Source organism: Phenylobacterium sp. (assembly GCF_035539035.1).
In the GTDB taxonomy this organism is placed as follows: Bacteria; Pseudomonadota; Alphaproteobacteria; order Caulobacterales; family Caulobacteraceae; genus Phenylobacterium.
Window position 1 is genome coordinate 55361 of sequence record NZ_DATLJI010000012.1, and the last position, 111958, is coordinate 167318.

Below are 111958 nucleotides of genomic sequence, written 5' to 3' on the forward strand. Positions count from 1 at the left end.
CCCATCCCCGTGCGGCCGGGGCCTTCGAGGACGGCGATGAGCTGGATGCGGAAGACCAGGGCGGCGTTGGGCGGGATCGGACCCTTGCCCTCGGGGCCGTAGCCCTGCTCCGGCGGGACGTAGAGGATCCACTCGTCCCCCGGCCGCATGAGCTGCAGGGCCTCCTGCCAGGCGGGGATCAGGGCCCGCAGCGGCATGGCGGCCGGCTGGCCGCGCTCGAAGGACGAGTCGAAGACCGTCCCGTCGATCAGCTTGCCCTCGTAGTGGACCTTCACCTCGTCGGAGAGCTGCGGGCGCACGCCGCCTTCGGGGCCGGACGCGACGACCTTGTACATCACGCCCGACGCCAGCTTCTGCACGCCTGGCTCCTTGGCGGTCTTCTCGAGGAAGGCCTTGGAGGGGGCGGCCTGGTCGGGGAGCGCGGCCGGCTTCTGGCCGCAGGCGGCGAGCGACAGGGCGGCGGCGGCGATGATCAGGATACGGAACATGTCTTACACAGCCCTCGGCGGATAGCCGCGCTCGCGCAGCGCATCCATGATCTCCTGGGTGTGCTGGGCGTCGCGCGTCTCGATCATGATGTCGAATTCGGCGCCCTTGGCCGGCACGTCCAGCGCCAGGCGGTTGTGCGCCACCTCGATGATGTTGGCCCCCATCTGGCCGATCACGGCCGAGACGGTGGCGAGCAGGCCCGGCCGGTCGTCGCCGATGATCCGGAGACTGACGAGTCGCTGGTCGCGGACCAGCTCGCGGGTCAGCACCGACGCCAGGAGCCGGGTGTCGATGTTGCCGCCGGTGATCACCAAGCCGCACTTCTTGCCGCGGAACTTCTCCGGATAGGCCAGCAGGGCGGCGAGCGCCGCGGCGCCCGCGCCCTCGGTGACGGTCTTCTCGACGTTGCAGTAGAGGGCCACGGCGCGCTCGAAGAACGGCTCCTCGATCAGCAGGACCTCGTCGATCAGCGGCCGGGCGACGGCGTAGCTGATGTCGCCCACCTGCTTGACCGCGATGCCCTCGGCGATGGTCGCGCCGCCGGTGGCCACGCCCGCGTTCACGCCGCGCATCTTGGCGGTGAAGGACGGGTACATGGCGGGCTCAAGGCCCACGATGCGCAGGTCGGACTTCAGCTGCTTGGCCGCCGTCGCCATGCCGGCGATCAGGCCGCCGCCACCGATCGGGATCGGCAGGACCTCGAGGTCCGGCACGTCCTCCAGCATCTCCAGCGCCACCGTGCCCTGGCCCGCCATGACGTCCAGGTCGTTGAAGGGGTGGACGAAGACCAGGTCGCGCTCGTCGCAGAGCTTGCGGGCGAACGACGAGGCCTCGTCGTAACCGTCGCCGTCGATCACCACCTCGGCGCCGTGGGCGCGGGTCTGCTGCACCTTCACGAAGGGGGTGCCGCGGGGCATGACGATGGTCACCGGGATGCCCAGGCGCGCGGCGTGATAGGCGAGGCCCTGGCTGTGGTTGCCGGCGGACGCGGCGATGACGCCGCGCTTCTTCTCGGCCTCGGTGAGCTGCAGCAGCTTGTTGAGCGCCCCGCGCTCCTTGTAGGCGGCCGTGAACTGCAGGTTCTCGAACTTCACCCACACTTCGGCGCCCGTAATCTCCGACAGGGTCTTCGACGGACGGCAGGGGGTGCGCTCGATGTGACCCTGCAACCGCTCTTTGGCGGCGAGGATGGCGTCGAAGGAAAGGCTCATTGTCGGAAACGCCGGGCGGAGAAAGGCGGGCAACCTAACGGCCGCGCGCCTCTACCGCAACGCAACATGTTCCGGTGACCCTCAGGCAGGATCGAACTCGGCGACGAGGTGGCCGGGGGCGACCTCCTTGAGCTCGGGCGCGAGGATCGGGGCGTTGGGGTCGGCCGGCAGGCGCGAGGGCAGGAAGCGCAGGGCCGCCCGCGGGTCCATGGGGCTCGGCGGCTCGCCCGCCAGCTTCAGGCGCTGGCGGTTGCGTTCGATGGCGGGGTCCGGGATCGGGGCGGCCGAGAGCAGGGCCCGGGTGTAGGGGTGCTCGGCGGCGGCGTAGAGCCGGTCGCGGTCGGCCAGCTCCACCACGCGGCCCAGGTAGAGCACCAGCACCCGGTGGCTGATCTCGCGCACCACGGCCAGGTCGTGGCTGATGAAGATCATCGCCAGGCCCATGTCCTTCTGCAGGTTGATCAGGAGGTCGATGATCTGCGCGCGGATGGAGACGTCGAGGGCGGACACCGCCTCGTCGCAGATCACCAGCCGCGGCTTCAGGATCATGGCGCGCGCGATGCCGACGCGCTGGTTCTGACCGCCGGAGAGCTCGTGCGGGTAGCGGTTGATCAGGGCCGGATCGAGCTCGACGCGACCCATCATGGCCCGCACCTCGGCCTCGCGCGCCTCACGGCCCAAGTGCGACTGGAAGACCTGCAGCGGCTCGGCGATGGAGTCGCCGATGGTCATGCGCGGGTCGAGGCTGGCCAGCGGATCCTGGAAGACGATCTGCAGGTCCTTGCGGGCGGCCCGCCAGGTCTCGCGGTCGGCGTGGGTGATGTCGCGGCCCAGCAGGGTGACCGCGCCCTCGGTGGCCGGCAGCAGGTTCAGCACCGCCCGGGCGAGGGTGGACTTGCCCGAGCCGCTCTCGCCCACCACGCCCAGGGTCTCGCCCTGGCGCACGGCGAAGGAGACGCCGTCGACGGCGCGCAAGGTCTTCTGCCGCCCGAACAGGCCTTCGTGGATCGGGAAGTGGACCTTGATGTCGCGGCCTTCGACAACCACCGGGGAATCCGCCGGCACCGGCGAGAGCGTGGGCCGTCCCCCGCGGTCGGAGCGGTCCAGCCGCGGCACGGCGGCCAGCAGGGCCCGGGTGTAGTCGGTCTGCGGATCGGAGAAGATCTGGCCCACCGGGCCCTCTTCCACATAGGCGCCGTCCTTCATCACGCAGACCCGGTCGGCGAGGCGGGCGATGACGCCCATGTCGTGGGTGATCAGCACCATGGCCGTGCCGGTCTCGCGCTGCAGCTCGGCCATCAGGTCGAGGATCTCGGCCTGGACGGTGACGTCGAGCGCGGTGGTGGGCTCGTCGGCGATCAGCAGCTCCGGCCCGCCGGCCATGGCCGCGGCGATCATCACCCGCTGGCGCATGCCGCCGGAGAGTTCGTGCGGGTACTGGCGCATGCGCCGCGCGGCGTCGGGGATGCGGACGTGCTCCAGCCACTCGCGGGCGCGCTTGCTGGCGTCGGCGGCGGACAGGCCGTCGTGCAGGCGCAGCGGCTCGGCGATCTGCTCGCCGATGCGCACGTGGGGGGTCAGCGCGGTCAGCGGGTCCTGGAAGATCATGGTCATCTTCGAGCCGCGGATGCGGTTCAGCGCCCGGGGCTTCAGACCCAGCAGCTCCTGGCCCAGGAACTTCGCCGAGCCCGTGGCGCGGCCGTTCCGCGCGAGGAGGCCCATGACCGCCATGAAGGTCTGGCTCTTGCCCGAGCCGCTCTCGCCCACCACCCCGAGGGTTTCGCCGCGGGGAATGGACAGGGAGACGCCGCGCACCGCGCGCACCGCCCCGTCGTGGGTCTCGAAGTCGACCTTGAGGTCATCCAGGGTGAGCACGGCGGGCGGGGTTTCGGACAAGCGGGGCCTCTGGGGCGAAGGCGGAAACGGCGACCCTAGACCGCAATCGGGTCTTTTTGAAATCGCGCCGCCGACGGGTTTGTTGTAACCGCGAACCGTGCCCAGCGACGACGCCGACCAGCCGCTCAAGCCCGCCCTGTTCCTCGACCGCGACGGGGTGCTGAACGAGGACCGCGGCTATGTGGCCCGCTGGGAGGATTTCCAGTGGATCCCCGGCGCGCGCGAGACGGTGGCGGCCTTCAACCGCGCCGGCTGGCTGGTGATCGTGGTGACCAACCAGTCTGGCGTCGGGCGCGGCTACTACACCGAGGACGACATGCACGCCCTGCACGCGCGCATGCTGGAGGAGCTGGCGGCGGCCGGCGGCCACATCGACGGCTTCTACTTCGCCCCGCACCATCCGGAGTCCAAGCTGGAGCGCTACCGCCACCCGGACCCTCCGGACCGCAAGCCCAACCCCGGGATGATCCTGAAGGCGCTGCAGGAGTGGCCGATCGACCGGGAGGCCTCCTTCCTGGTGGGCGACAAGACCTCCGACCTGGACGCCGCGCTGCGGGCCGGCGTGCGCGGCGTGCTGTTCACGGGCGGGGACCTGCACGCGTTCCTGGCGCGCGAGGGGCTGCTGCCCTAGCGGCCCTCCATCCGCTCCAGCATGCGCTCGAGGGTGGCGAGCTCGTCGGCTTCGCCGGGGGGCTTGTCCCAGCGGATGCGGTTGATGCGCGGGAAGCGCATGGCGACCCCGGACTTGTGGCGGCCGGACCGCTGCAGGCCCTCGAAGGCCACTTCGAACACCAGGCCGAAGTGCGGCTCGGCGCGGACGGAGCGGACCGGGCCGAAGCGCTCCACGGTGTTGTCGCGGACGAACTTGTCGATCTGCTTCAGCTCCTCGTCGGTGAAGCCGAAGTAGGCCTTGCCGACCGGGGTGAGCATGCGGCCGCCTGCAGGGGCCTCGGTCCAGGTCCCGAAGGTGTAGTCGGAGTAGAAGCTGGAGCGCTTGCCGTGGCCGCGCTGGGCGTACATCAGCACCGCGTCGATGAGGAACGGGTCGCGCTTCCACTTGAACCACGGACCCTTGGGCCGCCCGGCCTCGTAGAGCGAGTCCCAGCGCTTCAGCATCAGCCCCTCGGCCACCTGCGGATCGCCGGGCGGCGGCTGGCTGCGGAGTTCGGCGAGCTCGGCCCAGGTTTCGAACGGCTGCATGGGCGACAGGTCGATCCGCGGGCTGTGCTCCTTGGCGACGAAAGCCTCCAGCCGCCGGCGGCGCTCGGCGAAGGGAAGCGTGCGGGTGTCCTCGCGTCCCTCGACCAGGATGTCATAGGCGCGGATCGCGGCCGGATAGGCGGCCATCAGCTTGGCGTCGACCGCCTTCCGGTTCAGCCGCTGCTGGAGGTCGGCGAAGGGCGCCACCTGGCCGTCGCGGATCACGAGCAGCTCGCCGTCGAGGACGCCCTCGTCCTGCAGGGCGTCGAGGATGTCCGGGAAGGTGCGGGAGATGTCGTCGCCGGTGCGGGTGTAGAGCCGCCGGACCCCGCCCTCGTGGACGGCCTGGACGCGGATGCCGTCCCACTTCCACTCGGCGGCGTAGTCGGCCGGGTCGAGCTTGCCGAAGTCGACCTCCTCGTCGATCGCCTGGGCCAGCATCACCGGCCGGAAGCGGCCGGGGTTCTCGCTCGACGGCTTCTCGGAGCGGCCCTCCAGCCAGGCGAACAGGTCCTCGTAGGGCGGGTGGAGCGCATGCCACAGCTCCTCGATCTCGGCGGGCTCGACGCCGCCCATCTCGGCGGCGGCGCGCTTGGCGAGGCGGGCGGTCAGGCCGACGCGCAGCTCGCGGGTCATCAGCTTGAGCAGCGCCCAGCGCTCGCGGGGCTCGTCCATGGCGTCCAGCCAGCCCTCGATCAGCCGCTGGACCTCGGCCCGGGTGGCGGTGCGCAGGCCCTCGACGACCTCGTTCAGCTCCGGCTCGCGGTTGGCGCCGGGGCGCCTCGGCCAGACCAGGGCGACGGTCTCGGCCAGGTCGCCCACATAGTCGTAGGACCACCAGAAGAGCTGCGGGTCCACGCGCTCCTCCACCGCCTTGCGGATGAAGGTGGGCTTGGCCGCGTCGAAGGTGAGGTCGCCGGTGAGCGCCGCCAGCGCCCAGCCGCGGTCGGGGTCGGGGGTGTCGCGCAGATAGTCGCGCACCAGGGTGAGCTTGGCGTTCCGCGACGGTGTCAGCGACAGCCGGTCCAGGAGCTCGGCGAAGGCGCGCATGGGCTCAAGACGTAGGCGCGTCGCGGCCGAGCTTCAAATCAGCCCTCGCCGATCATGCCGCCGCCGGTGTCGCGGCCGGTGTCGCGGCCGCGGTCGCCGTCCACCTCGCCGGACGGGTCGGGCACGTCATCGCCGCCCGGATGGGTGCTCCCCGTGCCGGTCTTGGGCGGCAGGCCGTCGCCGTCGGGGCGGGAGGCGGGACCGCCCATGCCGTCGCCGCCGGTCATGCCGCCGGCGCTGCCGGGATTGAGGGGTTCGGACATGGTGGGGCTCCTCTTCGGCAGGGCGAACGTGCGGCGTAGAGGTCGGTTCAGTCGTCCCCCTCCTCCTCGTAGCCGACGAGGGCGAGCGCGCGGGCCGGGACGCCGTGGAGCTCGGCCCAGCGGGCCAGCGCCTCCTCGCGGCCGTGGGTGATCCAGAGCTCGCCCGGGCGGATCTCGTCCACCGTCGCGGTGAGTTCGTCCCAGTCGGCGTGGTCGGAGATGACCAGCGGCAGCTCGACGCCGCGCTGGCGGGCGCGGGCGCGGACCTGCATCCAGCCCGAGGCGAATGCCGCCACCGGATCGGGGAAGCGGCGGCTCCAGCGGTCCTGCATGGCCGAGGGCGGGGCGATGACGATGCAGCCGGCGAAGTCCTTCTTCGCCGCCGTGGTGGCCGGCTCCAGGGGCCCCAGGTTCACGCCGTGCTTCTCGTAGAGTGCGTTGAGGCGCTCGAGCGCGCCGTGGACGTAGAGGGTCTGGTCCCAGCCGGCCTCGCGCAGCAGGCGGATGATCCGCTGCGCCTTGCCGAGCGCGTAGGCGCCGACGATGTGGCTGCGGGCCGGAAACTGGGCCACCGAGCGCAGCAGGCGCGCGATCTCGTCCTTGTCGTCGGGGTGGCGGAAGACCGGCAGGCCGAAGGTGGCCTCGGAGATGAAGACGTCGCAGGGGACCGGCTCGAAGGCCGGGCAGGTGGGATCGCGCCGGCGCTTGTAGTCGCCGGAGACCACCATGGTGAGCCCCTTCCAGCGCACCACCGCCTGGGCCGAGCCCAGGACGTGGCCGGCGGGGACCAGGGTCACCTCCACGTCGTCGCGGGCCACGACCTCGCCGTAGGCCGCCGCCTGCTTGGCCTCGGCGAAGGCCAGGCCGTAACGCTCGGCCATGATGTCGAGGGTCTCGGGGGTGGCGAGCACCGCCCCGTGGCCTGAGCGGGCGTGGTCGGAATGGCCGTGGGTGATCACCGCGCGCGCCACCGGGCGCACGGGATCGATGTAGAAGTCGCCGGGGGCGCAGTAGAGCCCCTCGGGCCTCGGGCAGAGCAGGTCCTGGGGCCGGATCATCACGGGAAATATAAGCGCGGCAGCCGCCCGCGCGATCCCCGGAAAGGGTGATCAGAATATTACCGGCGCTTCATGTTGTTAATTCGGCGTCATGACTGAAGCTTAACGTGTATTCAAGGAAGCGCTTTCATATACCCGCCCTCGTCGAACACGGCGCTTCCGCCAATACTCAAATCACACGAGGGTCACCATGTCGAATTCCATGTCTCCGCTTCTCGGCGTCTTCAACATCGCCATGGCCGCCGTGCCGCTTCTGGCCGTCGTCGCCTGGATGGGCACGCTCGCCTTCTGATGATCGCCCCGCGGCCCGCGGATTGACCGCGGGCCGGGTCGGCCCTACCCGCTTGAGGGGATGAGCGCCGACACCCCCGACCTGCGCCAGATGGCCGAGCTGATGGCCATAGGCGCCCCCCAGGCCGCGGCCCTTGGCTTCCGCCTGGTCTCCGTCGAACCCGCGCGGGGCGCCATCGCCGTCCCCTGGCGCGAGGACCTGGTGGGCGATCCCGCGACCGGCGTCATCGCCGGCGGGGTGGTCACCACCCTCCTGGACCACGTCTGCGGCCTGGCGATCATGAGCCGGGCGGGCGAGCGGACCCCCACCGCCACCCTGGACCTGCGCATCGACTACATGCGCGCGGCCCGGCCGCGGGCCGGCATCACCGCCGAGGCGCACTGCTACAAGGTCACCCGCACCATCGCCTTCGTCCGCGCCCAGGCCTGGGACGAGGACCCGGCCGACCCGATCGCGACGGCCCAGGCGGCGTTCGTGCTGGTGGGAGCGACGAAATGAGCGCGGCCGAGAAGCGGCTGGAAGCCTTCCTCCAGACGGTCCCCTACATCCGGTTCCTCGGCATGCGCGCGGAGCTTGCCGGCGACGAGATGACGGCCGTGCTGCCGTTCTCGGAGCACCTGGTGGGCAACGTCATGCTGCCGGCCCTGCACGGCGGGGTGCTGGGCGCCTTCCTGGAGGCCACGGCGCTGGCCCAACTGGCGGTGGTCCAGAAGTCCGAGAAGCCGCCCAAGACCATCGACGTCACCATCGAGTACCTGCGCCCGGGCCGGGCCATGACCACCTACGCCCGGGCCGACCTGCGCAAGGTCGGCCGCCGGATCGCCAACATCCACGTGGAGGCCTGGCAGGAGGCGCGCAGCCATCCGGTGGCGGCCCTGCGCGGCCACTTCCTGCTGGCGCAGGACGACTAGCCCCCGGCCGCGGCCTTCTCACGCTGAATCTTCGCGAGCTCGGCCTTGGCGGCGGCCTCGGCCGCGGCGTCGCCCTTGGACCTTGCCTGCAGCATGGCGCTGGTGGCTTCCATCTCGCGCACCGGGATCAGGTGGCGGTCATCGGCCGGCTTGAACGGCAGGGTCTGGATGCGGACCAGGATGGCCCGCTGGCGGGCCGCCTCCGCCGTGTCGCCGACCCCGTAGGAGAACATGAAGTCGGCGATCTTCTTCTTCAGCGCCGGATCGAGGTCCTTGCGCCAGACCATCGGGTCCTCGGGAATGCGCGGCGAGCGCCAGACGACCTCGACGTTTTCCAGGGTGCGGCGGGCGGCGTCCGAGTCCAGCATCGACATCCGCTCCATGGAGGCGGTGTTGTTGGTCGAGGCGTCGAGCACATTGTTGCCGACCGCGAACAGGTTGGCGTCGTGGGCGGCCGACTTCACCGTCTTGAAGCAGGCGTTCGGGTCGATGCCGCGTGGCGCGAAGAGGTAGGTCATGGGCGCGAGCGTGCCGGAGGTGGACTTGGCGTCGCCCATGCCGAAGTTCAGCGTCCGGTCGCACTTCAGCACGTCCTCGAGCGTCAGGCCCGAGCCCTTACGGACGATGATCACCGCCTCATAGCCGTCGACGCCGGAGGGGTTCACGGACCGGGCGAAGACCTCGCCGCCGGCCCGGCGGACGGCTTCCAGCCCCGACTGGTTGGTGAACCAGCCCACGTCGGTCTGCTTGAAGCGCATGGCCTCGATCAGGCCGGTGTAGTTGGTCCCGAAGAACGGCCGGACCTCCATGCCCGTGGCCTTCTCCATGTCCTCCAGGAAGGGCTTCCACTCGACCTCGGCGGTCTGGCGGGCCTCGGCCGAGAGAATCGAGAAGTTGATGACGGTCTTGTCCGTCTTCGCTCCGTCGGCCTGGCCGCAGGCGGCGAGCGCGAGGCCGAGCGAGAGCGCGAGCGTGAGGCGGCGCGTGATCATGATGGTCTCCCCTGGCCGGGGAGCTTAGCCGCCCGGCGGCCGGCTTGTCGCGCGGCCGCGTGACAGTCCGGTGTCAGTCCGTCGGTGTCAGGCCGCCGCGCGTGCGTTGGCGCGGCGGTCGCGCAGGGCCTGCACGGCGACCACCACGTCGATCACGGTGATGGCCGCCACCGTCGCGCCGGCGAGCATCGCCATGCGGCGGCGGGGATTGTCGCGGCCGAGCGCGCCGCGCAGGGCGACGAGGTCCATGGCGTCGCCGACCACCCGCATCCAGAACCAGGGGCCGGGCTTCACCGGCGACAGCAGGCCCGCGCCGGCGGCGATCTCACGCGCCCCGAAGGCGCTGACCGCCTGCTCGTCGGCCTGCAGCCCCAGCCTGCGGGACATGCCCCGCGGCGCGGCCACGGCGACCACGCCCAGGCCGATGGAGAGGAGGCCCAGCGCGCGCTTGGCGACGAGGAGGTTCATGGCTGCCGTCCCGGTTCTTTCGTGAACCCGTAGGACGCCTACGGCGCCGCTTTGTTCCCGAATTGCCTTGAGGAACCGGCCATAGGGCATTACCTGCGCGGCCCATGCTGCAAGGTCTCTCCCAACCGGCCCGCGAGGCGAAGAGCTGGCCCTTCGAACAGGCGCGCGTCCTGCTGGACCGCATCCTGCGCCTGCGCCTCGACGACGCCGAGCGCGACCTGGCCGCGACGCTGATCGCCCAGGGCAAGTTCGACGAGCTGGTCCGCACCCTGCCGGCGCTGACCGCGCCGGTGGTCTTCCAGTGCGGCTACGGGGCCTCGGGCCTGCCGCACATGGGCACCTTCGGCGAGGCCGCGCGCCCGACCATGGTGCGCAACGCCTTCCGGGCGCTCACCGAGGACGCCATCCCGACCCAGCTGATCGTCTTCTCGGACGACATGGACGGCCTGCGGAAGATCCCGGACAACGTGCCCAACCGGGAGATGCTTGAGGAGGACCGCGACAAGCCGGTCACATCCGTCCGCGACCCGTTCGGCGAGCACGAGAGCTTCGGCGCCCACAACAACGCCCGCCTGCGCGCCTTCCTGGACGGCTTCGGCTTCGACTACACCTTCATGTCGTCGACCGAGACCTACAGGTCCGGCCGGTTCGACGAGGTGCTGCTGCGCATCCTCGAGCGGTTCGACGCGGTGATGGCGATCATGCTGCCGACGCTGGGCGAGGAGCGGCGGGCGACCTACTCCCCGTTCCTGCCGATCAGCCCGAAGAGCGGACGGGTGCTGCAGGCGCCGACGCTCGAGCGCAACGTCGAGAAGGGCACGATCGTCTTCGCCGACGAGGACGGCGAGCGCACGGAGGTCCCGGTGACCGGCGGCCACGTGAAGCTGCAGTGGCGCCCCGACTGGGCGGCCCGCTGGACGGCGCTGAAGGTGGACTTCGAGGCCTCGGGCAAGGACCTCGTGGACTCCGTGCGGGTGTCCAACAAGATCGTGCGCGCCCTGGGCGGCGAGCCGCCGGAGGCGTTCCACTACGAGCTCTTCATGGACGAGAACAACCAGAAGATCTCGAAGTCCAAGGGCAACGGCCTGACCATGGAGGAGTGGCTGCGCTACGGCACGCCCGAGAGCCTGGCCTACTACATGTACCAGTCGCCGAAGTCGGCGAAGCGGCTGTTCTTCGACGTGATCCCGAAGGCGACCGACGAGTACCTGAGCCACCTGGACGCCTTCCACCGGACCGCGGCCGAGAAGAACGCGCCGGCCATCGACAACCCGGCCTGGCACGTCCATCGCGGCGCGCCGCCGGCCAAGGGCTCGCCGGTGTCGTTCTCGCTGCTCCTGAACCTGGTGTCGGCGGCGGACGCCTCGACCAAGGAGATCCTCTGGGGCTTCCTGGAGCGCTATATCCCCGGCGCGACGCCGGAGAGCGAACCGCTGCTCGACAAGCTCGCGGGCTATGCGATCAACTACTACGAGGACTTCGTGAAGCCCTCGAAGACGTTCCGGTCGCCCACCGACCAGGAACGTGCGGCCATGCAGGACCTGGTGGCGCGGCTGAAGGCCCTGCCCGCGGGCGCCGACGCCGAGGCGATCCAGCACGAGGTGTTCGAGGCCGGCAAGCAGGCGGGCTTCGAGCCGCTGCGCGCCTGGTTCGGCGCCCTCTACGAGGTGCTGCTCGGCCAGTCCACCGGCCCGCGCTTCGGCTCCTTCGTGGCGATCTTCGGCGTGGAGCGGACGATCGCGCTGATCGAGCGGGCGCTGGCCGGCGAACTGGTCGCCGCCTAGAACACCGCCATCGCCGCGCGTACGGCCAGGACGACCAGCACGACGCTGGCGGCCATGAACAGGGCCCAGCGCAGCATGATCACGTTGACCGTCGCCTGCACCAGGCTGTGGGCGACGCGGAGGCCCACATAGCCCCAGGCCAGGCTGGCGTTCAGGCCCGCGCCCTCGCCCAGCACCGCGAGCGCCAGGGCGGTCGCGTAGAAGATCGTCGGCTGCTCCATCAGGTGATTGTAGTTGTCCGCCTTCCAGCGGACGTTCGGCGGCAGCTGGGCGGTGAGGTCGGCGGTGGTGCGGTTGGGATCGAGCGCGATCCCCGCCTTCTGCATGGCCGGAATGCGGGTGGCGTAGAGCCAGGCCCACATCACCAGGGACCAGAGCACCAGGACGACCACCGGCTGCAGGATCGGTGCGGACATGACGAATTCCCCCCTCGTCGTTGACTGGCCGCCTCGCCGAACGGCGATTCGCCAGACGATCCGCATCCTAGCGGCGGCGGCGCGCTCAAGCTTGAGTGATCACCAATCACCTTGACGTAAACGGAAACGAAGCTTTACGCTGTCAGCCGTAGATCCCCAGGGAGCACGCCATGCCGACGGACCTGCGACGCCCGAGCCGGACCTTCTCGATCCGGCAGCTCTGCCAGGAGTTCAAGTGCACGCCCCGCGCGCTGCGCTTCTATGAGGACAAGGGTCTCCTCACCCCCGCCCGCGACGGGATGAACCGCGTCTATTCCTACCGCGACCGGGCCCGCCTCCAGCTCATCCTGCGCGGCAAGCGCGTGGGCCTGGCGCTCGCCGAGATCGGCGAGATCCTCGACCTCTACGAGGTCGGCGACGGCGGCGCCCAGCAGGCCGCCAAGTCGCTGCGCAAGTTCAAGGAGCGCATCGTCGCCCTGGAGCACCAGAAGGTGGACATCGACAACGCCATCGCCGAGCTGCGGGCGGGCTGCGATGCGCTGGAGAAGCAGCTGTCCGAGACCCGCCCCGACCTGCTGCCGAGGGCCGAGGCCTATGACCAGATGCTGCGCCATCGCCTCGATGGCCTGGAGCGCAGCGAGGCCTGACCGGCCGCGCCCCCGCTTGCCGGGCATGCGCCACAAGCTCTAGTTCTAACCATCGCGCGTGAGGGGCGGCCCAGCCGGGCGGCCCCCGGCGGCGCGCCACGAGACCGGGACCCCAGATGACCTTCCAGCCCCCTGTGCGGGACTACCAGTTCCTGCTGCGCGACGTCCTGCAGCTGGAGCGCTACGCCAACCTGCCCGCGTTCGCCGACGCGTCCATGGACACGGTCGACCAGATCCTGGAGGAGGCCGGCCGGTTCACCGGCGAGGTGCTCGCCCCGATCAATGGCGCGGGCGACAAGGAGGGCTGCGTCTGGAGCCCCGACTTCACGGTCAAGACGCCCACCGGCTTCAAGGAGGCCTACGCCCAGCTGGTCGAGGCCGGCTGGCCCGCCCTGGGCGCGGACCCGAACTACGGCGGCCAGGGGCTCCCGCACGTGGTCAACCTCGCCTTCTCCGAGATGAGCTCGGCGGCGAACATGGCGTTTTCCATGTACCCGGGCCTGACCCACGGCGCCTATTCGGCGATCCACGTGGGCGGCACGCCGGAGCAGAAGCAGCTCTACCTGCCCAAGCTGGCGTCCGGCCAGTGGGCGGGCACCATGAACCTGACGGAGCCGCACTGCGGCACCGACCTCGGCCTCCTGCGCACCAAGGCGGTCCCGCAGGCGGACGGCACCTACCGGATCTCGGGCCAGAAAATCTGGATCTCGGGCGGCGAGCAGGACCTGACGGAGAACATCGTCCACCTGGTGCTGGCCCGGATCGAGGGCGCGCCGGCCGGGGTGCGCGGCATCAGCCTGTTCATCGTGCCCAAGTACATCCCCGACGCCGACGGCAATCCGGGCGAGCGCAACAGCGTGAAGTGCCTGGGGCTCGAGGAGAAGATGGGCATCCACGGCAACGCCACCTGCGTGATCAGCCACGAGGAGGCCACCGGCTGGCTGATCGGCGAGGAGAACCGCGGCCTGCCGATCATGTTCGTGATGATGAACGAGGCGCGCATCGGCGTCGGCATGCAGGGCATCGCCCAGGCCGAGGCCGCCTACCAGGCCGCCGCCGCCTTCGCCAAGGACCGGCTGCAGGGCCGCTCGCTGACCGGGCCGAAGAACCCGGACGGCCCGGCCGACCCGATCATCGTCCACCCCGACGTGCGGCGGATGCTGATGGACGCCCGGGCGATCATCGAGGGCGGCCGCGCCTTCCTGTTCTGGACCGCCCTGCACGGCGACCTGGCGCACGCCAGCCCCGACGAGGCCGTTCAGCAGAAGGGCCGCGACTACATGGCGCTGATGACCCCGGTCCTGAAGGCCTTCCTCACCGACCGCGGCTTCAAGGTCTGCTCCGACGCCATGCAGGTGCACGGCGGCTCGGGCTTCACCGAGCACTTCCCGGTCAGCCAGTACCTGCGCGACGTGCGCATCGCCCTGATCTACGAGGGCACCAACGGGGTCCAGGCCCTGGACCTGGTGGGCCGCAAGCTCGCCGCCGACGGCGGCCGGGCGGTGATGAGCTTCTTCGCCGAGCTGGACGGCTTCATCGAGGCCAACGAGGGCGACGAGGGGCTGAAGCCGTTCCTGACCGGGCTGGCCAAGGCCAAGGCCGAGCTGCAGGAGGCCACCATGTGGCTGATGCAGAACGGCCTGGCCAATCCCGACAACGCCGGCGCCGCCTCCACCGACTACCTGCACCTCTTCGGCCTGACCGGCCTGGCCTACATGTGGACCCTGATGGCCCAGGCGGCGCAGGCGAAGATCGCCGCGGGCGAGACCGACCCGCTCTACCAGCAGAAGGTGACGGTGGGGCGGTACTACATCGAGCGCATCCTGCCGGAGACCTCGGCGCACCTGGCGAAGCTGAAGACCGGCTCGGAGCTGATGATGGCGCTGCCGGCGGAGGCCTTCTGATGGCCAGGCACCGGGCGGTCATCGAATGGGCGCTGACCGACGCTGCGCCTGAGGACTTCCTGAAGGGCCGCTACAGCCGCGGCCACACGGTCACCTTCGAGGGCGGCCACGAGGTCCCGGCCACGGCGTCGCGCCACGTGGTCGGCAACCGCTGGGCGGTCGAGGGGTCGGTGGATCCGGAGGAGATGCTGGTGGCGGCGCTCTCCAACTGCCACATGCTGACCTTCCTGCACGTGGCCCGCGAGGCCGGCTTCGCGGTCACCCGCTACCGCGACGCGGCCGAGGGGGTGATGGAGAAGTCGCCGGCCGGGCGCATGGCGGTCACCCGCGTATGGCTGCGGCCGGAAATCACCTGGGCGGGCCCCGAACCCTCCGCGGCCGAGCTCGACCGCCTGCACCACGAGGCCCACGAGCAGTGCTTCATCGCCAACTCGGTGACCACCGAGGTGGTGGTGGAAGCAGCGGCGCCGGCGGCTTAGTTCCCCTTTCGTTCTTGACCTGCCGCGGAGCTTCGCCTTAGCTTCCGGCAGGAGGAACGCGCATGGGTCTTTCGCTCGCCTGGATCGCCGTAAAGGGCGTCACGCCCGAGGCCGTCATGGAGGCGCTTGGCCTAGAGCCCGGCGACGGCGGACGTCGCAAACAGGCGCAGGTCGGCGCCCTGCCGGGCGGCTGGACGCTCTACGTCGATCCGGATTTCGAGCGCGGCTTCGGCCAGCCGCTCGACCGGCTCGCCGCCCTGGGCGCCGCCACCGTGGCGGCCCGCCAGGAAGATCACGTGGTGTACGCGGAGGCCCGCGGCTACGAAGCGGGCCGGGAAGTCTGGCGCGTCGTGCGGGACAGCGAACAGGAGCCCTACATGCATGTCGCCGTCACCGGCGAGCCGCCGCCGCAGTTCGAGGCCATCCGGGCGAAGGCCTTCGCCGAGCAGGAGGCCGAAGGCGGCGAGGAGGCCGGGGTCGACCTGATCTACGAGATCCCGCTCGAGCTCGCCCGATCGCTCTGCGGCTTCAAGGCGGACGAGGAATGGCCGGACCTGACGCCCGTCGGCGCCGCCGGCGCGGCCAAGGGCGGCGGGTTCTTCGCCCGGCTGTTCGGCAAGCGCTAGGGCGCGGGCCCAGCCAGCAGGCGCCGGAGCCGGGCTTCCAGGGCGGCGGGGTCCTTGAGCTCGCATTCCCAGAGGGTCTCCACCCGCCAGTCCTGCGCCGCGAGCTCGGCGCGGGTGCGTTCGTCGCGGGCGACGTTGCGGGCGACCTTGGCGATCCAGTAGTCGCGGTTCTGCTTGGGCACGCGGGCGCCGCGGGCGCAGTCGTGGCCGTGCCAGAAGCAGCCGTGAACGAAGAGCGCGAGCCGGCGCCCCGGCAGCACGATGTCCGGATTGCCCGGCAGGTCCTTGCGGTGGAGACGGTAGCGCGTCCCCAGCCGCGTCAGGGCCTTGCGGACCTTCATCTCCGGCGTGGTGTCGCGCCCCTTGACCCGCCGCATGACGGCGGAGCGCTTCTCCGGCGGGTAGACGTCGGTCACGGCGTGTCCTCCCCCGCTGCGCAGGGGAGGAACATCACAGCCCTTCGAACAGGGCCGTGGAGACGTAGCGCTCGGCGAAGCTCGGGATGATGGCGACGATCAGCTTGCCGGCCATGTCGTCGCGCATGGCGACGTCGAAGGCCGCGGTCAGCGCCGCGCCGGAGGAGATGCCGACCGGGATGCCTTCCTCGGCCGCCGCCCGCCGGGCCATGCTGAAGCTGTCGTCGTTGGACACCTGGACGACCTCGTCGATGGTCCCGCGGTCGAGGATCGAGGGCACGAAGCCGGCGCCAATGCCCTGGATCTTGTGCGGGCCGGGCGTGCCGCCGGACAGCACGGGCGAGTTCTCCGGCTCCACCGCGATCATCCTCACCGAGGGCTTGCGGGCCTTCAGCACCTGGCCGACGCCGGTGATGGTGCCGCCGGTGCCGACGCCGGACACCACCGCGTCGACGCGGCCGTCGGTGTCGTTCCAGATCTCGTTGGCGGTGGAGACCCGGTGGATCAGCGGGTTGGCGACGTTGTCGAACTGCTGCGGCATCACCGCGCCGGGGGTGGCCTCGACGATCTCGCGGGCCCGGGCGACGGCGCCGGCCATGCCGCGCTCGGCGGGGGTCAGCTCCAGCTTGGCGCCCAGGAGGAGGAGCATCTTGCGCCGTTCGATGGACATGCTCTCGGGCATGACGAGCGTCAGCTTGTAGCCCTTGGCGGCGGCCACGAAGGCCAGCGCGATGCCGGTGTTGCCGGAGGTGGGCTCGACGATCTGGCCGCCCGGCTTCAGGACGCCCTTGGCCTCCAGGTACTCGATCATCGCCACGCCGATGCGGTCCTTCACCGAGGCGATCGGGTTGAAGAACTCGAGCTTGGCGACGACCTCGGCCTTGGGCTTCAGCGCCGCGGTGAGCCTCGGCAGGCGCACCAGCGGCGTGTCGCCGATCGTGTCGATGATGCTGTCGTAGATCTTGCCGCGGCCGGCGCGCTCGAAGCGGGCGGCGTCGTAGATCTTGTCGGGGGTGGAGTCCATGGAAGCCCCTCGCGTTCCTGCGGTGTGACCGGTTGTCGCGAAACCTAAGGCTTTCGGTGGGGATTGGAAGCGGCCAGGCGCCCAGGATTCGTCGAGGCGCGTTGAGGCGCGCTCTCAGGCCGTCCGCGCCGTCACCCCGGGCGCGCCGGCCAGCAGCGGCTCCAGGAGCTCGCGGCCCAGCCAGCGCACGACCGGGACGGCCACCCCGTCGCCGGCCACGTGCAAGGCGGCGGTGGCGGCCTTCGGCAGGGCGTAGGCGTCGGGCAGGCCCATCAGCCGGGCGGCCTCGCGGGGGCTCAGCAGGCGGGAGCGGACGGCGCCTTCGTCCACCACCACGATCGACTGGCGCGAGGAGCCGCCGCGCGGGGTGCGCAGGCAGCCCGCCAGGCCATCGAAGCGCACCTCGGCGCGCTGCACGCGGCGGCCGTCCTCGTCCCGGGTCCGCCGGAAGACGGCGCCCACGGCCCGCTCGCCTCTGGCCTGCATGGCCTCCAGGCGGGCGCGATGGAGCGGGGCCATGAGCGCCAGCAGGGCCGCCGTGCGCTCCGGCGAATGCCAGGCGACCGCCGCGTCGGGCTCCAGCAGGGCGGCGAGGTCGGTGTTGCGGGCGGGCGGCGCGGCGAGCCGCCACCAGATCCAGCGCTCCGCCAGGTGCGGCGGCAGGGCGGCGTGGGCGGCGGCCACGGCGCGGGTGTGGAAGGGGCTGGCGCCGGTGAGGACCGCGGGCGGCGCCTCGCGCGTGGCCACCACGAAGACCCGCGGACGCGACTGCGGCAGGAAGCCGGCGGCGTCGATCTCCAGGGCGCCGAAGGCGTAGCCGCGGGCGGCGAGCGCCTCGCCGAGCGCGGCGAAGTCGGCGCCGCCGTGGGAGGTGAGCAGGCCCGAGACGTTCTCGATGACGACCGTCCGCGGCGCCCGGCCCTCGGCGGCCAGGGCCTCAACGAGCCGCCAGAAGCCGAAGAAGGCCGAGGAGCGGCCGCCGGAGAGACCGGCCCGCGCGCCGGCCAGGCTGAAGTCCTGGCAGGGCGAGGAGGCCCAGGCGAGGTCGGCCCGGCCGGGCAGGTCGGCGGCGTCCAGCTTCCAGACGTCGCCCTCGTGGAAGTGCTGCGCCGCGTCGGGGAAGTTCCGGCGGTAGGTGGCGGCCTTGACCGGATCGAAGTCGTTGGCGAAGGCGCAGGCCCAGGCCTCCCCCAGGCCGAGCCGGGCCATGCCGCCGCCGGCGAAGAATTCGTAGAAGCTGTAGGGCGCGCTCACGAAGGAGACGCTAAGCTGATTTGCGCCGGCCTTGCAGGCGGACCCCAGGAGAAACATCGATGCGGCTGCTGATCGGGACGCTCGCCCTCCTCCTCGCCGCCTGTCAGCCACAGGATCCCGACGGAACCCCCGCCCCGCCGCCGGCCGACGCGCCGGCCGCGGCGGCGGCGGCTCCGCCGGCCCAGCCCGGGTTGGTGATGGACCTGTCGCAGCCCCTGCTGGCGCGCGGCAACGAGCCCTTCTGGGCGGTGCGGATCGACGGCACGACGCTCACCCTGATGCAGCCGGGCGTCCCCGAGGTCGCCTATACGGCGCCGGGGGCCCAGGTCACGCCGGGCAAGGCGGTCTGGCAGGCCAGGACCGCCGACGGCCAGGAACTGGCGGTCACGATCTATTCAAGCGAATGCTCCGACGGCATGAGCGACATGCGCTATTCGATGTCGGCGGAGGCCACCTTCGCGGGGCGGACGGTGACCGGCTGCGCGGGCAAGGCCTCGGAGCTGACGCGTCCCGCCGGGAGCTAGCCCCGGCCGAGGTCCATCATCTCGACCTGCGACTGGGCCGCAGCCTCGGTCTTGTGGGGGACGGGGAGCAGAAGCCCCACGCCCACCGCGATCGCCGCGGCGGCGGCGAGAAATGCCTTGAGCGGCATCACGGGTCCCTCATCCGTTCTGCGCATTTGGTCCCTACAGCCTAGCTTTCCTGCGGTTAACAGCCGGGCAAAGAACAGGCTGAATATTCAGTGAGTTCCCACGGCCACGTCTGCTGGCCGCTTGCCTGCCGTGGCGTCCGGCCCGCAAAGTCGGCGGCAACCAGAACAACATCGCCTTCAGGGAGGCGCAGCGCCATGGAACGAGCCTATGACCTTGTGGTCCGCGGCGGGACCGTCGTGGACGGGACCGGCGGGGCGGCCTTCGAGGCGGACGTGGCGGTCAAGGACGGCCGGATCGCCGCCGTCGGCCGGGTCTCCGGCGCCGGGGCCGAGGAGATCGACGCCCGCGGCAGGCTGGTGACGCCCGGCTTCGTGGACATCCACACCCATTACGACGGCCAGGCGACCTGGGACGAACGCATGCAGCCCTCGTCCTGGCACGGCGTGACGACCGTGGTGATGGGCAACTGCGGCGTGGGCTTCGCCCCCTGCCGGCCGGAGGATCACGATCGCCTGATCCGCCTGATGGAAGGCGTCGAGGACATCCCCTTCCCCGTGCTCAGCCAGGGCCTGCCGTGGAGCTGGGAGAGCTATCCCGACTATCTCGACCGGCTGGCCGAGCGGCGCTTCGACGTGGACGTGGGCAGCCAGCTGCCGCACGCGGCGCTCAGGGTCTTCGTGATGGGCGAGCGCGGGGCGAACCGCGAGCCGGCCACGGACGCCGACATCCACGCCATGGCGGCGCTGGCCAGGCGCGCGGCGGAGGCCGGGGCCCTGGGCTTCGCCACCTCCCGGACGCTGAACCACCGCACCTCGGACGGCCAGCCGACGCCGACGCTGACCGCCGGCGAGGACGAGCTGACCGGCATCGCGCTCGGGCTCGCCGCGGCGGGACGCGGCGTGCTGCAGGTGGTCTCCGACTTCGCCGACCCCGAGGCGGAATGGGCCATGCTGCGGCGGATCGTCGAGCGCTCGGGCCGGCCGCTGTCGTTCAGCCTGGTGCAGAGCCCGCGCGCGCCGGAGAGCTACAAGGTGCTGCTGCAGCGGCTGGAGGAGGCCAACGCCGCCGGCCTGCCGATGCGGGCGCAGGTGGCCAGCCGGCCGGTGGGCGTGCTGTTCGGCTTCGAGCTGACCATGAACCCGTTCAGCCAGCACCCGGCCTACCAGGAGATCAAGGCCCTGCCGCTGGAGGGCAAGGTCGCCCGCCTCTCCGACCCGGCGTTCCGGGCCCGGCTGCTGCACGAGGAGAGCGAGGCCCAGCGCGGCTTCGCAGGCACCCAGCCCCGGGCCTGGGGCAACATGTTCCTGCTTTCCCAGCAGCCGGACTACGAGCCGACCCGCGACACCACCGTGGCGGCCATCGCCGAGCGGACGGGCAAGGATCCGGCCGAGGTGGCGCTGGACCACATGCTGACCAACGGCGGGCGCGGCATGCTCTACCTGCCGTTCCTGAACTACGCCGACGGCAACCTCGACCCGGCCTACGAGATGCTGAGCCATCCCGACTGCGTGCCGGGGCTCTCCGACGGCGGGGCGCACGTGGGGATGATCTGCGACGGCAGCTTCCCGACCACCAACCTGGTGCACTGGACGCGGGACCGGACGCGGGGGCCGAAGCTCTCCATCGAGCACATGGTGGCCGGCCAGACGCGCCGGACGGCGGAGACGGTGGGGCTGTTCGACCGCGGCCTGGTGGCGGCCGGCTACCGCGCCGACCTCAACGTCATCGACTACGACCGGCTGACCCTGAAGGCGCCCGAGGTGGCCTACGACCTGCCGGCCGGCGGGCGCCGGCTGATCCAGCGGGCGCAGGGCTATGTGGCGACCATCGTGGCCGGCGAGGTCACCTACCGCGACGGCGAGCCCACCGGCGCCCTGCCGGGACGGCTGCTGCGCGGGGCCCAGGCCAGGCCCCAGGCGATGGCGGCGGAATGACCTCCCTCCCTTAAGGGGGAGGGAAAGACGCATCGCGTTTCGGGTGAGTCGGGGTCATAAGGACCCGATGCCCGCCGCCGTCGCCGAAGCCGAACACGCGCCCCTCGACCGCGCCCGGGAGATCCTGCGCCGGACGTTCGGGCACCAGGAGTTCCGGGGGCTGCAGGCCGAGGTGATCGGCGAGATCCTGGCCGGGCGCAGCGCCATGGCGGTGCTGCCGACCGGCGGGGGCAAGAGCCTCTGCTACCAGATCCCCAGCCTGATGCGGCCGGGCCTCGGCCTGGTGGTCTCGCCGCTGATCGCCCTGATGTCGGACCAGGTGGCGGGGCTGATCCAGTCGGGTGTCGCCGCGGCCCGGCTGGATTCCAACATCGAGCCTTCCGAGAAGGCCGAGACCTGGCGGCGGATCGAGGCCGGCGAGCTCGACCTGCTCTACGTCTCGCCCGAGGGGCTGATGCAGCCCTGGATGCTGGAGCGGCTGTCCCGCACGCCGCTGGCCATGGTGGCCATCGACGAGGCCCACTGCGTGAGCCAGTGGGGCCACGACTTCCGGCCCGAGTACCGGATGCTCGGCAAGCTCGCCGAGCTGTTCCCCACCGTCCCCCGGCTGGCGGTCACCGCCACCGCCGACGCGCGGACCCGGGAGGATATCCGCGCCGAGCTGCGCCTGCAGGACAGCCGCGAGTTCGTGGCGAGCTTCGCGCGGCCGGAGCTGATCCTGTCGGCCGAGCGCAAGCGGGGCGGCAAGGACAAGCGGGTGGTGGAGCTGGTCACCGCGCGGCCGGACCGGTCGGGCGTGGTCTACGCCGGCTCGCGCGACGGGACCGAGAAGCTCGCCCAGGCGCTGCGCGACGCGGGCGTGCCGGCGCTGGCCTACCACGCCGGGCTCGAGCGGCGGCTGCGCACGGAGCGGCTGGAGCAGTTCCTGGAGGCGGACGCCGCCGTGATGGTGGCGACCATCGCGTTCGGCATGGGCGTCGACAAGCCGGACGTGCGCTTCGTGATCCACGCCGACCCGCCGGCCTCCATCGAGGCCTACTGGCAGGAGATCGGCCGGGCCGGCCGCGACGGCGACCCGGCGGAGGGGATCACCCTCTACGGCGCCGCCGACATGGCCTGGGCGCTGCGCAGGATCTCCGAGCGCGACGTGGACGACACGGTCAAGCAGGTGCAGGCGCGCAAGGTGCGCCAGCTCTACGCCCTGCTGGACGGGACCGGCTGCCGGGCGGCCGCCGTCCGGCGCTACTTCGGCGAGGAGGGCGTGAAGCCCTGCGGCCAGTGCGACCTCTGCACCGGGGCGGTGGAGACCACCGACGCCACCGAGGCCGCCCAGAAGGCGCTGTCGGCGGCGCACCGGCTGGGCGGCCGGTTCGGGCGCGGGCGGCTCGTGGACCACCTGCTCGGCAAGACCAAGGACGCCTCGGCCCAGGAGCAGAGCCTGTCGACCTGGGGGATCGGGACCGAGCTGTCGGTGGCCCAGTGGCGTGACCTGACCGAGCAGCTGCTGTTCGAGGGCCTCTTACGCGAGGACCCCAACGACGGGCGGCCGCTGGTGGGGATCGGCGACGCCGACGCGGTGCGGGCGGTGTTCCGCGGCGAGCGGCGGGTGGCGATGCGCAAGCCCGCGGAGGGCTATGACGACTCCACCCGCTCCGGCCGGCCGCGCAAGCGCAGCCGCGAGGCGATGGCGGCGCTGTCGCCCGCCGACCAGCCGCTGTTCGAGGCGCTCCGGGCCTGGCGCAGCCGCGAGGCCAAGGCCCAGCACGTGCCGCCCTATGTGATCTTCAACGACCGCACCCTGGTGGAGATCGCCGGGGCGAAGCCCGGCAGCCGCGCGGCGCTCGCCCGGCTGAACGGCGTGGGCGAGGCCAAGCTCGCCCACTACGGCGAGGCGGTGCTGGAGATCGTCGGCGGCTTCGCGGGCTAGGCCGGGGCGGCCTCCCAGCCGCCGCCGAGCGCCTTGTAGACGGCCACCACCCAGGTGTTCAGCTCGGTGCGCGCGGCGCTCGCCTGGTCCTCGGCGGCGAGCAGCGAGCGTTCGGCGTCGAGCAGGGTGAGGAAGTCCACCGCGCCCTCGCGGTAGCGGATCCGGGCGAGCTCGGCGGCGCGGCGGGCGGCGGCCTCGCGGTCGACCAGGCTGCGCAGGCGGGCCTGCTGCTGGGCGTAGCCGACGAAGGCGTTCTCCACGTCCTCCAGCGCCACGAGCACGGTGCGCTCGTACTCGGCGAGGGCGGCGTCGCCGCGGGCCTCCTGGGCGCGCAGCCGGGCCCGCGCGCCGGCGAAGTCCAGCGCCGGCCAGGTGATGGTCGGCGCGACGCTCCAGGCGCGGCTGGCGCCGTCGCCCAGGCTGTCGAAGTCGCCCGCCAGGAAGCCTAGGAAGCCCCCGACCCGCACCCGCGGGAAGAGGTCGGCCGTGGCGACGCCCACCCGGGCGGTCTGGGCCGCGAGGCGCCGCTCCGCGGCCTGCACGTCGGGGCGGCGGCGCAGCAGCTCGCCCGCGTCGCCGATCGGCAGCGCCTGGACGCGGGGCGGGACCTCGCGGACGGGCGCGAGCAGGGCGTCGAGGTTCCCCGGCCGCTCGCCCACGAGGACCGCCAGCCGGTGGGCGGCGGCCTGCGCCTGGATGGTCAGGGACGGGATGGTGGCCTCGGTGCCGCTGAGCTCGCCCTGGGCGCGGGCCACGTCGACGGCGTCGCCGGAGCCCACGTCGAAGCGGGCGCGGGTGAGCCGGAGCGTCTCGCGCTGGGTGTCGAGGTTGCGGCGGGCGACCTGCAGCCGGTCCTGGGCGCCGCGCAGCTCGAGGTAGGTGCGGGCGACCTCTGCGGCGACGGTCACCTGGGCGGCGTGCAGCTCGGCGCGGGCGGCGCCGGCGTCGGCGGAGGCCGCCTCGACGCCCCGGCGGACGCGGCCGAACAGGTCGATCTCCCAGGCCGCGTCGAAGCCGGTCTCGAAGGTCTCGCCGGTCAGCGGCGGGCCGCCGGGCTGCGGGGTCCGTCCGTCGCGGTAGGCGGCCGCGGCGGTGACGCGGGGGAGCTGGTCGAGGCGGGTGTCGCGCAGGATGGCGCGGGCCTCGCGAACCCGGGCCTCGGCGATGCGCAGGTCGAGGTTGCCGGCGAGCGCGCGATCCACGAGGTCGTCCAGCACCGGATCGCCGAACTGCCGCCACCAGGCCGCCTCCGCCTGGCCGGAGGTGAAGGCGGCGGGGTCGGCCTTGCGGAACTCGGCCGGAGGCGTGGCCGGCGCCTCGTAGCGGGGCCCCACGGCGCAGGCGGAGAGGAGCAGGAGGGCGGCGAGCGGGGCCGCCCGGAGAGGCAGGGTGTGTCGCATGGGGATCGTCCTCATTCCGCCGGCGCGGGCACGGCCGAGGTCGCGCGCGACCGGCCGCCGAGCCTGCGGATCACCAGGTAGAAGACCGGGGTCAGCATCAGGCCGAAGAGGGTGACGCCGAGCATGCCGGAGAACACCGCCACGCCCATGGCCCGGCGCATCTCGGCGCCCGCGCCATGCGACCAGACCAGCGGCGCCACGCCCATGATGAAGGCGAGCGAGGTCATCAGGATCGGCCGCAGGCGCAGGCGGCAGGCCTCCAGCACCGCGTCCCAGGTGGACGCCCCGTGGGCCTCCCGGTCGCGGGCGAACTCGACGATCAGGATGGCGTTCTTGCACGCCAGCCCCACCAGCACGATCAGCCCGATCTGGGTGAAGATGTTGTTGTCGCCGCCGGCCAGGTTCACGCCCACGAGCGCCGAGAGCAGGCACATGGGCACGATCAGGATGACCACGAGCGGCAGGGTCCAGCTCTCGTACTGGGCGGCCAGCACCAGGAAGGCCAGCAGCACGCAGAGCGGGAAGATGTAGATCGCCGTGTTGCCCGCCAGGATCTGCTGGTAGGTCAGGTCGGTCCATTCCCAGCTCATGCCGTTGGGCAGGGTCTCGCTGGCGATCCGCTCCATGGCCTTCTCGGCCTGGCCCGACGAGAAGCCGGGCGCGGCGCCGCCGTTGATCTCGGCCGAGAGGTAGCCGTTGTAGTGCGGCACGCGGTCGGGGCCGGTGGTCTGCTCCAGCCGCACGAAGGCGCCCAGCGGGATCATCTGGCCCGCGCCGTTGCGGGTCTGCAGGCGCAGCACGTCCTCGGGATCGGTGCGGTAGGTCTGGTCGGCCTGCACATGGACCTCGTAGGTGCGGCCGAAGCGGTTGAAGTCGTTGACGTAGAGCGAGCCCAGATAGACCTGCATGGTCTCGAAGAGGTCGGTCAGGTTCATGCCCTGGGCGCGGGCCTTCTCGCGGTCGATGTCGGCGCGCACCTGGGGCACGTTGATCTGGAAGCCGGAGAAGACGCCGGCGAGCGCCGGCTCCTTCTGGGCCGCGGCCACCAGGGCCTGGGTCTGGCGGTAGACCTCCTCGGAGCCAAGGCCCGCGCGGTCCTCGATCTGCATCTTGAAGCCGCCGATGGTGCCCAGCCCCATGACCGGCGGCGGCGGGAAGACGGCGATCGAGCCGTCCTGGATGGCCGCGAACTTGCCGTTCAGCTCGCCGGCGATGGCGCCGGCCGAGAGCTCGTGGCTCGTCCGCTCCTCGAAGGGCTTGAGGGTGACGAAGACGATCCCGGCGTTGGGGGCGTTGGTGAAGCCGTTGATGGAGAGGCCCGGGAAGGCCACGGCGCTCTCCACGCCGGGGGTCTTGAGCGCGATGTCGCTCATCTGGCGGATCACCGCCTCGCTGCGGTCGAGGGAGGCGGCTTCAGGGAGCTGGGCCGCGGCGATCAGGTACTGCTTGTCCTGGCCGGGCACGAAGCCGCCGGGCGTCTTCATGAAGGCGAAGGCGGTGATGGCGATCAGGCCGGCGTAGACGAGGAGCGCCGCCGGCGAGCGCCCGAGCAGCCGCCGCACCCCGCCGACGTAGTTGTCGGAGCCGCGGGCGAAGAGGCGGTTGAACGGCCGGAACAGCCAGCCGAACAGCCGGTCGATGACCTGCTGCAGGCGGTCCTTCGGCGCGCCGTGCGGCTTCAGCAGCACGGCCGCGAGCGCGGGCGACAGGGTGAGCGAGTTGAAGGCCGAGATCAGGGTGCTGATGGCGATGGTCAGCGCGAACTGGCGGTAGAACTGGCCGGTCAGGCCGCTGATGAAGGCGGTGGGGATGAAGACCGCGCAGAGCACGAGCGCCGTCGAGACGATCGGTCCGGTGACCTCGCGCATGGCCTGGCGGGCGGCGTCTGGCGGGGACAGACCCAGCTCGATGTTGCGCTCCACGTTCTCGACCACGACGATGGCGTCGTCGACGACCACGCCGATCGCCAGCACCAGGCCGAACAGGGTGAGGGTGTTGAGGCCGAAGCCCATCATCAGCATCACGGCGAAGGTGCCGATCAGCGAGACGGGCACGGCGATCAGCGGGATCACCGAGGCGCGCCAGCTCTGCAGGAACAGCACCACCACGAGCACCACCAGCAGGATGGCCTCGAACAGGGTGTGCACCACCGCGTCGATGGAGCCGCGGACGAAGACGGTGGGGTCGTAGACGATCTTGTAGTCCACGCCCTCGGGGAAGTCCTTCTTCAGCTCGGCCATGGTGGCCCGGACATCCGAGGAGAGCTGCAGGGCGTTGGAGCCGGGCCGCTGGAAGATCGGCAGGGCCACGGCCGGGCGGTTGTCCAGCAGCGAGCGCAGGGCGTAGCTGCTGGAGCCCAACTCCACGCGGGCCACGTCGCGCAGGCGGGTGACCTCGCCGTGCTCGCCGGTGCGGATGATGATCTCGCCGAACTCCTCCTCGGTGGAGAGCCGGCCCTGGGAGTTGATCGCCACCTGGAAGTCGGCGGCGCCGGGCGCGGGCGGGGCGCCGAGCTGGCCGGCGACGACCTGGACGTTCTGCTCGCGCACGGCGCGGATCACGTCGCCGGCGGTCAGCCCGCGGGCGGCCACCTGCTCGGGGTCCAGCCAGATGCGCATGGCGTAGGGGCCCGAGCCGAACATCTGCACGTCGCCGACGCCGTCGACCCGGGCCAGCTGGTCGCGCACCCGCAGCTGGGCGTAGTTCGACAGGTAGAGCATGTCGTAGCGTTGATCGGGGCTGATCAGGTGGACGACCATGGTCAGGTCGGGCGAGGCCTTGTTGGTGGTGACGCCCGAGCGCTGCACCTCCTGGGGCAGCCTGGGCAGCACCTGGGCCACCCGGTTCTGGACCTGCACCTGGGCCTTATCCAGGTCGACGCCGAGGCGGAAGGTGACGGTGATCGTCACCACCCCGTCGCTGGTCGCCTGGGAGGACTGGTAGAGCATCCCCTCGACGCCGTTGATGGCCTGCTCGATGGGCGAGGCGACCGTCTCGGCGATGGTTTCGGGGTTGGCGCCCGGATAGACGGCGCGGACCACCACGGTGGGCGGCACGACCTCGGGATATTCGGCGATCGGCAGCCTCGGCAGGGCGATCAGCCCGACCACGAAGATGATGATCGAGAGCACCGCCGCGAAGCGCGGGCGGTTCACGAAGAACTGCGAGAAATTCATGGGGGACTCGTCCGGGGAGGAGGGGACGAGGCCGTCCGGCGGCTACTGCGCCGAACGGCCCGTGTCGGCCTGGGCGACACGCAGGGGCGCGCCGGTGAGCTGGGCCAGTTCGGCCTCAGGGAGCTTGATGGCGGAGAGGGTGGGACGGACCGCCTGGCCGGGCTTCACCCGCTGGCCGCCGCTGATGATGACGACGTCGCCCGGCTTGAGGCCGGTCCGCACGATCCGCAGATCTCCGACCCGCGGGCCCACCGTCACCGCCCGGTACCGGGCGACGCGGTCGGCGCCGACCACCAGGACGAAGCGCTTGCCGAGGTCGGCGGCGATCGCCCGGTCGGGGACCAGGGCCACGGTGTCGGAGTCGGAGTCCACCAGCTTGACCCGGGCGAACAGGCCCGGCGTGAACCGGCTGTCGGGATTCCTGAAGATCGCGCGGCCCTGGATGGTGCCGCTCTGCGGATCGACGACGTTGTCGACGAAGACCAGGCTGCCTTCGTGCGGATGCCCCTCCTCGTCCATCAGGCCCATGTAGACCGGCCCCGGCCGCGTGCGGGCGGTGTCGACGTACTTGAGATAGGTCTGCTCGTCGGCGTTGAAGGTGGCGTAGACGGGATCGTCCGAGACCACGGTCGTCAGCACGTCGGAGCTCGTGACGAGGTTGCCCTCGGTGATCGCGGCCCGGGAGACGCGGCCGGAGATCGGCGAGGTGATCCGGGTGAACTCCAGGTTCAGCTTGGCCGAGGCCAGCGTCGCGGCGGCGGCGTCGAGGGCGGCGCGGGCCGCCTTCTCCTCGGAGACCAGCCGGTCGTACTCGCTGCGGGCCAGCGCGTTCTGCTCCACGAGGCGCTCGCCGCGGGCGCGGTTGACGCTGGCCAGCTCGAGCTTGGCGCGGCCGGCGGCGACTTCGGCCGTCAGGCGCGCCACCTCGGCCTGGAACGGGCGCGGATCGATCTGGAAGAGCACCTCGCCCTTGCGGACCACCGCGCCCTCCCGGAACCGGATGCTGTCGATGTAGCCGCCGACCCGCGGGCGGACCTGCACCGTGTCCACCGCCTCCAGCCGGCCGGTGAACTCGTCCCAGGCGGGCAGCTCGCGGACCACCACCGGGGCGGCGGTGACCGCCGGCGGCGGGGCCTCGGCCGGACCCTGCTGGGCCCGGGCGCCGCAGCCGGCGACGAAGAGGGAAAGGGCCACCACGGCGCCAAGAGGCGCAATCGAACGCACACGCATGACTGGGACTCCGGGCTTTCAGTTTGGGCCGGCCCCGCCTTGAAGTCGGGGTCCGGAAGGCGCACATTGAAGAAATGTGACGATACCGTTCGGTATCATTCCGATAGATACTGACCGGTCACTCTCACGTCAATGACGGGGCTCGTAAAAAGACGTGGCTCGATAAGATTGGGAGGGAGGGCGATGAAGGCGGAAGCCAAGGCGAAGGTGGGTAGCGCTACCGTGGGTGGCAAGGGGACAACCGCAAAAAAGTCGGCGCGCGACCGGATCTTCGAGACGGCGTGCGAGCTGTTCTACGAGCGCGGGATCCGCGCCGTGGGCGTCGAGACGATCGCCAGCGAGGCGGGCGCGACGAAGATGACGCTCTACCGGAACTTCCCGTCGAAGGACGAGCTGGTCGCCGAATGCCTGCGCGAGCAGGCGCGCGACGCCTGGACCTGGTGGGACGAGGCCATCGCCCCGCACGCCGGCGACCCGCGCCGGCAGCTGGAGGCGCTGTTCGACGCCTTCGGCCAGAAGACCTGCGACGACACCCGCGGCTGCGCCATTTCCAACGCCGCCATCGAGCTGCACGAGCCCGAGCACCCGGCGCGGATCGTGGCGCTCGACTACAAGCGCGAGACCCGCAAGCGGCTGGGCGCCCTGTGCAAGGCCGCCGGGGCGAAGGACGAGGCCCTGGCCGACACCCTCTTCCTGCTGCTGGAGGGCGCTTACGTCGCTCGGGTCACGCTCGGCCAGGGCGGGCCGGTGGCGAGCCTGAGCCAAGCGGCCCGGACCCTGATCTCCTGCCACCTGGACGGCTAGCGCCCGGCCGCGCTCAGCCGTCGATGTCGAGGCCCAGCGCCAGCCGTCCGGCGTAGCGGAGCTGGGGCTTCTCCTGCAGCGGATGGAACCGGGCGCCCTGCACGTCGCGGAAGGCCCGCTCCAGACCGACGCTGCGGTAGAAGGACGCCCCGCCCGCCACCTCCATGGCCCGCTCCACCGTGCGGATCGCCGCCTGGCCGGCGAGCGTGCGGCCCATCATGGCGCGGTGGGTGGTCTCGGGACCGGGCTTCGCCGTCTCGGCGTTGCGGATCATCGCCGCCACCGCCGTCTCGCAGGCGAACAAGGCGGTCTCCATCTCGCCGGCGAGCTGGGCCAGCGCCTCGTCGGCGGGCTTGCGCCGCGCGACCTCCAGCGCCCGGGCCCGCGCCGCCTCGGCGACGCCGAGGTAGGCCGAATAGATGATCGGGAAGGCGATCATGCTGATGCCGTGGAACAGCGGGTGCCACCGGCCCTGCGGCCGGCGGCCGGAGACTGCCGCCTCCGGCACGAAGACCTGCTCGAGCTGCAGGTCGTGCGAGCCGGTGCCGCGCATGCCCATGGCCTTCCAGGTGTCGAGGCGGGTGACGCCCGGGGCGGCGAGCGGCACGGCGAAGTGCAGCACCGTCGGCCCCGCCTCGGGATCGTCGTAGACCGCGCTGGTCATCAGGAGGTCGCCGGCCGGCGAGCCGCTGGAGAACACCTTGCGGGCGGTGATGCTGTAGCCGCCGTCGACCTTCTCCGCCGTGCCGGCGCTCTGCAGCCAGTCGGAGCCGCCGCTGGAGACCAGGACCAGGTCCTCGGCCGCGACCCGCTTCAGGAGGCCCTCGGTGGGCGCCCCCTCATTCCGCCAGCGCCAGGCGGCGAGCGCCACGAGGTGGGTGTGCATGGAGAAGGCCAGCCCCGTGGACCCACAGGCCCGGGCCAGCCGGCGCACCACGGCGCAGATCTCGGCGTAGGCGGCGCCGCCGCCGCCGAGCTCGGCCGGGACGTGGGCCTTGAAGAAGCCCTCGCGCTTCAGGAGATCGTAGGCGTCGGCCACGAAGCTGTCGTCGGCGTCGTGCCGGGCGGCGTCCAGGGCGATCTGGGCGGCGGCCGCGTCGGCGCGCGCGGCCCAGTCGAGGGTGGCGGGGGTCAGGATGGCGTCGTCGGGCATGGGGAGGTCCTCTGGCGCGGCGCATTGAACGCCGTTCTGCGAGACTGATCCCACTGGACGGGAGGCGCGGCCAGTTCAGGAACTGAATCGCGCCGGTACAGGAACTGAACTAGCCGCCGGCGGGGCCGAAGCTTAGCATGCCAACGTTATCCGAAAGGGATCGCGCATGCCGCAAGCCGGATACGGCCAGTTCTGTCCCGTGGCCATGGCCGCCGAGGTCCTCTGCACCCGCTGGACCCTGCTGATCCTGCGCGAGCTGGTGGCGGGGACCCGCCGGTTCAACGACCTGCGCCGCGGCGTGCCCAGGATGTCGCCCGCCCTGCTCTCCCAGCGACTGAAGGAGCTGGAGGCCGCAGGCGTGGTCCGCCGCGTGCCCGCGCCCGGCGAGCGGGCGGCGTTCGAGTACGAGCTCACCGCGGCCGGCCAGGAGGTGGCGCCGATCGTCGAGGCGGTGGGGGCCTGGGGCCAGCGCTGGGTGGACCCGGAGCTGTCGCTGCAGCAGCTCGATGCGCAGCTCCTGATGTGGGACATGCGCCGCAACCTCGACCTGTCGCCCATGCCGCAGCGGCGCAGCGTGATCCAGTTCCAGTATCCGGAGCAGCCCGCCGGCCTGCGGTCCTGGTGGCTGGTGGTGACGCCCGGCGAGGCGGTGGACCTCTGCGGGGTCGACCCGGGCTTCGACGTGGACCTCTACGTCGCCTGCGAGCTGCGCACCATGACGGCGGTCTGGATGGGCGTCGACAACCTGCGCATCGCCATGGCGCAGGATCGCCTGCGCGTGGTCGGCGACCGGCAGCTCGCCTCGCAGATGCAGACCTGGCTGGGCCTCAGCCCCTTCGCCCGCCAGCAGAAGCTGGCGAGCTGAGGCGGCGGCCTTACGGCGGCGACGCCGTGCGTTATGAAGGCGGCATGCGCGCCCTCGCCCTCGCCCTGACCGCCACCCTGCTGGCCACCTCGGCCGCGGCCCAGCCCGACCGCCGCTTCGCCGACATCCTGCCGCCGGCGCCGGCCTGGCGCGGGGCCAGCGAGAAGCTGGTCGCCCCGGCCGGCGACCCGTGGATCACCCCGGCCGAGAAGGCGGGATTCCGCACGACGCCGTCCTATGCCGAGACCCTGGACTACCTGCGCCGGATGGCCGGGGCCTCCGACCTGATCCGGCTCGAGCGGTTCGGCGAGACGCCCGAGGGCCGCGAACTGGTCGTGGCGATCGTCAGCAAGGACAAGGGCCGGCTGGACCCCGCCAAGCCCCTCGTGCTCGCGCAGGCCGGCATCCACTCGGGCGAGATCGACGGCAAGGATGCGGGCCTGATGCTGATCCGGGACATCGCGTTCCGTGGCAAGGCGGGGCTGCTGGACGGGGCGAACCTGCTGTTCGTGCCGGTGTTCAACGCCGACGGCCACGAGAACACCTCGCCCTACAGCCGGCCGAACCAGCGGGGGCCGGAGAGCCAGGGTTTCCGGACCACCGCCCAGAACCTCAACCTGAACCGCGACTACGCCAAGCTCGACGCGCCCGAGATGCGCGCCATGCTGGACCTGATCGGGCGCTACGACCCCGACCTCTACCTCGACCTGCACGTCACCGACGGCGTCGACTATGTGCACGACATCACCTTCTCCTTCCCCGGCTGGGGCGGGCGCCACGCCCGCAGCCCCCGCTCGGGCCAGTGGCTGGACAAGGTGCTGCGGCCCAGGATGGAGCAGGCGCTGAGCCGCAACGGCCACTTCCCCGCGCCCTACCTGGATCCCGTCGACCCGCGGGCGCCGGAGAAGGGCTTCAACGTCGGCGCCGACACCGCGCGGTTCTCCACCGGCTTCGGGGACCTGCGGCGGACGCCGACGGTGCTGGTGGAGACCCATTCCCTGAAGCCCTACCGCCAGCGGGTGCTGGGGACCTACGTCCTCATCGAGGCCGCGCTGCGCGCCGCCGCGGACGGCGCCGACGGTCTGGCGGCGGCGCGGGCCGCCGACCGAGCGCTGCGGCCCGACAGGGTGGTGCTGACCTGGAAGCCGCTGGCGGAGCCGGTGGATTCCATCCTCTTCCGCCCGGTCCAGCGGGAGACCTGGCGCTCCGAAGCTTCCGGCCGCGACGAGGTTCGCTGGCTGGGCCGGCCAGGCAAGCCCGTGCAGGCGCCGGTGTTCGGCTCGACGCCCGACGTGGTGGTCCAGCGGCCCGCCGCCTACTGGGTGCCGGCGCACAAGGCCGAAGTGATCGACCGGCTGCGGCGCCACGGCCTGGCCATGGAGATCCTGAAGGCGCCGCGCACCGTGGAGGTCGAGGTGGCCCGCCTGGTCGAGCCGAAGGCCGGGACCGCGATCGAGGGCCGCTTCCCGGTCAGCGCCGCCGACTATACGTCCGAGCGGCGGCGGGTGACCTATGCGCCGGGCTCGGTGCGGATCTCCACCGACCAGCCGCTGGGCGAGCTGGCCAGCATCCTGCTGGAGGCCCGCAGCCCCGACAGCTTCCTGGCCTGGGGATTCTTCCCGGAGATCCTGCAGCGCACCGAGTACATGGAAGGCTACGTCATCGCGCCGCTGGCGGAGCGGATGATGAAGGAGGATCCCGCGCTGGCGGCCGAGTTCCGGGCGAAGCTCGCCGCCGAACCGGCTTTCGCCGCCGACGGCGACGCGCGGCTGCGCTGGTTCTACGAGAAGACGCCCTACTACGACCGCCGCTACCTGATCTATCCCGTGGGCCGGGAGACGGCGGGCTGAGGCTCAGGCCTTGCGCAAGGCCGCCCCGAGCGCGCGGCGCGTCCATGCCTCGGCCACTTCGGGGTCTTCCCAGATCTCGTCCGGCGCGCGGCGGTAGGAGATCTCGCGCAGGTCGCCGTGCTTCGTCCCGTAGCGGAACGGCTCCAGACCGAGCGCGTCGAAGTCCGCCGCGGTTTCGGCGTCGCTCTTGAGGTAGAGCGTGTCGCTGATCGCGAGCGCGAACATCCGGTCGCCGGAGAACACGCCCACGCCGCCGAACATCCGCCGCGTGCGCAGGTCCGGAGCGGCGGCGAGCGTCTCCCGGATCTGCTCGAGGAAGGACCCGCCGACGGCCACGGTCGCCCCGCGCTAGACGTCCACCTCGGCGTCCAGGGCGTTTTCCTGGATGAACTCCCGGCGCGGCTCGACGAGATCGCCCATCAGGCGGGTGAACATGTCGTCGGCGTCGTCGGCGTGGTTGACCTTCACCTGCAGCAGGGTGCGGGCGTCGGCGTCCAGGGTGGTCTCCCAGAGCTGGTCGGGGTTCATCTCGCCCAGGCCCTTGTAGCGCTGGATCTTCAGGCCCTGGCGGCCGGCGTCCATGATCGCATTGACCAGGTCGATGGGGCCGCGGACGGTGGTGGTCTTGTCCCGGCGGGTGAAGGTGGCGACGCCGGAGAACACCTGCGCCAGCTCCTTCGAGCGCTCCGCCAGGCGACGCGCGTCGGCGGCGTGCAGCAGGAGGTCGTCGAGGACGATGCGCTCGGAGACGCCGCGCTTCACGCGCACGAAGACGAAGCCGCCGAGCTCTCCCTTGTCGCCGCTCCAGGCGCCGTCGCCCTCCTCGGCGTAGAGGTCGAGGCGCCGGGCCGCCGCTGCGGGATCGCCGCCTTCGGCCAGCAGGCCCGCCAGCGCGGACTGCTCGATGGCGAAGGCCGGCGCGCGGGCGGCGAGCCGCTCCACATTGGCCTTGGCGCCGCGCGAGGTGGTGACCAGGGCCAGCAGGTCCTTGCCCGTCAGGCGCTCGCCGGAGGCGAGGTCCAGCGTCGCGCCCTCGACGCCCTCATCGATGAGGTAGGCCTCGAGCTCGCTGTCGTCCTTGAGGTAGCGGGAGGACTTGCCCTTGGCCGCCTTATAGAGCGGCGGCTGGGCGATATAGAGATAGCCGCGGTCGATCACCTCCGGCATCTGCCGGTAGAAGAAGGTGAGCAGGAGCGTCCGGATGTGGGCGCCGTCGACGTCGGCGTCCGTCATGATGACGATCTTGTGGTAGCGCAGCTTCTCGATGTCGAAGTCGTCGCGGCCGATGCCGGCGCCCAGCGCCGTGATCAGGGTGCCGACCTGGTCCGACGACAGCATCTTGTCGAAGCGCGCGCGCTCCACGTTCAGGATCTTGCCGCGCAGGGGCAGGATCGCCTGGTTCTCGCGGTTGCGGGCCTGCTTGGCCGAGCCGCCGGCGGAATCGCCCTCGACGAGGAAGATCTCGGACTTGGCCGGGTCCTTCTCCGAGCAGTCGGCGAGCTTGCCCGGCAGGGAGGTGATGTCGAGGGCCGACTTGCGGCGGGTGAGCTCGCGCGCCTTGCGCGCGGCGTCGCGGGCGGCGGCGGCCTCGGCGATCTTCTGGACGATCATCCGCGCCTCGTTCGGATGCTCCTCGAACCAGCTCCCGAGGCCTTCGGAGACCAGGCCCTCCACGGCGGGGCGCACCTCGGAGGAGACCAGCTTGTCCTTGGTCTGGGACGAGAACTTGGGGTCGGGCACCTTCACCGAGAGCACGCAGGTCAGGCCCTCGCGGGCGTCCTCGCCGGTGACCGAGACCTTCTCGCGCTTCGCCGCGCCCGAGCTCTCGGCATAGCCGGTGATGATCCGGGTGAGCGCCGAGCGGAAGGCGGCCAGGTGGGTGCCGCCGTCGCGCTGCGGGATGTTGTTGGTGAAGCAGAGGACGTTCTCGTGGTAGCCGTCGTTCCACCAGAGCGACAGGTCCACCTCGACGTTCTCGCGCTTGCCGCGGATGACGATGGGCTGCTTGATCAGCGGGGTCTTGGCCTTGTCGAGGTGGCGCACGAAGGCCTCGATGCCGCCGTCGTAGTGCATGACCTCCTCGAACGGCTCGGCGCCGCGGTGGTCCTTCAGCCAGATGGTCACGCCCGAGTTCAGGAAGGCGAGCTCGCGCAGCCGGTGCTCCAGCGTCTTCAGGTCGAACTCGATGAAGCTGAAGGTCTCGAGCGACGGCAGGAAGGTGACCTCGGTGCCGGTCAGCGGCTGGCCGTTCTCGCGCAGCGGCGAGGTCCCGGTGATCACCAGGGGCGAGACCGCGTCGCCGCGCCGGAACTCCATCTCGTGGACCTGGCCGTTGCGGTGGATCTTCAGCTTCAGGAAGTCCGAGAGCGCGTTCACCACCGAGACGCCCACGCCGTGCAGGCCGCCGGAGACCTTGTAGGAGTTCTGGTCGAACTTACCGCCGGCGTGCAGCTGGGTCATGATGACCTCGGCCGCCGAGACGCCCTCGCCCTCGTGGATGTCGGTGGGGATGCCGCGCCCGTCGTCGGTGACGGTGCAGGAGCCGTCGGCGTTGAGGATCACCTCGACGCGCGTCGCCCAGCCGGCCAGGGTTTCGTCGATGGCGTTGTCGACCACCTCGTAGACCATGTGGTGCAGGCCCGAGCCGTCGTCGGTGTCGCCGATGTACATCCCCGGCCGCTTGCGCACCGCGTCCAGGCCCTTGAGGACCTTGATCGACTCCGCGCCGTACTCGTCGGCGCCGTTGCCGTTGGTCACGGGGATCTCGTTGTCTTCGCTCATCACACGTCCAGTTGAATCGGGCCCCTGACCTCGAAGGAGGCCCAGGCCCGCATTCCATTGCAGAGGGTCCGGCGCAGGCGCGCGCCCGGCGGCCGCAGCCGGCCGAATCTGTCAACTGCAATATAGGGGTTAAGCGCGCCCAGCGCACCTGCCCGCGTGCGCGCACGTATGTACGTGCGCGTGAGAGGGGGACCACGGTGGTACGGAGGGTGTTCCGACGGCCGAGACTGTGCTGCTAAGGTCCGGCGGACATGCGTGTGCCCCATCTCGCCGCCGCCCTCCTGATGATCGCGTCCCCTGTGTCGGCCCAACCCTCGCAGAGCGTGATCACCCAGCCCGACTGGCTGCGCCGACCGACGGGCGAGGACCTGGCGCTGGTCTTCCCGCCGCTGGCTGAGAAGTTCGAGATGGAGGGGCAGGCCACCCTCTCCTGCGTGGTGAACGACGTCGGCCAGATGGAAGGCTGCAAAGTCGCCTACGAGGAGCCACCGGGCATCGGCTTCGCTCAAGCGGCGCTCGAACTCTCGAAGCTGTTCCAGATGCGGCCCCAAACGATAGATGGTCGTCCGGTGAACGGCGGCACTGTCCGCGTCCCCATCCGCTTCCGCCTTCCCAGTGACGAGCTGACGTCCCTTCCCCCGCCACGGTCCGCTGGCGCCTTGGCCGAAGCGCGCAAGCTGGTCGACATCACGGGCGAGCCTCTGCGGGCGCTCGAAGAATACGAACGGCTGGCGCGCGAGATCGACTTTCTCGACCAGGACGGTGCGACTGAGGCGGCACGCACCGCCGCCGCCCAGGCGCTGCGCGAGGCCGCCAAAGGAAGGTTGGGCGAGTTTCGTGAGCGCTTCGCACAGGTCTATGCAGCCAACTTCAGCGAGACTGAACTCCGCCAGCTGATTGAGGCCGCCCCCACCACGAAGGACGTCCTGCTCGCCCAGCCAACCGACGTGGGAGTGATGGAGCGGGCGCTGCTCGGCGAATGGTTACGGCGCGTCCAGGAGCGGGCGCGGACCGAGTTCTGCCGCGCTCGCGACTGCTCAGGGAGGCTCCCCTCATCCACCCCGGACAACGCTACCCTCAAGACACCGCGTTGGGTTGAGCAGCCCGAGTCATCGGCGTTCGGCGTGCGCCGTCCTCAGATTGCCAACGCGCTGGGGTTGAGGAGTGCGGTGAGGCTCACCTGCAGGGTCACCGCGGAGGGCCTCTTGGAAGCGTGCCAGCCTGTCGCGGAGACGCCTGCAGGGCTCGGCTTTCGCGAGGCAGCGATCGACCTGACGCGCCGCTACCGATTGAGCCCACTGCAGGTGTCCCAAGGCGCGCAGGGTGAAACCGTCACCGTCGATCAGTTCACCTGGTCGAGCCCTCCGCCGACGGAATTTGCTGCGCTGCCGCCAAGGTCCGAATCGGCCCAGGCCCTGGCGCGTACCCTGATGCAGACCCCCGCAGAGGCCGGCGTGCTGACGCGCATGACTGAGAGATGGCTCGCCCTCGCCACGGCCGAGCCGGCCACTGGGGCTGATCCCACCGTCTTCGCAGCGGCCGTGAGCGCGTTCCGCGCTGCCGAGGCGCAGACCACGCCGGAGATCAACGCCCTGCGCGCGGACATCTACGCCGCCTTGTTCGATGAGGCGAAGCTGGAGGCGGCGGTCGCGTTGATCCGCAGTCCCGTAGGACGCAAGCTCCTGGCACAGCGAGAGAAGCTCTCCAGTGAGTTTCTCGTAGCGCAGCTCATGGTCACCCGCGGGGTCACCGCTGACGCCCATCGGATCTACTGCGGCCTGCAGTCCTGCAAACCCGTAAGCACTAAATTGGACTGAGCTCAGCCCCGTCCACGCGGACGCCCTGAGCGCGGCCCTTCAGCTCGTCGAACAGGTGCTCGTCGGCGCCGGTGAGGAAGGCCTGGAGACCCAGGGCGGTGATCTCGTCGAACAGGGCGGCTCTCCGCCGCCGGTCGAGGTGGGCGGCGACCTCGTCGAGGAGCAGGAGGGGGCTGGGCGCGTCCGCCGCGCGGGCCAGGCGGGCGGCCTGGGCGAGCACCAGGTTGAGGATCAGGGCCTTCTGCTCGCCGGTGGAGCACTCGGCGGCGGGGCGGTCCTTCTCGGCGTGGATCACCGAGAGGTCGCCGCGGTGCGGGCCGGTGAGGGCCCGGCCGGCGGCGGCGTCGCGCTCGCGGGCGCGGCGCAGGGCCTCGGCGAGCTTCCCCTCGACGTCGGCGATTGCCGCACCCTCGCCCGCCATCTGCTCCCATTCGCCGGTCAGGCTGAGCAGGGCCTGCGGGAACGGCCGCTCGCCGCGGGTGTCGATCTCGGCCTGCAGGGCGGCCAGGGTGCGGGCGCGGGCGTCGGCCATCAGGGCGCCGGCCTCGGCGAGGCGGGCCTCCAGGGCGTCGAGCCAGGCGGTGTCGGGCGGACCGTCGGTGAGCAGGCGCATGCGCTCGCGCTGAGCCTTCTCGTAGGCGTTGGCGTGGGCGGCGTGGCGCGGCTCGCCGGCGAACACGAGGCGGTCGAAGAAGCGGCGCCGGTCGCCGGCCCCCTCCAGGAACAGGCGGTCCTGGGCGGGCGTCAGCCAGACCTGCCGGACGTGCTCGGCGAGACGGCCGGGCGGCACGGTCTCGCCCTCGATCCGCACCGTGCGGCGCGCGGCCCCGGCCTGCTCGACGCCCGTGCCGAGCCGCGTCTCCCCGTCGGCGGCCGTCACGACGGCGGCGACCGCCCAGGCGCGTCCGAAGGTCTCGCCCGGCAGCCGGCGGCCGACCTCGGCGAGGCTTGCGCCGCGCAGGCCGCGGCCGGGCGTGAAGAAGCTGACCGCCTCGAGCAGGTTGGTCTTGCCCGCCCCGTTCGGACCCACCAGGAAGACCGAGCGGCCGTCCAGCGCCAGCTCCGCCCGGGCATAGGAGCGGAAGTCGGTCAGGGTCAGGCGGGAGAGGGCCGTGGCGGTCACCGCCGGGTCATAGCCGGTTTCGCCGGGCTGGGCGAAGGGCGCCGATCAGGTCCGGAATCCGCGAGCGGCTTGTCACACGGCTCCCCATGTGGCCGTCAAAGCTCAAGCTGAACCGGAGGGGACCAGATGACCCAGACCCAAGCCGCCGAGACCTTGCACGCCCTGCACCGGGGGGCTGAGATCCTGGTCCTGCCCAACGCCTGGGACGCGGCCAGCGCCGCCCTGATGGCGGACGCAGGCGCGAAGGCGGTGGCCACCTCCTCGGCGGCGGTCGCCTGGGCGCACGGCTATCCCGACGGGGACGCCCTGCCGATGGAGAAGGTGGTGGCGACCGTCGCGGAGATCGCCCGGGTGGTCGACGTCCCCGTCACCTGCGACTTCGAGGGCGGCTACACCGACGACCTCGCCGCGCTCGCCGGCAACATCGCCCGGGTGATCGAGGCCGGGGCCGTCGGAATCAACTTCGAGGACGGCGGCCGCGACCCGGACCTGCACGCCCGCAAGGTCGAGGCGGCGCGCAAGGCGGCCGAAAAGGCCGGCGTCGACCTGTTCATCAACGCCCGCACCGACGTCTACCTGAAGGGGCTGGCGGAGGGCGAGGCGGCGGAGGCGGAGACCGTGCGGCGCGCCGGGCTCTATGCGGCGGCCGGGGCGAGCGGGATCTTCGTGCCCGGCCCCTCCGACGAGGCGCTGATCGGGCGGCTGGCGCAGGCCATCGCCCTGCCGCTGAACATCATGCTGCTGCCGGCCCTGCCGCCGGCGGCGCGACTGCAGGCGCTGGGCGTGCGCCGGCTGAGCTCGGCCACCGCGCCGTTCCGGCTGGCCTACGCCACCCTGGCGAAGGGCGTCGCGGCCTATCTGGAGACCGGCGAGGCGGGGGCGTTCGCCGCCGAGGGGCTGCCGAACCTCAACGCGCGCTTCACGCGGTAAGCGCCACGTCGCCCATGTGGGTGAGGCCGGCGCGGGTGTCGGCCCAGACGTCGCCGCCCAGGTCGCGCCAGCGGCGGGCGAAGGCCTGCCAGTCGTTGAGATAGCGGCGGGTCTCCGGCTCCACGAAGCTGTCGAAAACCATCAGCGCCTGGCCCGGGCCCGCGCCGTGGACGTCGCCGAGCTTGGCGCGGAGCTGGCCGTAGGCCTCGGCCATCCGCTCGGCGGCCGGCCGGGCGATCAGCAGGAAGCCCGCGCCCACCGCGGCCATCCGGCGGAAGCCGTCGGCGCCGGTCTCCTCGCCCGGCAACTCGTCGGCCTCCCAGGCGAGCGGGGCGCCGGCGCGGACCGCCGTCCAGTCCTGGGCGCGCCGGGGATAGAGGCCGCCGACCACGTCATGGCCGCTGTCGAGCAGGCGGAACACGGCCTGTGGCGGAAAGCCCACGTCGGCGTCGACGAACAGCAGGTGGGTCGCCTCCGAGCGCAGGAACTTGGCGAGGTAGCCGCCGCGGCCGCGGCCGATCAGAGCCTCGCCGCCGCCGGCGTCGGGCCAGAGCGCGATCCCGCGCGCGGCGCAGGCCGGGCGCAGCGCCAGCAGCGAGCGCATGTAGACGACATGGGCCTGGCCGCCGTAGCAGGGGGTCGCCAGGTGGAGGAACGTCGTGGCCATGCCGAACCCTATAGCCGACCTCCTGGCGCGCGCCACGGCGCTGCGCGACCAGGGCCGGCTGGACGAGGCCGCCGCGCTCTACCGGCAGGCGGCGGCGCGCGACCCGAAGGCGGCCGAGCCGCACCACCACCTGGGTTGGATCCTGGCCCGGCAGGGGGACCTCGCCGGGGCCGAGGCCGCCTACCGCAAGGCGCTCGCGCTCTCGCCCGGCGCGCCGGCCAGCGCGGCGGCGCTGGGCGCGCTGCTGCTCGGCCAGGGGCGGCACGCGGAGGGGTTTGCGCTCTACGACGCCCGCCACGCCATCGGCCGCATGGCCAAGCCGCCCCTGCCCTTCCCCGAGTGGCAGGGCGAGGATCTCGCCGGCAAGCGCCTGCTGATCTGGCCCGAGCAGGGCTTCGGCGACCAGATCCAGTTCGCCCGCTTCGCGCCGATCCTGCAGACGCGCGGCGCCGACGTGACCCTGATCTGCCTGCCGCCGCTGGCCAGGCTGTTCGAGGCCTCGCTGCCGGTGCGGGTGCTGGCGGCGGCCGGGGCGGTGGACTTCCCCGACCCCGACTACTGGGTGATGACCTGTTCGATCGCCGGCCGCATGGGACTGGCGCTCGACGCGATCCCGGGCGCGCCCTACCTGCGGGCGCCGGGGCCGCCGCCGGCCCTGCCGCCGGGCTTCCGGGTCGGGCTGATGGCGGCGGGCAATCCCTCGCACCCCAACGACGCCAACCGCTCGCTGCCGGCCGCCGAGGCCGCGCGGCTCGCGGCGCAGCTGCCCGGCGCGGTGATCGACCTCCGCCCCGAGCAAACGGGAGCGAAGGACTTCGCCGACACGGCCGACCTGATTGCGGGGCTCGACCTGGTGGTCACCGTCGACACCTCGGTCGCGCACCTGGCCGGGGCCATGGGCAAGCCGTGCTTCGTGATGCTGTCGGCGGTGGACACCGACTGGCGCTGGCTGCGGGATCGCCCCGATTCCCCCTGGTATCCCTCGGCGAGGCTCTACCGGCAGGAGGCGCCCGGCGCCTGGGCGGGCGTGGTCGACCGGGTGGCGGCCGACGCCGCGGTTTTCGCGAACGGTCGCAGATGACCTTGCGGGCTCCCGCGCCTATGTTCCGCCCATGACCGATACCCTCGACGCCATCCCCGAAACCCTGGCCGAGATTCCACGCGAGACGACGCAGGACGGCCCCAAGGTCCGGCTCTACCTGGTGGACGGCTCGGGCTTCATCTTCCGCGCCTTCCATGCCCTGCCGCCGCTGACCCGCAAGTCCGACGGCCTGCCGGTGGGCGCGGTCTCCGGCTTCTGCAGCATGCTCTGGAAGCTGCTCGTGGAGATGCGCAGCCAGGCCGACGCGCCGACCCACCTGGCGGTGGTCTTCGACCATTCCGAGGACACCTTCCGCAACAAGCTCTACGACAAGTACAAGGCCCACCGGCCGCCGCCGCCGGAGGATCTCGTCCCGCAGTTCCCGCTGGTGCGGGAGGCCACGCGGGCCTTCGGCGTGCCCTGCCTGGAGCTGCCCGGCTACGAGGCCGACGACCTGATCGCCGCCTACGCCTGCAAGGTCCGCGACCTGGGCGGCGAGGTGATGATCGTCTCTTCCGACAAGGACCTGATGCAGCTGGTGGGTCCGCAGGTCTTCATGCTCGACACCATGAAGAACCTGAAGATCGGCATCGAGCAGGTGATCGAGAAGTTCGGCGTTCCGCCGGAGAAGGTCGTCGATGTGCAGGCGCTCTGCGGCGATTCGGTGGACAACGTCCCCGGCGCGCCGGGCATCGGCATCAAGACCGCCTCGCAGCTGATCAACGAGTTCGGCGACCTCGACACGCTGCTGTCGCGGGCCTCCGAGATCAAGCAGCCGAAGCGGCGCGAGACCCTGATCGAGTACGCCGACCAGATCCGGCTCTCCCGCGAACTGGTGAAGCTGGACTGCGACACCCCGCTGCCCTCGCCCATCGACGAGCTGGCGGTGGACGATCCCGACCCCGCGGTGCTGGCCGAGTTCCTGGAGCGGATGGAGTTCCGCACGCTGGCCCGCCGGATCGGCGACGGCAAGGCGGGCGGCCAGCCGGCGGTGGCGACGCCGGCCCCCGAGGTGCGCGCCAAGGCGCCGCCGCAGCACGGCGCCGTCGACGTGAACGCCTACCAGTGCGTGCGCGACGTGGAGACCCTCGACGCCTGGATCGCGCGGGCCCGGGCCGCCGGGATCGTCGCCTTCGACACCGAAACCGACGCGCTCTCGGCGACCAGCGCCAACCTCTGCGGCGTCTCGCTGGCGGTGGCGCCCGGCGAGGCCTGCTACATCCCGGTGGGTCACGAACACGAGCACGAGGGCGACGGCGGCCTGAACTTCGACGGGAAGGAGGAGCTGGTGCAGATCCCCTGCGAGCAGGTGATCGCACGGCTCAAGCCGCTGCTGGAGGACCCGTCGGTCCTGAAGGTCGCCCAGAACGGCAAGTACGACCTGGCCGTCCTGTCCCGCTACGGCATCGACGTGGGGCCCATCGAGGACACCATGCTGATCTCGTTCACCCTCGAGGGCGGGCTGCACAAGAGCCACGGCATGGACGAGCTCTCCAAGCTGTGGCTGGGCCACGAGCCGATCAGCTTCAAGACCGTGGCCGGGACCGGCAAGAGCCAGAAGAGCTTCAAGCACGTCGAGCTGGGGGCGGCGACCTGCTACGCCGCCGAGGACGCCGACGTGACGCTCAGGCTCTACGAGCACCTGCGGCCGAGGCTCGCGCACGAGGGCCTGCTCACCGTCTACGAGACCGTCGAGCGGCCGATGCCGAAGGTCCTGGTCGAGATGGAGCTCGCCGGGGTGAAGGTCGATCCCGAGCGCCTGCGCCAGCTCTCCAACGACTTCTCGGTCAGGATGGGCGAGCTGGAGACTGAGGCCCACCGGCTGGCCGGACGGCCGTTCAACCTGGGCAGCCCCAAGCAGATCGGCGAGGTGCTGTTCAAGGAGATGGGGCTGGGCTCGGGCAAGTTCACCGCAACGGGCCAGCTCTCCACCGACGCCTCCATGCTGGAGGACCTGGCCGCCCAGGGCCATGAGCTGCCGCGGGTGCTGCTCGACTGGCGCCAGCTCTCCAAGCTGAAGGGCACCTACACCGACAACCTGGTGGCCGCGATCGACCCGAAGACGGGCCGGGTGCACACCTCCTATTCGCTGGCGGCGGCGACCACCGGGCGGCTCGCCTCCAGCGACCCCAACCTGCAGAACATCCCCATCCGCACGGAGGAGGGGCGCAAGATCCGCCGCTGCTTCATCGCCGAGCCGGGCAATGTCCTGATCAGCGCCGACTACAGCCAGATCGAGCTGCGCCTGCTCGCCCACATCGGCGACATCCCGCAGCTCAAGCGGGCCTTCAAGGAGGGCCTCGACATCCACGCCATGACGGCGTCCGAGATGTTCGGCGTGCCGGTGGAGGGGATGCCGGCCGAGACGCGGCGGCGCGCCAAGGCGATCAACTTCGGCATCGTCTACGGCATCTCGGCCTTCGGCCTCTCCAACCAGCTGGGCATCAGCCGCGAGGAGGCCGGGGCCTACATCAAGACCTACTTCGAGCGCTTCCCCGGCATCCGGACCTACATGGACCGCATGCAGCAGCAGGTGCGCAGCCAGGCCTTCGTGACCACCATCTTCGGCCGCAAGGTCCACATCCCCGCCGCGCGCGGGAAGAGCCAGGCCGAGCGCGGCTTCGCCGACCGTGCGGCGATCAACGCCCCGATCCAGGGGGCGGCGGCCGATGTGATCCGGCGCGCCATGATCCGCATGCCGGACGCGCTGCGCGAGGCCGGCCTGACGGCGAAGATGCTGCTGCAGGTGCACGACGAACTCGTCTTCGAGGCGCCCGAGGCCGAGGCCGATCGGGTGATCGCGGTGGCGCGCGAAATCATGGAGAGCGCCCACGAGCCGGCGGTGTCGCTGTCCGTGCCGCTGGTGGTCGAGGCCCGCGCCGCGGCCAACTGGGACGACGCCCACTAGGAGGAAAGGGAACCTCCCCCACGGCCGAGCCTTGTGGCAGGCGATGTCGGTCGCCTTCCTCTCCAGATCCCCGGTGTTCCGCCGCCTGAGCGGGCGCTTCGCCCGCTGGCCATGGGCGACCCTGGCCGAGGTGGCGGCGCGCGCGGGCTATGCGGCGCGCGGCGCGGTCTATCTCAGCATCGGGGCGATCGGGCTGATGGCCGCAGCGGACCTGACCCCGCGCGCGGAGGGCGCGCTCGGCGCGCTGGAGGCCTGGGGGAAGTGGCCGCCGGGCGTGGTCCTGCTCTGGCTGACCGGCCTCGGCCTCTACGGCTTCGCCGGCTGGCGCGCGCTGCAGGCGCTGTTCGATCCCGACCGGCTGGGCCGGTCGCCCAAGGCGCTGGCCTGCCGCGCGGGCCAGGCGGTCAGCGGCGCGGTGCACGCCGGCCTGGCGATCTCGGTCTTCGGCCTCCTGGACGCCATCGAGGACCTGCACGAGGCGGACGACAGGGCCGCCACCCGCGAGGCGGTGGCCAAGGCGCTCGAACTGCCGGCCGGCGAGTTCCTGGTGATGGCCGTGGGCCTGTTCGTCGCCGGCGTCGCCGTGGGCAACATCCTGCGGGCCGGCTTCGACCATTTCGGCCGCGATCTGAAGGGCGACAGCGAGACCAAGCGCCTCGCCGGCTGGCTGGGGCGGCTGGGCTACCTGGCCCGCGGGTTCGCCTTCCTGCCCGGCGGCGTCTTCCTCATCCTGGCGGGCTGGCGGGCGCGGACCGCGGAGGCCCGCGGCCTCGGCAGCACCCTGGACGCGCTGGAGGACCTGCCGCTGGGGGACGCCGCCCTGGCGCTGCTGGCGCTGGGCCTGATGGCGTTCGGCGCCTTCGCGCTGATGGAAGCCTGGCGCCGCCCGATCCGGACCGAGCGGGCCATCCACGCCTAGCCGAAGCGGCGCTCGGCCTTCACCTGAATCAGCCGCTGGTCGGCGTCCTGCAGGCGCACGGCGGTGAGCACGCCGGTGGCGTAGCAGCCGGTGTCGATGCCCAGCCGGTGACGGGTGAGCTGCGCCTCCTCCATCGGCGTATGCCCGTGGACGATGACCTTCCCGAAGGGGCCCTTCTCCTGCAGGAACTCCTGGCGGATCCACAGGAGGTCGCGCTCGGCCTGCTGGTCCCAGGCGATGCCCGGCCGGACGCCGGCGTGGACGAAGGCGTAGTCGCCGACGTCCAGCATCAGCTCGAGGTTCTCGTAGAAAGCGCGGTGCTCGGCGGGCAGCACGCGCTCCAGCTCGTCGCGAGCCCGGGCCCAGGCGTCGTTGTCGGTGCGGGTGGGCGGCGGCTGCACGCCGTAGGAGACCAGGGTCGGCCCGCCGCCGTGCTCCATCCAGGTGGCGCCGAAGGAGGGCTCGGCCAGGAACTGCAGCAGGGCCTCCTCGTGGTTGCCCTTCAGCGCCCGGGTCTCGAGGCCGGCCGTGGCCCGCATCTTCAGCACCAGGTCGACCACGCCCTTGGACTCGGGCCCGCGATCCACATAGTCGCCCAGGAAGACCAGCAGCGCCGGCTCCGGCGGCGGCGCGGCCTCCAGGTCGTCGGCGATGGCGCGGATCAGGGGCTGCAGCGCGTCCAGCCGTCCGTGCACGTCGCCCACCGCATAGACGCGGCGGCCGCCCGTGGTGGGCAGGATGTCCTGTTTGCGGTGGCGGCCGAGGAGGCGGTCGAGGAACAGGGGGATCGTCCGGGTTTGTGGAACCGCAAGATAGGCTGCGCGGGCGACCGCTTCAACGAACACGAACGAATGGCGCGAATTCACCGCCGCCGATGGACAATACCGGCCGAAGGAGGGCCGCCGACGATGCCCCCGGCGCGCGTTAATCTGGAATATGGATGAACAATCACGATATGAACATGTATTCACCTTGGAGATATACTAGTTTTATTTAGCGCAAGACGGAACCTTGGCCTTGACGATGCGTTTACACATCGAGGAAGGGAGCGAATCCTTTCCAGGAGCCAACTTCCAATGCGTAAACACCTGATCGTCGCCGGCTTTGCCGCAGCGACCCTGATCCCCTCGTTCGCCGCCGCCCAGACCTGCGAGCAGCAGCGCAACCAACGCACCATGGGCACCGTGGCCGGAGCCGGCATCGGCGCCCTGCTGGGCGGCGCGGTGGCCGGCAAGGACGACCGCACCAAGGGCGCCGTGATCGGCGGTCTGGGCGGAGCCCTGCTGGGCAACCAGCTCTCCAAGTCCAAGGCCGACTGCGCCCACGCCTATGGCTACTACGACGCCAACGGCGCCTGGCACGCCAACGATGTCCGCCGCGCCGACGCGCGGGGCTACTTCGACCGCAGCGGCGACTGGGTCGAGGGCGCGCCCAACGGCCACTACGACAGCCAGGGCCGCTGGGTCACCGCCTCCACCAACGCCCAGGCCGCCGGCTATTACGACCGCAACGGCCGGTGGGTGCCGGCGTCCGCCAGCGGCTACTACGACACCAGCGGCCAGTGGGTGGCCGGCGCCGCGCCGGGCTACTACGACAGCCGCGGCCGCTGGGTGGCCGGTCCCGCCACCGGCCGCTACGACGCGAACGGCCGCTGGATTCCCGGCCAGGCCGCCGGCCGCCGCGACGCCAACGGCGTCTGGGTCGCCGACGCCCAGCCCGGCTACTACGACGCCAACGGCCGCTGGCGGGCCGGTCCGGCCCAGGGCTACTACGACGCCCGCGGCCGCTGGATCGCCACCGCCCCGGCCGCCGCCGGCTACGGCTCGAACGCCAGCTACGGCGACACCCGCGACGAGTGGCGCAATGCGCCCACCGACTTCCGCGGACGCATGGCCTGGATCGAGCAGCGCATCCAGCGCGACGCCAGCCGCGACGTCCTGAGCCCCCGCGAGGCGAACCGCGCCACCCGCACCCTGCAGGCGATCCGCTACGACGAGAGCCGCATGCCGCACCGCCGCGGCCAGGTGAGCCCGCAGAACCAGGCCTCGCTGGACGCGCGGCTCGACGCGCTGAGCGACAGCCTGCGCCGGCAGCGGCAGGACAACCGCAGCCAGTACTGAGTTTCCCCTGTCCGCGTAGCGTCTGGACCCCCGCCGGAGCGATCCGGCGGGGATTTCCTTGCGCGCACAGCGGCGCCGGCCCCGCCGAGCCGCTGCGCATTTCTGATGTGCGGAAGGTTCCTGGTGGAGCCGAGGGGAGTCGAACCCCTGACCTCCTCATTGCGAACGAGGCGCTCTACCAACTGAGCTACGGCCCCAGGAAGGCGCGGAATAGCCCTATCGCCCGGCCCCCTGTCAAGCGCCCGCCGCGCGGTGCGGCGCCTTGCCAGCGGGCGAAAGCGGGTTAGAAGCCGAGTCCAGGTAACGGGACAGGGCCATGGTCGCGATCATCCAGTTCATCTTCTTCATCCTGAGCAGCCTGCTCGGCCTGCTCGTCTGGGCGATCATCATCAGCGCGATCCTGTCCTGGCTGGTGGTCTTCGACGTGATCAACCTGCGCAACCGCTTCGTCTACAATGTCAGCCGGTTCCTCGACGCGGTGACAGACCCGGTGCTGCGGCCGTTCCGCCGGATCATCCCGCCGCTGGGCACCGTCGACATCAGCCCGATCATCGTGATCCTCGTGATCTTCGGGCTGCAGCGGTACATCCTGCCGGCGCTCGAGGGCTTCCTGATCCGCATGGTCAGCTTCTGAGCCCGTGCGGCTGACCGTCCGGGTGACGCCCCGGGGCGGCCGCGACGCCGTCGAGGGCTGGACGCAGGACGAGGCGGGCCGCCCGGTCCTGAAGGTCAGGGTCGCCGCCGCCGCCGCCGACGGCCAGGCCAACGCCGCGGTCGTTGCGGTGCTGGCCAAGGCGCTCGGCCGGCCGAAGTCCGCCCTGCGGATCCTGCGGGGGGACACCGCCCGAACCAAGCAGATCGAGGTGGAGGGCCTGGAGCCCGCCGCCCTCGCCGCCGCCGTGGGCGCTCCGCCCGGCTGAGCGGGGAACATCGGGCCGAGTCCGGGCCTTCCTCTCCCGAACCCAAGAGGAGACGGCCATGCCCGAGAACCAGAGCCAGCCCAACATCTCCGGCAATCCCGCCAACCCGGGCGGCGAGCCGCGGGTGATCCCGCAGCCGGACGCGCCCGCGCCCGACCGCCCGTCCGACACCGAGGCCGCGCACAACCCGGAGGAAGGCGGCGCCGTGCGCGATCCGCGCGCCGACACGGCCGACTCCGCCGACCAGAACTACGGCAGCCTGGACGGACACCCGGCGAAGGACCCGCGCGGCGACGCTCAGGCCGGCGAACGGCTCGGAGATCGGGGGAACCGGCTGGGGAGCTGATTAAATTCGCCGCCGCCCGGAACTTGCTTTTTGACAGTGGGTTGAGAGGGCGTCGCTCAACGGCTTGCCTGCCGGAAACGAGCGGCGAGCGACCGGCCCGGCCCACACCCCTGGCATCCCCCGACCATGGCCGGGCCGGTCGCCCCCTTCCCCTCCGCATCCACCCACACCGCGTCGCCGCCGCCCGGAACGCGGGGGCGGCTGACCTGTTACGCCCACGAACCCAGACGAAGGAGCGAACCATGGCGGATCGGGACACGACCCCGCGCGACGGCGGACAGGCGGGATTCGGGCAGGCCGGATTCCAGGGCGGTGAGCTCGGCGGCGGCGTCCGCAAGCCCGGCTACGGGCGCGGTTACGGCCGCGACTTCGGCGCCGGCGGGCTGAACCAGGGCTTCGACGGCAGCTGGGGCCAGGGCTACGGCGGCAGCGTCAGCCCCTCGGACTACCGCGAGGGGTTCGGCGGCGAGGCCTACGGCGGCGGCATGTCGGGCGCCGACTACGAGCGCAGCTTCGGCCCGCGCGGGGAGGACTTCGGGGCCGACGACCGCAACTGGATGGACCAGCGCGCCGACGAGCGCTCCGGTCCGCACGCCGGCCGCGGGCCGCGCGGCTGGAGCCGCACGGACGCGCGCATCCGGGAGGCGGTCTCCGAGGCTCTGATGGAGGACCCGCTGATCGACGCCCGCGAGATCGAGGTGCAGGTGGACGGCGGCGTCGTCACCCTCTCCGGCGAGGTCCCCGGCGCATCGGACGTGCATCGCGCCGAACAGCTGGCCCGCCGCTGCGGCGGCGTGGGCGAGGTGCGCAACGACCTGCAGGTCCACGGCCGGGCCCGCCGCGACCTCACCCTGCACGGCGAGGCCGGCGAGGCGCCGAACGCCTTCCATCCGCCGGGGCAGGACCACGCGGTGACCGCCGACCAGCGCAACGCCGCGCTCGGCAAGGGCGGCGACGCGACGCGCTAGGGACTGGCGCGCCAGCGGCGGGGGCCCCAAATTCGGCGCATGCCCAGCCGCGCCGACCTCGCCCGCCTGATCGCCCGTTCCGAACGCGCCGTGGTGTTCACCGGCGCGGGCATCTCCACGGAGTCCGGCATCCCCGACTTCCGCTCGCCCGGCGGCGTCTGGAGCAAGATGAAGCCGATCTACTTCCAGGACTTCGTCTCCGACCCCGCCAAGCGGCGCGAAGCCTGGGAGCGGGCCTTCACCGGCCGCGCCGGCTGGACGGGCCGCCAGCCCAACACAGGCCACCACGCGGTGGCCCGCCTGGTGGCCCAGGGCCGGGTGAGCGCGGTGATCACCCAGAACGTCGACAACCTGCACCAGGAGTCGGGCGTGCCGGCCGAGCGGGTGATCGAGCTGCACGGCAACGCCACCTACGCCACCTGCCTGGAGTGCGCCGAGCGGCACGAGCTGGCGGAGCTGAAAGACAGCTTCCTGAAGGCCGGGGAGATTCCCTACTGCCGCCGCTGCGGCGGCCTGGTGAAGACCGCCACCATCTCCTTCGGCCAGTCGATGCCGGAGGCGCCGATGCTGCGGGCCGAGGAGGAGACCCTGGCCTGCGACCTGTTCATCGTCCTGGGCTCGTCGCTGGTGGTCTATCCGGCCGCGGGCTTTCCGCTGCTGGCCAAGCGCAACGGCGCGACGCTGGCGATCGTCAACCGGGAGCCCACCGATCTCGACCCCTACGCCGACCTCGTGCTGCACGACGAGCTGGGCGAGGTGCTCTCCGAGGTGGTCCCCGCCCCCTAGAAGTAGCTGAGGACGCCGCCCGGGTTGCGCCGCTTCACGCCGGCGAACCAGCGGCATGGCAGGTAGAGGGCCGCGGCCACCGCGAGCCAGACGCCGTAGACCGCCGGCAGCGGATAGCCGAAGCCCTGCAGGACCTGGCCGTTGCGGAAGATGTCGTCGAGGCCCCAGACAGGATAGTCGGTGGCGAGGCTGGCCAGGGCCGAGAGGGCGTGCACGACATAGATGTGGGCGATGTAGAAGAAGAACGGCACGGCCCCGAAGGTGGCCCACGGCTCCGCCCAGCGGCCCTGCAGCTTTTCGAGCAGCGGCAGGAGCAGCAGCGCCGGGCCCAGCGTCATGCAGGCGTAGAGCAGCGAAGGCGGGTACTTGGTGGTCGACAGGAAGTCCATGACGGTGCGCGCCGGCGAGGCCTGGCTCGTCCAGCCGTCGGCGTCGCCGTAGGCGCCGGCGGCGCGCAGTATCAGGAACAGCACGAGCATGCCGCCGCCCACGGCGCAGAGCAGGAACCGGCGGCGCGCCTCGGGCTGGCTGAAGATCGGCCCGAGCCCGAAGCCGAGCGCCATAACCCCGATCCAGGGCAGCACCGGATAGGCGACGAAGCCCAGGAGCCGACCGTCGGCCAGGATCGGACCGGGGACGTGCAGCACGGACCACAGCGGCGCCAGGGCCCCGAGGTCCGCGGGGCGCACGGGGTCGAGCAGGTTGTGGCCGGCGACGATCACCACCCCGATCGCCAGGACGGCGCGCCAGGGCAGCCAGACCAGGGCCGCGAGCGCCACCATCGACCATCCGATCGCCCAGATGACCTGCAGGAACAGGAAGTCGAGGCCGAAGCTCCAGCCGAAGCTGATCACCGTCAGCTCCATCAGCACGAGCCACAGGCCGCGGGTCGCCAGGAAGCGCGACAGCTCCGGTCGGCTCTTCCCGCGGGCGAACTGCAGCCAGGCCGAAACGCCGGCCAGCATGACGAACACGGGGGCGCAGAAGTGGGTGATCCAGCGGGTGGCGAAGAGCAGCGGGTAGGTGCGCTCCAGGTCCAGCGGATCGAACAGGAAGGCCTGGCTGTGCAGATAGTCGCGCACATGGTCCAGCACCATCAGCACCATCACCCCGCCGCGCAGGATGTCGACGGACGCGAGACGCCGTGAGGCCGGCGCAGGCTCGGCGGCGGTCTCGGGGGTGAAGTCCAGGAGGGATGTAGGCCGGTTCATGGGCCCCGGACCCTAGCCGGGGACCAGCCTTGATCAACCGTTGTTCGGCGACCTGGCGCCTGGAATTGCGGCGCCGTGACCGCGGTCACACCGCAGCCCGAGGCGGGATTGCGCGTTCTGCCCCTGAAAGTGCGAGCGTCACGCCAGCGCCACGATTGATCGGATAAGCCGCTCCGATCACGATTTCCGGAGCATCCTTGGTGAAGACCCTTTCCGCCGCCGCCATCCTGTCCCTGGCCCTCCTGGGCGCCTGCAGCAGCGGCGGCGACGCCGCGGGCGGCGGCTCGGGCGAGGACCCGCGGTTCGCCGGCCTGGACCAGCAGATCCTGGCCTGGCGGACGGAGATCGAGGCCTCCAACCCCGCCTGCGCGACCAAGACGGACGGCGCGGGCTGCGAGTCCTTCCAGGTCATGTGCAAGGCCGAGCGGACGATCACGCCGGAGGAACAGGCCAAGGGCGTCACCGCCAAGCTGGTGGCGGCCATGACCTTCACGGGCAAGGGCGTCGACGGGAAGCCCGGCTCGGCCTTCGCCGAGTTCGCCAAGGCGGGCGACACCTGGACCCGCACGGAGACCAGCTCGGTCAACCTGTCCACCTGCGCGGGCTAGTTGCCAGCGCGCCCCGCCGGCCCGAAAAGACGGGCGGGAGGGGAAGGCTTGCCCAACATCACCGTCACCGAAAGCCTGCTGGAGCTGCTGCGGGCGCGGACCATCGCCCACCGCTTCGGCGGCGGCGCCCGCTGGCGCGTGGGCGAGGTCCTGCAGGCGGAGCCGGGCTGCCGGATCGAGCGGTTCAGTCACATCCTGGCGGGCCACGCCCTGCCGGCGGCCCTGGGCGCGTTCAGCTACAGCTTCAGCCCGCTGCAGCCCACCATGCGCGTCGGCCGCTACTGCTCCGTCGCCCACGACGTGGGGGTGATGGCCTCGCAGCATCCCACCGACTGGGCCACCAGCTCGCCCTTCTCCTACTCCCCCTGGGGGCTGGAGGGCTTCTCCCGCTACCTCACCGAGGAGAAGCGGCTGACCTCGTTCATGCTGTTCCCGTCAGAGGAGTTCCGCTCGGCGCCCGTCACCGTCGGCCACGACGTGTGGATCGGCGAGGGCGCTCTGCTGAAGGGCGGGGTGACCATCGGCGACGGGGCCATCGTCGCCGCCCGCGCGGTGGTGACCCGGGACGTGCCGCCCTACGCCATCGTCGGCGGCGTCCCGGCCAAGGTGATCCGCATGCGCTTCCCCGACGCCGTCGTGGCGCGCCTGCACGCCCTGCGATGGTGGCGGTTCGGGCCGGATGTCCTGCACCCGCTCGACGTGCGCGACACCGAGCGGTTCATGGACAGGTTCGAGGAACGCCTGGCGAAGGACCCGCCCGCGCCGGTGGACGACCCGCCGCTGACCTACGACGAGATCTTGGCCGCCGCGGCGGCCTGAGCCGCCGGGCCTGGACCGTGCGCCGCGCGCGTCAGAACTCCTCCCAGCTGTCGGCGTCCGGCGCGGGCTCCGCCTTGCGCAGGGCCCCCCCGCCGCCGGCGTGGGCGGAGACCGTCTTCATGGCCGGCGCGGGCCGTGCGACGCGCGCAGAGCCGCCGTCCTGCCCCACCTGGAAGCGGCTGATCAGCCGGGCCAGCTCCTCGGCCTCCTGGGCCAGGCTGTGACTGGCGGCGGTGGACTGCTCCACCATGGCCGCGTTCTGCTGGGTGACCTGGTCCATCTGGTTCACGGCGGTGTTCACCTCGTGCAGGCCGGTGGCCTGTTCCTGGGCTGACGCGGCGATTTCCGAGACGACGGTGGTGATGTCCGCCACCTGCTCGACGATGCGGCTCAGCGCCTGGCCGGTCTCCCCGACCAGGGACACCCCCTGTTCCACCTGTTCCGTCGAGGCGGAGATCAGGGTCTTGATCTCCTTGGCGGCGTCGGCGGAGCGCTGGGCGAGCGCCCGGACTTCCGAAGCCACGACCGCGAAGCCGCGGCCGGCGTCGCCGGCGCGGGCCGCCTCGACGCCGGCGTTCAGGGCCAGGAGGTTGGTCTGGAAGGCGATCTCGTCGATCACGCCGATGATCTGGCTGATCTGCGAGGAGGACCTCTCGATCCCGCCCATCGCTTCGACCGCCTGACGCACCACCTCGCCCGACCGCTCGGCGTCGGACTTGGCGGTGGAGACCACGTCGCGGGCATGGTTGGCGCCCTCGGCGGTCTTGCGCACGGTGGCGGTGATCTCGTCGAGCGCCGCGGCCGTCTGCTCGAGGCTGGCGGCCTGCTGCTCGGTGCGGCGGGACAGGTCGTCGGCCGCCTGGCTGATCTCGCCGGCGCCGGAGCGCATGCTGCGCACATTGCCCGCGACCACCTTCATGGTCTCCTGCAGCTGGTCCATAGCGCCGTTGAAGTCGGCCCGCAGCTTCTCGTACTCGCCCGCGAAGGGAGCGTTCAGGCGGAACAGGAGGTCGCCGGCCGCGAGCTTCTCCAGACCGGCGGCGATGCCGTCGACCACCTCCTGCTGCTGGCGGGCCGCCTCGGCCTTCGCAGCTTCCTGGCGGCGGCGTTCGTCCTCGGCGGCCTTGGCCTGCTCCGCCGTCATCCCTTCGAGACGCAGCTTCTCCACGGCCGCATCCTTGAACGTCTGCACCGCCTCGGCCATCTCGCCGATCTCGTCGCCGCGGCCGACCCCGGGCACCTCCACGGTGTTGTCCCCGTCGGCGAGCTTGCGCATCGTCGCCGTCATCCGCGCCACCGGGGCGGCGATCAGCCGGGACATCAGCCAGGCGAGCGCCAACGCCGCCACGAGGGTCAGTCCGCCGCAGATGGCCAGCGCCAGCTTGGCGAGCTTGGTCTGGTGCTGCACCGCGGCCGCGGCCTGGTCCTGCGCCGCCGCGCCGTCCTCGCCGATCTCCTCGATCAGCTCCCGGATGGGCCCCAGGTCGGCCTGGGCGAGCAGGACCCCCGCCTCGCCGCGGGTGGCCGGGTCGCCCGCGAGCGCGATGATCGGGTCGGCGTACTGGCTCCGCCACGCCGCCATCATCTTCTGGACCTGGCGGGCGTCGTCCTTGAATTCCTCGTTCGGGGCCCCGGCGACGTAGGCGCGGGCGGCCTCCTCGGTGATTCCCGTCTGCTTGCGGTAGGTCTCCAGCAGCGCGGGATCCTGGCTCAGCACATAGCCTCGCAGGGCGCTCTGCTGCTCGATCACCCCCTGCGCGATGTGGTCGGCGTTCTTCACCAGATCGGCGCTGGCGTCGCTCACATCTGCGTTGAGGTCGATCTGCTGCAGGTTCCAGAGCGCGAGCCCGTTGCCCGTGAGGCCGAGTAGTAAGAGGCAGACGTTTGCAACCAGGAGTTTGCGCGATATCTTTATATTTTGAAGAAACATAGTTCGCCCCGAAATCATCAGGGCCACAGGACATGATAAGATCGTTAATTGGCTGTGAAGCTCGGCCCTTACCCGAAGTAAGACTTAGATAGTCGCCAGCTCGTTAGCTAGCTAACTAGGTCGCGATCATTTGCCTAGACTCCAGACGCGCCGCGCACAACCTCTCAGGATCAGGAATACCCGCTCTCGAGCGGGCGGATGCGGCGGCGGCCGCAGCCGCCACCGTCCGATCGGTGGATCGCCGGACGCGCCGGCGCGCAAGGAGGGCTTCTGGGGTCCCGCCCCGGCCGGCCGGCGACCGGCCGCTCAGTAGAAGGTCAGGTCGTTGGACGTGAAGCCGGTGAAGCCCACCAGCACCAGGCCGTCGCCCTGGCCGAAGTCGATCAGGGTGTCGCCGTCCCGCACCTCGACCGTGTAGTCGGTGGTGCCGGAGCTCTTCACCATGATCCGGTCCCCCTGGTCGCTGTGGTAGTCGTAGATGATCTCCCAGCCGCTGTTCGCGCCGACGATGAAGTAGTCGCCGCCGAGGCCGCCGGTCAGGTAGTCGGTGCCGGTGCCGCCCTGCAGCGTGTCGTCGCCATCCCCGCCGTCGAGGATGTCGGTGCCGTGCACGCCGTCCGCGCGGTCGTCGCCCCCATTGGCGTAGATGGTGTCATCGGACGAATAGCCCGTCAGCCATTCCCCCTGGTCGGTCCCATAGAGCGTGTGCTTCCAGTCCCCTTGCTTGGGTTCCCACTTGGCCATTTCCTCATCCCGTCATCAAAGAAGTCCCTCCGTGGGCTGAGACTTTTTGAACACACGGTTTGTTCCGGCGGGCCAGCGGGCGACCATCACGACTGGGTGAGCGCCGGCACGGCGCGAGCCACGCCGCCCCGCCGGCCGGCCCCCCAAGACTCCGAGGCGACGCTTTACTCAAATTAGGGCGACCCGCACGTCACTTGTCGGCCGAAACGCAAGTCTAATTTCAGGATAGCCGCAGACGAACACCTGGACCGTGGGAACCTAGATCTTTCGCGAGGGTTCGAAGATCAACGCGCCGGCGGCGCCCGGCCCCTCCAGAAAGCTTTCCTCATGTTCATGCACAATAAAAGACTGCAATACACCGTGCGCGTCTCGGAACCCAATCCGGTGCTCGCAAGCCTGCTGCTGGAGCAGTTCGGCGGGCCCGACGGCGAGCTCGCGGCCGCGATGCGCTACTTCACCCAGGGCCTTGCGGAGGACGATCCCGGCCGCAAGGACCTGCTGCTCGACATTGCCACGGAGGAGTTGAGCCACCTCGAGGTGATCGGCTCCATCGTCGCCATGCTCAACAAGGGCGCCAAGGGCCAGCTCGCCGAAGCGGCCATGAGCGAGGCCGAGCTCTATCTGTCGCTGACCAAGGGCGGCGACAGCCACACCCAGGCGATCCTCTACGGCGGCGGCCCTGCGCTGACCAACTCCTCGGGCGTGCCGTGGACGGCCGCCTATGTGGACAGCCGCGGCGACCCGACCTGCGACCTGCGCTCGAACATCGCCGCCGAGAGCCGCGCGAAGATCATCTACGAGCGGCTGATCAACATCACCGACGATCCCGGAATCAAGGACGCGCTCGGCTTCCTGATGACCCGCGAGGTCGCCCACCAGAAGTCCTTCGAGAAGGCGCTCTACGCCATCGAGCCCAACTTCCCGCCCGGCAAGCTGCCCGGGAAGCCGGAGTTCACCGACGTCTATTACGACATGTCGCAGGGCGACGGTGACATGAACGGTCCGTGGAACGCGGGCGAGAACTGGGAGGTCGTCAGCGAGCGCGAAGACCAGGCCGCGGTCGACGGCGGCGACGGCACGGCGTCGGTCAAGCTTCCCACGGCGGACGCCAAGGTGCTCGCCAAGCTGGCGGCGCGGACGGAGTCGGCGCCCGACGTGGATCCGATCACCGGCGCGGACCTGGGCGCGGGCCCCGGCGCCGGCGCCACCACGCCGGTCGGCTAGCGGGGGCGAAGGCGATGAACAGGACGCTGGCCAAGACGTGCACCTACTCGCTCATGCACCTCACCGTGGCGATCATCGTCGCCTTCGCGCTCACCCGCGACTGGCGGATCGCGCTGGCCGTGGGCCTGGTCGAGCCGATCGTCCAGACCTTCGCCTTCGCCATCCACGAGCGGCTGTGGTCCCGCCAGGGGCCGCACCGTTCCTGGCTCGCGGGGTGCGGCCATGCTCGCGCCCCGGCGCCCGGACCGGGCCAAGCGGCGCTGCCCTAGGGCGGGCGCGGCGGCCGCGCTAGCCGGCGGGGATGGCCGCCTCCGGAAGCTCGATGTCGATCTCCAGCGTCGAGACCTGCCGACCGCGGTCGAGGCGCACCGTGACCTTGTCGCGGTCGATGGGCACGTGACGGCCGATGACCTCGAGGATCTCCCGCTCCAGGACGGCGGCCAGGTCCCTACGGCTGGCGAAGGTGCGCTCGTGCGCGAGCAGGACCTGAAGCCGGTCGCGCGCCACCGGCGCCGAGCGGCTGCGGTTGAAGAAGTTGAGGATGCTCATGCGGTAGCCGCCTTGCGCCCGAACAGGCGCCCGATGAGGCTCCGCCGCTCGGTCGGCGTGCGGATCGCGACCGCCTCGCCCATCAGCCGGCGCGCGGCGTCGGCGTACGCCCGCGCCACGGGCGAGGCGGGATTGTGCAGGGTGACGGGGGAGCCGACGTTGGAGGCGGTCAGCACGTCCGCGCTCTCCTGAACGATGCCGAGCAGCGGGATGGCGAGGATCTCCAGGACATCCTCCACCTTCAGCATCTCGCCACGCGCCGCGCGGGCCGCGTCGTAGCGGGTCAGGAGGAGGTGCTTCTCCACCCGCTCGCCGTGCTCGGCGCGCCGGGTCTTCGAATCCAGCAGGCCGATGATCCGGTCGGAGTCGCGCACCGAGGACACCTCGGGATTGGCCACCACCACGGCGACGTCGGCGAACCGCATCGCCAGGGTGGCGCCCTTCTCGATCCCCGCGGGGCTGTCGCAGAGAACCCAGTCGAACCGCTCCCGCAGCTCGGCGATCACGGTTTCGATCCCCGCCTCGGTGAGCGCGTCCTTGTCCCGCGTCTGGGACGCCGGCAGCAGCCACAGGTTCTCGAGCCGCTTGTCGCGGATGAGCGCCTGGTTGAGCTTCGCGTCGCCCTGCACGACGTTGACCAGGTCGAAGATCACCCGGCGCTCGGCGCCCATGACAAGGTCGAGATTCCGCAGGCCGACGTCGAAGTCGACCACGACGACGCTCTGGCCGGCCTGGGCCAGGGCGGCGCCGAGCGCGGCCGAGGACGTCGTCTTGCCGACGCCGCCCTTTCCCGACGTGACCACGATAACTTTGGACATCAGACGCACTCCTTCTCGCCGCCGGGCGAGATCCGATCTTCAAGCCAGCGGGCTCAGCCTCAGGGTCCCGCGGTCGCACAGGACCTGGGCGGGCCGGCCCTGCAACCCGGCGCCCCAGTGCTCGGCGGTCCGGTAGAGCCGGTCGATCCCGACCAGCTCGGCCTCCAGCCGGCTGCAGAAGATGCGGCATCCGGGGCCGGAGCGCAGGCCGGCGATGGCCCGGCCGCGGAGCGGGCCGTAGACATGGATCGAGCCGCCGGCGAGCACCTCGGCGCCGGACGCGACGGCCCCGAGGACAGTGACGTCGCCGGCGTCGAAGACGATCGACTGCCCGGAGCGCACCGGGCGGTCGACGAGCAGCGAAGGGGCGGCCGGCGTGGCGGCCGGCTCGGGCTCCGGCGCGAGGTCGCGCCCAGCGAGCCCCACCGCGAGCCCCACCGCGAGCCTGGCCCACGGCGTGCCGAACAGCACGCCTGCCTCGACGCCCTCCACCCCGACCAGCCGCAGGCGACGCGCCTCCAGCCCCTCCAGGATGATCGGAACGTTGGCCGGGCCGTCGTCGGCGACGGCCTCCGCGAGATCGGCCACCACCGGACGGCTCCCGAAGAAGCCGGGCGCGCGGGCGAGCTCCCGGTCGAGGGCCGCGAACCAGTCGCCCATCGGAAAGCGCGGCGTGACCACCAGCGCCATGAAGCTGCGGTTGAGGAAGCGGATCTTGGGGAGGGGGCGGACCTGGGCGGCGGCCTTCATCGGTCCGACGCCAGCCATTCGGTGATGAAGGCGTGGGTCTTCCTCACCAGGCGCGCCGGCCCGGAGAAGTGGAACTCGCTGCCGAACCACCGGCGCTTCTCGACCCAGCGGAGCGGGCCCGTATCCTCGGTCGTGAGGACCGACCGCAGCCTGGCCCGCTTGGACCTCGGCACGAAGGAGACGTAGGTCAGATTGCTCATGGCGGCCCCCGTGCGGCGTCCGAGAAGCCGATCAGCCGGTGAGTCTGAGGCGCTGAAGCGGACAAATCAGGGCTGTTCCATGGCAGCCCACAGGCGCGATGCGGCCGTGAGGGCGCGCGGCCCGGCCCGCCTGGGGACGGCCTGGCCGCGAAACACGTGAAGAGGGGAAGAAGTGGTGCCGCCTAGGTGACTCGAACACCTGACCTACGCATTACGAACGGCCCCAGGGTACCTTTTCTTCGATATCCGAAAGCGCGCCAAAACACGCCTTAGCCATTGATGTGCTTGTGCTTTTGTCGCTCACGAGCACGCTAGGCCGCGACGCCGATTTCGCGTCATTTGCTTCCCATATGCTTCCCAGCGCCCCGCCAGGGTGGCTGGGAAGCAGCTGCGTCTACTCCTGGGAAGCAGGAGTGCGGAATGCCGAAGATCACTAAGCGGGTTGTCGATGCGCTGAAGCCGCAGGAGGGGCGCGACCTCTTCCTCTGGGACGAAGAGCTGCGCGGGTTTGGGGTGCGGGTGCGCAGCGGCTCAAAGACCTATCTGGTCCAGTATCGCAACGCCGATGGCCTCACCCGCCGCATGGCGCTCGGCAAGCACGGGGTCATCGCACCCGACCAGGCGCGGAAGCTTGCGCTCAAGGAGCTCGGGGCGGTGGCGGGCGGCGCCGATCCGGCAGGCGATCGGAAGCGCATCCGCGCGGGCAAGACGGTCGCCGAGATCTGCGACTGGTACCTTGAGGAAGCGAGCTCGGGTCGCCTGCTGGGGCGCAGCCGGCGACCGATAAAGCCCTCCACACTCAAGAACGACCGCACCCGCATCGAGCGTCACATCCGCCCGCTCTTGGGCGGACGCGCGGTGCGCACGCTCACGCTTGGGGACGTCGAGCGGATGCAGGCGCAGATCGCTACAGGCTCCACCAGGGCGACCAAGAAGCGGAAGGGGCGTGGAGCCAACACCAAGGGCGGCGAAGGGGTCGCAGGCCGTACCGTCGCGACACTCCGCACGGTCCTGGGTCACGCCAGGCGGTGGGAGTTGATCGACCGGAACCCGGCCCTAGGCGTCCGCCAGATCGCGAGCCAGAAGCGCACGCGGCGGCTCTCGGAAGAGGAGATCGCCGCGCTCGGCGCGGCGATGCGGGAGGCGGAGAGGCTGGGTGAGAGCCCCGTCGCCCTGGCAGCGGTGACGCTGATGCTGATGACGGGCTTTCGGCGGGGTGAAGCGCTCGGCCTGCAATTTGCCTGGGTGTCCGCTGACTCGGTGCGCTTCCCCGACACGAAGACGGGACCTCAGACAAGGCCCATCGGGCGGGCGGCGCGGGCGCTGATCGAGTCGCAGCGGCGGCGGGAGGGGCAGGTGTTCGTTTTCCCCAGCGACCGCGCGGAGACGCATTTCGTGGCTGCGGATAAGACGATCGCGCGCCTGTGCGCCTTAGCCAGGATCGAGGGCGTCACCCTTCACACCCTCAGGCACACCTTCGCCAGCGTGGCCGCCGACATGGGCTATTCGGAGCTCACAATCGCTGGGCTTCTGGGCCATGCATCGATGGGCGTGACCCAACGCTATGTGCACCTCGACAAGGCGCTCATCGGTGCGGCTGGCGAGGTCAGCGCTCAGATTATGGGCCTGCTGCACGATGGCTTGAGCGCCGGCAACGGAGCTACTCCAAAGATTAGAAGTGATGGATGCCCACAGCGGACCTGCTGATGTGGGAAGGCGCTCCGCCAAGGATCTAAATAGAACGTCGGCAGTGGGCGTGACGCGGGGTTGACTACGCGCGCTCCGTGCACTGCCATTAGCAAGCAACCTGGGGAGGGGGCGAATGGCTGACGCAACAAGTATTTTGAACGAGATTGCAGGGGGGCTGGACGGCTTAGCGAATACCGTTATCCAACAGTCCGGCGACGACCGGGCGTACATGGAATGGACCGGTGTCTGGCACAATCCAGCGGGCAGCCGGCATGACCTCCATGACATCATCACTCGAGCGAAAGAGCTTGCACAGAAAGTAGCATCGGACGGTGGCGAAATCGGCGACGCCGACTTGCAACGAATCTCGCAGATTCCGTCGCGGATCGGCTTCATTGCGAGCCAGGTCCTGGCCCATCTTAACGGAGGCAACTCTTTCCATGCCTATTTTGTAGTGGAGACGCTCGCTGAATCTATTCATCTGATCCTAGACAAGTACGTCGCACCCCCCTTCGATGTCCAGGCGCTCAAGGACAAGAAGATCTTGCCCGCGCCGCAGCTCCAGCAGCTGCGGAACATCGAAGCGGGCATCCAGCAGCTCGGCGTCGAGAGCGCGGAGCTGGCGAAGAAAGTCACCTCAATCAACGAAGCGCACGCGATAGCCGAGGCACTGCCGGCCGACATTCGCACACTGGAAGATGCTCGCGAGCGCTATCAGCACGCCAAGGCTGAGCTAGAGAAGATCACAGAGAATGCACAAAATGCGGAGGCCGAGATTGAGGCGGCCAAGAGACGTCTAATCGAGGCAGACGGCGAGGCGCAAAAAATCATCAAGCGTGCGAACGACGCGTTTAGCGCCGCCACAACCATCGGACTCGGCAAGGCATTCGCCGAGAGAGCAAATGGCCTTAACTCCAGTACGATCATCTTGGCAGTTTTGTTGGTGCTTGCACTTGGCGCGGGGGGTTGGATTACTTTCCTGCGCGTCGAATACGTCCACCGCCTCATGGAGAAGCCGGACATCGATTTTCGGGTGCTGTGGCTGAACGTGACGCTCACTGCCTTGAGCATATCGGCGCCGGTGTGGGCGGCATGGCTAATAACGCGACAAATCGGACAGCGGTTTAGGCTCGCGGAAGATTACGGATTCAAGGCGAGCGTTGCGAAGGCCTATGAAGGCTACCGGGCTCAGGCGGCCTACATTGACCCCGAAGCCCAGAAGAAGCTGTTCTCAATCGCGTTGGACCGGCTGGCAGAGGCACCGCTTCGGCTCGTTGAAAAGGATAGCCCCGGATCACCAGTGCATGAGGGAGGCCGGGGAGCAATGGGCTGGCTGTTCGGCGGCGGGGGCGGCCCTAAGCAGCCTCCGGCGGAGAAGGTCGACGCCTAAGCGGTCGCGTTGACCCCCGCAGCCTCCCAGATGTTAAGCTGAGCCGTGGCAAACCAACGACCTTCTTGGAGCGGATTGGTCCAGGGTTTGGGCCCGGTGGCTCGGATGAAGTTCGGGCCGGGGACCAACGGACGCATCGGCACCGTCGTCATCGCTCTCGCCATCATCTGTGGGATTGTGGCGCTCCCGCTGGCTTTCCGGGAGCCGCCTCTCGCGCTTGTCGCCCTCGGAATGGCAATCGTGCTGGCGCTCAGTTATTTGGGCGCCGCTTACTGGTACGCCGACCGCCACCCAGAATTGTCGGCAATGGATAGTGTCCATGTCGCCAAAGTGCTGATCGACGGGGCCATGCGGGCTCCGCCCGGAAGTCAGATTGACGCTGTACAAGCGACTTACATCGACGTCCGACCTGTGCCCAACCCGGCCGCCCCCCCTGAGCCTGAAGGGGGACACGATGCATAGGTACGCCCACATTACGGTGATCTACTCCAGCGACATGACCCATCCGACGGCCCTGGAACCTGCGATCACCGCCGTCGCCACCGACTGGATCCGCTACACGCCAAACACATGGGTCCTCTGGTCAGACAAGCCGCTAGGAGTCATCACGGGGCAATTGCGGTCCCACCTCCTTGCGGCCGATCACGTGCTCGCAGTGGGGCTAAACCCCTACGATATACCGGCCGGATTCATGCCGCAGTGGGTGTGGGATTGGTTCAATCGGGCACGCGATCCCCAGACGGGCCAAGTGAATTGGCCACCTCCACCCTTGCCCCCGCCCGGGCCGGCCACACGCAATATTTTCGCCAACGCGCTGGTGCCACACGCTCCGATCACCATGACGAGCAACCCCCTGACGGACTTGAGCAAGAAGTAGCGTGGCCTGCTGCCTCGGCGACGGAACCGTCGCCAGCGGGTTAGAGACGATCATAACTCCGCTGTCTCGCTAGTCAGTACGCCGGCCAGCGGGTCGCCCTTGCCAGGTGTCTTGTCTCACACCCGAGAGCAGCCACTCTCAAGCTCAACTCAGAAGCCGTCCTGCGTCGCCAGCGCTTTTGCGCAGAGCTTCAGGGCTTTGGACATGCGCCATTCGATTGTTTTCAACGCCACACCTTCCCGTGCGGCGATTTCCTCGTATGTGAGCCCCGCGCCCCTGCTCAGAAGGAACGTTTCTCTGAGCTGCACGGGAAGGCCGAGAATGACCTGCTTGAGCAGCAGAAGCTCGGCCTGAGCGGCTTCGTCCACAACGTCCGGCGTGCCGCATGAGGTCATCGACACATTGCTGCGTACCGCGCGCCGCCTCTCCTGGTCGATCGCGACCCTTGTAGCGACCTGCATGAGGAAGGCCTTGGGATTGCGGACAGCAACGCCCTGTGAGGCGGCGACGCGGGCGTAGGTCTCCTGCACGAGGTCCTCTGCCTGGTCGCGCCCAAACCGGTGCCGAACAGCTCGCATCAGCCAGTTGAAGTGGCGACGGTAGAGCAGCTCGAGGGAAAGGGATCCGCTCTCGCTGACAGAGGGGGCTTGTTCGGGCTTGAGGCCTGTCATTTGGCCGTCTCAGCTCACGTCGAAAGGCGGCCCCACAGGCGACGATCGCGACGGAGCGGCTGGATATATACTATAGTGGATAAACCTCGCAGTGTGTAGCTTGCCAGCTTGGCCGCATGGACATGCGGAAGCTGGTGGGCAGGAACGTCAGGCGCATTCGCCTCGCCCGCGGCCTCACGCAGGAGCGCTTCTCCGAACTTTCGGGCTTCACGCAGCACTACATCAGCGGCCTAGAGCGAGGGCGTCGGAACCCGACCGTCGTGTCACTGTACGAACTCGCCCAGGCGCTGGGAGTCACCCCCGTCGAGCTGATCACTCCCGACGATCTGGAGGATCGCTAGGAGGTTTTCGCTCGCCGCGCGAGCGTGCCGGCCGGCTCTGCGAGCGCGTCAAGGCCGGCTTCGCCGCCGCTTTCGCGGTGCGGCCTGGCGGCCGCAGCCCTGACCCGCTCCCGCCGGCCGGCCTGCGCTCGGCGTGTCGCGAAAGCCTTTTCCCCTTCGTGAACGAAGCGGCGTGTCAGGGGATGGTCCCGCGATCGCCGTTGATGCGGCTGGCGTTTTCGTCCGGCGCGGGACCATGGCTGCCCGCTAGGTCCCGCGAAATCCCCAGCACCTACAAGCGCCAAGGACCACCAGGTCCCGCGCCTTTTATCTTGCACTCGATCCTTTCGTTCAGGCGCAATCTACCACCGTCAGCTTTTCCCATGGATGCGCAACTGGACACGACAACGTCGAGGCAGCCGGTCTACGTGGACGAAAGTATCCACGATCGAGCCGGTTTCATTCTGACCGCCTTGGTGATCCCCGCTGCGCCCGTGCATGAGTCGGTGGATGCCGCACTGACGCGAGCCGGGCTCGCGCCAGGATCGGATGAATTCAAGAGCTCGGCCTCTATGGCCGGGCAACCACATCTGCAGCAGCTGCGCTCCGACCTCCTCCACGTGCTGCTCAACGCCGGCAGTAAGGTTGCACTAGTGATTTCCGACCGATCGGAACGTCACCTGATCGTTGATCATGTCGGTCTCCTTCTGGACGCAATGATTGTCCGCGGTCGCTTTGATAATCGTCCCTTGGACGTTTTTCTCGACCGCGGCATCGCCGCGCCTGGAACAGTCGGACGCTGGCGACAGCATCAGTCGCTACGGCGCGCCAAGCTTAGCCCCGGACAGGATTCAAGGGCGGTCCGGGGAATTCAGTTGGCAGACATGTGCGCGCATAACGCCGCTACAATCCTGCTCTCGGACCTGGGGATAGTTAGGCGCACGGTATTGGCTGGCGAGGGCTCGCCGTTCGACCCTGACGAGGAACTCGAACTGGAGTGGACGCTGTGGGCCTCGCTCCGGCACTGCTTTACGTCGGACGAGCGGGCCTATCCGGGCGATAGTCGTGAGCCAACTGAGTTCACTGAGTTTGACGCCTTCGGGCTATTTGTGAGCGATCTATGCGCGCCTAAGGTAAAGCGCGCCGCTCTGGATCGGTTCGCCCACGTCTATATGGGCTGCATCTTCTGATGCGCGCACCGGAATATCTTCGTAGGAGAGCCGGAATGATTCTCGGGGAGCACGAACTACTCTTCGGATCCGTACCTTATGAGAATCGTCTTTGCGTTTACTTCGATATCCTCGGGTGGCGTTCGCACATCGAAGAGGCGGGGAGCGATCCAAGGCGAATTGCCCGACTGAGAGCAGCGCTTGCGAACTTCTCAGCCTTCGCACAGCCAAGCGGTTCACAGGGTCACGCCGGCCGCATTTCCACTTTCTCGGACAACGTCATTCTCTCCATTGGCTGGGAGCCCAGCATCTATGCCTCATGGACAGAGGGCCTAGCCCAGCTGGTGTTCGGCTCAGCGCTTCAAGGGTTTTTTCTCAGGGGCGCGGTTACAACAGGCTTGCTCCATCACTCGGAAGCGGGAGTGTTCGGGCCCGCACTGAATAGAGCCTACGAGCTTGAACAAAAGCTCGCCTTCGGCCCCCGAGTCATTCTTGATCCTGAACGGCCGGAACTCATTCGGGAGGACCTGCCGTGGGTGCGCCGCGCCGGCGACGCCGCGATGATTGATCCCTACGTAACCGGCTTCATCGATCGCATCCGACGACGCCCGGTCGATGCAGGTCCCTACCTCGAGACCTACCAAGAGCTCACGGGCGTGGCGGTCGGGACTACACTAGTCGACATCCCAGCCGCCGCTTTGATGGGGTCAATCCTGGAACGACTTTCTGCAGAGCTGCGCCGGCCACTGCCGGCCCGAGCTCAGCAGCAACTTTCGTGGCTCTTCGACCATGTCGCGCAGGCCACTGGCGTCGAAGCGCGGGCGGCGGACCTTGGACTGCCGGAGCCTCTAGCGAACTAAGGCTATGAACACCGCGGCCGCGAGGGGCCGCGCATCGAGCACGCACCCTCTGTCAGCTGTTGAGCTTGGAGCCGTGCCCCTGCTTAGATCGCGCCCAGCCAGAGGCAGTACTGTGATCGATCGCACCTTTCGAGACATCGCCCAGGGTCTCAGCATCTCGGAAGAGGTCCTGAGCTATCCAGAGCGATTTCTGCGGGGCGGCGACCTGGGCTGGAGTGAGTTACTCAGGTCAGAGCGGATACTGATCTATTCGGAAGCCGGCCTGGGCAAGACGTACGAATGTCAGTCGCAGCAGAGGGCTCTCTACCAGTTGGGAGAGCCGGCCTTCTTCGTCGAGCTAGCACAGCTCGCTCGAAGCCCGCTGCAGTTGATGTTGTCACCTGATGAGGAAGTGCGCTTCGAGGCCTGGCTTCAGTCGCCAACCCAACACGCCACATTCTTCTTGGACTCATATGACGAGCTGCGACTGACGCAGGGCTCGTTCAAACAAGCGTTGCTAAATTTGGCTAAGGCAGTGCCCGGCCGCCTCGGACGCGTTCGCCTTGTGCTCACGTCGCGGCCCATTCCGCTGGATGAGCAGCAAATGCGCGAAATCCTGCCTGTACCTCCCCGTGCGGAAGACCGCGGCACAGCCGCGGAGTTCGCTGAGATCGCCATGGGGGAAGCGAAGAGGGCGCAGGAACATGAGGACCAGGCTTGGCGACGCGTTCTGCTCGTGCCTCTCTCCGATGGCCAGATTGCCGAATTCGCTGCGGCTCAGGGGGTCGTCGACGCCGAGCAGATGATCGCGGATTTGCGGCGCCGGAACGCTCTCGACTTCGCTCGTCGGCCTCAGGATTTGATCGAACTCTGTGCCGATTGGCGCGAGCAACGGCGGATCAGAACACACTCCGCTCAGGTCCTCGCGAACATTGAGATCAAGCTGGCTGCGAGGGAAGACCGCGCTGAAAAGGTGCCGCTGTCGCTGGATCAAGCGAAGGAGGGCGCCGCCCGATTGGCGCTGGCCGCCGTACTTTCCCGCAAGCTTACCATTCGGCACAGCGCAGAGGCCGACCGGAATGAGGGCGCCACGCCAGCACTCGACCCTGCGACCATCCTTTCCGATTGGACGGCCCAACAGAGACAGACGCTTCTAGAGCGGCCCCTATTTGGCTTCTCGTCTTACGGGAGGGTCAGGTTCCATCATAGATCAGTAATCGAGTTCCTGGCCGCCCAGCAGCTCAAGCGCCTTAGCGATCGGGGCATGTCGTGGAGCGCAATGAGGCGGCTCCTTTTCGCGACCACTGCCGCCGGCGAACGGGTAGTGAAACCCTCGTTGCGTCCTATTGCGGCATGGCTTGCAGGCCAGGATGAACGTGTATTTGCGGAAGTCCTCGGCCGCGAGCCGGACCTCCTGTTGACCGAAGGCGACCCTGAAGCGCTCTTGCCTGCGCAGCGGAGGCAGGCCCTTTCGGAGTACTTTCGCCGTTTTGGGGCAGGCGGATGGCAGGGCCTGCAAGTTCCCGCGATCCAAATTCACCGCTTCGCGTCAGCAGATCTTGGCGGTGTCATAGCGGTGGCCTGGCGCGCTGGGATCGAGAACCCAGAGGTCAAAGAGGTGGCGCTTGCCTTGATCGGCGCCGGCCAGATCAGCGAGTGCGCTGACCTGGCCTACGACGTCGCGTTGGACAGCGGCTCCTCTGTTTCCGTTCGTATGCACGCGATCGATGCCTTGAGTGACCTCAAGGACGGCCGCCTGGCGGCCCTATCTGAGCGAATGGGCGCCGACCCAATACTTTGGCCGGATCGCTTAGCGCGATGGTCGGCCGTCCGCCTCTTCCCCGAGCACCTCAGCGTAGGAGGTCTCAAGGCCATTTTGGGGAGGGTTGCCGAAAGGCGCTCGGCGCTTGGCGAAATCAGCTGGCAGTTCCCAAGAGCAATAGCCGGCATGCAGAGCGGATCCGCCGATTTTGACCGCCTGCGGTCAGCGCTTTTCGACCTTGTGACCGAGGGACTGCAATGGCGAAAGGAGTGGCCGCCACTTGTAACCATGCGCGGGTTTTTGGTTCCGGCGCTGGCCGCGACCTGCACGCGACAGCTCAAGGAAGGGGTCAGCTCGCCGGACGTGCTTCGGTCCGCGGCTGTGGCCCTACGACTCACCAAACCAGAGCACGGCAACGACGAGCCATCGCGTGAGCTTCGCGAATTGTTGGCGGCATCGTCATCGGAAACGCGGGAGCGCACTTTTTTGGCAGAGGCTGCCCTCCTTGAGGAACTCTCGCCAGCGGCCGATGCTCGAAACCGCCTATTCGAACTTACTCATCGAGGTGCGCTCGCTCTGAACGACCTACAGGATGGCGAGTGGGTTCGCAGGATGCTTTGTCTCAAGGACAAGGACCCCAAGCTCCGGGCACTGCTCCTTGAAGCCGCCCTCGTGGTCCCACCGGCCGGGAGCGAGTGGGCCTCGTACCTGACCTCTCTGAGACCGTTAGTAGCTGATAATGTGGCCTTGAGCGCGGTCATCGATGACCGCAGCAAGCCACCCGCCAGGAACAGAGACGTCGAAAGGTGGGAAGTTCAAGCAGCCAAACAGAAGAGGCAGCGGGAGCGTCGGCAAGCAAAGGCCCGGGCAAGTTGGCTAGCCTTTTGGCGGCAGATCTCTGAGCGGCCTGCTGAGGTATTTGGGGTCGAGCGCGCCGACAACACGGCCTGGAACCTCTGGCGCGCCATGCAGCGAACGGGGAATGAAAGCCGCTCCTCGGGCTGGAACCGAGCTTTTGTAGAAAGCCATTTCGGTTCGCAGGCGGCAGACCGTCTCCGACATACATTGATGGGATATTGGCGCGCAGAACGGCCGACGGTTCGAAGCGAGCGCGCGCCAGAAGAACGCAACACTTACCTCACCAAGTGGCAGCTCGGCCTAGCCGGGATATCGGCAGAAGCGGAAGACCGAAACTGGGCTGCAAAGCTGAGCCCCGATGAGGCGGAGCTCGCCGTCCGTTACGCTCCGGTACAGCTCAACGGTTATCCCGGCTGGCTCGTAGATGTCGCTCGCGCTCACCCAGGAGCGATCACCCGTGTGCTCGGCGCGGAAGTCGCGTGGGAGCTCGCCGAGCCAGCGTCGTCGGCATTTCATGCGTCGACCCTTCAGAACGTCGAGTACGCGGCGACCGAAATAGCCGCTCTATTTGTGCCGGGGCTCCTGAGCTGGCTGCAGCAGGGCGGTTTTGCTGCAAGTCACAACGAGGATGCGTATGCGGCCGCCCTCCGATTAGAGCGGGTCGTCGCCGTTATTCTTCGGCACGGTGACGAGAAGGACAAACAGCAGCTGCTACGGGCGGCGCTAGGTTCACTCGGCGGCGACCACGGCGACCCGTTCCTACGTGTATGGCTTCCAACCGTGATGCGGCTCTCGCCACCTGACGGAGTGGTCGCGCTTGAGCGGCTGCTCGCCTCCGCCCCAATCGAGGTCGAGGGGCCGGGCGTCCAATGGTTCGGCACCCTATTCGGTGATCGCCTGGGTGGGCGGCTCGTCGACCTGAAGCAGGAAACCTTCACGCCGGATCTTCTCTTGCGCCTTGTGAAGTTGGCCTACGAGCATGTCCGCCTCAGGGATGACGTCGACCATGAAGGCTCCTATACGCCCGGGGCCCGCGACCACGCCGAGTGGGGCCGCAATGCCGCGCTTTCAGCCCTGCTGGAAAGACAGGGTTCCCACGCTTGGGCAGCAAAGATCGAGTTGGCCAACGACCCCCTGCTGTCACACATCGGCGACCGCATCATTCGGTTGGCGCGCGAGCGGGCGGCGGAAGAGGTGGACACTGAGGCGGCGAGCGAAGCCGCGATTGTTCAGCTGAATCGGAAGGGCGAGCTTCCGCCGAGTTCTCGTGACGAGATGTTTGAGCTGATGCGCGACCGGCTCGGAGATCTGGAGGACATTCTGCTTCGCGATGACTCTCCAAGGGCGGCGTGGGCCCTTATTCAGGACGAGACTGTGATGCGCCAGATGATCGCGCACGAACTGCGGGGCTTGGCCCGCGGCGCGTATAAAATAGATCAGGAGGCTGTGACCGCCGACAATAAGGAGACTGATATCCGCCTCCTTTCTGTCCGGTCGGACCATCAAGCCGTCATCGAACTTAAGGTCGGCGAGAAGGATAGGTCGGCCAACGAGCTCAGGGTCGCACTGCATGATCAGCTCGTCAGGAAGTACATGGGCCCCGAATCCAGCAGAGCTGGATGCCTGCTGATCACGGTGGCCTCCGAGCGGCGTTGGCGACATCCCGAAACCAACGATGAGATGGATTTCGTCGGCCTCATTCAGATGCTCAATGAAGAGGCGCGGAGCATTGTTGAGCGTATGGGTGGTGAGCTACGGCTCATGGTGAAGGGCCTCGACCTGCGTCCGAGGCTGCCTACCGAAAAAGAAGCGAAGAAGCGCTCTTAGCGGGTCTCTTGAAACCGACGGCGGTCCGTCTTCCGGCCTGCCCGCGTCGGAGGTAGCGAGCGAATTCGCCGGCGGTCAGAAGGTGCTGAAGAGGAACAGCACGTCCCCAGGATTCATGCGGGCCTGCTTTGCGGTGCCTTCCGGAAATACGGTATGAACGAGCACGATCTCGTCTTTGAGCTTCCCTGCCATATGAGTTTCGAGCGTTTGGACCGCCAGGTCATTGCTGTCGACGTTGACGGCGTAGAAGTTGCGGATCGGCCTGCCGCCTTCCGTCATTGGCCGCGTGATGACCTCCAAAACACGACCATCAGCCATCTTCGGTTCCCCCTTAAAGTCAGGCTCCAACGTCATCTACTGCCGTCGGGCAAGCCGAAGCGAACGTTGCCTTCGACCATTTGGGTTTGAAATATTTCGAATGGAAATGTGAGTCCATTCGGGCACTCGACGAACACCGGCCCGTTCTTCTGCCATGCCGCCCCAAAGGTGAGCACTTCCTCCGGCGAGCCGACTTGGAGGCGGTCCTCGCTGCCGGAGAGGCCCAGTTGTTTGATCGTGTACATTTTCCCTTCGTGTGCAGTTTCCGGCGAGAGGTAAGGCCGCGGTCCGCTGAGCGGACCAGGGGCCAGGTTCATCGCGCGGCGCCAGGATGGCGACGCCATGTGGAATATCTACTTCCCGGCCGCTTCCCAAGTGCTTCCCAGCACCGTTTTCGACCGCGGGAAGCAGCAGAAAGCGCGCCAAGTCATTGAAAAGATGGTGCCGCCTAGGTGACTCGAACACCTGACCTACGCATTACGAATGCGCCGCTCTACCGGCTGAGCTAAGGCGGCCCACGGAGCGGCGCGGAGAGGCCCGGCCGCCGAGGAGGCGCCTATTTAGCGGCTCTCGGCGCGCTCGCCAAGCGCCGCCTCGCAGGGGCGCGGCGTTGCGGCGCCGCAGGGGGCTCGGGCGCGGGCGGCGGCTCCTCGGCGAAGGGGTGTTCCTCGATCGGATAGAGCAGCGGCTCCTGGGCGTCGGCCCCGAGCAGCGCCGCGCCGTCGGCGTAGGACAGCGGCAGTTCGGGGAGCTCGCTGAGCGAGCGCTCCTGGCGCTCCAGCCGCGGGTGGATCAGCTCGCCGGTCTCGGCGAAGGTCGCCACCAGCCGCGCCCAGTCCGAGGCGTGGTAGGCGAAGGCCCGCCCCTCGGGATCGAGGTCCGACCAGTCGGGCTCGTGCGGGGCGCTCATGCCCCGGGCCATCCAGAGGCGGGCGTCGTCCGGCCGGGCGCCGGCGTAGGCCACCCGGGCCATCAGGCCGGCGATGCGGGCGGTGACCGGCTCGCCGTCCAGGGCGCGCGCGGCCTCGGCGGCGGCCGCGGCGTCGCCGGCGATCAGCGCCTGCTCCACGTAGAGGATCAGGCTCTCGCGATGGGTGGGGTTCTGGGCGGAGAGCTCCATCAGCCGCGCGGCGCGGGCCCTGGGCGTCTCGTCGGTCTTCAGGTCGCGGTACGCCAGGTAGAGGGCCGGGTGCGGCGCGACCTTCCAGGCGTGCTCCAGGCTGGCGGCGGCGCGCTGGACCTTGCCGTCCTTGGCGAGCAGGCGGGCGGCCATGACCACGCCCGGCGCAAAGCCGGGCTGCAGCCGGGCGGCCTCCACGGCGCAGTCGAGCGCCTGGGCGCGGGCCTTGGGCTCGGGGGCGTGCTCCAGCTGGGCGGCGGTGGCGGCCAGAAGCGCGGCGCGAGCGCGCTCGGCGACCAGCGGGCTCACCACCTTGCGGTCCAGCGCGCTCTTCACGAGGTCCAGGGCGACCTCCCACTGGCCGGCCTCCAGCTTGGCCTCGAGCAGCGCGCGCCAGGCCCAGCGGGCGGTGCGCGCCTGGCCGAAGGCCTCCTCGGCGTGGCGGAGCGCGGCGTCGCGGTCGCCCTGGGCCAGGGCGAGCTGCATCAGGCCCTTGTGGCCGGCCAGCCGCATCTCCGGAAAGCCCAGCATGGCGGTGTAGGCGGCGTGCACCGCGGCCGGGTCGCCGGCCGCCTCCGCCGCCTGGGCGGCGAGCACGCGGGCGAGACCGGGCGTCTCCACGGCCAGGTCCACGGCCTTGCCGGCCAGCCGGCGGGCCTCCGAGCCGTCGCCGGCGGCCACGGCCAGGAAGCCGCGGGTCAGCACCTCGTTGGCCTGCCGGCGGCGCGACTCCGCACGGGCCCGCTCGGCGCGCTGCGGGGCCTCCAGGATCCAGATGAGGGTGCGCCAGACGAGGGTGGCGAGGAGGGCCCCGAGCCCGGTGATCAGCACGGCCGCCGCGGCGGTCATGTCCGCCCGCCAGCCCAGCCAGACGATGCTGGCGCGGCCGGGGTCGCCGGTCAGCGCCAGGATGGCGACCGCCGCGGCGAGGACGAGGAAGACGACGAGGCCGACACGGATCATGCGCCGCTCCGCGCCGACAGGCCGAGGTCGCGAAGGGCGCGGGCGCGCAGGGCGGCGGCCTGGCGGTCGATCTCGGCGCGGCGCTCGGCCCGGATGCGCCAGGGCGCCAGCGCCTCGCGGGCGGCGGGCGACAGGCCGTCGAGGACGCGCAGCGCCCCGTCGAGGTCGCCGTCCTCCACCAGCCGCTCGGCGCGCGCCAGGCGGGCGTCGACGCCCTCCCCGGTCACCTCGCCCACCCGGCGGATGCTGACCACGCGCGCGAGGGCGTAGCCCACCCGGTCGGAGAGGCCTGCGCCTTCGCCAGGCGCCCGGCTGGCGGTGGCCGCGCGGGCCGCATAGTCGGGGAAGCTGGCGGCCAGGGCCGCGCGGGTCGGGGCGCCGACCTCGGCCAGACGGCTGAGGGCGGCCAGTTCCGGAAGCGCGGGAGCGGCGGCGCGCAGGCTCGCCAGTTCGTCGGAGAAGGGACGCGCGCCCTGGGTCGCCTCGACGAGGGCTGCGGCGGCGAGCGCCGCGGCCGCGGCCCGGCTGGTGCTCTTCTCCTGGCTTTCCAGGGCGGCGATGCGCGCCGTCAGCCGCTCGATCTCGGCCGAGGAGGCGGCCGGTGTCGCCAGCGAAGTCTCCGGCGTGGCGGGGGGCGCGGCGGCGGAGAGAGCGGGCTCGGCCGCCAGCGGCGCCTCGGCCGCGGCTGGGGGCGCTGGCCGTGCGGCGAGCATCCGCGGCGCCAGGACGCCGACGGCGGCCCCGGCGAGCACGCAGACGACGCCGAGCGCGATCACCGCCCATCGGGCAGATCCGGAGGCGGGCTGACGCCGATACTCGGCGGGATCCTTGGGCGCCGAGAGGTCGGCGGGCTCGGGCGGCGCGGTCATGGATTGCGGTCGATCAGGTTGAGCAGGGCCGCCTCCAGCGGGAACGGCGGGTAGACCTTCGCGGCCATGGCGGTGCGCGAGAGCGGCTGGATCACCGCCTTGGAGAGGCCGAGCGCGCGCAACTTGGGCGCGGGGTGGGCCTTCAGCACCTTGGCCAGCACCTGGGCGGCGCGGGGCGAATGCAGGAGGGCGGCGTCGGCCTTGGTCAGCATCTCGGCCTGGGCTTCGGAGAGGGTCACCGGGCCGGTCTCGTAGAGGATCAGCCGACGGGCCTCGACGCCGTGCTTCTCGAGCGCCCCGGCGAGGTCGCCGGCCGGCTCGGCGGCGCCGGGATGCAGGACCACGCCCTTAAGTTCGGTGCGGCGCATGCCGATGCCGTCCGCCAGGGCGTCCACGTCGCCATCGGCGGAGAGCACCGAGCGGAAGCCCGCGGCGCGCGCCGCCTGCGCGGTGGCGGCGCCGACGGCGAACACCTTCAGGGACCGGTCGCCGGACTTGTCCGCGAAGGCGCGCACGCCGTTGGCGCTGGTGAAGGCGAGCGCGGCCACGCCGGTGAGGTCGATGTCCACGTCGTCCAGGGTCTTCACGGCGAGCAGGGGCGCGACCAGCGCCTCGTGGCCCAGCGCCCGGACGCGCTCGGCGGTCGCGTCGGCCCCCGGCTGGGCGCGGGTGATCCAGATTCGCTGACGACGGACGGGCATCCGCGGACCTTATAATGGCGGAGCTTAACCTTTGACGACTGCCGGAAAGGTGAGCGCGCTAAGGGCCCGGATCAATCTCCGGCCCGCCAGGTGCGGCAAGAGCCCACAGCCCCTCAGACGAAGAGGGCGTCGCCGGCCTCGTCCTTCACCGCCAGGCCCAGCGACCAGCCGAGGTCGCGCGCGGAGGCGGCCGGGTCGGCCAGCTGGGAGATCTCGGTCTCGCCGGCGTGCCGGAAGCGGCGCGCGCCGTCGGAGGTCAGGGCCTCGACGATCAGCTTCAGCGCGCCGCCCTCGAAACGCGCGTGGGCGCCGATGGCGGTCTTGCAGGAGCCTTCCAGCGCGGCCAGCGCGCCGCGCTCGGCGGCCACGGCGATCATGGTGGGTTCGTGGCGCAGGGCCCGCACCCAGGGGGCGTCGCGGTCCTCGACGCGGGTCTCGATGGCCAGCGCCCCCTGGCCGGGGGCCGGCGGGCATTCCACCGGGTCGATCAGGCTCTTGGGCAGGTGGCCGAGCCCCAGGCGACGGAGACCCGAGTAGGCGAGCAGGATGGCGTCGGCCTCGCCGGCCTGCAGCTTGGCCAGGCGGGTGTCGACATTGCCGCGCAGCATGGAGACCTTCAGGTCCGGCCGGCGGTGCAGCATCTGGGCCTGGCGGCGCAGGCTGGCGGTGCCGAGGTGGGCGCCCTCCGACAGGTCCTCCAGGCGCTCCGGCCCGCGGGTCAGGAAGGCGTCGCGGGGGTCCTCGCGCTCGGGGATGGCGGCGATGCACAGGCCGGGCGGCAGCTCGGCGGGCATGTCCTTCAGCGAGTGGACGGCGCAGTCGATCCGCCCCTCCAGCATCGCCTCCTCGATCTCCTTGGTGAACAGGCCCTTGCCGCCGATCTCCAGCAGGCGGCGGTCCTGCACCCGGTCGCCTGTGGTGGTGATGACGATCAGCGGGGCGACGCGCTCCACCTCGGCGGCGTTCTCGGGGTCGGCGCCGAGGGCGGCGGCGATCCGGCGCTGCATCATGCCGGCCTGGGCGAGCGACAGCTTGGAGCCTCGGGCGCCGATCCGCACGGGTCCGGAGGGGGCGGGCGGTTGCGTGGGCACGGTGGGCGGTCTACCTGCAAGCCTGAAGACGAGAAGGGCCTGCTACAGGAGCAGGCGCCCCCCGGCAACCGATGAGCCCCGCCCAAACCGTCCCCCACACCGTCCTCGGCCTGGAGACGAGCTGCGACGAGACCGCCGCGGCCGTCGTGCGCCTGGACGGGGAGACGGTGGAGGTGCTGTCGTCGGTGGTGGGCTCGCAGATCGCCGAGCACGCCCCCTACGGCGGCGTGGTGCCGGAGATCGCCGCCCGCGCCCATGTGGAGAGCATTGACGCCATCGCCGCGGCCGCGCTGAAGGAGGCGGGCCTGGGCTATGGCGACCTCACGGGCGTGGCCGCCACCGCCGGACCCGGCCTGGTGGGCGGGGTGATGGTCGGGTTGTCGTTCGGCAAGGCGGTGGCGTTGGCCCGCGGCCTGCCGCTGGTGGCGGTGAACCACCTGGAGGGCCATGCCGTCTCGGCCCGGCTGGGCGCGCACCTGCCCTACCCGTTCCTGCTGCTGCTGGTGTCCGGCGGCCACTGCCAGCTGCTGGCGGTGGACGGGGTGGGCGCCTGCCGCAGGCTGGGTTCCACCATCGACGACGCGGCCGGCGAGGCCTTCGACAAGATCGCCAAGACGCTGGGCTTGCCCTACCCCGGCGGGCCGGCGCTGGAGAAGCTGGCGGAAGGCGGCGATCCCGAGCGCTTCCCGCTGCCGCGCATGCTGCTGGGCCGCAAGGACTGCGACTTCTCCTTCTCCGGCCTGAAGACCGCCGCCGCGCGGATCGCCGAGGGGCTGGAGAGCGAGGCGGACAGACGCGACCTGGCCGCCGCCGTGCAGGAGGCCATCGCCCGGCAGCTCGCCGAGAAGAGCGACCGGGCCATGCAGGCCTACGCCGCCGGCCACCCGGGCGAGGGGCTGCGGTTCGTGGTGGCCGGCGGGGTGGCCGCCAACCGCGCGGTCCGCGCGCGGTTACAGGCGGCGGCCGCCACGCGCGGCTTTTCCTTCGCGGCGCCGCCGCTCGCCTACTGCACCGACAACGCGGCGATGATCGCCCTGGCCGGCGCCGAGCGCCTGGCGCTGGGCATGACCGATCCGCTGGACGCCGCCGCCCGTCCGCGCTGGCCGCTGGACGCGACCGCGGCGGCCGCCAACCCCACCCACGTTCCCGGCCGAAAGGGCGCCAAGGCATGAAGACGGCCGGAGTCATCGGCGGCGGGGCCTGGGGGACGGCCCTGGCCCAGGTCTGCGCCCGGGCGGGCCTAGACGTGATCCTGTGGGCCCGCGAGCCGGAGGTGGTCGAGGCGGTGAACGCTCGCCACGAGAACAGCCTGTTCCTGCCCGGCGTGCCGCTGGAGACGGGGGTCCGCGCCACAGGCGACTTCGCCGACCTCGCCGACCGCGACCTGATCCTGGCCGTCGCGCCGGCCCAGCACCTGCGCGCCAGCCTGACCGCCTTCGCGCCGCACGTGCGCGCCGGCCTGCCGATCGTGCTCTGCTCCAAGGGCGTCGAGCAGGGCTCGCTGAAGCTGATGACCGAGGTGCTGGCGGAGGCCGCGCCGCAGGCCGCCCCCGCCGTCCTGTCGGGCCCGAGCTTCGCCGGCGAGGTGGCGCGCGGCCTGCCCACCGCCGTCACCCTCGCCTGTCCGGACGAGGACCTCGGCTGGGCCCTCGCCGAAGCCATCGCCACCCCGACCTTCCGGCCCTACTTCGCCACCGACATGATCGGCGCCGAGGCGGGCGGGGCGGTGAAGAACGTGCTGGCCATCGCCACGGGCATCGTGGAGGGCCGTGGCCTCGGCCGCTCCGCGCACGCGGCCCTGATCACCCGCGGCTTTTCCGAGCTCACCCGCATCGCCGTGGCGCTGGGGGGCGAGGCCGAGACGGTGGCCGGGCTCTGCGGCCTGGGCGACCTGGTGCTCACCTGCTCCAGCCCGCAGTCGCGCAACATGAGCGTCGGCCTGGCGCTGGGCGGCGGCCAGACGCTGGAGCAGGCGCTGGCCGGCAAGCTCTCGGTCGCCGAGGGTGTGGCCTCCGCCCCGGCCGTCCGCCAGCTCGCCCGCAAGCTGGGCGTCGACGTGCCGATCTGCGAAGCCGTGGCCGCCATCCTGGCCGGCGAGGTCGGCGTCGACGACGCCATCCGCGGCCTGCTCTCCCGTCCCCTTCGCGAGGAACGCTGAATGCCGCTCTACGTCCTGGCCTGCTTCGACAAGGAAAACGCGCTCGACCTGCGCATGGCGACCCGCGAGGCCCACCTCGCCTGGGCCCGCGACCAGCACGGGAAGATCCGCATGGCCGGGCCGATGCTGAGCGAGAGCGACGCCATGGCGGGCTCGCTGTTCTTCCTCGAGGCGGAGAACGAGGCCGAGGTGCGCGCCTTCAACGCCGAGGACCCCTACACCAAGGCCGGCCTCTGGGACCGCGTCGAGATCAAGCGGTTCCGGTCCACCCTTGGCCAGCCGCTCTGAAGCCAATCCGGCGCGGCCGCCGCCGGGCGCCCGCCTCTGCGCGCTCGACGAGATCCCCGATCCCGGCGGCAAGGGCTTCCGCTTCCGCGCCGACACGCGGCTGTTCGCCGGCTTCGTGGTCCGGCGCGGCGAGACCGTCGCCGGCTATGTGGATTCCTGTCCGCACGCCGGCTGGCCGCTGGCGGCGCTGGACGACCGCTATCTGACGAGATCCGGCGAACACATCCTGTGCTCCGGCCACGGGGCGCTCTTCACCCTGGACGGCCGTTGCGTGGCCGGGCCTTGCCTGGGCGATGTGCTGACGCCCTGGGCGGTGACGGTCCGCGACGGCGGGGTCTTCACCGCCTGAGCCGTTCACGCAACCGCGTTCGGCCCGTTAACGATCTGATTTTGCACCGGTTCGCCCCGGGAAGGTTAACCACGGATTAAAGAAATGACTCGCCTTGCGCGCGTCTTTCCCCTATCGGGTCGCCGCTCAAGCCGAAGCTGCTAGAGGCCTGGGGCGCAGTGATCTCCCGTATCCGTGACCAGTTGCGACGCCTGCCGACCGACGGCGCCCAGCTGGGCCTCGCCGCCGGCGTGGCCGTGGTGGTCGCCCTGTCGGCCCTGGCCCTGTCCGGTTTCACCTTCGCCCGCGTGACGCCGGCCGCCGCCGTCGGCCAGCCGCCGCCCGCCGGCCTGCAGCGCACCGCCGTGGCGCTCACCGCCGCGCCGATCGGCGCGGAGGCCGAGACCGGCCTCATCCGCTTGCAGGACCTGAGCCCCGAGGCCGCGCGCATCTGGAACGCCTCCAATCCGGTCTCCGACCTGCCGAACCCGGCGGCCCGGCCGTTCCACCTGAAGACCGAGGGCATGCTGGACGAGGCCCGCGCCATCGACTGCATGACCGCCGCCATCTACTACGAGGCGGCCTACGAGAGCACCGACGGCCAGCGCGCCGTGGCCCAGGTGGTGCTGAACCGCATGCGCCACCCGGCCTTCCCGAAGACCGTCTGCGGCGTCGTCTTCCAGGGCTCCGAGCGCACGACCGGCTGCCAGTTCACCTTCACCTGCGACGGCGCCCTGGCGCGCAAGCCCAACGAGGAAGGCTGGGCCCGCGCCCGCAAGGTCGCCGAGGCCGCCCTCAACGGCTACGTGATGAAGAAGGTCGGCAACGCCACCCACTACCACGCCGAGTACGTGGCCCCGTACTGGAGCCCGAGCCTGGTGAAGGTGGGGACCATCGGCGCGCACATCTTCTACCGCTGGACCGGCGCCTCGGGCATGCCGCCCGCGTTCGGCGGCCGCTATGCCGGCGGCGAGGCCAGGGGCGTGCAGATGGCCGCGATCGACAACCTGTCGGCCCCCGAGGCCAAGCTTTCGCTGGTCTCGAACGTCTCGGAAGTCACCCACGCCGTGGCCCCGGACGCGGTGGAGGAAGCCGCCCCCGAGGCGGTGGCCCCCGAGGCGGAGCCGGAGCTGCTGGTCGCCGCAGAGTCGGTCGGCGTGAACGCCCAGGCGATCACCAGGCCGGAAGATCTCGACTGGCAGGGCCGCCCCCGGCAGAAGACCGCGCCGCGCATCGCCGCGCCGTCGGCCATGGGCCCGCCGAAGTTCTAGACACCGGGATCGGGTCCCGCCGTCAGAAGTCGACGGCGATACCCTTGCGTTCCCAATCGCCGAAGCGGGTGGGCTCCGGGCCCCTCGGGCCGCCCTCCTCGGGCGCGCGGGCGGCGGCTTCGGCCGCCTGGCGTCGGGATTCCGCTTCCTCGAGGGCGCGGCGGGCTTCCGGGCTGAGCGCCTTTCCGGGCGCGGCGTTGGGCGGGGTCTCGTCCATGCCGCCTTCTACGCCGTGACCGGGGTCACGTCCAAGCCTCGCAAATTCCGGAGAACGCGGGTACACCGCAACCCACGTTTTCGGGGGAAAACAACAATGTCTCGTCTCGCTACCGCTTTCTTCGGCGCAGCCGTCCTCTATGCGCTGGCCGGCATGGTGCTCGGCATGGTCATGGGCGCCAGCGGCGACCACACCTTCCGGCCGCTGCACGCCCACATCAACCTGCTCGGCTGGGCCACGCTCGGCCTGATGGGCGCCTTCTTCGGCATCGCCGGAGCGCGGGCCCCGCAAAAGCTGGGCTGGACCATCTTCGGCATGATGAACCTCGGCAACCTCATGCTGCTCTCGATGCTGGCCATCCTGCTGCAGGGAAAGCCGCCGATCCTGCCGATCCTGATCGGCGGGGAGGCCCTGGTCGTGCTGTCCATGGGGCTGTTCGGCGCCTCGGTGCTGATGTCCGCCCGGCGTCCCGCCGCGGCGGCCGCCGACATCGAGCCCTTGCGCCGGGCCGCGTAAGGGGGCAACCCCGCGCGGGTGAACGACATCCGATCCCAGGACGCCCCCGGGCGTCCCGCCCGCGCCGCCGCCCTCGACCTGCTCGCCGCCGCGCTCTCGCGCCGCGCCGGCCTCGACGAGGGGCTGGCGCATCCGGCGCTCAAGGCGCTGTCGCCCCGCGACCGCGCCTTCGCCCGCGCGCTCGTGATGGCCACGCTGCGCCGGCTGGGGCCCATCGACTCCGCCCTGCAGGCGAAGCTCCAGAAGCCGCCCCCGGAGCGGGTGGTGAATCTGCTGCGCCTGGGCGCCGCCCAGCTCTTCGTGCTGCAGACGCCGGCGCACGCGGCCGTGGACGCGACGGTGGACCTGGCGGCGTCGGACAACGCCACGCGGCCGTTCAAGAACCTGGTCAACGCCGTGCTCCGCGGCCTGACCCGCGAGCCGCCCGAGCTCGGGGACCCCGACCTGCTGGCGCCGAGCTGGCTCCACGCCCGCTGGCGCGCGGCCTACGGCGAGGCCGAGGCGCGCGCCATCGCCGCCCAGATCGCCGAGGAGCCGGCCACCGACCTGACCCTCAAGGACCCCGCCGCGGCGGCCGAGCTCGCCGCCGGCCTCGAGGCCGAGGTCCTGCCGGGCGGCAGCCTGCGCACGGCGCTGAAGGGCGAGGTCTCGGCCTGGCCCGGTTTCGCGGAGGGGCTCTGGTGGGTGCAGGACGCCTCGGCCGCCATCCCGGCGCGGCTGTTCGGGATCGAGGCCGGCCAGTCCGCGCTCGACCTGTGCGCCGCGCCCGGCGGCAAGACCCTGCAGCTGGCGGCCATGGGGGCGCGGACCACCGCGGTCGACAAGTCGCCGGGTCGGGTCAAGCGGGTCTCCGAGAACCTGGCCCGCACCGGGCTCTCCGCCGAGGTGGTGGTGGCCGACGCCGCCCAGTGGGCCGACCGCCGCCGCTTCGACGCGGTGCTGCTGGACGCCCCCTGCTCGGCCACCGGCACCTTCCGCCGCCATCCCGACGTGCTGTGGGCGGCGAAGCCCGGCGACATCGCCAGCCTCGCGGCCCTGCAGAGCCGGCTGCTCGACGCCGCCGGCCGGCGGGTGAAGGCCGGCGGGCGCCTCGTCTACTGCGTCTGCTCCCTGGAGCCCGAGGAGGGCCAGCCGCAGGTGGACGCCTTCCTGGCCCGCACGCCGGAGTTCGAGCTGGAGCCGATCGCGCCCGGCGAGGCCGGCGCGCCGGAGGCCAGCCTGACGGAGCAGGGAACCCTGCGCATCCTGCCCCACCATCGGGCTGGCGGGACCGACGGCTTCTTCATCGCGCGGCTGCGTCGGAAGGCCGACATGCCGCAGGGGGCCCCCTAGCCCGTCGAGCCGCATCAGATTAAGTCCGGGTTCCATGGCGGGCACCAAGACCATCATCGCGCCTTCGATCCTGGCGTCGGACTTCTCCCGGCTCGGCGAGGAGGTCCGCGCGATCGAGGCGGCCGGCGCCGACTGGGTGCACGTCGACGTCATGGACGGCCACTTCGTGCCGAACATCACCATCGGCCCCGACGTGGTGAAGGCGCTCCGCCCGCATTCGAAGCTGCCCTTCGACGTCCACCTGATGATCTCGCCGGCCGACCCCTATCTGGAGGCCTTCCGCGCCGCCGGCGCCGACCTGATCAGCGTGCACCCGGAGGCCGGGCCGCACCTGAACCGGACGCTGCGACGGATCCGGGAGCTGGGCGCGAAGGCCGGCGTGGTCTTCAACCCCTCCACCGACCCCTCCGTCATCCAGTGGATGATGGACGACATCGACCTGGTCCTGGTGATGAGCGTGAACCCCGGCTTCGGCGGTCAGAGCTTCCTCACCTCCCAACTGAAGAAGGTGCAGCGCCTGCGGCAGATGATCGAGGCCTCCGGGCGCGACATCATCCTCGAGGTGGACGGCGGCGTGACCCCGGAAACCGCGCCGCTGTGCATCGCGGCCGGCGCCACGGCGCTGGTGGCCGGCAGCGCCGTGTTCCGCGGCGGACCGGGCTCCTACGCGACCAACATCTCGGCCCTTCGCGGCGGCTGAGGGGAAGGACGGGGGCATGGCCGGGCCGATCGCCAGCCTCCCCGGCCGCAATGCCGCCGTGGCGATCGGCGTCGCCGCGCGGCGCCAGCTGGTCACCGAATGGCGCGGCACCGCCCTGCATCGCTGGACGCTGGCGCGGCCGAAGCCGGAGGGCCTGGGCGCCGCGCCGCGCGACCTGCGCCCCGTGGACGCGGAGAACGGCGCGCGCATCCTGGCCGGCGCCTTCGTGCTGGCCGGCGCAACCCTGACCACCGGCCCGCGCGGCGATCCCTGGGACCGGCCGAGCCCCGACCGCGCCTTCGCCGTGGCCCTGCACCGGATGGGCTGGCTGCGCGACGTGGTCGCGGCCGGCGCGCCGGGCCCCTCGGAAGGCCTGCGGCTCGTCCTCGAATGGCGCCGGGCCTTCGGCCGCTGGAACGGCTTCTCCTGGAGCCCGGACGTCCTGGAGCGGCGGGTGTTCAACCTGGCCTGCGCCGTCCGCACCATCTGCACCCGCGCCTCGGAGGCGGAGACCGCCAACGTCGCCCTCGACCTCGCCCGCCAGGCGCGGTTCCTGCTGCAGGCCGAGGAGGGGCCGGTGCGCGCCGCCGAGCGGGCCTGCGCCGCGGCCGTAGCGGCGACCGCCCTCGGCGGCCGGCCGGGCGAGCGCCTGCTCGCCGAGGCGCTGGCCAAGCTGGAGCGGGCCCTTCCCGCCACCGTCGACCCGGACGGCGGCCACGCCACGCGCAGCCCGCAGGCGGCGCTGGAGCTGCTGTTCGACCTGCGCACCCTGGACGACGCGCTGGTGCAGCGCGGTGTCGCCCCGCCCGACGAGGTGATGCGGGCGATCGACCGTCTGGCCGGGGCGGTGCGGTTCTTCACCCTTGCCGACGGCCGGCTCGCCGCCTTCCAAGGGGGCGAGGAGTTGCACCCGGCCTATGTCGCCGCCGCCCGCGCGCGCGACGAGGCCGAGGAGCGCGCCGTGCCCGCGGCCCGCAACGGCTACCAGCGGCTGGAGGCCCGCTCGTTGCAGGTGGTGGCCGACGCCGCGCCGCCGGCCAGCGGCGCGTGGAGCACGGCCGCCTGCGCCCAGCCCCTGGCCATCGAGGTGCTGGCCGGCGCCAAGCGGCTGATCGTCGGCGCGGGCTGGTCGCCGGACGCCCAGGGGCCCCAGGCCATGCGGCTGGTGGACGCCGCCTCCACCGCCTCGATCGGCGACGCCTCCTGCGGCGAACCCCTGCGGGGGTTTCCCGCCCAGGTGCTGGGCCCGCGGCTGACGGGGGCGGTGGACGCCGTCGAGGCGCGCCGCCATGAAGCGCCCGGGGCGCTCTGGCTGGAGCTGGCCCACGAGGGCTGGGCCAGGCGCTTCGGCCTGCGGCACGAGCGGCGCCTCTACATCGACGTGGCGGCCGACGAGCTGCGCGGCGAGGACCGCTTCACCCCGGCCGGCGGCAAGGGCGCCGGCGGCGGGCGCAAGTTCGTGCCCTTCATGGTCCGCTTCCACCTGCACCCGCAGGTCAACGCGCTGATCGCCCGCGACAAGAAGAGCGTGCTGCTCAAGCCCGAGGGCCAGGAGCAGGGCTGGTGGCTGCGCAACGACGCCATCGAGGTCGCCATCGAACCCTCGGTCCACTACCAGGACGGCCACCCGCGCCGCTCGCAGCAGATCGTGCTGCGCGGCCAGGCCCGGCTGGAGACCGGCGCGCGCATCCGCTGGAAGCTGAGCGCCGCGGAGTCGCGTTGACGTCGCGCGGCGGCGCGCGTAGCACCACCGCCATCTCCGCGTGACTGGCGAATGAGGTGGGAAACCACCGGGGAGCGCGGAGCCCATATCCTGCCGCTCGCCTGGGCATCCCTCCGACTCTCACCCGAGGAGAATGCCGTGCCTGCCGCCCCCGACTTCCCGCCCGCTCCCGACCAGGTCCGGATTCGCCGCGCCCTGGTCTCGGTCTCCGACAAGACCGGTCTCGTGGACGCCGCCCGCGTGCTCGCGGAGATGGGCGTGGAGCTGGTCTCCACCGGCGGCACCCGCAAGGCGATCGCCGACGCCGGCCTGGCCGTGAAGGACATCTCCGAGCTGACCGGCTTCCCGGAGATGATGGACGGGCGGGTGAAGACCCTGCACCCGGTGGTGCACGGGGGGCTGCTGGGGGTGCGCGACGCGCCCGAGCACAAGCGGGCCATGGACGAGCACGGCATCGGCGCCATCGATCTCGTCTACGTGAACCTCTACCCGTTCGAGAGCACGGTGGCCGCGGGCGCGGACTACGAGACCGCGGTGGAGAACATCGACATCGGCGGGCCGGCGATGATCCGCTCGGCGGCCAAGAACCACGGCTACGTCGCGGTCTGCACCGAGCCTTCGGACGTCGCCGAGGTGCTGGAGGCGCTGAAGGCCGACGGCGCGACCTCGCTCGACCTGCGCAAGCGGCTGGCGGCCCGCGCCTACGCCCGCACCGCGGCCTATGACGCGGCGATCTCCGGCTGGTTCGCCGCCCAGCTCGGGGAGGACGCCCCCCGGCGGATGAGCATCGCCGGCGAGCTCGCCCAGACCATGCGCTACGGCGAGAATCCGCACCAGAAGGCGGCCTTCTACCGCTTCCCCAATCCCCGCACCGGCGTGGCCACCGCCCGCCAGCTGCAGGGCAAGGAGCTCAGCTACAACAACATCAACGACACCGACGCAGCGTTCGAGCTGATCGCGGAGTTCGCGCCGGAGGCGGGCCCCGCCTGCGCGATCATCAAGCACGCCAACCCCTGCGGCGTGGCCACCGGCGCGACGCTCGCCGAGGCCTACGCCCGGGCCCTGGCCTGCGATCCCACCAGCGCCTTCGGCGGCATCGTCGCCCTGAACTCGAAGCTGGACGCGGCCACCGCCCAGCAGGTGCTGGAGGTGTTCACCGAGGTGGTGATCGCCCCCGACGCCGACGAGGACGCGGTCGCCCTGTTCCGCAAGAAGAAGAACGTCCGGCTGCTGGTCACCGGCGGCCTGCCCGACCCGCGCGAGCCCGGCGTGACCTTCAAGTCGGTGTCCGGCGGATTCCTGGTGCAGTCCCGCGACGACGCCCGCCTGACGCCCGCCGACCTGAAGGTGGTGACGAAGCGCGCGCCCACAGATGCGGAGGTGCGCGACATGCTGTTCGCCTTCACCATCGCCAAGCACGTGAAGTCGAACGCCATCGTCTACGCCAAGGCGGGCCAGACCCTGGGGGTCGGCGCGGGCCAGATGAACCGCAAGGACTCGGCCCGGATCGCCGCCCTGCGCGCCGCCGACTTCGGCCTGGACCTGACGGGCTCGGCCTGCGCGTCGGAGGCCTTCTTCCCCTTCGCCGACGGCCTGATCCAGGCCGCCGACGCCGGCTGCACCGCGGTGATCCAGCCCGGCGGCTCGGTGCGCGACGAGGAGGTCATCGCCGCTGCCGACGAGCGGGGCCTGGCCATGGTGTTCACCGGCGTGCGGGTGTTCCGGCACTAGGGACGGGCGCCTTCCCTCCCTTGATGGGGAGGGACAGCCCGCGCAGCGGGCAGGGTGGGGCAGTCGCGGTCAGGCGCCGAGTCTGCGCCCGACCTCCCCACCCCGCTCGCCTTCCGCGAGTCGGCCCTCCCCATAAAGGGGAGGGAAACGCATCACGCCCGCTTCCGCCGCCCCGCCGCCTCCGTCGCCAGCTCCCGCAGGGCGGCGTTGGCGATGGTGAGCTTGGCGAAGGTCCAGGCGCCGCCGGCGGCCTCGATCTCCTCGATCACCTTCAGGGCCGCGCCGGCCTGGTCGCGGCGGAGCGCCGCCCAGGAGGCGACCGCCTCGCGGGCGTGCTCGGCGTCGTCGCCGGCCTGCTTGCCGCCCGTGAAGTCCATGATCGCGCGGGTGAGCTGGGCCTGCTCGGCCAGCATGTCCTCGATCAGCCGGCGCAGCGCCGTCCGCTCGAAGGCGTCGCCCACGGCATAGCCGCCCGCGGCTGCCCGCAGGCGGTCGAAGGCGAAGGCCGCGCCGGCCGCGTTGTAGAGCCGCGAGACGTTCGGCAGCGGCCAGCTGGAGGCCTCGGCCAGGTCCACGAGGTCGGCGGCCGTGGTCAGGGACTGCAGGATGGCCACCGCGCGGGCCAGCTCGGCCGGCGCGCCGGCCTCGGTGAGCTGGCCTATGCGGTGCTCGATGCCGGCCTTCTCCACCGCCGAGACGGCGGCCGGCGTCAGGCCCTTCAGCGCCCGGAATCCCGGGGCGTACTGGCGGATCAGGCCGTCGACGTCCAGCCGCTCGCGGGCCGCGCGGCGGGCCAGCCAGAAGGTCGCGCCGCGCAGGGCGGCGACCATGCGGCGGTAGAGCGCCATCTGGCCGGCGGCCGGGATCTTGCCGTCCAGCTCGCCCACCGCGTCCCAGAGGGGCTCGATCTCCAGCACGGCCTTGGCGGCCTCGTAGCCGGCCACGAAGGCGGCGACGTCGCAGCCCGCCGCCGCCATCAGCCGCGACGGGAAGCTCGGCCCGCAGCGGTTGATCACGTCGTTGGCGACGACGGTGGCGATGATCTCGCGCCGCAGCCGGTGGCGGCGCATGGGCTCCGCCCATTTGCGCAGCGGCTTGGGGAAATAGCCCTCCAGCCGGGCCTCGAAGAAGGCGTCGTCCGGCGCGTGGCTGGCCACCAGCTCGCGCTTCAGCTCCAGCTTGCCGTAGGCCAGCAGCACCGCCAGCTCCGGCCGGGTCAGGCCGCGGCCCGCCGCCAGCCGCTCGGCGACGGCGGCGGCGTCGGGCAGGCCCTCCACCGTGCGGTCGAGGCGGCCCGCCTGCTCCAGCTCGGTCATGAACCGGGCGTGCGGCTCCAGCTCGCCGACGGCGTCCATCTCCAGCAGGGAGAGGGCGAGCGTCTGGTCATAGTTGTGGGCCAGCACGTGGGCCGCCACGTCGTCGACCATCGACCTCAGCAGGGTGTCGCGCTTCTTGCGCGTCAGCTCGCCGGTGCGCTCCAGCATGCCGGTGAGGATCTTGATGTTCACCTCGTGGTCGGAGGAGTCGACGCCGGCCGAGTTGTCGATCGCGTCGGTGTTGATCCGCCCGCCCAGGCCCGCGAACTCGATGCGCCCGGCCTGGGTCAGGCCGAGATTGGCGCCCTCGCCCACCACCTGCACCCGCAGGTCCGAACCGTTCACCCGGATGGCGTCGTTGCCCTTGTCGCCCACCTCGGCGTTGGCCTCGTGACGGGCCTTCACGTAGGTGCCGATGCCGCCCAGGTAGAGGAGCTCCGCGGGGGCCTTGAGGATGGCGTTGATCAGTTCGGCAGGAGCCAGGGCCTCGGCGGCGACGCCCAGCATGGCGCGCACCTGCGGCGTCAGCGGGATCTCCTTCTGGCTGCGCGGGAAGACCCCGCCGCCCTTCGAGATCAGCTTTCGGTCGTAGTCGTCCCACGAGGAGCGCGGCAGCTCGAACATCCGCTTGCGCTCGGCCCAGGACTTCGCCGGGTCCGGATCGGGATCGAGGAAGATGTGGCGGTGGTCGAACGCGGCCAGCAGTCGGGTCTGCTGCGACAGCAGCATGCCGTTGCCGAACACGTCGCCCGACATGTCCCCGCAGCCCACCACGGTGAAGGGCTCGGACTGGATATCCTTGCCGAGCTCGCGGAAGTGGCGCTTCACCGCCTCCCAGGCGCCGCGGGCGGTGATGCCCATGACCTTGTGGTCGTAGCCGGCCGAGCCGCCGCTGGCGAAGGCGTCGCCCAGCCAGAAGCCGTAGGACTCCGCGATGCCGTTGGCGATGTCGGAGAAGGTGGCCGTGCCCTTGTCCGCGGCCACGACGAGGTAGGGATCGTCGCCGTCGTGGGCGATCACGGCCTCCGGACGGATCACCTTGCCCGTCGGGCTGAGGTTGTCGGTGATGTCCAGCAGGCCGGAGAGGAAGGTGGTGTAGGCGCGGATCCCCTCGGCGCGCACGGCCTCCACCGAGCCGCCCTTCGGCAGCTGCTTGGGATAGAAGCCACCCTTGGAGCCCACGGGCACGATGACGGCGTTCTTCACCTGCTGGGCCTTCACCAGGCCCAGGACCTCGGTGCGGAAGTCGTCGCGCCGGTCCGACCAGCGCAGGCCCCCGCGCGCCACCGGGCCGAAGCGCAGGTGCACGCCCTCGACGTTGACGCCCCAGACGAAGATCTCGCGGTAGGGCTTCGGCAGCGGCAGGTCCGCCAGCTCGCCGCTGGCCACCTTGAAGGAGATGTAGGGCTTCACCGCTCCGCCCTCGGCCGGCTGGTAGAAGTTGGTCCGCTGGATGGCGCCGACCAGCAGCGCCAGGCGGCGCAGCACGCGGTCGTCGTCCAGGCTCTCCACCAGCTGGAGGGCGTCGGTGATCTTCTTCATCACCGCCTCGGCCTGCGTCGTGCGGGCGGCCAGGTCGGCGTTGATGGCCGGGTCGAACTTGGTGCGGAAGAGGTCGAGGATCAGGCGCGCCACGCCCGGATGGTTGGACAGCGCCTCCTCCTGAACCCGCTGGGTGGGGTCGAGGCCGGACTGCTGGCGGTAGCGGGCGAGCGCGCGGACCAGCGCAGCCTGGCGCCAGGGAATGGAGAGCTCGAGCACCAGGCGGTTGAAGCCGTCGTTCTCGGTGAGGCCGGTCCAGACCGCGGCGACGGCGTCCTCGAAGGCGTCCTTCACCTCCGCGAACACCAGGTGCGCGCCGCGCGGGTCGGTGAGCTCGAAGTCGTGCACCCAGACCGGCGGCCGGCCCTCGCGGACGATCTCGAAGCCCGCCTCGGCCATGGCCTTGAGGCCCATGTTCTCGAGGATCGGCAGGACGTCGGCCAGCGGCGCCGGCTCCCCCTGCCGGTACAGCTTGAAACGGAACTCCAGCGGGCCGTCCTCGGCCGTGCGGTAGGCGCGCACACGGACGGCCTCGTCGCCGAACGCTTCGATCTCGGCCACGTCGGCCAAGGCCTCCGAGGCGTCGAAGCGGTCGCGGTAGCCGGCCGGGAAGGCCTCGCGGTAGCGCGCCACGGTCTCGGCGACCTCCTCGGGCGTCCGGCCGCTGGCGCGGACGGCTGCGTCGAACAGGTCCTCCCAGGTGCGCGCCGCCTCGGTGATCTCCTTCTCGAGGTCACGCAGGTCGGGCCAGGCGTGCTGCCCGGGCGTGAAGCCGATGATGTAGTGGACGCGGGCGAGGGGCGCGTCGGGGAAGTTCGGATAGTAGGCGGAGAGCCGCCCGCCGTAGGCCTGGGCCAAGATCGCGCCGGCCTTGCGGCGGAGCTCGGAATCGTAGCGCTCGCGCGGCACGAACAGCAGCACCGAGGCGAAGCGGTCGAACGGGTCGCGCCGCTCGAACAGCCGCACGCGCGGCCGGTCGTATAGGTGGAGCACGCCCAGCGCCTGATCGAGGAGGTCGTCCTCGGTCATCTGGAAGAGCTCGTCGCGAGGATGGTTCTCGACGATGTTCTTCAGCCGCTTGGCGTTGTGGCTGCCGGGCGCCGCCCCGGCGCGCTCCAGCACATTGGCGAGCTTCTGGCGGATCAGCGGGACGTTGCTGGCCGGCTGGTCGTAGGCGTCGGCGGTGAACAGGCCCACGAAGCGGACCTCGCCATGGGGGCGGCCGTCCCTGTCGTAGCGCTTGACCCCCACGTAATCCATGTAGCCGCGGCGGTGGACGCGGCTGCGCACGTTGGACTTGGCCACGGTCAGCGCCGGGTCGACCACCAGCCGGTCCTTCACCTGGCCCATCAGCAGCGCCGGCTCGTGGGCGCGGCGCAGCACGGTGCGGGCGGGGTCGCGCAGGACGCCCAGGCCGTCCGTCGGCTGGTAGAGCGGCTCCTCGGGCGCGTAGTCGCCGTTCGGCAGCCTCGGGTACTCGTAGGCCCGGGCGCCAAGGAAGACGAAGTGCTCCTTGTGCAGCCAGGAGAGGAAGGCGAGGTCCTCGTCGGTGGCCTTTTCGCCGTGCTCGCGCAGCTCCGCGAGTGTCCGGCCCATCAGCTCGAGCATGGCCGGGAAGTCGTCCACGGCGGCGCGGACGTCGGTCAGGGTCTCCTTCACGCCGCGGATCAGGGCGGCCTCACGGTCGGCCCCGATGGGGTCGAGGATCACCTGGATCATGGATTCCCGGCGCGGGGTCCCGGTCTCGCCGCGCAGACCCGCGCGGTCGCGCTGCACCGTCACCAGGGGGTGGAACATCGCCCGGACCGAGAGGCCCTGGTCGGCGATCTCGCCCATGATGGAATCCACCAGGAAGGGCGCATCGTCCTGCACGATCTCCAGCCGGTCGAGACCGGCGTGGCGGGTCCCGACGACGGGGGCGATGCGGATGGAGGCGGCGCGGCCGCGACGTCGTTCGCCGAAGCGCCAGAAGTCGGCGAGGTTCTCGGCCAGTTCGGCGGCGGAGAGCTCGGGGACCTCGTCGGTCATGGCGTCGGCGGCGGCCTGCTCGGCGAAGGCGCGGGCCGCGTCGGCCTGCGGCGCCTCGCCGATGGCGGACATCACCGCGCGCACGAGGCGCGGATTGGGTCGAAGGGAACCGGCGCGAGGCGTCTTGCTCATCACGCAACCCCCGCGCCGGACGCGAGGACGCCGCCGGAGGAGAGTGTCCGGCGGCGTGTGGCCCCGCCGTGGGGGGGCGGCGGGACGCTGGGTGCTCGCTGCGTCCGCGGGCTTGGGGGACGGACGCACCAGCCGAGGAGTTGGGGGCCTCGGCCAACCTTAGATAGGAACGAGAAGCTCAAGTTTAAGTCCTCTGGGAACGTTTCCGTCGTTGGACCGCCGGCTCCGAGGCGATCGCCTGGTCCAGGGCCTCGGTAGGCTTCTTGTCGCTGCGCAGGCGCAGCGGATCCCCGTCCTCGGAGAGCAGGACCGCGATCCAGCGCGACGTGGGGAACTGGGCCAGGATCACCATGGCCATGACCGTCAGCGGGGTGGACAGGAAGGCGCCCGCCAGGCCCCAGATCGCCGTCCAGAAGGCCAGCGACAGCAGCACCATCACCGGGTCGATGTTCAGGCTGCGGCCCTGCATCCGCGGATAGATGACGTTGCCGACCACCAGGGTGACGGTCTGCAGCACGGCGAACAGCGCGGCGGCCTGCCACAGGGTGTCGAACTGGACGAGGGCCATCACCGGCGGCGCGGCGACGCCCACGACGCCGCCCACCACCGGGATGTAGGAGGCGATGAAGATCACGAAGGTCCAGAAGATCGCGTTATCGAGGCCGACCGCCACCATGGTCGCCCAGGAGGCGGCGGCGATCATCAGCCCGGTCACCGTCTGGACCCACAGGTACTGCTCCACCCCGTCGCGGATGCGCAGGAAGGCGGCCACCGCCTCCTGCCGCTCCTCGCGCTGGGGGAACAGGTTGACCACCTTGCGCTCCCAGCCGCGGCGCGAGGCGATGATGAAGCCGAGGTAGACCAGGACGAAGGCGGCGGTGGAGGCGAAGTCCTGCAGCCCCTTGGCCACGAGGCCCAGGTAGCGGGTCGGATTGAGCTGCTGGACCAGGGTGTCGATGGTCGGCGGCACGTCCATGCCCACGAGGCCGGCCATGCGGGCCAGGAGGCCGTTCAGGCGCGGGGCGTAGCCGGCGAGCTGGCTGGCGAAGGAGGTGGCGTTGTCGGCGATGACATAGGCCGAGCCGCCGAAGATCAGGATCGACAGGACCACGGCCAGCGGCAGGGCGGCGCGGCGGCCGACGCCCGGCAGGCGGTGGTGCAGCACGCGGGCGAAGCCGTCGATCATGACGGCCAGGAACATGGCGAGGGCCAGCGGCGTCAGGATCGACGAGAGCCAGTAGAGGGCGGCGCCGGTGGCGATGGCCGCCAGGATGGCGAGCGATACGCGGATAAGCGGCGACTCGAAGGCGCGGGCGGGCATGGAGAGCTTTCGCGAGGGAGCGGAGGCTTCGACTGTCCCCGGCGGGGGAGCCGCCGTCAACGTAGGTAACCCCTACCGGGCTTTGCTTAAGATTGGGAGTAGATTTGCCCTTTCCGCCGGAATTTTCGGCACGAACATGACTTCTCCCGCGGGGCGAGTCCCGACTGGCGCGGCCCGGCGTGGCTGGGTAGCCTTCGCCTCCCTAGGGCAGAGGAGCTCCGCATGGCCGACGACGGCGTCCTGATCGGCATCGCCGACCACCACCCGCAGAGTCTGCGCCTCGACCGCGCGAACCGGCACGGCCTGGTGGCCGGCGCGACCGGCACCGGCAAGACGGTGACCCTGCAGGTGCTGGCCCAGGGCCTCTCCGACGCCGGGGTGCCAGTGTTCGCCGCGGACGTGAAGGGTGACCTGTCCGGCATCTGCCAGCCGGGCCAGCCCGGCGAGAAGATGCTGGCCCGGGCCGAGGCCATGGGGCTGACCCTGCAACCGGCCGGCGCGCCGGTGGTCTTCTGGGACCTGTTCGGGGAGCAGGGCCATCCGGTCCGCACCACCGTCTCCGAGATGGGCCCGCTGCTGATCGCCCGCATGCTCGAGCTGAACGAGGTGCAGGAAGGCGTGCTGACGGTGGTGTTCCGCGCCGCCGACGAGGAGGGCCTGCTGCTCCTGGACCTGAAGGACCTGCAGGCCGCCCTCACCTATGCCGCCGAGAACGCCAAGGCGCTGGGGGCCCGGTACGGCAACGTCTCCCCGGCCACCGTGGCGACCATCCAGCGCAAGCTCCTGATGCTGGAGGACCAGGGCGGGGCCAACCTGTTCGGCGAGCCGGCCCTGCAGCTCTCCGACCTGATGCGCACCGACGGCTCGGGCCGCGGCTATGTGAACCTGCTGGCCGCCGACCGGCTGATCGCCGCGCCCCGGCTCTACGCGACCTTCCTGCTCTGGCTGCTGTCGGAACTGTTCGAGGAGCTGCCGGAGGTGGGCGATCCGGAGAAGCCCCGGCTGGCCTTCTTCTTCGACGAGGCGCACCTGCTGTTCCGCGACGCGCCCAAGGCCCTGCTGGAGAAGGTGGAGCAGGTGGTGCGGCTGATCCGCTCCAAGGGCGTGGGCGTCTATTTCGTCACCCAGAACCCGGCCGATATTCCGGAGACCGTACTGGGCCAGCTCGGCAACCGGGTGCAGCACGCGCTGCGCGCCTACACGCCCGTGGAGCAGCGCGGCCTGCGCGCCGCCGCCGGCAGCTTCCGCGCCAACCCCGCCTTCGACACCGCCGAGGCCATCCAGGCGTTGGGCGTCGGCGAGGCCCTGGTCTCGGTGCTGGACGAGAAGGGCGCCCCGACCATGGTGGCCCGCACGCTCGTGCGTCCGCCGGTGTCGCGCCTGGGGCCGGTGACGCCCGCCGAGCGGGCGGCGGTCATGGCGGCCAGTCCCGTGCGCGGCCTCTACGACCAGCTCCGCGACCGCCAGTCGGCCTACGAGATGCTGCAGGCCAAGACGGTGGAGACGGCGGCCGCGCCGGAGCCTGCGGCCAAGCCTACGAGGGCCGCGCGCGAGAAGCCCTCGGAGCTGCAGTCCATGGGCGAGGCCTTCGCCAAGTCGATGCTGCGCAGCGTCGGCAGCCAGATCGGCCGCGAGATCATGCGCGGCCTGCTGGGCGGTGTCCGCCGGCGGCGCTGACGAACAACAAGGAACAACCGCACCCCCCCGCGAGTCTCCAGCCGGCAAGCAGGACCTTGCTGGGGAGTGCCGCTCTTGGCCTTTGTCGTCTTCGCCGGTCAGTCGAACACCGGCGGCGCCTATATGAACGCGTCCACGCTTCCGGCCGCCTGGAAGCCCGACCCGCTCACCCTGATCTGGGACCCTGACGACAAGGCCTGGGTCCAGATGCAGCCGGGCGTGAACACCGGCTTCGGCCAGATGCCCGACGCCTGGGGGCCCGAGGTGCAGTTCGCGCTCGCCTTCCGCGCCGCCCACCCGGATGAGGTACTGCGGATCGTGAAGTCCGCCTGGGGCGGCACGCGGCTGGATGTCGACCCCGGTGAGTGGCGCTACGACTGGTCGCCGCGCAGCGACAATGAGGTGTTCGACCTCACCACCCAGATGATCCGCGACGCCGGCGCGGCGGCCGGCGGGATCCGGCCGGAGGCGGTGTTCTGGGGACAGGGCGAGGAAGACGCGAACCACGCCGACACCGCGGCGGCCTATGACGAGAACCTGCCCGCGTTCTTCACGGCGGTCCGCACGGAATGGCTGCAGGACCCGGAAGGCAAGATCGGCTTCTTCCGCATCGGCGGCACGCCCACCTACGGGGCCGAGGTGCGCCACGCCCAGCTCGTCACCGACGAGGCCGACGCCCATGCGGTGAGCTTCGATTCCCGGCCATTCCCGCTGATGGGCGACAACGTCCACTTCACCGCCGAGGCCCACCGGATGTCCGGCGACGAGTTCTTCGCCCTCTATCGCGCCTTCCGCGCGGGCGGTGCGCCGGACGGCGGCGACGGCGGCCAGGTGCTGACCTCGGCGGGGCCCGGCGACGCCCTGGTGGGGGGAGCCGGCGCCGACACCCTGAACGCCAGCCGCGGCTCCGACGTGCTCACCGGCGGCGGCGGGGCCGACGTGTTCGCCTGGGCGGGGGAGCCGTGGTCGCCGGCCCGGGTCACCGACTTCGCGCCGGGCCAGGACCGGCTGGACCTCTCCGACCTGCTCGACGCGGCGGGCTATACGGGCTCCGACCCGATCGCCGACCGCTACGTCCTGCTGTTCGATGACGGCGAGGGCGGGACCAAGGTGCTGTTCGACGACGATGGGGCCGCCCAGGGTGGCGCCTGGCCCAACTGGATCATCCACCTGCAGGGAACGCCAGGCGCGGGGCTGACCTGGGCGCAGCTCTCCGGCGCGGGCGCGTCCCCGCCGCCGCCTCCGCCACCCCCGCCGCCGGGCGACGGCGGACAGCCGGGCGTGGTGCTGACCTCGAGCGGACCGGGCGCCGTGCTGACGGGCGGCGCCGGGAACGACACCCTGAACGCCAGCCGCGGTCCCGACCGGCTGACCGGCGGCGGCGGCGCGGACCGCTTCGTGTTCGGGGCCGAGCCGTGGGACCCGCCGCACATCACGGACTTCACGCCGGGCGCGGACCGGATCGACCTGCGCGCGCTGTTCGACGCCGCGGGTTACGCGGGAGCCGACCCTTTCGCGGACGGTTATCTAAGGCTGATCGACGACGGGGCGGGCGGGACCAAGGTGCTCTTCGACCGCGATGCGGCCGGGCCGGCCCCGCAGTGGGCCAACTACGTCATCCACCTGGAAGGAACGCCGCCGGGGCGCCTCGGCCCCGGCGACTGGATCTTCCAGTAGGTCTTAGCGCGGCGCCATGCGGATGGCGCCGTCCAGGCGGACGTCCTCGCCGTTGAAGTAGCCGCACTCGATCATGGTCAGCGCGAGCTGGGCGTACTCTTCCGGCTTGCCGAGCCGCTTGGGGAAGGGCACCGACGCGGCCAGGCCCTGCTTCACCGCTTCCGGCGCGAACTGCATCAGGGGCGTGTTGAAGATGCCCGGCAGGATGGTGTTCACGCGGATGCCGTCGCCCGACAGGTCACGGGCGATGGGCAGCGTCATGCCGACCACGCCGCCCTTGGAGGCGGAGTAGGCCGCCTGGCCCATCTGGCCGTCCTCGGCCGCGACGGAGGCCGTGTTGATGATCACGCCGCGCTCGCCGTCTTCCATCGGCTCCAGGTCCAGCATGCCCTTCGCCGACTTGGCGATGCAGCGGAAGGTGCCGACGAGGTTGATCTGGATGATGAAGTTGAAGGCATCCAGCGGGAAATGCTTGGTCTCGCCGGTGTTCTTGTCCCGGCTGGCGGTCTTGATGGCGTTGCCGGTGCCGGCGCAGTTCACCAGGATGCGCTCCTGGCCGTGCGCTTCGCGGGCCTTGGCGAAGGCCGCATCGACCTCTTCCTCGGAGGTGACGTTGCACTTGCAGAAGACGCCGCCGACTTCACCGGCCACCTTCTGGCCCTTCTCTTCGTTCATGTCGAAGATGGCGACCTTGACGCCCTTGGCGGCCAGGATCCGGACGGTGGCCTCGCCGAGGCCGGAGGCGCCGCCGGTGACGACCGCTGCGACGGATGAGTTGAGTTCCATGGACGCTTTGCTCCCGCTCCCGTTAGATGGGGTGACTTCAGCGAAGGCATTAGCCCGATGAGCGGAAGCGAAAAAGTGTCACCCGACGTCAACGGCTTCGATCCCCACGCGCCGCTGGATCCGAGCCGCGCGCTCGTGCCCTCCGTGGTGAAGCTGAACGAGCAGCGGGTGGCCCGCGGTTTCTGGCCGAAGATTCGCAAGGTGGCGGCCAAGGTGCCGTTCGCCGCCGAGGCGCTCAGCGTCTGGTACTGCGCGAAGGACGAGGAGACGCCGACCGCGGCCAAGGGGATGATGCTGGCGGCGCTGGCCTACTTCGTCCTGCCCACCGACGTGGTCCCCGACTTCATCGCGGGCCTCGGCTACACCGACGACGCGGCGGTCTTCGCGACCCTGATGACGCTCGTGGGGCGCAACCTGAAGCCCCGGCACCGGGAAGCGGCGAAACGCTCGATCCTGCGCCTGCGGCGGGACGACTAGGCCCGCTTGGCGAGCTGCTGCTCGCGCCAGGTGATGAACAGGGTCGAGCCCACCACGACGGCCGCGCCGGACAGCGTCCAGACGCTCGGGACCTCGTGGAACAGGAAGAAGCCGGCGGCCACCGTGAACACCAGCCGCGAATAGTCGATCGGGGCCATGGCCGCGGCGTCGCCGATCTGCATGCCCTTGATGTAGCAGCCCTGGGTGATGGTGCCGAAGACGCCCATCACCGCCAGCAGGGCGAGGTCGACGAGCGTCGGCCACTTCCAGTCGATGATCGCCCCCGGGATCGACAGCACCAGGCCCAGGGTCACCGCCCAGACCAGCAGGACCGTGGGGGAGTGGTCCCGCGTCATCACCTTCATGCCGGTGATGGTGAGCGCGAACAGGAAGGACGAGGCCAGCATGGCGAGCGCCGGCAGGCCGATGGCGAACTCGCCGCCGGCCCCGGGGCGGACCATCAGCAGCACGCCGAGGAAGCCCACGAGCGCCGCGCCGATCCGCAAGGGGCCGACCTTCTCGCGGACCACGAAGGCGGCGAGCGGCACGAGCCAAAGCGTGCGCGTGAACGACAGGGCGTTGGCGTCGGCCAGCGGCATCTTCTGGAACGCGTAGAAGGAGAGGATCAGGCCCACCGTTCCCGCCGCCGAGCGGAAGAACAGTATGCCCGGCCGGGTCGTGCGGTAGGCCGCCCGCCCCTGCCTCAGGATCAGGGGCAGGAGGACCAGGAAGCCGGCGAGCTGGCGGTAGAAGGTCTGCAGCGCCGCCGAATAGTCCCCGCCCAGGTACTTGATGAGCGTCATCATCACCGTGAAGCCCACGGCGGAGGCGAGCATCCACAGCGCGCCGTGGACGTTGGGGGCCAGCCCCCGGCGCGGCTTGGCTGGGGCCAGGCCCGGCTCGTCGGTCATTCGCCGGCGGGCTGCGGCGCGAACTCTCCAAAGAGCTCGAGGAACGGCGACTGGGCGGCCACGTCCCAGGCGTGGCGGCCGCCCACGGTGATGCCGCCGTCGACCACCAGGTGCGTGCCGGAGACGAAGGCCGAGGCTTCGGAGGCCAGGTAGAGCGCAGCCTGGGCGATGTCGTCGGGCATGCCGGCCTTGGGCACGGGCTGGACCCGGGGCGCGAACTCCACGACGCGGGCGGCCATCTGGTCGGCCACCTCGCGCGGCAGGCCCAGCGAGGCGCCGAAGATCGAGGTGGCGATCAGGCCCGGGCAGATGGCGTTCACCCGGATCTTCTGCGGCGAGAGCTGGGCGGCGGCGACCTTGCTCATGTGGATCACCGCGGCCTTGGCCGAGGAGTAGGCGATCGGGCCCCAGCCCGCCTGCAGGCCGGCGATGGAGGCGGTGTTGATGATCGAGCCGCCGCCGCGCTCCAGCATCAGGGGCACGGCGTGCTTCATGCCGAGCGCCGGCCCGCGCACCAGGACGTCGTAGATCCAGGTCCAGCGCTCCGCCTCGATCTCGGGGATGGTGCGCATGGCGTCGGAGATGCCGGCGTTGTTGAACAGGATGTCGAGGCCGCCGAACTCCGCCTTGGCCAGCTGCATGGCCGCGGCGATCTCGTCCTCGACCGTCACGTCGCAGCGCGCGTAGCGCAGGCGGCCGGGGAACCGCTTCTCCAGCATGACGCCCTTCTCGTCCTGGATGTCGGCGGCGACCACGCGGGCGCCCTCCGCCAGGAACAGCTCCACCGTGCCCAGGCCGATCCCCGAGACGCCGCCGGTGATGACGGCGACCTTGCCTTCCAGACGTCCAGCCATACGGCCCTCTCCCCGTGTTCTTTGGTTATCGGCGTTCAGTAGCGCAAACCCTCTCCCCTTGGGAGAGGGAAGGGTGAGGGCGGCGGAGGACGTCGGCGTGGCGCTCTGGAGGGGTCGGCGCGACCCGGCCCCTCGGCGGCTCTGGACCCAGAGTCCGAGCCGCCCTCACCCCAACCCTCTCCCCATGGGAGAGGGAGAAACTAGTCGATGGTGACCACGACCTTGCCCATGGCCTTGCGGCTGGCGAGGTGGCGGATGGCGTCGGCGGCGCGCTCGAGCGGGAAGCGTTCGGAGACGTACGGCTTGATCTTGCCGTCCTCGTAGAGCTTCAGCAGCTCCTGCACGCTCTGCTGGTGGCGCTGCGGGTTCTTGCCCACCCAGGACCCCCAGAAGACGCCGACGATGTCGCAGCCCTTCAGGAGCGCGAGGTTCAGCGGGATCTTCGGGATGTCGCCGGCGGCGAAGCCCACCACCAGGTACTTGCCCTCCCAGGCGATGGAACGCAGCGCGGGCTCGGCGTAGTCGCCGCCGATGGCGTCGTAGATCACGTCGGCGCCGTTCGGCTGGGTGGCGTCCTTGAAGAGGGCCGCCAGCTCCTTCTGGCCGTCGCGGTCGAAGGGCCCGCGGCCGTAGACCACGCCGCCGTCCGCGCCGTGGCGGCGGCAGAGCTCGACCTTCTCCTCCGAGGAGGCCGCCGCGATCACCCGCGCGCCCATCACCTTGCCGAGCTCGACGGCCGCGAGGCCGACGCCGCCGGCCGCGCCCAGCACCAGCAGGGTCTGCCCCGGCTGCAGGTCGGCCCGGTCCTTCAGGGCGTGGTAGCTCGTGCCGTAGGTCATGATGAAGGCCGCCGCGTCGTCGAACGGCATGGAGTCGGGGATCTTCACCAGCCGGGCCGCCTCGAGCGCCAGCTCCTCGGCCATGCCGCCCCAGCCGGTGTTGCCCAGCACCCGGTCGCCCGGCTTCACATGGGTCACGCCCTCGCCGACCGACTTGACGATCCCGGCGATCTCGCCGCCCGGCGCGAACGGCCGCTGCGGCTTGAACTGGTACTTGTCCTCGATGATCAGCACGTCGGGGAAGTTCACCCCCACCGCCTTCACCTCCACCACCGCGAAGCCCGGCTTCGCCTCGGGCGAGGGCACGTCCTCCAGCACGAGGCTGTCGGGTCCGCCGACTTCCTTGCTGAGCAGCGCTTTCATGGGACGTCCCTCCGGTGCGGTCTGATTGAGCGGGCGACGCTATCCCAGTCGAACGGATGTTTGAAGTGTCGCCCGGGAGCGATTTGGTAAGCGGACGCCCGTCACCTATATTCCGCGGCCTCCAGAAGGACTTTCCCTTGGGCGTGACCCTCGACCTCTCGCGCGCGCCGGCCCAGCCGCTCGCGCCGTCGCTGACGAACCTCACCGGCCTGTCGCGGGCCGAGCTCGCCCTGGCCCTGGTCGAGGCCGACGTCGTGCGCCCGGAGAAGGCGAAGATGCGCGCCAGCCAGCTCTGGCGCTGGATGCACCACTACGGCGTCACCGATTTCGCGCAGATGACCGATGTGGCCAAGGAGACCCGCGCGGCGCTCGCCGAGAAGTTCTCCCTCACGCGGCCCGAAGTGGTGGAACGGCAGGTGTCGAAGGACGGCACCCGCAAGTGGCTGATCCGCATGGCGCCGGGGATCGAGGTCGAAACCGTCTACATCCCCGACGTGGGCCGGGCGGGCGCCCTGTGCGTGTCGAGCCAGGTGGGCTGCACGCTGAACTGCACCTTCTGCCACACGGGCACCCAGGCCCTGGTGCGCAATCTGACGGCCGCGGAGATCGTGGCCCAGGTGCAGGTGGCCCGCGACGACCTCGGCGAATGGCCGTCGCCCAAGGAGGACCGCCGGCTCTCCAACATCGTCTTCATGGGCATGGGCGAGCCGCTCTACAACCTCGACCACGTGGCGAGCGCCATCGACATCATCGCCGACAACGAGGGCATCGCCATCTCGCGGCGGCGGATCACCGTCTCCACGTCGGGCGTGGTCCCGCAGCTCGAGGCGCTGGGGACCAAGACCCAGGCCATGCTGGCAATCTCCCTGCACGCCACCAACGATGAGCTGCGCGAGAAGCTGGTGCCGCTCAACAGGAAGTACCCGCTGCAGGAGCTGATGGCCGCGATCCGGGCTTATCCCGGCCTGTCCAACGCCCGGCGGGTGACCTTCGAGTACGTGATGCTGAAGGGCGTCAACGACAGCCCGGCCGAGGCCAAGGCGCTGGTCCAGCTGCTGCGCGGCATCCCGGCCAAGATCAACCTGATCCCGTTCAACCCGTGGCCCGGGACCGAGTACGAGTGCTCGGACTGGAAGACCATCGAGGCCTTCGCCGCGATCCTGAACCGCGCCGGCTACGCCTCGCCGATCCGCACGCCGCGGGGCCGGGACATCCTGGCCGCCTGCGGCCAGCTGAAGAGCGAGAGCGAGAAGCTGCGCGCCAGCGCCCGCCGCAAGATCGCCGAGACCGATCCCGGCGAGGCTGCGTAACTGCGTCCACTGCCCTAAGCCCGGGCAGCCGTGCTATGGGGGCGGCAGTAGTCGAGGGGCCGGCGTCACACATGCCTACACCGATCCAGTCGCCTGAGATCCAGGCGTTCGCGCAGGGCTTTCCGATCACCCTGCTGCACGCCGGCGTCACCGTGCTCATCCTGCTGGCGGCCGCGACGCTCTATGTGCTGCTGACCCCGCACCGGGAGATCACCCTGATCCGCGAGGGCAACACCGCCGCGGCGGTGTCCCTGGGCGGCGTTCTGGTCGGCCTGGCCGTGCCGCTGGGCGTGTCGCTGAACGCGTCGACCAACCTCATCGAGATCGGCCTCTGGGGCGTGGCCACGGTGATCGTCCAGCTGCTGGTCTTCCGCCTGGTGGACATCGTGCTGCGCGGCCTGCCGCGGCGGATCCAGGACGGCGAGATGTCGGCCGCCGCCATGCTGGTGGGGGCCAAGCTCGCCACCGCCATCATCATCGGAGCCGCGGTCTCGGGCTGACATGCATTTCCCCCGGCTTCCCGACTGGCTGATCTACGCCTGCGTGGTGGTGGCGCTGCTGATCGCCGCCGTGGGCCGGCAGGAGCGCGCCGACGCGCCCGAGCCGCCGCCGCCGGCGCCGGAGGTCGAGGGCGAGGTTCTCGGCCCCGCCTCGCCGTTCGACCCCTCGGTGGTCGTCGACGTGCCGGACGAGGCCGGTCCGGCCACCGGCACCGCCTTCTCCATCGCCGAATCGGGCGTCTGGCTGACCGCCCGCCACGTGGTGGACGGCTGCGGGACCACGGCCATCGTCGTCGGCGACGGGCGCGGCGTGGCCGCCCGCGTCAGCATCGACCCGCGCGGCGAGGCCGCGATCCTGACCACCGACGGCGGCGCGCCGTCCCTGCCCCTGGCGCTGGCCACCGAGCTGCACCGCGGCGCGCGCGCCTATCACCCCGGCTATCCGCAGGGCGAGCCCGGCGAGGCGACCTCCAAGCTGATCGGCCGCGAGACCCTGGTGGTGCGCGGCCGCGGCGCCCGTTCCGAGCCGGTGCTGGTCTGGGCCGAGACCGGGCGGACGGAGGGCCTGCGCGGCACGCTGGGCGGCCTCTCCGGCGCGCCCGCCCTGGACGGTCAGGGCCGGGTGATCGGCGTCACCATCGCGGAGAGCCCCCGCCGGGGCCGGATCTACACCACGGCGCCTGAGACGGTGGAGGCGACGCTGGCCAGCACGCGCCGTCGCTATGCGGGCTCCCCGGCCGCGCCGGCCATCACGCCCGACAACTACTTCCGGGTCGCCGACAGCCTGCGCCGCGACCTGCGCGTGGCCCAGGTGGTCTGCCTCAGCGCCTAGGGCTCCGCGGCGGGCTTCGGCTGCCGGGCCGCGACGATGAAGGCCAGGACGATGGCCACGACGCCGATCACCGCCGAGTAGAGGAAGAAGACGACGTAGCCTGAGCCCAGGGCCGCGGGCGTCACCGCCGACTTCGCCGCGCCTTGCGCATAGGCCTCCGGCGGCAGGGCGGTGAACAGGCCCTTGAGCGGGGCGAACACCCCACCGGCGTCGGCGCCGGCCGCCGAGCTTTCCACGATCCGCCCGGACTGCGAGGCGATCAGCTTGCCCGGCAGGGCGTAGAGCGAGGAGAACAGGGCGTACTGGGTCGCGGTGAACCCGGCCGAGGTCAGGCTCGACATGTAGGCGATCAGGCAGGTGCCGGAGAAGCCGGAGGCCACGTTGTCGACGCCGATGGCGATGAACAGGGCCGGCAGGTCCGCGCCCTGCAGGGCGAGCCAGGCGAACACCAGGTTGGACAGGGGCCCTGCGAAGGCCCCGACCACCAGCGCGCGCATCAGCCCGAGCTGGGCCACCGCCCAGCCGCCGAGCCCGACGCCGAAGACGGTCATGATCACGCCGAACACCTTCCGCACCTCGGCGATCTCGGTCTTCGAATAGCCGAGGTCGGCATAGAACGGGTTCATGATGTTCAGCACGAAGTCCGACAGCCGGTAGACGCAGATCAGAGCCAGGATCAGGGCCGCCACCCCGCGGTAGCGCACGAAGAAGTCCCGCAGCGGATCGCCCAGCGCCGCGGCGAGATAGACACCCGGCCGGGTGCGGACGCCCGGCAGGGGGCAGGCGGCGAGGACGATGATCCCCAGGCCGAGCGCGACCGCGACGAGCTGGGCGTAGACCCCCTGCGGCTTCATCTCCCACAGCGCCGTCAGGGCTTCGCCCGCGCCGGTCATCCCGAGGCCGCCGAGCACGCTCGCCAGCACAGAGGCGTTGGCGGCCAGGCCGGAGCCGAGGACGAGGGCGCCGACGGCGAACAGCGCCAGCCGGGCCAGCCATTCGGGAATCTCCAGCGCGGGCCGGGACGGCGTGCCTTCGGCGTGGATCGGGCGGACGATGTGCTCCTTCTCCTTCGGCGCGGCGAGTGCGCCGCCGACGCCCACCGCCATGAGGGCTGCCATCACGGCGTAGGAGATGTTCCAGTTGAACTGTTCGGCCAGGATCAGCGGCGCGGCGCCCGCGGTGATCATGGCGATCCGGTAGCCCCACTGGTAGGCGGCCGCCATGGCGCCCTGCTTCTCCACGGAAGCCGCCTCGATGCGCCAGGCGTCGATCACGATGTCCTGGGTCGCGGCCGTGAAGCCGACGAAGACCGCGAAGGCGGCCATCAGGCCAAGACTGGCCGCCGGGTTGGTCCCGGAGATCAGCCACAGGCCGAACATCACCAAAAGCTGGGTGGCGATCATCCAGGAGCGGCGGTGGCCGAGCCAGCGGGTGAGTAGGGGGACGCGGGTGCGGTCCACCAGCGGCGCCCAGAGGAACTTCATGGAATAGGCCAGCGTCGCCAGGGCGAAGACCGAGATCACGCTGAGCGACAGGCCCGCCTCGCGCAGCCACAGCGACAGGGTGTCGAAGATCAGCAGATTGGGCAGGCCGGAGGCGAAGCCCAGCGCCAGCATCACCAGCGCGCGTCGTTCGAAGAAGACCCGGACGCCGGCCAGCGCTCCTTTGCGGGGCTCAGTGGCTTCGGCGCTCATTCAAGTCTCCGCTGCGAACGCCCCCGCGCCCGTCGTCAGCCCCGGACCTTGGCGCGCGCCGCGAATTCCGTCCAGCCGCCGCGGGTCCATCGCGTCAACGCGGCGCGCAGGGCGTCCGGCGACAGCGGCTTCACCAGGAAGTCGTCCATGCCGGCGGCCAGGCAGGCCTGGCGGTCGTCGTCGAAGGCGTTGGCGGTGAGCGCCACGATCGGCGTGCGCAGGCCGTCGGCCCGCAGCCGCCGCGAGGTCTCCTCGCCGGAGAGGCCGGGCATGCGCATGTCCATCAGGATCAGGTCGTAGGCGGTCACCTTGACCGCCGAGAGCGCCTCGGATCCGTCGATGGCGTGGTCCACCTCGCAGCCCTCGCGGGTGAGCAGGGCCTTGGCCAGCAGGGCGTTGATCGGATTGTCCTCCACCAGGAGGATGCGGGCGCCGGGGGCGGCGGCCTCGGCGATCCGCTCGTCCTCGGGCGCGGCCGCGGCCTCGGTTTCGACGCCGGCGGCGATCAGCACCCGTTCGGCCAGCGAGGCGCGGCGCAGCGGCTTGATCAGGTAGCCCGCGAAGCCCGCCTTCCGGTAGCGGTCCATGCGGTCGCGCTCCTCCGGCGCGAGCAGGACGATCGACGGCCGGCGCTCGACCTTCTTGAGGATCGCGCCCTCGTCGGCGAGCGCGTGGTCCAGCAGCAGGACGTCGCCCGGCTTGGTGCGCTGCGCGAGGCCCGCCACGTCGGGCGCGCTCACGGCGCGGCCGCCGCAGGCCTGCACCTGCCGCCGTGCGGCGTCGCGCGCGACCGGGTTGGGCGAGGCGATTCCGACGGTTCGGCCGGCCAGGGGCGCGGCGTCGCCGGCCGCCGAGACGCTCGGGAAGGCGGCCTCGAACCAGAAGAGCGCGCCGCCGCCGCGGGATTTGTCCACGCCCACGTCGCCGTCCATCGCCTGCGCCAGCCGGCGGGCGATGGCGAGGCCGAGGCCCGCGCCGCCGACGTCGGCGTGGCCGACCTCGGTCTGGGTGAACGCCTCGAAGATGCGGTCCCGGTCGTGCGCGGCGACGCCCGGGCCGGTGTCCTCGACCGTGAACCGGACGCGTCCGCCCTCGACCGGCGTGGCGCTCAGCAGGACGCCGCCCTCGGGCGTGAACTTCACGGCGTTGCCGGCGAAGTTGAGCAGGACCTGGCGCACGCGGCTCTCGTCGGCGCGGATGCGGCCGGCGTCGGCCGGCGCGGCCCAGGCGATCTCCAGGCCCTTCTCGCGGGCCCTGGGCGACAGCAGTTCGCAAACGCCCTGCAACAGGGCCTCCACGTCGACCGGAGAGGGATGGAGATCGACTGCGCCCTCGCCCAGTTTGGCGAAGTCGAGCACGTCGTTGACCAGGTTGAGCAGGTGCTCGCCGCTCTCGCGCAAGGCGGCGGCGTAGGCGCGCTGCTCGGCGGTCAGCTGGGTGCCCTCCAGCAGCCGCGCCATGCCCAGCACGCCGTTGAGGGGCGTGCGGAACTCGTGACTCAGGGAGGCGAGCTGCTCGGCGCTGATGTGCGTCCGCTTGGGACGCCGGGTCGACAGGGGGCGGGGCGGTCGGCGCATCGGGCGCCTGTTATCGCGCCAACCCTTTAACGTGAGGTCAAACGCCGCAGGGCCGATCAGCGACCCGAGGCCATCTCGCGTGCGAGCGCCACCAGGGCGGCGCGGGCGCGGCCGTCGGGAATGCCGTCGAACGCCTGCAGCAGCTCCAGCGCGCCCGGCCTGGCGAGCGCACGGAACACCTCGTCGTCGTCCTCGCGCGTCCCGCCGTCCTCGCCCACCAGCCAGGCGACCGTGGTGCTGAGCGCCTGGGCCGTGGCGATCAGGGTCGAGGCGGCGACGCGGTTCGCGCCGCGCTCGTATTTCTGGACCTGCTGGAACGAGACGCCCAGCGCATGGGCGAGGTCGGATTGGGAAAGGCCGAGCTGCCGGCGCCGCGCACGGATCCGGCCTCCGATCGCCAGCTCCAGGGCGGCCGTGCGGCCGGCGTCCTTGGGTTGCATTGCAACGCCTCCCGTGACGGGAGAATAACCTTAACGGCAAAAGGCTTTCGCCTTAAAGTAGACGCCGTCCGAAAGCCGTCGTTTACTCATTTTCCCATGCCGCCACGCGCCGACATCGCCCAGGATCCCGTCGAGCTGCTTACGCAGCGCGAGCGCGAATGCCTGCGCCTCGTCGACCAGCATCTGAGCTCCAAGCAGATCGCCCGCGAGCTCGGCATGTCGAAGACCTCCGTCGACACCTACTGCGACCGGGCCCGCCGCAAGCTCGGCGTCCCCGACCGCTACGAGGCGGCCCGGCTGCTGCGCGGCCACGACGTTAACCCTGTCCTGATCGCGTCAGGACACGACACGATCAGGACAGACGGCAGCCCCGAAGCTTGGCTCGATGAGCCGGCAACGAGGGAGGCGGCCTATGGGCGACTGGCAGAACTTCGACAACCGCGCGGTGATCGGCCGGGCGCTGAGACTGCGCCGGGAGATCGACGACTTCGAAGCCCGCTGGCCGACGCCGGCGACGCGGGACGAGGGGATTCCGGGCTTCACCTGGGATCAGCTGGAACGGCAGCTCGTCGACCTGGCGGCGACGCCGCAACAGGCTTCGATGGCCCGGCACCTGGTGTCCGCGACCCGCAAGCTGGCGCCTTTCAAGCCTTCCGAGATGGTCCTGCGGGAAATCCTCTGCATGACCTGGGTTCTCCTCGACGAGAACTTCAAGCCCGAGCCCGAGGGGTCGGCCGAAATGATCTGAGCCCCGTCGCCCGTATCGGGGCGATCGTCGGCGTCGCGATCATCACCGCCCTGGCCTTCGGGGCGATGCTGGCCGGTCTCCACGCGCTCCAGGATCTGGCGACGAATTTCGTCCGGGCCTGAACGGTCCCGAAACCATAACCCTGCTATCCAATTCGCCCGCGCCCGGCAGAAGGCGCGTGCAGGAGACATCTCATGCTCAAACAACGTCGTATGGTGGCGGAAAAAATCGCCGGTGCGCTCTTCGAGGCCGAGGCGGCCATCGACGCGGCCATCGCCAAGACCGCTACGCTCACCGGCGTCATGCCGTCGCTCCGCCGGGAAGCCGGCGCCTCGGCCCTGATCGGCCAGGACGCCGTCGAACGCGCCAGCCAGGCCATCATGGCGCTCGCCGAGGCCCGCCGGGCGATCGTCGAGACCCACAAGGAGCTCAGCATCGCCCAGGGCCAGATCGGACTCGGCGCGGTGGCGATCGGCGACGACATGGGCGACAAGCCTGCGCCGACCGCTGGTTCGGCCCGTCGCGCCCTCCGCGCCGTCTCGGCCGCCTGAGGCGCGGCGTCCGGGTTTTCCCGGCCCGACAAACCTGCCACCCTGGCTCAGCACTCTTCGGAGCCTCGGACAGGTTGGTGTCGATACCCCATTGGGTCTGGCTCGCCGTGATGTCGGCGATTCTCGGGGCCGCTCTGTGGAAGGGCGGCCCCGATGAACGTTTTGCGGCAGTCGCCTTCCTGGCCGCCTGGGCCGCGACCGTGGTGTTCCGCGACGACCAGCGGAACAACCCGCAGTGGGGGATACTGTTCGCCGATATCGGACTCTTCGTGGCCCTTGTCGTGCTGGTCCTGAGAACAGACCGGTTCTGGCCCATCTGGATGGCCGGTTTCGAGCTGCTCAGCGTCATCACGCACGCAGGCCGTATCGTGGATCGGAACGTCGGCGCCTGGGCTTACATCACGGCCGGTCAGATCTGGGGGTATCTCACCCTGTTCGCCCTCGCCTGGGGAACATGGGCCGCCTGGCGCGAGCGTCAACTCATCGACAAGGCCGACCCCGCCAGGGCCGCCGGCGCCACCCGCCGGTAGATCAGGGCCTCGGCCACGTGGACGCGGCGGACCGCGTCGGAGCCTTCCAGGTCGGCGATGGTGCGCGCCAGCCTGAGGGTGCGCGTCCAGCCCCGGGCGGTCAGGCCGCCGGTCTCCGCCGCCCGGGCGAGCAGGGCGCGGGCCGGGGCGTCGAGGGCGGCGATCTTCTCCAGCCAGTCCCCGTCGGCGAGCGCGTTCAGCACCGGCGTCTCGGCGCCTTCCGCCCGGCCCGCCTGCAGCCCGCGGGCCCGCATCACCCGGGCCGAGGCCTCGGGGGTGCCCTCGGCCGGCGGCGGCAGGGCGAGGTCGGCCGGCGTCACCGGCGGGACCTCCACCTGCAGGTCGATGCGGTCCATCAGCGGGCCGGAGATCTTCGCCTGGTAGCTGGTCTGGCAGAGCGGCGCGCGCCCGCAGGCGCCGCGGCCCGCGCCGCCGTGGCCGCAGCGGCAGGGGTTCATCGCCGCCACCAGCTGCACGCGGGCGGGATAGCGCACGTGGGCGTTGGCCCGGGCGACGATCACCTCCCCCGTTTCCAGGGGCTGGCGCAGCGAATCCAGCGCCTGGGCGCCGAACTCCGGCAGCTCGTCGAGGAACAGCACGCCGTTGTGCGCGAGGGAGACCTCGCCGGGCTTGGCCTTCAGCCCGCCGCCGGTGAGCGCCGCCATGCTCGCGGAGTGGTGGGGCGCGCGGAACGGCCGGGCGCGGGTGAGCTGGCCCTTCGCGATCAGCCCCGCCACGGAGTGGATCATGGACGTCTCGAGCAGCTCCTCCGAGGTGAGCGGCGGCAGGAGGCCCGGCAGCCGCTGGGCCATCATCGACTTGCCGGAGCCCGGCGGCCCCACGAACAGGAGGTTGTGGCCGCCGGCCGCGGCGATCTCCAGCGCCCGCTTGGCGTTCTCCTGGCCCTTCACGTCGCGCAGGTCGGGGACGCGTTCGCCGTCCAGCATGGGCCCGGGCTTCGGCGGCGACAGCACCTGGGTCCCGCGGAAGTGGTTGACGAGGGCGATGAGGGAGGGCGCCGCCAGGATGCGGGTCTCGCCCGCCCAGGCCGCCTCCGCCCCGCAGGCCTCCGGGCAGATCAGGCCCAGCCCCATGCCGCCGGCCGCCACCGCCGCGGGCAGGGCGCCGGCCACGGCGGTGATCCGTCCGTCCAGCGACAGCTCGCCCACCGCGGCCCAGTCGGCGAGCGCCTCGGGCGGTATGACCCCCATCCCGGCCATGATCGCGAGCGCGATTGGCAGGTCGTAGTGCGAGCCTTCCTTGGGCAGGTCCGCCGGGGCGAGGTTGGCGATGATCCGACGCGCAGGCAGGGCGAGGCCCAGCCCTGCGAAGGCGGCGCGCACGCGCTCCCGGCTCTCCGAGATCGCTTTGTCGCCCATGCCGACCAGGATGAAGTTCTTTTCCCCGCCGGTGAACTGGACCTGCACGTCGACGCGCATCGCCTCGACGCCCCGGAACGCCACCGTCACCACCCGCGCGGCCATGACCCCAGCCCTTGTGCCTGGACAGAGTTTATCCACAAGGCCTCGCACATGGCGAAGGCTGGATCAAGAACAAATGTAGAACATAGGGGGAAAGCGTAACCGCGCCGTGACAAACGCCAGCGGAGTTATCCCCGCAAGCTAAGCCGTAGCGCGGAGGGTTTCAATCCGTTCCCAGAGCACTTCGGCCGCATCGACGCCGGTGAAGCGCTTCAGCGCCACCGCGCCCGTGGGCGAGGTGACATTGATCTCGGTGAGCCACTCGCCGATCACGTCGATGCCGACGAACAGCAGGCCGCGGGCCTTCAGCTCAGGGCCGATCGTGGCGCAGATCTCCCGGTCGCGGGCGGTCAGTTCGACGGCCTCGGCCTTGCCGCCGACGGCGAGGTTGGACCGGATCTGGCCCTTCGCCGGCACTCGGTTGATGGCCCCCACCGGCTCGCCGTCGACCAGCAGGATGCGCTTGTCGCCCTTCACCACGCCGGGCAGGAACTTCTGGACGATCACCGGCTCTCGGTCGATCTGGGCGTGCAGCTCCAGCATGGCGTCGATGTTGGGATCGTCCGCCAGGTGACGGGTGACGCCGGAGCCGCCGCGGCCGTTCAGCGGCTTCATGACGATGTCGCCGTGCCGGGCCCGGAAGTCGTAGATCGCCTCGCGGTCCGCGGTGATCAGGGTCGGCGGCTGCAGGCCAGGGAATTTGGTGACGAACAGCTTCTCCGGGGCGTTCCTCACCTCCACCGGATTGTTCACCACCAGGGTCTTCGGGTGCACGGCCTCCAGGAAGAAGGTCGTGTCGATGTAGTGCATGTCGAAGGGCGGATCCTGGCGCAGCAGGACGACGTCGAACTCGGTGAGCTCCGCCTTCCGGAAGTCCGACAGGGTGGCGTGGCCGCCCGTCACCCGCTGCACCGTCACGTCCCGGCCGCGGGCGAAGACGCGGCCGTCCTCCATGGCCAGGGTGTCGGTGGTGTAGACGAAGAGGCTGTGCCCGCGGGCCTGGGCGTTCTCCATCATCAGGAAGGTGGTGTCGCCCTCGATGTTGATCCCCTCGATGGGATCCATCTGCACCGCAACCTTCAGCGACATCGCGCCCCTCCCGACAGCTCAGGTGAGGGAAATAGGCGGTGCGGGGGACGGGCGCTAGTTCAGCCTGAGGCGGACCCGCTCGCGCTGGGCGCGGGCGGCGAGCGCCGCGCCGCCGTCCAGGGTGGTGGCGCGGGCCAGCGCCTCCAGGGCGCCGGCGAGAGCGCCCTGGCCCTCGCGGGCGGCGGCCACGTCCAGCCAGGGGCGGTGGTCGGCGGGATCCAACAGGGCCCGGCGCAGGGCGGCGCGCTCGGCCCGGGGGAAGTCGCGCACGGCCGAGGCCCGGGCGTAGATGGTGTTCTGCAGGCGGACGAGCACCGCCCGGTCGCTGACCGGCGCCATCAGACGGTCCAGCCGGTCGGCGACGTTGGGGGTGAGGCCCGCGTGCAGGGCCCGCCGGGTCAGTTCCGAGGGCAGGACCACCCGGCCCTCCGAGAACGGATCGAGCGCCAGCGGCCCCTCCTCCGTCTCGATCCGCAGCAGGAAGTGGCCCGGGAAGTCGACCCCCTGCACGGTCAGGCCGGAGCGGCGGGCGGCGTGCAGGTAGAAGACCCCCAACGCCACGGCCAGGCCCTTGCGCCGCTCGGCCACCGCGATGATGTCGGCGTTGCCGGGATCCTCGTAGGTGAAGAGGTCGCCGCCCAGCCGCAGGTCCCCGGCCATGGCCTCGGCCAGCGCCTCCTCGGCGCTCTCGCGCTTCAGCCGCTGGGACAGCCGCTCCACGGCGGCGGCGCCCATGTCGCGGGCTACCTGTGGATCACGGGTCGGGTCCTCGTGGATGGCGCAGGCGATCGCCGCCTCGAGGAGCGGGAAATCGCCGTCCGTCGCGGCCCCGGCGTCCAGCAGGAAATCCTCGGCGTCCTCTCGCGTCATCGGCAACCCGTCCGCGGCGCCCCCGTCAGGCGCCCTTCCATGCGTCCGGAATATGCACAGGAAGCCGCTTCGGTGCGAGCGCCACCAGGTCGAG

The 111958-nt window shown here is 70.9% G+C and carries 104 protein-coding genes, 2 tRNA genes, 2 pseudogenes and 1 riboswitch (2 of these 109 cut by a window edge); of the genes and pseudogenes, 55 read left to right on the forward strand and 53 right to left on the reverse strand.

Going from position 1 to position 111958, the window contains the following annotated elements:
- From VM685_RS05565 to VM685_RS05575, 3 genes are all read right to left on the reverse strand, one after another.
- Window positions 1-488: the 5' portion of an FKBP-type peptidyl-prolyl cis-trans isomerase gene (locus VM685_RS05565; RefSeq protein WP_325459129.1), read on the reverse strand. The gene continues 4 nt to the left of window position 1, outside the view; the window shows 488 of its 492 coding nt (coding positions 1-488); the start codon lies at window positions 486-488; its stop codon lies off the left edge, out of view.
- Between the two features lie 3 nt (window positions 489-491).
- Entirely contained in the window at window positions 492-1700 is a 1209-nt protein-coding gene (locus tag VM685_RS05570; protein ID WP_325459130.1) for a threonine ammonia-lyase, read from the reverse strand.
- 81 nt (window positions 1701-1781) lie between these two features.
- On the reverse strand, window positions 1782-3596 hold the full coding sequence (locus VM685_RS05575; protein ID WP_325459131.1) for a dipeptide ABC transporter ATP-binding protein: 1815 nt from the start codon (window positions 3594-3596) through the stop codon (window positions 1782-1784).
- A gap of 97 nt (window positions 3597-3693) precedes the next feature.
- On the opposite strand from VM685_RS05575, the gene VM685_RS05580 reads away from it, so the two are divergent.
- Window positions 3694-4227 (forward strand): HAD family hydrolase, encoded by a 534-nt coding sequence (locus tag VM685_RS05580; RefSeq protein WP_325459132.1) that lies wholly within the window; start codon window positions 3694-3696, stop codon window positions 4225-4227.
- On the opposite strand, the gene VM685_RS05585 is transcribed toward VM685_RS05580, so the two are convergent.
- Genes VM685_RS05585 through VM685_RS05595 form a run of 3 tightly spaced genes read right to left on the reverse strand, consistent with a single transcriptional unit; the run spans window position 4224 to window position 7167 of the window.
- A complete protein-coding gene (locus tag VM685_RS05585) occupies window positions 4224-5846 on the reverse strand; it encodes a cisplatin damage response ATP-dependent DNA ligase (protein ID WP_325459133.1) in 1623 nt (540 codons plus the stop codon). The genes VM685_RS05580 and VM685_RS05585 overlap by 4 nt on opposite strands.
- A gap of 38 nt (window positions 5847-5884) precedes the next feature.
- Window positions 5885-6109: a hypothetical protein gene (locus tag VM685_RS05590; RefSeq protein ID WP_325459134.1), complete on the reverse strand. Its 225-nt coding sequence runs from the start codon at window positions 6107-6109 to the stop codon at window positions 5885-5887.
- A 47-nt stretch (window positions 6110-6156) separates the two neighbouring features.
- Window positions 6157-7167, reverse strand: a complete 1011-nt coding sequence (locus VM685_RS05595) for a ligase-associated DNA damage response exonuclease (protein WP_325459135.1) — start codon at window positions 7165-7167, stop codon at window positions 6157-6159.
- 352 nt (window positions 7168-7519) lie between these two features.
- Between VM685_RS05595 and VM685_RS05600 the strand changes: the two genes are divergently transcribed.
- The gene (locus VM685_RS05600; protein ID WP_325459136.1) at window positions 7520-7957 is read left to right on the forward strand and encodes a PaaI family thioesterase; all 438 of its coding nucleotides are present in this window, start codon (window positions 7520-7522) and stop codon (window positions 7955-7957) included.
- Window positions 7954-8370 carry a PaaI family thioesterase gene (locus tag VM685_RS05605; RefSeq protein ID WP_325459137.1) on the forward strand — a complete coding sequence of 139 codons (417 nt, stop codon included), beginning with the start codon at window positions 7954-7956 and terminating at the stop codon, window positions 8368-8370. The genes VM685_RS05600 and VM685_RS05605 overlap by 4 nt, the downstream gene beginning before the upstream one ends.
- On the opposite strand, the gene phnD is transcribed toward VM685_RS05605, so the two are convergent.
- Window positions 8367-9362: a phosphate/phosphite/phosphonate ABC transporter substrate-binding protein gene (gene phnD, locus VM685_RS05610; protein ID WP_325459138.1), complete on the reverse strand. Its 996-nt coding sequence runs from the start codon at window positions 9360-9362 to the stop codon at window positions 8367-8369. The two genes, VM685_RS05605 and phnD, sit on opposite strands and share 4 nt — an antisense overlap.
- A gap of 87 nt (window positions 9363-9449) precedes the next feature.
- On the reverse strand, window positions 9450-9830 hold the full coding sequence (locus VM685_RS05615; protein WP_325459139.1) for a hypothetical protein: 381 nt from the start codon (window positions 9828-9830) through the stop codon (window positions 9450-9452).
- Between the two features lie 104 nt (window positions 9831-9934).
- On the opposite strand from VM685_RS05615, the gene VM685_RS05620 reads away from it, so the two are divergent.
- Window positions 9935-11614, forward strand: a complete 1680-nt coding sequence (locus VM685_RS05620; RefSeq protein ID WP_325459140.1) for a lysine--tRNA ligase — start codon at window positions 9935-9937, stop codon at window positions 11612-11614.
- Here VM685_RS05620 and VM685_RS05625 read toward each other — a convergent pair.
- The gene (locus tag VM685_RS05625) at window positions 11611-12030 is read right to left on the reverse strand and encodes an MAPEG family protein (RefSeq protein WP_325459141.1); all 420 of its coding nucleotides are present in this window, start codon (window positions 12028-12030) and stop codon (window positions 11611-11613) included. The genes VM685_RS05620 and VM685_RS05625 overlap by 4 nt on opposite strands.
- 170 nt (window positions 12031-12200) lie before the next feature.
- On the opposite strand from VM685_RS05625, the gene VM685_RS05630 reads away from it, so the two are divergent.
- From VM685_RS05630 to VM685_RS05645, 4 genes are all read left to right on the forward strand, one after another.
- Window positions 12201-12677: a MerR family DNA-binding transcriptional regulator gene (locus tag VM685_RS05630; RefSeq protein WP_325459142.1), complete on the forward strand. Its 477-nt coding sequence runs from the start codon at window positions 12201-12203 to the stop codon at window positions 12675-12677.
- A gap of 116 nt (window positions 12678-12793) precedes the next feature.
- The gene (locus tag VM685_RS05635; RefSeq protein WP_325459143.1) at window positions 12794-14581 is read left to right on the forward strand and encodes an acyl-CoA dehydrogenase C-terminal domain-containing protein; all 1788 of its coding nucleotides are present in this window, start codon (window positions 12794-12796) and stop codon (window positions 14579-14581) included.
- Window positions 14581-15060: an OsmC family protein gene (locus VM685_RS05640; protein ID WP_325459144.1), complete on the forward strand. Its 480-nt coding sequence runs from the start codon at window positions 14581-14583 to the stop codon at window positions 15058-15060. The genes VM685_RS05635 and VM685_RS05640 overlap by 1 nt, the downstream gene beginning before the upstream one ends.
- 62 nt (window positions 15061-15122) lie before the next feature.
- Window positions 15123-15686 carry a hypothetical protein gene (locus VM685_RS05645; RefSeq protein WP_325459145.1) on the forward strand — a complete coding sequence of 188 codons (564 nt, stop codon included), beginning with the start codon at window positions 15123-15125 and terminating at the stop codon, window positions 15684-15686.
- Here VM685_RS05645 and VM685_RS05650 read toward each other — a convergent pair.
- The 3 genes from VM685_RS05650 to VM685_RS05660 form a co-directional block, all read right to left on the reverse strand.
- Window positions 15683-16102: a DNA mismatch endonuclease Vsr gene (locus VM685_RS05650; RefSeq protein ID WP_325459146.1), complete on the reverse strand. Its 420-nt coding sequence runs from the start codon at window positions 16100-16102 to the stop codon at window positions 15683-15685. The genes VM685_RS05645 and VM685_RS05650 overlap by 4 nt on opposite strands.
- 34 nt (window positions 16103-16136) lie before the next feature.
- On the reverse strand, window positions 16137-17126 hold the full coding sequence (gene cysK / locus VM685_RS05655) for a cysteine synthase A (protein ID WP_325459147.1): 990 nt from the start codon (window positions 17124-17126) through the stop codon (window positions 16137-16139).
- 114 nt (window positions 17127-17240) lie between these two features.
- A complete protein-coding gene (locus VM685_RS05660; protein ID WP_414693345.1) occupies window positions 17241-18380 on the reverse strand; it encodes a DNA cytosine methyltransferase in 1140 nt (379 codons plus the stop codon).
- Window positions 18381-18439: 59 nt separating this feature from the next.
- Between VM685_RS05660 and VM685_RS05665 the strand changes: the two genes are divergently transcribed.
- Window positions 18440-18904, forward strand: coding sequence for a hypothetical protein (locus tag VM685_RS05665; RefSeq protein WP_325459149.1), 465 nt, complete (start codon window positions 18440-18442; stop codon window positions 18902-18904).
- Here the strand turns inward: VM685_RS05665 and VM685_RS05670 are convergent.
- Entirely contained in the window at window positions 18901-19032 is a 132-nt protein-coding gene (locus VM685_RS05670; protein WP_325459150.1) for a hypothetical protein, read from the reverse strand. The two genes, VM685_RS05665 and VM685_RS05670, sit on opposite strands and share 4 nt — an antisense overlap.
- Window positions 19033-19227: 195 nt before the next feature.
- Here VM685_RS05670 and VM685_RS05675 point away from each other — a divergent pair, with 195 nt between their 5' ends.
- Both VM685_RS05675 and recQ read left to right on the forward strand, forming a co-directional pair.
- Window positions 19228-20967, forward strand: a complete 1740-nt coding sequence (locus tag VM685_RS05675; RefSeq protein WP_325459151.1) for an N-acyl-D-amino-acid deacylase family protein — start codon at window positions 19228-19230, stop codon at window positions 20965-20967.
- Window positions 20968-21034: 67 nt separating this feature from the next.
- On the forward strand, window positions 21035-22894 hold the full coding sequence (gene recQ, locus VM685_RS05680; protein ID WP_325459152.1) for a DNA helicase RecQ: 1860 nt from the start codon (window positions 21035-21037) through the stop codon (window positions 22892-22894).
- Here recQ and VM685_RS05685 read toward each other — a convergent pair.
- From VM685_RS05685 to VM685_RS05695, 3 genes are read right to left on the reverse strand one after another with little or no spacing between them, the layout of a single operon-like run.
- A complete protein-coding gene (locus tag VM685_RS05685) occupies window positions 22891-24294 on the reverse strand; it encodes an efflux transporter outer membrane subunit (RefSeq protein WP_325459153.1) in 1404 nt (467 codons plus the stop codon). The two genes, recQ and VM685_RS05685, sit on opposite strands and share 4 nt — an antisense overlap.
- A gap of 11 nt (window positions 24295-24305) precedes the next feature.
- Window positions 24306-27470, reverse strand: coding sequence for an efflux RND transporter permease subunit (locus VM685_RS05690; protein WP_325459154.1), 3165 nt, complete (start codon window positions 27468-27470; stop codon window positions 24306-24308).
- Window positions 27471-27512: 42 nt separating this feature from the next.
- Window positions 27513-28664, reverse strand: a complete 1152-nt coding sequence (locus tag VM685_RS05695; RefSeq protein WP_325459155.1) for an efflux RND transporter periplasmic adaptor subunit — start codon at window positions 28662-28664, stop codon at window positions 27513-27515.
- Window positions 28665-28883: 219 nt separating this feature from the next.
- Here VM685_RS05695 and VM685_RS05700 point away from each other — a divergent pair, with 219 nt between their 5' ends.
- Window positions 28884-29504: a TetR/AcrR family transcriptional regulator gene (locus VM685_RS05700; RefSeq protein WP_325459156.1), complete on the forward strand. Its 621-nt coding sequence runs from the start codon at window positions 28884-28886 to the stop codon at window positions 29502-29504.
- A gap of 13 nt (window positions 29505-29517) precedes the next feature.
- Here the strand turns inward: VM685_RS05700 and VM685_RS05705 are convergent, their stop codons facing one another.
- Window positions 29518-30657 carry an acyl-CoA dehydrogenase family protein gene (locus tag VM685_RS05705; protein WP_325459157.1) on the reverse strand — a complete coding sequence of 380 codons (1140 nt, stop codon included), beginning with the start codon at window positions 30655-30657 and terminating at the stop codon, window positions 29518-29520.
- A gap of 166 nt (window positions 30658-30823) precedes the next feature.
- On the opposite strand from VM685_RS05705, the gene VM685_RS05710 reads away from it, so the two are divergent.
- Both VM685_RS05710 and VM685_RS05715 read left to right on the forward strand, forming a co-directional pair.
- Window positions 30824-31522, forward strand: a complete 699-nt coding sequence (locus VM685_RS05710) for a helix-turn-helix domain-containing protein (RefSeq protein WP_325459158.1) — start codon at window positions 30824-30826, stop codon at window positions 31520-31522.
- A gap of 44 nt (window positions 31523-31566) precedes the next feature.
- Complete coding sequence (locus tag VM685_RS05715) at window positions 31567-33372, forward strand: M14 family metallopeptidase (RefSeq protein ID WP_325459159.1); 1806 nt, start codon at window positions 31567-31569, stop codon at window positions 33370-33372.
- Between the two features lie 3 nt (window positions 33373-33375).
- Here the strand turns inward: VM685_RS05715 and VM685_RS05720 are convergent, their stop codons facing one another.
- Together VM685_RS05720 and gyrB are read right to left on the reverse strand one after the other, a co-directional pair.
- Window positions 33376-33708, reverse strand: coding sequence for a TfoX/Sxy family protein (locus tag VM685_RS05720; RefSeq protein WP_325459160.1), 333 nt, complete (start codon window positions 33706-33708; stop codon window positions 33376-33378).
- A gap of 12 nt (window positions 33709-33720) precedes the next feature.
- Window positions 33721-36153 (reverse strand): DNA topoisomerase (ATP-hydrolyzing) subunit B, encoded by a 2433-nt coding sequence (gene gyrB / locus VM685_RS05725; protein WP_325459161.1) that lies wholly within the window; start codon window positions 36151-36153, stop codon window positions 33721-33723.
- Window positions 36154-36404: 251 nt separating this feature from the next.
- Here gyrB and VM685_RS05730 point away from each other — a divergent pair, with 251 nt between their 5' ends.
- Window positions 36405-37970 (forward strand): TonB family protein, encoded by a 1566-nt coding sequence (locus VM685_RS05730; protein ID WP_325459162.1) that lies wholly within the window; start codon window positions 36405-36407, stop codon window positions 37968-37970.
- Here VM685_RS05730 and recF read toward each other — a convergent pair.
- Entirely contained in the window at window positions 37957-39093 is a 1137-nt protein-coding gene (recF, locus tag VM685_RS05735; protein ID WP_325459163.1) for a DNA replication/repair protein RecF, read from the reverse strand. The two genes, VM685_RS05730 and recF, sit on opposite strands and share 14 nt — an antisense overlap.
- A gap of 126 nt (window positions 39094-39219) precedes the next feature.
- Between recF and VM685_RS05740 the strand changes: the two genes are divergently transcribed.
- Window positions 39220-40023, forward strand: a complete 804-nt coding sequence (locus VM685_RS05740) for an isocitrate lyase/phosphoenolpyruvate mutase family protein (RefSeq protein ID WP_325459164.1) — start codon at window positions 39220-39222, stop codon at window positions 40021-40023.
- Here VM685_RS05740 and VM685_RS05745 read toward each other — a convergent pair.
- Window positions 40013-40690 (reverse strand): hypothetical protein, encoded by a 678-nt coding sequence (locus VM685_RS05745; protein WP_325459165.1) that lies wholly within the window; start codon window positions 40688-40690, stop codon window positions 40013-40015. The genes VM685_RS05740 and VM685_RS05745 overlap by 11 nt on opposite strands.
- Here VM685_RS05745 and VM685_RS05750 point away from each other — a divergent pair.
- From VM685_RS05750 to VM685_RS05760, 3 genes are read left to right on the forward strand one after another with little or no spacing between them, the layout of a single operon-like run.
- On the forward strand, window positions 40689-41771 hold the full coding sequence (locus VM685_RS05750) for a glycosyltransferase family 9 protein (RefSeq protein ID WP_325459166.1): 1083 nt from the start codon (window positions 40689-40691) through the stop codon (window positions 41769-41771). The two genes, VM685_RS05745 and VM685_RS05750, sit on opposite strands and share 2 nt — an antisense overlap.
- A gap of 31 nt (window positions 41772-41802) precedes the next feature.
- On the forward strand, window positions 41803-44679 hold the full coding sequence (polA, locus tag VM685_RS05755; RefSeq protein ID WP_325459167.1) for a DNA polymerase I: 2877 nt from the start codon (window positions 41803-41805) through the stop codon (window positions 44677-44679).
- A gap of 43 nt (window positions 44680-44722) precedes the next feature.
- Window positions 44723-45598, forward strand: coding sequence for a DUF1206 domain-containing protein (locus VM685_RS05760; protein WP_325459168.1), 876 nt, complete (start codon window positions 44723-44725; stop codon window positions 45596-45598).
- On the opposite strand, the gene VM685_RS05765 is transcribed toward VM685_RS05760, so the two are convergent.
- Window positions 45595-46443, reverse strand: coding sequence for a metallophosphoesterase family protein (locus VM685_RS05765; protein WP_325459169.1), 849 nt, complete (start codon window positions 46441-46443; stop codon window positions 45595-45597). The genes VM685_RS05760 and VM685_RS05765 overlap by 4 nt on opposite strands.
- Before the next feature lie 231 nt (window positions 46444-46674).
- Between VM685_RS05765 and VM685_RS05770 the strand changes: the two genes are divergently transcribed.
- Window positions 46675-47718, forward strand: a complete 1044-nt coding sequence (locus VM685_RS05770; protein ID WP_325459170.1) for a glycine zipper 2TM domain-containing protein — start codon at window positions 46675-46677, stop codon at window positions 47716-47718.
- Window positions 47719-47839: 121 nt separating this feature from the next.
- On the opposite strand, the gene VM685_RS05775 is transcribed toward VM685_RS05770, so the two are convergent.
- Window positions 47840-47915, reverse strand: a tRNA-Ala gene (locus tag VM685_RS05775).
- Window positions 47916-48034: 119 nt separating this feature from the next.
- Here VM685_RS05775 and VM685_RS05780 point away from each other — a divergent pair.
- The 5 genes from VM685_RS05780 (at window position 48035) to VM685_RS05800 (ending at window position 50738) form a co-directional block, all read left to right on the forward strand.
- Window positions 48035-48352 (forward strand): YggT family protein, encoded by a 318-nt coding sequence (locus VM685_RS05780; protein ID WP_325459171.1) that lies wholly within the window; start codon window positions 48035-48037, stop codon window positions 48350-48352.
- A 4-nt stretch (window positions 48353-48356) separates the two neighbouring features.
- Window positions 48357-48638, forward strand: coding sequence for a DUF167 family protein (locus tag VM685_RS05785; RefSeq protein WP_325459172.1), 282 nt, complete (start codon window positions 48357-48359; stop codon window positions 48636-48638).
- A 58-nt stretch (window positions 48639-48696) separates the two neighbouring features.
- On the forward strand, window positions 48697-48984 hold the full coding sequence (locus VM685_RS05790; protein WP_325459173.1) for a hypothetical protein: 288 nt from the start codon (window positions 48697-48699) through the stop codon (window positions 48982-48984).
- Window positions 48985-49226: 242 nt separating this feature from the next.
- Window positions 49227-49952, forward strand: coding sequence for a BON domain-containing protein (locus VM685_RS05795; protein ID WP_325459174.1), 726 nt, complete (start codon window positions 49227-49229; stop codon window positions 49950-49952).
- A 39-nt stretch (window positions 49953-49991) separates the two neighbouring features.
- Complete coding sequence (locus VM685_RS05800) at window positions 49992-50738, forward strand: Sir2 family NAD-dependent protein deacetylase (protein ID WP_325459175.1); 747 nt, start codon at window positions 49992-49994, stop codon at window positions 50736-50738.
- On the opposite strand, the gene VM685_RS05805 is transcribed toward VM685_RS05800, so the two are convergent.
- The gene (locus tag VM685_RS05805; RefSeq protein ID WP_325459176.1) at window positions 50735-51949 is read right to left on the reverse strand and encodes a DUF1624 domain-containing protein; all 1215 of its coding nucleotides are present in this window, start codon (window positions 51947-51949) and stop codon (window positions 50735-50737) included. The two genes, VM685_RS05800 and VM685_RS05805, sit on opposite strands and share 4 nt — an antisense overlap.
- Window positions 51950-52149: 200 nt before the next feature.
- Here VM685_RS05805 and VM685_RS05810 point away from each other — a divergent pair, with 200 nt between their 5' ends.
- Entirely contained in the window at window positions 52150-52557 is a 408-nt protein-coding gene (locus VM685_RS05810) for a hypothetical protein (RefSeq protein ID WP_325459177.1), read from the forward strand.
- Window positions 52558-52605: 48 nt separating this feature from the next.
- Window positions 52606-53376, forward strand: a complete 771-nt coding sequence (locus VM685_RS05815) for a CatB-related O-acetyltransferase (RefSeq protein ID WP_325459178.1) — start codon at window positions 52606-52608, stop codon at window positions 53374-53376.
- A 31-nt stretch (window positions 53377-53407) separates the two neighbouring features.
- On the opposite strand, the gene VM685_RS05820 is transcribed toward VM685_RS05815, so the two are convergent.
- Together VM685_RS05820 and VM685_RS05825 are read right to left on the reverse strand one after the other, a co-directional pair.
- A complete protein-coding gene (locus VM685_RS05820) occupies window positions 53408-55306 on the reverse strand; it encodes a methyl-accepting chemotaxis protein (RefSeq protein ID WP_325459179.1) in 1899 nt (632 codons plus the stop codon).
- A gap of 306 nt (window positions 55307-55612) precedes the next feature.
- Complete coding sequence (locus tag VM685_RS05825) at window positions 55613-56050, reverse strand: hypothetical protein (RefSeq protein ID WP_325459180.1); 438 nt, start codon at window positions 56048-56050, stop codon at window positions 55613-55615.
- A 333-nt stretch (window positions 56051-56383) separates the two neighbouring features.
- Here VM685_RS05825 and VM685_RS05830 point away from each other — a divergent pair, with 333 nt between their 5' ends.
- Together VM685_RS05830 and VM685_RS05835 are read left to right on the forward strand one after the other, a co-directional pair.
- A complete protein-coding gene (locus VM685_RS05830) occupies window positions 56384-57274 on the forward strand; it encodes a manganese catalase family protein (RefSeq protein WP_325459181.1) in 891 nt (296 codons plus the stop codon).
- Window positions 57275-57288: 14 nt separating this feature from the next.
- Window positions 57289-57459 (forward strand): annotated as a pseudogene (locus tag VM685_RS05835) (DUF2061 domain-containing protein); the annotation flags it as partial.
- Between the two features lie 103 nt (window positions 57460-57562).
- On the opposite strand, the gene minE reads toward VM685_RS05835, so the two are convergent.
- Genes minE through VM685_RS05855 form a run of 4 tightly spaced genes read right to left on the reverse strand, consistent with a single transcriptional unit; the run spans window position 57563 to window position 59591 of the window.
- Window positions 57563-57823: a cell division topological specificity factor MinE gene (minE, locus tag VM685_RS05840; protein ID WP_325459182.1), complete on the reverse strand. Its 261-nt coding sequence runs from the start codon at window positions 57821-57823 to the stop codon at window positions 57563-57565.
- On the reverse strand, window positions 57820-58641 hold the full coding sequence (minD, locus tag VM685_RS05845) for a septum site-determining protein MinD (protein ID WP_325459183.1): 822 nt from the start codon (window positions 58639-58641) through the stop codon (window positions 57820-57822). Before minD ends, minE begins: the two co-directional genes overlap by 4 nt.
- A gap of 39 nt (window positions 58642-58680) precedes the next feature.
- A complete protein-coding gene (minC, locus tag VM685_RS05850; RefSeq protein WP_325459184.1) occupies window positions 58681-59409 on the reverse strand; it encodes a septum site-determining protein MinC in 729 nt (242 codons plus the stop codon).
- Entirely contained in the window at window positions 59388-59591 is a 204-nt protein-coding gene (locus VM685_RS05855; RefSeq protein WP_325459185.1) for a hypothetical protein, read from the reverse strand. The genes minC and VM685_RS05855 overlap by 22 nt, the downstream gene beginning before the upstream one ends.
- A 420-nt stretch (window positions 59592-60011) precedes the next feature.
- Here VM685_RS05855 and VM685_RS05860 point away from each other — a divergent pair, with 420 nt between their 5' ends.
- On the forward strand, window positions 60012-61298 hold the full coding sequence (locus tag VM685_RS05860; RefSeq protein ID WP_325459186.1) for a site-specific integrase: 1287 nt from the start codon (window positions 60012-60014) through the stop codon (window positions 61296-61298).
- Between the two features lie 115 nt (window positions 61299-61413).
- Complete coding sequence (locus tag VM685_RS05865; protein WP_325459187.1) at window positions 61414-62670, forward strand: hypothetical protein; 1257 nt, start codon at window positions 61414-61416, stop codon at window positions 62668-62670.
- A 1026-nt stretch (window positions 62671-63696) separates the two neighbouring features.
- On the opposite strand, the gene VM685_RS05870 is transcribed toward VM685_RS05865, so the two are convergent.
- Complete coding sequence (locus VM685_RS05870; protein WP_325459188.1) at window positions 63697-64218, reverse strand: RNA polymerase sigma factor; 522 nt, start codon at window positions 64216-64218, stop codon at window positions 63697-63699.
- 116 nt (window positions 64219-64334) lie between these two features.
- On the opposite strand from VM685_RS05870, the gene VM685_RS05875 reads away from it, so the two are divergent.
- The 4 genes from VM685_RS05875 (at window position 64335) to VM685_RS05890 (ending at window position 70993) form a co-directional block, all read left to right on the forward strand.
- Window positions 64335-64559, forward strand: a complete 225-nt coding sequence (locus VM685_RS05875) for a helix-turn-helix transcriptional regulator (protein WP_325459189.1) — start codon at window positions 64335-64337, stop codon at window positions 64557-64559.
- A gap of 362 nt (window positions 64560-64921) precedes the next feature.
- The gene (locus tag VM685_RS05880; protein ID WP_325459190.1) at window positions 64922-65728 is read left to right on the forward strand and encodes a hypothetical protein; all 807 of its coding nucleotides are present in this window, start codon (window positions 64922-64924) and stop codon (window positions 65726-65728) included.
- 35 nt (window positions 65729-65763) lie between these two features.
- Window positions 65764-66567, forward strand: coding sequence for a hypothetical protein (locus VM685_RS05885; RefSeq protein ID WP_325459191.1), 804 nt, complete (start codon window positions 65764-65766; stop codon window positions 66565-66567).
- A gap of 112 nt (window positions 66568-66679) precedes the next feature.
- Window positions 66680-70993 carry a hypothetical protein gene (locus VM685_RS05890; protein ID WP_325459192.1) on the forward strand — a complete coding sequence of 1438 codons (4314 nt, stop codon included), beginning with the start codon at window positions 66680-66682 and terminating at the stop codon, window positions 70991-70993.
- Between the two features lie 75 nt (window positions 70994-71068).
- Here the strand turns inward: VM685_RS05890 and VM685_RS05895 are convergent, their stop codons facing one another.
- From VM685_RS05895 to hemC, 7 genes are all read right to left on the reverse strand, one after another.
- Window positions 71069-71311 (reverse strand): hypothetical protein, encoded by a 243-nt coding sequence (locus VM685_RS05895; protein ID WP_325459193.1) that lies wholly within the window; start codon window positions 71309-71311, stop codon window positions 71069-71071.
- A 32-nt stretch (window positions 71312-71343) separates the two neighbouring features.
- A complete protein-coding gene (locus tag VM685_RS05900; protein WP_325459194.1) occupies window positions 71344-71556 on the reverse strand; it encodes a hypothetical protein in 213 nt (70 codons plus the stop codon).
- Window positions 71557-71750: 194 nt separating this feature from the next.
- Window positions 71751-71826: transfer RNA gene (locus VM685_RS05905), tRNA-Thr, on the reverse strand.
- A 41-nt stretch (window positions 71827-71867) separates the two neighbouring features.
- Entirely contained in the window at window positions 71868-73394 is a 1527-nt protein-coding gene (locus VM685_RS05910; RefSeq protein WP_325459195.1) for a heme biosynthesis protein HemY, read from the reverse strand.
- Entirely contained in the window at window positions 73391-74263 is an 873-nt protein-coding gene (locus VM685_RS05915) for a COG4223 family protein (RefSeq protein ID WP_325459196.1), read from the reverse strand. The genes VM685_RS05910 and VM685_RS05915 overlap by 4 nt, the downstream gene beginning before the upstream one ends.
- Window positions 74260-74964 carry a uroporphyrinogen-III synthase gene (locus VM685_RS05920; protein ID WP_325459197.1) on the reverse strand — a complete coding sequence of 235 codons (705 nt, stop codon included), beginning with the start codon at window positions 74962-74964 and terminating at the stop codon, window positions 74260-74262. The genes VM685_RS05915 and VM685_RS05920 overlap by 4 nt, the downstream gene beginning before the upstream one ends.
- Before the next feature lie 113 nt (window positions 74965-75077).
- Entirely contained in the window at window positions 75078-76055 is a 978-nt protein-coding gene (gene hemC / locus VM685_RS05925; protein WP_325459198.1) for a hydroxymethylbilane synthase, read from the reverse strand.
- Between the two features lie 71 nt (window positions 76056-76126).
- Between hemC and tsaD the strand changes: the two genes are divergently transcribed.
- The 5 genes from tsaD (at window position 76127) to VM685_RS05950 (ending at window position 80100) form a co-directional block, all read left to right on the forward strand.
- Entirely contained in the window at window positions 76127-77227 is a 1101-nt protein-coding gene (gene tsaD, locus VM685_RS05930; protein ID WP_325459199.1) for a tRNA (adenosine(37)-N6)-threonylcarbamoyltransferase complex transferase subunit TsaD, read from the forward strand.
- Window positions 77224-78213 (forward strand): NAD(P)H-dependent glycerol-3-phosphate dehydrogenase, encoded by a 990-nt coding sequence (locus tag VM685_RS05935; RefSeq protein WP_325459200.1) that lies wholly within the window; start codon window positions 77224-77226, stop codon window positions 78211-78213. Before tsaD ends, VM685_RS05935 begins: the two co-directional genes overlap by 4 nt.
- On the forward strand, window positions 78214-78501 hold the full coding sequence (locus VM685_RS05940; RefSeq protein ID WP_325459201.1) for a YciI family protein: 288 nt from the start codon (window positions 78214-78216) through the stop codon (window positions 78499-78501). It begins immediately after the preceding gene.
- Entirely contained in the window at window positions 78485-78850 is a 366-nt protein-coding gene (locus tag VM685_RS05945; protein WP_325459202.1) for a Rieske (2Fe-2S) protein, read from the forward strand. The genes VM685_RS05940 and VM685_RS05945 overlap by 17 nt, the downstream gene beginning before the upstream one ends.
- A gap of 182 nt (window positions 78851-79032) precedes the next feature.
- Window positions 79033-80100: a cell wall hydrolase gene (locus VM685_RS05950; RefSeq protein ID WP_325459203.1), complete on the forward strand. Its 1068-nt coding sequence runs from the start codon at window positions 79033-79035 to the stop codon at window positions 80098-80100.
- A gap of 22 nt (window positions 80101-80122) precedes the next feature.
- Here the strand turns inward: VM685_RS05950 and VM685_RS05955 are convergent, their stop codons facing one another.
- Window positions 80123-80317, reverse strand: coding sequence for a succinate dehydrogenase assembly factor 4 (locus VM685_RS05955; RefSeq protein WP_325459204.1), 195 nt, complete (start codon window positions 80315-80317; stop codon window positions 80123-80125).
- A gap of 96 nt (window positions 80318-80413) precedes the next feature.
- On the opposite strand from VM685_RS05955, the gene VM685_RS05960 reads away from it, so the two are divergent.
- The 5 genes from VM685_RS05960 (at window position 80414) to purH (ending at window position 86319) form a co-directional block, all read left to right on the forward strand.
- Complete coding sequence (locus tag VM685_RS05960; RefSeq protein ID WP_325459205.1) at window positions 80414-80833, forward strand: hypothetical protein; 420 nt, start codon at window positions 80414-80416, stop codon at window positions 80831-80833.
- Between the two features lie 18 nt (window positions 80834-80851).
- On the forward strand, window positions 80852-82165 hold the full coding sequence (locus VM685_RS05965; RefSeq protein WP_325459206.1) for an RsmB/NOP family class I SAM-dependent RNA methyltransferase: 1314 nt from the start codon (window positions 80852-80854) through the stop codon (window positions 82163-82165).
- A gap of 34 nt (window positions 82166-82199) precedes the next feature.
- Window positions 82200-82865 (forward strand): ribulose-phosphate 3-epimerase, encoded by a 666-nt coding sequence (gene rpe, locus VM685_RS05970; RefSeq protein ID WP_325459207.1) that lies wholly within the window; start codon window positions 82200-82202, stop codon window positions 82863-82865.
- Between the two features lie 16 nt (window positions 82866-82881).
- The gene (locus tag VM685_RS05975) at window positions 82882-84588 is read left to right on the forward strand and encodes a heparinase II/III family protein (RefSeq protein ID WP_325459208.1); all 1707 of its coding nucleotides are present in this window, start codon (window positions 82882-82884) and stop codon (window positions 84586-84588) included.
- A 30-nt stretch (window positions 84589-84618) separates the two neighbouring features.
- Window positions 84619-84702: riboswitch (ZMP/ZTP riboswitch) on the forward strand.
- 24 nt (window positions 84703-84726) lie between these two features.
- A complete protein-coding gene (gene purH / locus VM685_RS05980; protein ID WP_325459209.1) occupies window positions 84727-86319 on the forward strand; it encodes a bifunctional phosphoribosylaminoimidazolecarboxamide formyltransferase/IMP cyclohydrolase in 1593 nt (530 codons plus the stop codon).
- A gap of 152 nt (window positions 86320-86471) precedes the next feature.
- On the opposite strand, the gene VM685_RS05985 is transcribed toward purH, so the two are convergent.
- Window positions 86472-91337, reverse strand: coding sequence for an NAD-glutamate dehydrogenase (locus tag VM685_RS05985; RefSeq protein ID WP_325459210.1), 4866 nt, complete (start codon window positions 91335-91337; stop codon window positions 86472-86474).
- Window positions 91338-91521: 184 nt separating this feature from the next.
- Entirely contained in the window at window positions 91522-92658 is a 1137-nt protein-coding gene (locus VM685_RS05990) for an AI-2E family transporter (protein WP_325459211.1), read from the reverse strand.
- A 222-nt stretch (window positions 92659-92880) separates the two neighbouring features.
- Here VM685_RS05990 and VM685_RS05995 point away from each other — a divergent pair, with 222 nt between their 5' ends.
- Both VM685_RS05995 and VM685_RS06000 read left to right on the forward strand, forming a co-directional pair.
- Window positions 92881-94335 carry a helicase HerA-like domain-containing protein gene (locus VM685_RS05995; RefSeq protein ID WP_325459212.1) on the forward strand — a complete coding sequence of 485 codons (1455 nt, stop codon included), beginning with the start codon at window positions 92881-92883 and terminating at the stop codon, window positions 94333-94335.
- Between the two features lie 75 nt (window positions 94336-94410).
- Window positions 94411-96012, forward strand: a complete 1602-nt coding sequence (locus VM685_RS06000) for a sialate O-acetylesterase (protein WP_325459213.1) — start codon at window positions 94411-94413, stop codon at window positions 96010-96012.
- Window positions 96013-96015: 3 nt separating this feature from the next.
- Here the strand turns inward: VM685_RS06000 and VM685_RS06005 are convergent, their stop codons facing one another.
- Window positions 96016-96798, reverse strand: coding sequence for an SDR family NAD(P)-dependent oxidoreductase (locus VM685_RS06005; RefSeq protein WP_325459214.1), 783 nt, complete (start codon window positions 96796-96798; stop codon window positions 96016-96018).
- A gap of 57 nt (window positions 96799-96855) precedes the next feature.
- Between VM685_RS06005 and VM685_RS06010 the strand changes: the two genes are divergently transcribed.
- Window positions 96856-97275 (forward strand): YkvA family protein, encoded by a 420-nt coding sequence (locus tag VM685_RS06010; protein ID WP_325459215.1) that lies wholly within the window; start codon window positions 96856-96858, stop codon window positions 97273-97275.
- Here VM685_RS06010 and VM685_RS06015 read toward each other — a convergent pair.
- From VM685_RS06015 to VM685_RS06025, 3 genes are all read right to left on the reverse strand, one after another.
- Window positions 97272-98186: a DMT family transporter gene (locus VM685_RS06015; protein WP_325459216.1), complete on the reverse strand. Its 915-nt coding sequence runs from the start codon at window positions 98184-98186 to the stop codon at window positions 97272-97274. The genes VM685_RS06010 and VM685_RS06015 overlap by 4 nt on opposite strands.
- Window positions 98183-99040, reverse strand: a complete 858-nt coding sequence (locus VM685_RS06020) for an SDR family oxidoreductase (RefSeq protein ID WP_325459217.1) — start codon at window positions 99038-99040, stop codon at window positions 98183-98185. Before VM685_RS06020 ends, VM685_RS06015 begins: the two co-directional genes overlap by 4 nt.
- 200 nt (window positions 99041-99240) lie before the next feature.
- The gene (locus VM685_RS06025) at window positions 99241-100242 is read right to left on the reverse strand and encodes an NADPH:quinone oxidoreductase family protein (protein ID WP_325459218.1); all 1002 of its coding nucleotides are present in this window, start codon (window positions 100240-100242) and stop codon (window positions 99241-99243) included.
- A gap of 137 nt (window positions 100243-100379) precedes the next feature.
- Between VM685_RS06025 and rlmN the strand changes: the two genes are divergently transcribed.
- From rlmN to VM685_RS06040, 3 genes are all read left to right on the forward strand, one after another.
- On the forward strand, window positions 100380-101552 hold the full coding sequence (rlmN, locus tag VM685_RS06030) for a 23S rRNA (adenine(2503)-C(2))-methyltransferase RlmN (protein ID WP_325459219.1): 1173 nt from the start codon (window positions 100380-100382) through the stop codon (window positions 101550-101552).
- A gap of 71 nt (window positions 101553-101623) precedes the next feature.
- Window positions 101624-102052 carry a DUF350 domain-containing protein gene (locus VM685_RS06035; protein ID WP_325459220.1) on the forward strand — a complete coding sequence of 143 codons (429 nt, stop codon included), beginning with the start codon at window positions 101624-101626 and terminating at the stop codon, window positions 102050-102052.
- 1 nt (window position 102053) lies between these two features.
- Entirely contained in the window at window positions 102054-102884 is an 831-nt protein-coding gene (locus VM685_RS06040; protein ID WP_325459221.1) for a serine protease, read from the forward strand.
- Here VM685_RS06040 and VM685_RS06045 read toward each other — a convergent pair.
- Genes VM685_RS06045 through VM685_RS06060 form a run of 4 tightly spaced genes read right to left on the reverse strand, consistent with a single transcriptional unit; the run spans window position 102881 to window position 106778 of the window.
- A complete protein-coding gene (locus VM685_RS06045; protein ID WP_325459222.1) occupies window positions 102881-104578 on the reverse strand; it encodes an AmpG family muropeptide MFS transporter in 1698 nt (565 codons plus the stop codon). The genes VM685_RS06040 and VM685_RS06045 overlap by 4 nt on opposite strands.
- A 35-nt stretch (window positions 104579-104613) precedes the next feature.
- Complete coding sequence (locus VM685_RS06050; protein WP_325459223.1) at window positions 104614-106155, reverse strand: response regulator; 1542 nt, start codon at window positions 106153-106155, stop codon at window positions 104614-104616.
- A 56-nt stretch (window positions 106156-106211) separates the two neighbouring features.
- Window positions 106212-106595, reverse strand: a complete 384-nt coding sequence (locus tag VM685_RS06055) for a helix-turn-helix transcriptional regulator (protein WP_325459224.1) — start codon at window positions 106593-106595, stop codon at window positions 106212-106214.
- 30 nt (window positions 106596-106625) lie between these two features.
- Window positions 106626-106778, reverse strand: a complete 153-nt coding sequence (locus VM685_RS06060; protein ID WP_325459225.1) for a hypothetical protein — start codon at window positions 106776-106778, stop codon at window positions 106626-106628.
- Here VM685_RS06060 and VM685_RS21015 point away from each other — a divergent pair.
- The 4 genes and pseudogenes from VM685_RS21015 to VM685_RS06075 form a co-directional block, all read left to right on the forward strand.
- Window positions 106779-106835, forward strand: a pseudogene (locus tag VM685_RS21015) (hypothetical protein); the annotation flags it as partial.
- A gap of 172 nt (window positions 106836-107007) precedes the next feature.
- Window positions 107008-107343 carry a hypothetical protein gene (locus VM685_RS06065; RefSeq protein WP_325459226.1) on the forward strand — a complete coding sequence of 112 codons (336 nt, stop codon included), beginning with the start codon at window positions 107008-107010 and terminating at the stop codon, window positions 107341-107343.
- Between the two features lie 194 nt (window positions 107344-107537).
- Complete coding sequence (locus tag VM685_RS06070; protein WP_325459227.1) at window positions 107538-107894, forward strand: hypothetical protein; 357 nt, start codon at window positions 107538-107540, stop codon at window positions 107892-107894.
- A gap of 110 nt (window positions 107895-108004) precedes the next feature.
- Window positions 108005-108424 carry a hypothetical protein gene (locus tag VM685_RS06075; RefSeq protein WP_325459228.1) on the forward strand — a complete coding sequence of 140 codons (420 nt, stop codon included), beginning with the start codon at window positions 108005-108007 and terminating at the stop codon, window positions 108422-108424.
- Here the strand turns inward: VM685_RS06075 and VM685_RS06080 are convergent.
- The 4 genes from VM685_RS06080 to VM685_RS06095 all read right to left on the reverse strand — a co-directional run.
- On the reverse strand, window positions 108370-109908 hold the full coding sequence (locus tag VM685_RS06080) for a YifB family Mg chelatase-like AAA ATPase (protein ID WP_325459229.1): 1539 nt from the start codon (window positions 109906-109908) through the stop codon (window positions 108370-108372). The genes VM685_RS06075 and VM685_RS06080 overlap by 55 nt on opposite strands.
- A 138-nt stretch (window positions 109909-110046) precedes the next feature.
- Window positions 110047-110994 carry a glutathione synthase gene (gene gshB, locus VM685_RS06085; protein WP_325459230.1) on the reverse strand — a complete coding sequence of 316 codons (948 nt, stop codon included), beginning with the start codon at window positions 110992-110994 and terminating at the stop codon, window positions 110047-110049.
- A gap of 54 nt (window positions 110995-111048) precedes the next feature.
- On the reverse strand, window positions 111049-111864 hold the full coding sequence (locus VM685_RS06090) for a transglutaminase family protein (protein WP_325459231.1): 816 nt from the start codon (window positions 111862-111864) through the stop codon (window positions 111049-111051).
- Window positions 111865-111889: 25 nt separating this feature from the next.
- A protein-coding gene (locus tag VM685_RS06095) for a YraN family protein (RefSeq protein WP_325459232.1) crosses the window boundary here: on the reverse strand, window positions 111890-111958 show its end. Its footprint extends 306 nt past the window's final position; the window shows 69 of its 375 coding nt (coding positions 307-375); its start codon lies beyond the right edge, outside the window; its stop codon occupies window positions 111890-111892.

Bases quoted from the DNA above. Each gene is read 5' to 3' on its own strand.
- VM685_RS05830 (WP_325459181.1), top strand. From the start codon at position 56,384: ATGCACAATAAAAGACTGCAATACACCGTGCGCGTCTCGGAACCCAAT.
- VM685_RS06070 (WP_325459227.1), top strand. From the start codon at position 107,538: ATGCTCAAACAACGTCGTATGGTGGCGGAAAAAATCGCCGGTGCGCTC.
- VM685_RS05645 (WP_325459145.1), top strand. From the start codon at position 15,123: ATGGGTCTTTCGCTCGCCTGGATCGCCGTAAAGGGCGTCACGCCCGAG.
- gshB (WP_325459230.1), bottom strand. From the start codon at position 110,994: ATGTCGCTGAAGGTTGCGGTGCAGATGGATCCCATCGAGGGGATCAAC.
- VM685_RS05825 (WP_325459180.1), bottom strand. From the start codon at position 56,050: ATGGCCAAGTGGGAACCCAAGCAAGGGGACTGGAAGCACACGCTCTAT.
- VM685_RS05875 (WP_325459189.1), top strand. From the start codon at position 64,335: ATGGACATGCGGAAGCTGGTGGGCAGGAACGTCAGGCGCATTCGCCTC.
- gyrB (WP_325459161.1), bottom strand. From the start codon at position 36,153: ATGAGCGAAGACAACGAGATCCCCGTGACCAACGGCAACGGCGCCGAC.
- VM685_RS05665 (WP_325459149.1), top strand. From the start codon at position 18,440: ATGCGGCTGCTGATCGGGACGCTCGCCCTCCTCCTCGCCGCCTGTCAG.
- VM685_RS05600 (WP_325459136.1), top strand. From the start codon at position 7,520: ATGAGCGCCGACACCCCCGACCTGCGCCAGATGGCCGAGCTGATGGCC.
- VM685_RS05820 (WP_325459179.1), bottom strand. From the start codon at position 55,306: ATGTTTCTTCAAAATATAAAGATATCGCGCAAACTCCTGGTTGCAAAC.
- VM685_RS05985 (WP_325459210.1), bottom strand. From the start codon at position 91,337: ATGAGCAAGACGCCTCGCGCCGGTTCCCTTCGACCCAATCCGCGCCTC.
- VM685_RS05915 (WP_325459196.1), bottom strand. From the start codon at position 74,263: ATGACCGCGCCGCCCGAGCCCGCCGACCTCTCGGCGCCCAAGGATCCC.
- VM685_RS05675 (WP_325459151.1), top strand. From the start codon at position 19,228: ATGGAACGAGCCTATGACCTTGTGGTCCGCGGCGGGACCGTCGTGGAC.
- VM685_RS05990 (WP_325459211.1), bottom strand. From the start codon at position 92,658: ATGCCCGCCCGCGCCTTCGAGTCGCCGCTTATCCGCGTATCGCTCGCC.
- VM685_RS05805 (WP_325459176.1), bottom strand. From the start codon at position 51,949: ATGAACCGGCCTACATCCCTCCTGGACTTCACCCCCGAGACCGCCGCC.
- VM685_RS05605 (WP_325459137.1), top strand. From the start codon at position 7,954: ATGAGCGCGGCCGAGAAGCGGCTGGAAGCCTTCCTCCAGACGGTCCCC.
- minD (WP_325459183.1), bottom strand. From the start codon at position 58,641: ATGTCCAAAGTTATCGTGGTCACGTCGGGAAAGGGCGGCGTCGGCAAG.
- phnD (WP_325459138.1), bottom strand. From the start codon at position 9,362: ATGATCACGCGCCGCCTCACGCTCGCGCTCTCGCTCGGCCTCGCGCTC.
- minE (WP_325459182.1), bottom strand. From the start codon at position 57,823: ATGAGCATCCTCAACTTCTTCAACCGCAGCCGCTCGGCGCCGGTGGCG.
- VM685_RS05895 (WP_325459193.1), bottom strand. From the start codon at position 71,311: ATGGCTGATGGTCGTGTTTTGGAGGTCATCACGCGGCCAATGACGGAA.
- VM685_RS05620 (WP_325459140.1), top strand. From the start codon at position 9,935: ATGCTGCAAGGTCTCTCCCAACCGGCCCGCGAGGCGAAGAGCTGGCCC.
- VM685_RS05615 (WP_325459139.1), bottom strand. From the start codon at position 9,830: ATGAACCTCCTCGTCGCCAAGCGCGCGCTGGGCCTCCTCTCCATCGGC.
- VM685_RS05995 (WP_325459212.1), top strand. From the start codon at position 92,881: ATGGCCGACGACGGCGTCCTGATCGGCATCGCCGACCACCACCCGCAG.
- VM685_RS05920 (WP_325459197.1), bottom strand. From the start codon at position 74,964: ATGCCCGTCCGTCGTCAGCGAATCTGGATCACCCGCGCCCAGCCGGGG.
- VM685_RS05955 (WP_325459204.1), bottom strand. From the start codon at position 80,317: ATGGACGAGACCCCGCCCAACGCCGCGCCCGGAAAGGCGCTCAGCCCG.
- VM685_RS05750 (WP_325459166.1), top strand. From the start codon at position 40,689: ATGCCGAACCCTATAGCCGACCTCCTGGCGCGCGCCACGGCGCTGCGC.
- VM685_RS05635 (WP_325459143.1), top strand. From the start codon at position 12,794: ATGACCTTCCAGCCCCCTGTGCGGGACTACCAGTTCCTGCTGCGCGAC.
- VM685_RS05670 (WP_325459150.1), bottom strand. From the start codon at position 19,032: ATGCCGCTCAAGGCATTTCTCGCCGCCGCCGCGGCGATCGCGGTGGGC.
- VM685_RS05795 (WP_325459174.1), top strand. From the start codon at position 49,227: ATGGCGGATCGGGACACGACCCCGCGCGACGGCGGACAGGCGGGATTC.
- VM685_RS05630 (WP_325459142.1), top strand. From the start codon at position 12,201: ATGCCGACGGACCTGCGACGCCCGAGCCGGACCTTCTCGATCCGGCAG.
- cysK (WP_325459147.1), bottom strand. From the start codon at position 17,126: ATGGACTCCACCCCCGACAAGATCTACGACGCCGCCCGCTTCGAGCGC.
- VM685_RS05800 (WP_325459175.1), top strand. From the start codon at position 49,992: ATGCCCAGCCGCGCCGACCTCGCCCGCCTGATCGCCCGTTCCGAACGC.
- VM685_RS05590 (WP_325459134.1), bottom strand. From the start codon at position 6,109: ATGTCCGAACCCCTCAATCCCGGCAGCGCCGGCGGCATGACCGGCGGC.
- VM685_RS06025 (WP_325459218.1), bottom strand. From the start codon at position 100,242: ATGAAAGCGCTGCTCAGCAAGGAAGTCGGCGGACCCGACAGCCTCGTG.
- VM685_RS05740 (WP_325459164.1), top strand. From the start codon at position 39,220: ATGACCCAGACCCAAGCCGCCGAGACCTTGCACGCCCTGCACCGGGGG.
- VM685_RS06015 (WP_325459216.1), bottom strand. From the start codon at position 98,186: ATGACCGACGAGCCGGGCCTGGCCCCAGCCAAGCCGCGCCGGGGGCTG.
- VM685_RS06035 (WP_325459220.1), top strand. From the start codon at position 101,624: ATGCCTACACCGATCCAGTCGCCTGAGATCCAGGCGTTCGCGCAGGGC.
- rpe (WP_325459207.1), top strand. From the start codon at position 82,200: ATGGCGGGCACCAAGACCATCATCGCGCCTTCGATCCTGGCGTCGGAC.
- VM685_RS06055 (WP_325459224.1), bottom strand. From the start codon at position 106,595: ATGCAACCCAAGGACGCCGGCCGCACGGCCGCCCTGGAGCTGGCGATC.
- VM685_RS05690 (WP_325459154.1), bottom strand. From the start codon at position 27,470: ATGAATTTCTCGCAGTTCTTCGTGAACCGCCCGCGCTTCGCGGCGGTG.
- recQ (WP_325459152.1), top strand. From the start codon at position 21,035: ATGCCCGCCGCCGTCGCCGAAGCCGAACACGCGCCCCTCGACCGCGCC.
- VM685_RS06075 (WP_325459228.1), top strand. From the start codon at position 108,005: ATGTCGGCGATTCTCGGGGCCGCTCTGTGGAAGGGCGGCCCCGATGAA.
- VM685_RS05885 (WP_325459191.1), top strand. From the start codon at position 65,764: ATGATTCTCGGGGAGCACGAACTACTCTTCGGATCCGTACCTTATGAG.
- VM685_RS05960 (WP_325459205.1), top strand. From the start codon at position 80,414: ATGTCTCGTCTCGCTACCGCTTTCTTCGGCGCAGCCGTCCTCTATGCG.
- VM685_RS05710 (WP_325459158.1), top strand. From the start codon at position 30,824: ATGCCGCAAGCCGGATACGGCCAGTTCTGTCCCGTGGCCATGGCCGCC.
- VM685_RS05770 (WP_325459170.1), top strand. From the start codon at position 46,675: ATGCGTAAACACCTGATCGTCGCCGGCTTTGCCGCAGCGACCCTGATC.
- tsaD (WP_325459199.1), top strand. From the start codon at position 76,127: ATGAGCCCCGCCCAAACCGTCCCCCACACCGTCCTCGGCCTGGAGACG.
- VM685_RS05900 (WP_325459194.1), bottom strand. From the start codon at position 71,556: ATGTACACGATCAAACAACTGGGCCTCTCCGGCAGCGAGGACCGCCTC.
- VM685_RS06020 (WP_325459217.1), bottom strand. From the start codon at position 99,040: ATGGCTGGACGTCTGGAAGGCAAGGTCGCCGTCATCACCGGCGGCGTC.
- VM685_RS05585 (WP_325459133.1), bottom strand. From the start codon at position 5,846: ATGCGCGCCTTCGCCGAGCTCCTGGACCGGCTGTCGCTGACACCGTCG.
- VM685_RS05940 (WP_325459201.1), top strand. From the start codon at position 78,214: ATGCCGCTCTACGTCCTGGCCTGCTTCGACAAGGAAAACGCGCTCGAC.
- VM685_RS05935 (WP_325459200.1), top strand. From the start codon at position 77,224: ATGAAGACGGCCGGAGTCATCGGCGGCGGGGCCTGGGGGACGGCCCTG.
- VM685_RS05595 (WP_325459135.1), bottom strand. From the start codon at position 7,167: ATGATCCGGCCCCAGGACCTGCTCTGCCCGAGGCCCGAGGGGCTCTAC.
- VM685_RS05975 (WP_325459208.1), top strand. From the start codon at position 82,882: ATGGCCGGGCCGATCGCCAGCCTCCCCGGCCGCAATGCCGCCGTGGCG.
- VM685_RS05640 (WP_325459144.1), top strand. From the start codon at position 14,581: ATGGCCAGGCACCGGGCGGTCATCGAATGGGCGCTGACCGACGCTGCG.
- VM685_RS05705 (WP_325459157.1), bottom strand. From the start codon at position 30,657: ATGCCCGACGACGCCATCCTGACCCCCGCCACCCTCGACTGGGCCGCG.
- VM685_RS05625 (WP_325459141.1), bottom strand. From the start codon at position 12,030: ATGTCCGCACCGATCCTGCAGCCGGTGGTCGTCCTGGTGCTCTGGTCC.
- VM685_RS05880 (WP_325459190.1), top strand. From the start codon at position 64,922: ATGGATGCGCAACTGGACACGACAACGTCGAGGCAGCCGGTCTACGTG.
- VM685_RS05760 (WP_325459168.1), top strand. From the start codon at position 44,723: ATGTCGGTCGCCTTCCTCTCCAGATCCCCGGTGTTCCGCCGCCTGAGC.
- VM685_RS06005 (WP_325459214.1), bottom strand. From the start codon at position 96,798: ATGGAACTCAACTCATCCGTCGCAGCGGTCGTCACCGGCGGCGCCTCC.
- VM685_RS05860 (WP_325459186.1), top strand. From the start codon at position 60,012: ATGCCGAAGATCACTAAGCGGGTTGTCGATGCGCTGAAGCCGCAGGAG.
- VM685_RS05570 (WP_325459130.1), bottom strand. From the start codon at position 1,700: ATGAGCCTTTCCTTCGACGCCATCCTCGCCGCCAAAGAGCGGTTGCAG.
- VM685_RS06010 (WP_325459215.1), top strand. From the start codon at position 96,856: ATGAGCGGAAGCGAAAAAGTGTCACCCGACGTCAACGGCTTCGATCCC.
- VM685_RS05685 (WP_325459153.1), bottom strand. From the start codon at position 24,294: ATGCGACACACCCTGCCTCTCCGGGCGGCCCCGCTCGCCGCCCTCCTG.
- VM685_RS05715 (WP_325459159.1), top strand. From the start codon at position 31,567: ATGCGCGCCCTCGCCCTCGCCCTGACCGCCACCCTGCTGGCCACCTCG.
- VM685_RS05865 (WP_325459187.1), top strand. From the start codon at position 61,414: ATGGCTGACGCAACAAGTATTTTGAACGAGATTGCAGGGGGGCTGGAC.
- polA (WP_325459167.1), top strand. From the start codon at position 41,803: ATGACCGATACCCTCGACGCCATCCCCGAAACCCTGGCCGAGATTCCA.
- VM685_RS05780 (WP_325459171.1), top strand. From the start codon at position 48,035: ATGGTCGCGATCATCCAGTTCATCTTCTTCATCCTGAGCAGCCTGCTC.
- VM685_RS06080 (WP_325459229.1), bottom strand. From the start codon at position 109,908: ATGGCCGCGCGGGTGGTGACGGTGGCGTTCCGGGGCGTCGAGGCGATG.
- VM685_RS06065 (WP_325459226.1), top strand. From the start codon at position 107,008: ATGGGCGACTGGCAGAACTTCGACAACCGCGCGGTGATCGGCCGGGCG.
- VM685_RS06040 (WP_325459221.1), top strand. From the start codon at position 102,054: ATGCATTTCCCCCGGCTTCCCGACTGGCTGATCTACGCCTGCGTGGTG.
- VM685_RS06060 (WP_325459225.1), bottom strand. From the start codon at position 106,778: ATGCTGGTCGACGAGGCGCAGGCATTCGCGCTCGCGCTGCGTAAGCAG.
- VM685_RS06090 (WP_325459231.1), bottom strand. From the start codon at position 111,864: ATGACGCGAGAGGACGCCGAGGATTTCCTGCTGGACGCCGGGGCCGCG.
- VM685_RS05910 (WP_325459195.1), bottom strand. From the start codon at position 73,394: ATGATCCGTGTCGGCCTCGTCGTCTTCCTCGTCCTCGCCGCGGCGGTC.
- VM685_RS05870 (WP_325459188.1), bottom strand. From the start codon at position 64,218: ATGACAGGCCTCAAGCCCGAACAAGCCCCCTCTGTCAGCGAGAGCGGA.
- VM685_RS05855 (WP_325459185.1), bottom strand. From the start codon at position 59,591: ATGAGCAATCTGACCTACGTCTCCTTCGTGCCGAGGTCCAAGCGGGCC.
- VM685_RS06050 (WP_325459223.1), bottom strand. From the start codon at position 106,155: ATGCGCCGACCGCCCCGCCCCCTGTCGACCCGGCGTCCCAAGCGGACG.
- VM685_RS05745 (WP_325459165.1), bottom strand. From the start codon at position 40,690: ATGGCCACGACGTTCCTCCACCTGGCGACCCCCTGCTACGGCGGCCAG.
- VM685_RS05700 (WP_325459156.1), top strand. From the start codon at position 28,884: ATGAAGGCGGAAGCCAAGGCGAAGGTGGGTAGCGCTACCGTGGGTGGC.
- minC (WP_325459184.1), bottom strand. From the start codon at position 59,409: ATGGCTGGCGTCGGACCGATGAAGGCCGCCGCCCAGGTCCGCCCCCTC.
- VM685_RS05790 (WP_325459173.1), top strand. From the start codon at position 48,697: ATGCCCGAGAACCAGAGCCAGCCCAACATCTCCGGCAATCCCGCCAAC.
- VM685_RS06045 (WP_325459222.1), bottom strand. From the start codon at position 104,578: ATGAGCGCCGAAGCCACTGAGCCCCGCAAAGGAGCGCTGGCCGGCGTC.
- VM685_RS05730 (WP_325459162.1), top strand. From the start codon at position 36,405: ATGCGTGTGCCCCATCTCGCCGCCGCCCTCCTGATGATCGCGTCCCCT.